General features: G+C 40.2%; 105 protein-coding genes (1 of these 105 only partly in view). 40 read left to right on the top strand and 65 right to left on the bottom strand.

Features of this window, described 5'->3' with window-relative positions:
- Window positions 1-38 precede the first annotated feature (38 nt).
- Together MTF68_RS06770 and MTF68_RS06765 are read right to left on the bottom strand one after the other, a co-directional pair.
- Window positions 39-1,028, bottom strand: coding sequence for an LLM class flavin-dependent oxidoreductase (locus tag MTF68_RS06770; RefSeq protein WP_248462055.1), 990 nt, complete (start codon window positions 1,026-1,028; stop codon window positions 39-41).
- A 140-nt stretch (window positions 1,029-1,168) separates the two neighbouring features.
- Window positions 1,169-1,912 (bottom strand): siderophore-interacting protein, encoded by a 744-nt coding sequence (locus MTF68_RS06765; RefSeq protein WP_248462054.1) that lies wholly within the window; start codon window positions 1,910-1,912, stop codon window positions 1,169-1,171.
- A 123-nt stretch (window positions 1,913-2,035) separates the two neighbouring features.
- Between MTF68_RS06765 and MTF68_RS06760 the strand changes: the two genes are divergently transcribed.
- The 3 genes from MTF68_RS06760 (at window position 2,036) to MTF68_RS06750 (ending at window position 4,197) form a co-directional block, all read left to right on the top strand.
- On the top strand, window positions 2,036-2,455 hold the full coding sequence (locus MTF68_RS06760) for a MarR family winged helix-turn-helix transcriptional regulator (RefSeq protein WP_004586326.1): 420 nt from the start codon (window positions 2,036-2,038) through the stop codon (window positions 2,453-2,455).
- An 81-nt stretch (window positions 2,456-2,536) separates the two neighbouring features.
- A complete protein-coding gene (locus MTF68_RS06755) occupies window positions 2,537-2,950 on the top strand; it encodes a S24 family peptidase (RefSeq protein WP_004586327.1) in 414 nt (137 codons plus the stop codon).
- Window positions 2,938-4,197: a Y-family DNA polymerase gene (locus MTF68_RS06750; RefSeq protein ID WP_248462053.1), complete on the top strand. Its 1,260-nt coding sequence runs from the start codon at window positions 2,938-2,940 to the stop codon at window positions 4,195-4,197. The genes MTF68_RS06755 and MTF68_RS06750 overlap by 13 nt, the downstream gene beginning before the upstream one ends.
- A gap of 1 nt (window position 4,198) precedes the next feature.
- Here MTF68_RS06750 and MTF68_RS06745 read toward each other — a convergent pair whose 3' ends face one another.
- From MTF68_RS06745 to MTF68_RS06725, 5 genes are all read right to left on the bottom strand, one after another.
- Window positions 4,199-4,654, bottom strand: coding sequence for a hypothetical protein (locus MTF68_RS06745; protein ID WP_096043005.1), 456 nt, complete (start codon window positions 4,652-4,654; stop codon window positions 4,199-4,201).
- A gap of 181 nt (window positions 4,655-4,835) precedes the next feature.
- The gene (locus MTF68_RS06740; protein WP_004586331.1) at window positions 4,836-5,351 is read right to left on the bottom strand and encodes a DUF4240 domain-containing protein; all 516 of its coding nucleotides are present in this window, start codon (window positions 5,349-5,351) and stop codon (window positions 4,836-4,838) included.
- Window positions 5,351-5,542 (bottom strand): YwbE family protein, encoded by a 192-nt coding sequence (locus MTF68_RS06735; protein ID WP_004586332.1) that lies wholly within the window; start codon window positions 5,540-5,542, stop codon window positions 5,351-5,353. The genes MTF68_RS06740 and MTF68_RS06735 overlap by 1 nt, the downstream gene beginning before the upstream one ends.
- A 59-nt stretch (window positions 5,543-5,601) precedes the next feature.
- Window positions 5,602-5,883, bottom strand: a complete 282-nt coding sequence (locus MTF68_RS06730; protein ID WP_248462052.1) for a hypothetical protein — start codon at window positions 5,881-5,883, stop codon at window positions 5,602-5,604.
- Window positions 5,884-5,886: 3 nt separating this feature from the next.
- Complete coding sequence (locus MTF68_RS06725; RefSeq protein ID WP_248462051.1) at window positions 5,887-6,099, bottom strand: hypothetical protein; 213 nt, start codon at window positions 6,097-6,099, stop codon at window positions 5,887-5,889.
- An 89-nt stretch (window positions 6,100-6,188) separates the two neighbouring features.
- Here MTF68_RS06725 and MTF68_RS06720 point away from each other — a divergent pair, with 89 nt between their 5' ends.
- Window positions 6,189-7,016, top strand: coding sequence for an ion transporter (locus MTF68_RS06720; protein ID WP_004586335.1), 828 nt, complete (start codon window positions 6,189-6,191; stop codon window positions 7,014-7,016).
- A 66-nt stretch (window positions 7,017-7,082) separates the two neighbouring features.
- Here the strand turns inward: MTF68_RS06720 and MTF68_RS06715 are convergent, their stop codons facing one another.
- Window positions 7,083-8,198, bottom strand: a complete 1,116-nt coding sequence (locus MTF68_RS06715) for a DUF748 domain-containing protein (protein WP_248462050.1) — start codon at window positions 8,196-8,198, stop codon at window positions 7,083-7,085.
- A gap of 275 nt (window positions 8,199-8,473) precedes the next feature.
- Between MTF68_RS06715 and MTF68_RS06710 the strand changes: the two genes are divergently transcribed.
- On the top strand, window positions 8,474-9,634 hold the full coding sequence (locus tag MTF68_RS06710) for a GGDEF domain-containing protein (protein WP_248462049.1): 1,161 nt from the start codon (window positions 8,474-8,476) through the stop codon (window positions 9,632-9,634).
- Between the two features lie 427 nt (window positions 9,635-10,061).
- Here MTF68_RS06710 and asd read toward each other — a convergent pair whose 3' ends face one another.
- From asd to MTF68_RS06625, 17 genes are all read right to left on the bottom strand, one after another.
- On the bottom strand, window positions 10,062-11,201 hold the full coding sequence (gene asd, locus MTF68_RS06705; RefSeq protein ID WP_039972138.1) for an aspartate-semialdehyde dehydrogenase: 1,140 nt from the start codon (window positions 11,199-11,201) through the stop codon (window positions 10,062-10,064).
- Window positions 11,202-11,568: 367 nt separating this feature from the next.
- Window positions 11,569-14,286 (bottom strand): TonB-dependent receptor plug domain-containing protein, encoded by a 2,718-nt coding sequence (locus MTF68_RS06700; RefSeq protein ID WP_004586338.1) that lies wholly within the window; start codon window positions 14,284-14,286, stop codon window positions 11,569-11,571.
- A 95-nt stretch (window positions 14,287-14,381) separates the two neighbouring features.
- Window positions 14,382-15,983: a hypothetical protein gene (locus tag MTF68_RS06695; RefSeq protein ID WP_004586339.1), complete on the bottom strand. Its 1,602-nt coding sequence runs from the start codon at window positions 15,981-15,983 to the stop codon at window positions 14,382-14,384.
- Between the two features lie 300 nt (window positions 15,984-16,283).
- On the bottom strand, window positions 16,284-17,612 hold the full coding sequence (locus tag MTF68_RS06690; protein ID WP_248462048.1) for a CDC27 family protein: 1,329 nt from the start codon (window positions 17,610-17,612) through the stop codon (window positions 16,284-16,286).
- Window positions 17,613-17,645: 33 nt separating this feature from the next.
- A complete protein-coding gene (locus MTF68_RS06685) occupies window positions 17,646-18,251 on the bottom strand; it encodes an energy transducer TonB (protein ID WP_029772986.1) in 606 nt (201 codons plus the stop codon).
- Window positions 18,252-18,263: 12 nt separating this feature from the next.
- Window positions 18,264-18,677, bottom strand: a complete 414-nt coding sequence (locus tag MTF68_RS06680) for a biopolymer transporter ExbD (protein ID WP_004586342.1) — start codon at window positions 18,675-18,677, stop codon at window positions 18,264-18,266.
- Window positions 18,678-18,728: 51 nt separating this feature from the next.
- A complete protein-coding gene (locus tag MTF68_RS06675; RefSeq protein ID WP_029772985.1) occupies window positions 18,729-19,256 on the bottom strand; it encodes a MotA/TolQ/ExbB proton channel family protein in 528 nt (175 codons plus the stop codon).
- Between the two features lie 3 nt (window positions 19,257-19,259).
- Window positions 19,260-20,627 carry a MotA/TolQ/ExbB proton channel family protein gene (locus MTF68_RS06670; protein WP_064387264.1) on the bottom strand — a complete coding sequence of 456 codons (1,368 nt, stop codon included), beginning with the start codon at window positions 20,625-20,627 and terminating at the stop codon, window positions 19,260-19,262.
- 10 nt (window positions 20,628-20,637) lie between these two features.
- Window positions 20,638-21,390 (bottom strand): DUF3450 domain-containing protein, encoded by a 753-nt coding sequence (locus MTF68_RS06665; RefSeq protein ID WP_004586345.1) that lies wholly within the window; start codon window positions 21,388-21,390, stop codon window positions 20,638-20,640.
- 232 nt (window positions 21,391-21,622) lie between these two features.
- Complete coding sequence (locus tag MTF68_RS06660; RefSeq protein ID WP_024031704.1) at window positions 21,623-22,237, bottom strand: DsbA family protein; 615 nt, start codon at window positions 22,235-22,237, stop codon at window positions 21,623-21,625.
- Window positions 22,234-23,331 (bottom strand): GGDEF domain-containing protein, encoded by a 1,098-nt coding sequence (locus MTF68_RS06655; RefSeq protein WP_248462047.1) that lies wholly within the window; start codon window positions 23,329-23,331, stop codon window positions 22,234-22,236. Before MTF68_RS06655 ends, MTF68_RS06660 begins: the two co-directional genes overlap by 4 nt.
- A 3-nt stretch (window positions 23,332-23,334) precedes the next feature.
- Complete coding sequence (locus MTF68_RS06650; RefSeq protein WP_248462046.1) at window positions 23,335-25,224, bottom strand: methyl-accepting chemotaxis protein; 1,890 nt, start codon at window positions 25,222-25,224, stop codon at window positions 23,335-23,337.
- Between the two features lie 245 nt (window positions 25,225-25,469).
- Window positions 25,470-26,723, bottom strand: coding sequence for a sugar MFS transporter (locus MTF68_RS06645; protein WP_248450179.1), 1,254 nt, complete (start codon window positions 26,721-26,723; stop codon window positions 25,470-25,472).
- An 84-nt stretch (window positions 26,724-26,807) separates the two neighbouring features.
- The gene (locus MTF68_RS06640) at window positions 26,808-27,695 is read right to left on the bottom strand and encodes a transporter substrate-binding domain-containing protein (protein WP_031289408.1); all 888 of its coding nucleotides are present in this window, start codon (window positions 27,693-27,695) and stop codon (window positions 26,808-26,810) included.
- A 90-nt stretch (window positions 27,696-27,785) separates the two neighbouring features.
- Window positions 27,786-28,298 (bottom strand): RNA methyltransferase, encoded by a 513-nt coding sequence (locus tag MTF68_RS06635; RefSeq protein WP_004586351.1) that lies wholly within the window; start codon window positions 28,296-28,298, stop codon window positions 27,786-27,788.
- A complete protein-coding gene (locus MTF68_RS06630; RefSeq protein WP_024031710.1) occupies window positions 28,298-28,810 on the bottom strand; it encodes a YcgN family cysteine cluster protein in 513 nt (170 codons plus the stop codon). Before MTF68_RS06630 ends, MTF68_RS06635 begins: the two co-directional genes overlap by 1 nt.
- Before the next feature lie 95 nt (window positions 28,811-28,905).
- A complete protein-coding gene (locus MTF68_RS06625) occupies window positions 28,906-30,747 on the bottom strand; it encodes a DUF885 domain-containing protein (RefSeq protein ID WP_248450180.1) in 1,842 nt (613 codons plus the stop codon).
- Window positions 30,748-30,899: 152 nt separating this feature from the next.
- Between MTF68_RS06625 and MTF68_RS06620 the strand changes: the two genes are divergently transcribed.
- From MTF68_RS06620 to MTF68_RS06610, 3 genes are all read left to right on the top strand, one after another.
- Entirely contained in the window at window positions 30,900-32,171 is a 1,272-nt protein-coding gene (locus tag MTF68_RS06620) for an amidohydrolase family protein (protein WP_248450182.1), read from the top strand.
- Between the two features lie 209 nt (window positions 32,172-32,380).
- The gene (locus tag MTF68_RS06615) at window positions 32,381-34,798 is read left to right on the top strand and encodes a TonB-dependent receptor (RefSeq protein WP_248450183.1); all 2,418 of its coding nucleotides are present in this window, start codon (window positions 32,381-32,383) and stop codon (window positions 34,796-34,798) included.
- 154 nt (window positions 34,799-34,952) lie between these two features.
- On the top strand, window positions 34,953-35,504 hold the full coding sequence (locus MTF68_RS06610) for a MarR family transcriptional regulator (RefSeq protein ID WP_004586357.1): 552 nt from the start codon (window positions 34,953-34,955) through the stop codon (window positions 35,502-35,504).
- Window positions 35,505-35,558: 54 nt separating this feature from the next.
- Here MTF68_RS06610 and MTF68_RS06605 read toward each other — a convergent pair whose 3' ends face one another.
- Both MTF68_RS06605 and MTF68_RS06600 read right to left on the bottom strand, forming a co-directional pair.
- Window positions 35,559-36,575 (bottom strand): lytic murein transglycosylase, encoded by a 1,017-nt coding sequence (locus tag MTF68_RS06605; protein WP_004586358.1) that lies wholly within the window; start codon window positions 36,573-36,575, stop codon window positions 35,559-35,561.
- Window positions 36,568-36,855 carry a YcgL domain-containing protein gene (locus tag MTF68_RS06600; RefSeq protein WP_004586359.1) on the bottom strand — a complete coding sequence of 96 codons (288 nt, stop codon included), beginning with the start codon at window positions 36,853-36,855 and terminating at the stop codon, window positions 36,568-36,570. The genes MTF68_RS06605 and MTF68_RS06600 overlap by 8 nt, the downstream gene beginning before the upstream one ends.
- A gap of 155 nt (window positions 36,856-37,010) precedes the next feature.
- Between MTF68_RS06600 and minC the strand changes: the two genes are divergently transcribed.
- From minC to minE, 3 genes are read left to right on the top strand one after another with little or no spacing between them, the layout of a single operon-like run.
- Window positions 37,011-37,718 carry a septum site-determining protein MinC gene (gene minC, locus MTF68_RS06595; protein WP_004586360.1) on the top strand — a complete coding sequence of 236 codons (708 nt, stop codon included), beginning with the start codon at window positions 37,011-37,013 and terminating at the stop codon, window positions 37,716-37,718.
- Window positions 37,719-37,723: 5 nt separating this feature from the next.
- On the top strand, window positions 37,724-38,533 hold the full coding sequence (gene minD, locus MTF68_RS06590; RefSeq protein ID WP_024031716.1) for a septum site-determining protein MinD: 810 nt from the start codon (window positions 37,724-37,726) through the stop codon (window positions 38,531-38,533).
- 1 nt (window position 38,534) lies between these two features.
- Window positions 38,535-38,798, top strand: a complete 264-nt coding sequence (gene minE, locus MTF68_RS06585) for a cell division topological specificity factor MinE (RefSeq protein WP_004586362.1) — start codon at window positions 38,535-38,537, stop codon at window positions 38,796-38,798.
- Between the two features lie 85 nt (window positions 38,799-38,883).
- On the opposite strand, the gene MTF68_RS06580 is transcribed toward minE, so the two are convergent.
- The gene (locus MTF68_RS06580; RefSeq protein ID WP_248462045.1) at window positions 38,884-39,606 is read right to left on the bottom strand and encodes an outer membrane beta-barrel protein; all 723 of its coding nucleotides are present in this window, start codon (window positions 39,604-39,606) and stop codon (window positions 38,884-38,886) included.
- Between the two features lie 134 nt (window positions 39,607-39,740).
- Here MTF68_RS06580 and MTF68_RS06575 point away from each other — a divergent pair, with 134 nt between their 5' ends.
- Complete coding sequence (locus MTF68_RS06575) at window positions 39,741-40,637, top strand: LysR family transcriptional regulator (RefSeq protein ID WP_248462044.1); 897 nt, start codon at window positions 39,741-39,743, stop codon at window positions 40,635-40,637.
- A 70-nt stretch (window positions 40,638-40,707) separates the two neighbouring features.
- Window positions 40,708-42,393 (top strand): pseudouridine synthase, encoded by a 1,686-nt coding sequence (locus MTF68_RS06570; protein ID WP_248462043.1) that lies wholly within the window; start codon window positions 40,708-40,710, stop codon window positions 42,391-42,393.
- Between the two features lie 190 nt (window positions 42,394-42,583).
- On the opposite strand, the gene rnd is transcribed toward MTF68_RS06570, so the two are convergent.
- The 3 genes from rnd to MTF68_RS06555 form a co-directional block, all read right to left on the bottom strand.
- Complete coding sequence (gene rnd, locus MTF68_RS06565; RefSeq protein ID WP_054981948.1) at window positions 42,584-43,714, bottom strand: ribonuclease D; 1,131 nt, start codon at window positions 43,712-43,714, stop codon at window positions 42,584-42,586.
- Window positions 43,715-43,765: 51 nt separating this feature from the next.
- On the bottom strand, window positions 43,766-45,418 hold the full coding sequence (fadD, locus tag MTF68_RS06560; protein WP_024031721.1) for a long-chain-fatty-acid--CoA ligase FadD: 1,653 nt from the start codon (window positions 45,416-45,418) through the stop codon (window positions 43,766-43,768).
- A 115-nt stretch (window positions 45,419-45,533) separates the two neighbouring features.
- Window positions 45,534-46,385 (bottom strand): alpha/beta fold hydrolase, encoded by an 852-nt coding sequence (locus MTF68_RS06555; RefSeq protein WP_054981947.1) that lies wholly within the window; start codon window positions 46,383-46,385, stop codon window positions 45,534-45,536.
- Between the two features lie 580 nt (window positions 46,386-46,965).
- Here MTF68_RS06555 and MTF68_RS06550 point away from each other — a divergent pair.
- On the top strand, window positions 46,966-48,255 hold the full coding sequence (locus tag MTF68_RS06550; RefSeq protein WP_054981946.1) for an alkaline phosphatase: 1,290 nt from the start codon (window positions 46,966-46,968) through the stop codon (window positions 48,253-48,255).
- 64 nt (window positions 48,256-48,319) lie between these two features.
- Here MTF68_RS06550 and MTF68_RS06545 read toward each other — a convergent pair whose 3' ends face one another.
- The 5 genes from MTF68_RS06545 to MTF68_RS06525 form a co-directional block, all read right to left on the bottom strand.
- Complete coding sequence (locus MTF68_RS06545; protein WP_054981945.1) at window positions 48,320-48,649, bottom strand: hypothetical protein; 330 nt, start codon at window positions 48,647-48,649, stop codon at window positions 48,320-48,322.
- 68 nt (window positions 48,650-48,717) lie between these two features.
- Window positions 48,718-49,422, bottom strand: coding sequence for a tRNA (adenosine(37)-N6)-threonylcarbamoyltransferase complex dimerization subunit type 1 TsaB (gene tsaB, locus MTF68_RS06540; RefSeq protein ID WP_248462042.1), 705 nt, complete (start codon window positions 49,420-49,422; stop codon window positions 48,718-48,720).
- 9 nt (window positions 49,423-49,431) lie between these two features.
- Window positions 49,432-51,348, bottom strand: a complete 1,917-nt coding sequence (locus MTF68_RS06535; protein ID WP_248462041.1) for an ATP-dependent DNA helicase — start codon at window positions 51,346-51,348, stop codon at window positions 49,432-49,434.
- 98 nt (window positions 51,349-51,446) lie between these two features.
- The gene (locus MTF68_RS06530; RefSeq protein ID WP_248462129.1) at window positions 51,447-53,255 is read right to left on the bottom strand and encodes a M20/M25/M40 family metallo-hydrolase; all 1,809 of its coding nucleotides are present in this window, start codon (window positions 53,253-53,255) and stop codon (window positions 51,447-51,449) included.
- 118 nt (window positions 53,256-53,373) lie between these two features.
- On the bottom strand, window positions 53,374-55,554 hold the full coding sequence (locus MTF68_RS06525; protein WP_248462040.1) for a pre-peptidase C-terminal domain-containing protein: 2,181 nt from the start codon (window positions 55,552-55,554) through the stop codon (window positions 53,374-53,376).
- A gap of 503 nt (window positions 55,555-56,057) precedes the next feature.
- Between MTF68_RS06525 and MTF68_RS06520 the strand changes: the two genes are divergently transcribed.
- Both MTF68_RS06520 and MTF68_RS06515 read left to right on the top strand, forming a co-directional pair.
- On the top strand, window positions 56,058-57,341 hold the full coding sequence (locus tag MTF68_RS06520) for a sodium:proton antiporter (RefSeq protein WP_248462039.1): 1,284 nt from the start codon (window positions 56,058-56,060) through the stop codon (window positions 57,339-57,341).
- 133 nt (window positions 57,342-57,474) lie between these two features.
- The gene (locus MTF68_RS06515) at window positions 57,475-59,412 is read left to right on the top strand and encodes a cytochrome c/FTR1 family iron permease (protein ID WP_248462038.1); all 1,938 of its coding nucleotides are present in this window, start codon (window positions 57,475-57,477) and stop codon (window positions 59,410-59,412) included.
- 58 nt (window positions 59,413-59,470) lie between these two features.
- On the opposite strand, the gene MTF68_RS06510 is transcribed toward MTF68_RS06515, so the two are convergent.
- Window positions 59,471-59,719, bottom strand: coding sequence for a hypothetical protein (locus MTF68_RS06510; protein ID WP_024031729.1), 249 nt, complete (start codon window positions 59,717-59,719; stop codon window positions 59,471-59,473).
- Window positions 59,720-60,154: 435 nt separating this feature from the next.
- On the opposite strand from MTF68_RS06510, the gene hisG reads away from it, so the two are divergent.
- The 11 genes from hisG (at window position 60,155) to MTF68_RS06455 (ending at window position 68,913) form a co-directional block, all read left to right on the top strand.
- Window positions 60,155-61,054, top strand: a complete 900-nt coding sequence (gene hisG, locus MTF68_RS06505) for an ATP phosphoribosyltransferase (RefSeq protein ID WP_004586378.1) — start codon at window positions 60,155-60,157, stop codon at window positions 61,052-61,054.
- Window positions 61,055-61,059: 5 nt separating this feature from the next.
- Window positions 61,060-62,361, top strand: a complete 1,302-nt coding sequence (gene hisD, locus MTF68_RS06500) for a histidinol dehydrogenase (RefSeq protein WP_248462037.1) — start codon at window positions 61,060-61,062, stop codon at window positions 62,359-62,361.
- Window positions 62,351-63,460 (top strand): histidinol-phosphate transaminase, encoded by a 1,110-nt coding sequence (hisC, locus tag MTF68_RS06495; RefSeq protein WP_248462036.1) that lies wholly within the window; start codon window positions 62,351-62,353, stop codon window positions 63,458-63,460. Before hisD ends, hisC begins: the two co-directional genes overlap by 11 nt.
- Window positions 63,457-64,518, top strand: a complete 1,062-nt coding sequence (hisB, locus tag MTF68_RS06490) for a bifunctional histidinol-phosphatase/imidazoleglycerol-phosphate dehydratase HisB (protein WP_248462035.1) — start codon at window positions 63,457-63,459, stop codon at window positions 64,516-64,518. The genes hisC and hisB overlap by 4 nt, the downstream gene beginning before the upstream one ends.
- Window positions 64,515-65,105: an imidazole glycerol phosphate synthase subunit HisH gene (hisH, locus tag MTF68_RS06485; protein ID WP_004586382.1), complete on the top strand. Its 591-nt coding sequence runs from the start codon at window positions 64,515-64,517 to the stop codon at window positions 65,103-65,105. Before hisB ends, hisH begins: the two co-directional genes overlap by 4 nt.
- 33 nt (window positions 65,106-65,138) lie before the next feature.
- Window positions 65,139-65,873, top strand: coding sequence for a 1-(5-phosphoribosyl)-5-[(5-phosphoribosylamino)methylideneamino] imidazole-4-carboxamide isomerase (locus MTF68_RS06480; protein ID WP_248462034.1), 735 nt, complete (start codon window positions 65,139-65,141; stop codon window positions 65,871-65,873).
- Window positions 65,855-66,634, top strand: a complete 780-nt coding sequence (gene hisF, locus MTF68_RS06475) for an imidazole glycerol phosphate synthase subunit HisF (protein ID WP_006793443.1) — start codon at window positions 65,855-65,857, stop codon at window positions 66,632-66,634. Before MTF68_RS06480 ends, hisF begins: the two co-directional genes overlap by 19 nt.
- On the top strand, window positions 66,625-67,239 hold the full coding sequence (gene hisIE / locus MTF68_RS06470) for a bifunctional phosphoribosyl-AMP cyclohydrolase/phosphoribosyl-ATP diphosphatase HisIE (RefSeq protein WP_248462033.1): 615 nt from the start codon (window positions 66,625-66,627) through the stop codon (window positions 67,237-67,239). The genes hisF and hisIE overlap by 10 nt, the downstream gene beginning before the upstream one ends.
- Window positions 67,240-67,362: 123 nt before the next feature.
- Window positions 67,363-67,857 carry a hypothetical protein gene (locus tag MTF68_RS06465; protein WP_248462032.1) on the top strand — a complete coding sequence of 165 codons (495 nt, stop codon included), beginning with the start codon at window positions 67,363-67,365 and terminating at the stop codon, window positions 67,855-67,857.
- Entirely contained in the window at window positions 67,858-68,043 is a 186-nt protein-coding gene (locus tag MTF68_RS06460; RefSeq protein WP_024031736.1) for a DUF1289 domain-containing protein, read from the top strand.
- 63 nt (window positions 68,044-68,106) lie between these two features.
- The gene (locus MTF68_RS06455) at window positions 68,107-68,913 is read left to right on the top strand and encodes a glycosyltransferase family 25 protein (protein WP_248462031.1); all 807 of its coding nucleotides are present in this window, start codon (window positions 68,107-68,109) and stop codon (window positions 68,911-68,913) included.
- A gap of 8 nt (window positions 68,914-68,921) precedes the next feature.
- On the opposite strand, the gene MTF68_RS06450 is transcribed toward MTF68_RS06455, so the two are convergent.
- The 3 genes from MTF68_RS06450 to MTF68_RS06440 all read right to left on the bottom strand — a co-directional run bounded on the left by MTF68_RS06450 (window position 68,922) and on the right by MTF68_RS06440 (window position 74,513).
- Window positions 68,922-70,193 carry an aminotransferase class I/II-fold pyridoxal phosphate-dependent enzyme gene (locus MTF68_RS06450; protein WP_024031738.1) on the bottom strand — a complete coding sequence of 424 codons (1,272 nt, stop codon included), beginning with the start codon at window positions 70,191-70,193 and terminating at the stop codon, window positions 68,922-68,924.
- A gap of 314 nt (window positions 70,194-70,507) precedes the next feature.
- On the bottom strand, window positions 70,508-72,580 hold the full coding sequence (locus tag MTF68_RS06445; RefSeq protein WP_248462030.1) for a bifunctional diguanylate cyclase/phosphodiesterase: 2,073 nt from the start codon (window positions 72,578-72,580) through the stop codon (window positions 70,508-70,510).
- A 142-nt stretch (window positions 72,581-72,722) separates the two neighbouring features.
- Window positions 72,723-74,513 carry a M61 family peptidase gene (locus MTF68_RS06440; RefSeq protein WP_248462029.1) on the bottom strand — a complete coding sequence of 597 codons (1,791 nt, stop codon included), beginning with the start codon at window positions 74,511-74,513 and terminating at the stop codon, window positions 72,723-72,725.
- A gap of 203 nt (window positions 74,514-74,716) precedes the next feature.
- Between MTF68_RS06440 and MTF68_RS06435 the strand changes: the two genes are divergently transcribed.
- The 6 genes from MTF68_RS06435 (at window position 74,717) to MTF68_RS06410 (ending at window position 81,807) form a co-directional block, all read left to right on the top strand.
- On the top strand, window positions 74,717-76,252 hold the full coding sequence (locus MTF68_RS06435; RefSeq protein ID WP_248462028.1) for a GGDEF domain-containing protein: 1,536 nt from the start codon (window positions 74,717-74,719) through the stop codon (window positions 76,250-76,252).
- Between the two features lie 79 nt (window positions 76,253-76,331).
- Window positions 76,332-77,675 (top strand): nucleotide 5'-monophosphate nucleosidase PpnN, encoded by a 1,344-nt coding sequence (gene ppnN / locus MTF68_RS06430; RefSeq protein ID WP_004586396.1) that lies wholly within the window; start codon window positions 76,332-76,334, stop codon window positions 77,673-77,675.
- A 10-nt stretch (window positions 77,676-77,685) separates the two neighbouring features.
- Window positions 77,686-78,459, top strand: a complete 774-nt coding sequence (xni, locus tag MTF68_RS06425) for a flap endonuclease Xni (RefSeq protein WP_138577205.1) — start codon at window positions 77,686-77,688, stop codon at window positions 78,457-78,459.
- Between the two features lie 69 nt (window positions 78,460-78,528).
- On the top strand, window positions 78,529-78,915 hold the full coding sequence (locus MTF68_RS06420) for a DUF3192 domain-containing protein (protein ID WP_004586398.1): 387 nt from the start codon (window positions 78,529-78,531) through the stop codon (window positions 78,913-78,915).
- A 6-nt stretch (window positions 78,916-78,921) separates the two neighbouring features.
- Complete coding sequence (locus tag MTF68_RS06415) at window positions 78,922-80,610, top strand: hypothetical protein (protein WP_248462027.1); 1,689 nt, start codon at window positions 78,922-78,924, stop codon at window positions 80,608-80,610.
- Between the two features lie 189 nt (window positions 80,611-80,799).
- Window positions 80,800-81,807: an isocitrate dehydrogenase gene (locus tag MTF68_RS06410; protein ID WP_248462026.1), complete on the top strand. Its 1,008-nt coding sequence runs from the start codon at window positions 80,800-80,802 to the stop codon at window positions 81,805-81,807.
- A 204-nt stretch (window positions 81,808-82,011) separates the two neighbouring features.
- Here the strand turns inward: MTF68_RS06410 and MTF68_RS06405 are convergent, their stop codons facing one another.
- Window positions 82,012-85,011, bottom strand: coding sequence for an immune inhibitor A domain-containing protein (locus MTF68_RS06405; RefSeq protein ID WP_248462025.1), 3,000 nt, complete (start codon window positions 85,009-85,011; stop codon window positions 82,012-82,014).
- 444 nt (window positions 85,012-85,455) lie between these two features.
- Between MTF68_RS06405 and MTF68_RS06400 the strand changes: the two genes are divergently transcribed.
- A complete protein-coding gene (locus MTF68_RS06400; protein ID WP_004586402.1) occupies window positions 85,456-87,180 on the top strand; it encodes an acetolactate synthase 3 large subunit in 1,725 nt (574 codons plus the stop codon).
- On the top strand, window positions 87,180-87,677 hold the full coding sequence (gene ilvN, locus MTF68_RS06395; RefSeq protein WP_004586403.1) for an acetolactate synthase small subunit: 498 nt from the start codon (window positions 87,180-87,182) through the stop codon (window positions 87,675-87,677). Before MTF68_RS06400 ends, ilvN begins: the two co-directional genes overlap by 1 nt.
- 209 nt (window positions 87,678-87,886) lie before the next feature.
- Here ilvN and MTF68_RS06390 read toward each other — a convergent pair whose 3' ends face one another.
- The 16 genes from MTF68_RS06390 to MTF68_RS06315 form a co-directional block, all read right to left on the bottom strand.
- Window positions 87,887-88,162, bottom strand: a complete 276-nt coding sequence (locus MTF68_RS06390) for an HU family DNA-binding protein (RefSeq protein ID WP_004586404.1) — start codon at window positions 88,160-88,162, stop codon at window positions 87,887-87,889.
- A 206-nt stretch (window positions 88,163-88,368) separates the two neighbouring features.
- Window positions 88,369-88,908: a DUF3833 domain-containing protein gene (locus MTF68_RS06385; protein ID WP_248462024.1), complete on the bottom strand. Its 540-nt coding sequence runs from the start codon at window positions 88,906-88,908 to the stop codon at window positions 88,369-88,371.
- A 1-nt stretch (window position 88,909) separates the two neighbouring features.
- Window positions 88,910-89,383 carry a chalcone isomerase family protein gene (locus MTF68_RS06380; RefSeq protein WP_248462128.1) on the bottom strand — a complete coding sequence of 158 codons (474 nt, stop codon included), beginning with the start codon at window positions 89,381-89,383 and terminating at the stop codon, window positions 88,910-88,912.
- A 50-nt stretch (window positions 89,384-89,433) separates the two neighbouring features.
- Window positions 89,434-89,946 (bottom strand): DUF2878 domain-containing protein, encoded by a 513-nt coding sequence (locus MTF68_RS06375; RefSeq protein ID WP_248462023.1) that lies wholly within the window; start codon window positions 89,944-89,946, stop codon window positions 89,434-89,436.
- Window positions 89,921-91,183, bottom strand: coding sequence for a cyclopropane-fatty-acyl-phospholipid synthase family protein (locus MTF68_RS06370; RefSeq protein WP_248462022.1), 1,263 nt, complete (start codon window positions 91,181-91,183; stop codon window positions 89,921-89,923). The genes MTF68_RS06375 and MTF68_RS06370 overlap by 26 nt, the downstream gene beginning before the upstream one ends.
- 53 nt (window positions 91,184-91,236) lie before the next feature.
- The gene (locus MTF68_RS06365; RefSeq protein ID WP_248462021.1) at window positions 91,237-91,974 is read right to left on the bottom strand and encodes a DUF1365 domain-containing protein; all 738 of its coding nucleotides are present in this window, start codon (window positions 91,972-91,974) and stop codon (window positions 91,237-91,239) included.
- Complete coding sequence (locus tag MTF68_RS06360; RefSeq protein ID WP_248462020.1) at window positions 91,967-93,223, bottom strand: FAD-dependent oxidoreductase; 1,257 nt, start codon at window positions 93,221-93,223, stop codon at window positions 91,967-91,969. The genes MTF68_RS06365 and MTF68_RS06360 overlap by 8 nt, the downstream gene beginning before the upstream one ends.
- Window positions 93,220-93,930 (bottom strand): SDR family NAD(P)-dependent oxidoreductase, encoded by a 711-nt coding sequence (locus MTF68_RS06355; protein WP_004586411.1) that lies wholly within the window; start codon window positions 93,928-93,930, stop codon window positions 93,220-93,222. Before MTF68_RS06355 ends, MTF68_RS06360 begins: the two co-directional genes overlap by 4 nt.
- Before the next feature lie 2 nt (window positions 93,931-93,932).
- Complete coding sequence (locus MTF68_RS06350) at window positions 93,933-94,361, bottom strand: nuclear transport factor 2 family protein (protein WP_024031753.1); 429 nt, start codon at window positions 94,359-94,361, stop codon at window positions 93,933-93,935.
- Between the two features lies 1 nt (window position 94,362).
- On the bottom strand, window positions 94,363-95,754 hold the full coding sequence (gene phrB, locus MTF68_RS06345; protein WP_248462019.1) for a deoxyribodipyrimidine photo-lyase: 1,392 nt from the start codon (window positions 95,752-95,754) through the stop codon (window positions 94,363-94,365).
- The gene (locus MTF68_RS06340) at window positions 95,754-96,707 is read right to left on the bottom strand and encodes a DUF523 and DUF1722 domain-containing protein (RefSeq protein ID WP_055254114.1); all 954 of its coding nucleotides are present in this window, start codon (window positions 96,705-96,707) and stop codon (window positions 95,754-95,756) included. The genes phrB and MTF68_RS06340 overlap by 1 nt, the downstream gene beginning before the upstream one ends.
- Before the next feature lie 8 nt (window positions 96,708-96,715).
- A complete protein-coding gene (locus MTF68_RS06335) occupies window positions 96,716-97,396 on the bottom strand; it encodes a ChrR family anti-sigma-E factor (RefSeq protein ID WP_096042970.1) in 681 nt (226 codons plus the stop codon).
- Window positions 97,389-98,012, bottom strand: coding sequence for a sigma-70 family RNA polymerase sigma factor (locus tag MTF68_RS06330; protein WP_004586416.1), 624 nt, complete (start codon window positions 98,010-98,012; stop codon window positions 97,389-97,391). The genes MTF68_RS06335 and MTF68_RS06330 overlap by 8 nt, the downstream gene beginning before the upstream one ends.
- A 69-nt stretch (window positions 98,013-98,081) precedes the next feature.
- Window positions 98,082-98,663 (bottom strand): LON peptidase substrate-binding domain-containing protein, encoded by a 582-nt coding sequence (locus MTF68_RS06325; protein ID WP_004586417.1) that lies wholly within the window; start codon window positions 98,661-98,663, stop codon window positions 98,082-98,084.
- A 223-nt stretch (window positions 98,664-98,886) separates the two neighbouring features.
- A complete protein-coding gene (locus MTF68_RS06320) occupies window positions 98,887-99,165 on the bottom strand; it encodes a hypothetical protein (protein WP_096042969.1) in 279 nt (92 codons plus the stop codon).
- A 225-nt stretch (window positions 99,166-99,390) separates the two neighbouring features.
- Window positions 99,391-99,750 (bottom strand): hypothetical protein, encoded by a 360-nt coding sequence (locus MTF68_RS06315; protein WP_096042968.1) that lies wholly within the window; start codon window positions 99,748-99,750, stop codon window positions 99,391-99,393.
- A 167-nt stretch (window positions 99,751-99,917) separates the two neighbouring features.
- Between MTF68_RS06315 and MTF68_RS06310 the strand changes: the two genes are divergently transcribed.
- Together MTF68_RS06310 and MTF68_RS06305 are read left to right on the top strand one after the other, a co-directional pair.
- Window positions 99,918-100,547, top strand: coding sequence for a hemolysin III family protein (locus MTF68_RS06310; RefSeq protein ID WP_248462018.1), 630 nt, complete (start codon window positions 99,918-99,920; stop codon window positions 100,545-100,547).
- 608 nt (window positions 100,548-101,155) lie between these two features.
- A complete protein-coding gene (locus MTF68_RS06305) occupies window positions 101,156-102,055 on the top strand; it encodes an SDR family oxidoreductase (protein WP_248462017.1) in 900 nt (299 codons plus the stop codon).
- A gap of 229 nt (window positions 102,056-102,284) precedes the next feature.
- Here the strand turns inward: MTF68_RS06305 and MTF68_RS06300 are convergent, their stop codons facing one another.
- The 3 genes from MTF68_RS06300 to MTF68_RS06290 all read right to left on the bottom strand — a co-directional run bounded on the left by MTF68_RS06300 (window position 102,285) and on the right by MTF68_RS06290 (window position 104,582).
- On the bottom strand, window positions 102,285-102,836 hold the full coding sequence (locus MTF68_RS06300) for a diguanylate cyclase (protein WP_248462016.1): 552 nt from the start codon (window positions 102,834-102,836) through the stop codon (window positions 102,285-102,287).
- Between the two features lie 548 nt (window positions 102,837-103,384).
- Window positions 103,385-103,696, bottom strand: a complete 312-nt coding sequence (locus MTF68_RS06295; protein WP_248462015.1) for an MGMT family protein — start codon at window positions 103,694-103,696, stop codon at window positions 103,385-103,387.
- Window positions 103,686-104,582, bottom strand: coding sequence for a LysR family transcriptional regulator (locus MTF68_RS06290; protein ID WP_248443538.1), 897 nt, complete (start codon window positions 104,580-104,582; stop codon window positions 103,686-103,688). The genes MTF68_RS06295 and MTF68_RS06290 overlap by 11 nt, the downstream gene beginning before the upstream one ends.
- 123 nt (window positions 104,583-104,705) lie before the next feature.
- On the opposite strand from MTF68_RS06290, the gene MTF68_RS06285 reads away from it, so the two are divergent.
- From MTF68_RS06285 to MTF68_RS06275, 3 genes are all read left to right on the top strand, one after another.
- The gene (locus tag MTF68_RS06285; RefSeq protein WP_024031767.1) at window positions 104,706-105,788 is read left to right on the top strand and encodes an efflux RND transporter periplasmic adaptor subunit; all 1,083 of its coding nucleotides are present in this window, start codon (window positions 104,706-104,708) and stop codon (window positions 105,786-105,788) included.
- Window positions 105,789-105,790: 2 nt separating this feature from the next.
- Complete coding sequence (locus MTF68_RS06280; protein WP_248462014.1) at window positions 105,791-108,871, top strand: efflux RND transporter permease subunit; 3,081 nt, start codon at window positions 105,791-105,793, stop codon at window positions 108,869-108,871.
- Window positions 108,872-109,204: 333 nt separating this feature from the next.
- Window positions 109,205-109,789, top strand: a complete 585-nt coding sequence (locus MTF68_RS06275; RefSeq protein WP_138577239.1) for a hypothetical protein — start codon at window positions 109,205-109,207, stop codon at window positions 109,787-109,789.
- A 9-nt stretch (window positions 109,790-109,798) separates the two neighbouring features.
- Here MTF68_RS06275 and rluF read toward each other — a convergent pair whose 3' ends face one another.
- The 5 genes from rluF to glgC all read right to left on the bottom strand — a co-directional run.
- Window positions 109,799-110,785: a 23S rRNA pseudouridine(2604) synthase RluF gene (gene rluF / locus MTF68_RS06270; protein ID WP_029774482.1), complete on the bottom strand. Its 987-nt coding sequence runs from the start codon at window positions 110,783-110,785 to the stop codon at window positions 109,799-109,801.
- A gap of 76 nt (window positions 110,786-110,861) precedes the next feature.
- Window positions 110,862-111,941, bottom strand: coding sequence for a DUF418 domain-containing protein (locus MTF68_RS06265; RefSeq protein WP_248462127.1), 1,080 nt, complete (start codon window positions 111,939-111,941; stop codon window positions 110,862-110,864).
- A gap of 34 nt (window positions 111,942-111,975) precedes the next feature.
- Window positions 111,976-113,190, bottom strand: coding sequence for an HDOD domain-containing protein (locus MTF68_RS06260; protein WP_029774480.1), 1,215 nt, complete (start codon window positions 113,188-113,190; stop codon window positions 111,976-111,978).
- Between the two features lie 91 nt (window positions 113,191-113,281).
- Window positions 113,282-114,817 carry a glycogen/starch synthase gene (locus MTF68_RS06255; RefSeq protein WP_248462013.1) on the bottom strand — a complete coding sequence of 512 codons (1,536 nt, stop codon included), beginning with the start codon at window positions 114,815-114,817 and terminating at the stop codon, window positions 113,282-113,284.
- Window positions 114,818-114,858: 41 nt separating this feature from the next.
- Window positions 114,859-115,343 carry the 3' end of a glucose-1-phosphate adenylyltransferase gene (gene glgC / locus MTF68_RS06250; protein WP_248462012.1) on the bottom strand. Its footprint extends 817 nt past the window's final position, so the window shows 485 of its 1,302 coding nt (coding positions 818-1,302); the start codon falls outside the window, past its right edge; it ends in the stop codon at window positions 114,859-114,861.

The following is a 115,343-nucleotide window of genomic DNA, read 5'->3' as shown; positions in this document are numbered from 1 at the left end:
GTGTGTACGCTTGCTTAACTAAACACTTCCTTTTTTAATTAATGCTTTATTTCCATTAAAATTTCTAGAGCTCGGTGGCGTTTTTCGCTGTCGTAAACATCGTTGGTAAATATAAACTCATCCACTTCTAGCTCTTTCGCTATCATTTGTAATTTATGTTTTATACTCACATGCCCGCCAACAACGCTTAAGCTTAAAAAGTTTTCTACGTGGGCGCGCTCTTGCTCACTCCATAAACCTTCCATACTCTCTACCGGTGGCTTTAGCCACAGCTCTTTGCCGCGTATTAATTCAAGCACCCGTTGCTTTGAGGTGGTAGAAAGGTACTGCGCTTCTTCATCGGTTTCTGCTGCTACCAGCGGTAAGGCAAGCATTACATAGGGTTTATCGAGTACATTTGAGGCTTTAAATTCTCGCTTATATAGTGCGATGGCATCGTGTACAAAACGTGGTGCAAAGTGCCCTGCAAATACGTATGGAAGCCCTTTTTGCGCGGCCAATTGGGCGCTAAACAAACTTGAGCCTAATAACCAAAGCGGTACGTTTGTGTCCTCCCCCGGAATAGCACGTATAGGATGTGTGCCATTGTATGGGCCTAATAATGTTTGTAGCTCTGTTACCTCCCCCGGGAAGTTTTCTGCGCGGCTCATATCATTATTTAGTGCACGGCTAGTTACTGGATCACTACCTGGAGCGCGGCCAAGGCCTAAATCTATTCGTCCAGGGTATAAATTCTCTAACGTACCAAATTGCTCAGCCACAACTAAGGGCGAATGATTCGGCAGCATTATTCCGCCAGAGCCAACCCGTATACGCTGAGTTTTACCTGCAATGTGACCTACTAATATTGAGGTGGCAGCACAAATTATACCAGGCATATTGTGATGCTCGGCTAGCCAAAAGCGATTAAACCCTAATTGGTCGGCACGCTGGGCGTATTTAGTGGTTTTATTGAGCGTATGAGAAACGCTGTCCCCTTTGATCATGGGGGCAAGCTCTAATAACGAAAAGGGAATGGAAGATAACAAAATAGCAGCTCCTTAAAATGCATGCTAACAATGGGCTTCATCATCAGCATAAAACACTTAAATGGGTCTGCTATTTATTCAATTCAAGTTAGGTAACGGATAAAAGCAAAATAGCGTTAGGCTGTTTTGCTCTAAGGTATTTATGCAAGCTCAGGGCTTTGCTGGCGCTCTTTTTTATAACCCTCTGAGTCTACGCCTTTTTTCCAATAACCAGAGGAAACTATATTACTGCGCGGTATATTACAATCCTGGGTAAGTAAGGTTTTTGCTTTACGTACTAACCCCGCCTCTAATGCCATAAATACAATAGGTGGCTCGTTTGTGTGTGGCAAATTGTTAAGCGCGCTGAGCATATCGGTATCTGGGGTATCTGTAATTAACCAATTAACATCGCGCTGCGTGTTTAAATCAATAATGTCTTGCTCAGTAGGGGCATGCACAAACGCGTCAATTTTTGCGCTGGCGGGTAACTGCTGCATGTACCCTTTTATTGCATTAACTGAGGTTAAATCGCCTAGTAATACATAATGCGGATGCTGGTAATTATCAAGCTTTTTAGGGCCTGGGCCCGCTATGCCAACCTCGTCACCTACTTTTGCAGTTATAGCCCATTGCGTAGCCGGACCTTGGTGCATGTTTATTACAAAGTCGAGCGTTAACGCGCCCGTTGCATCATCAACATCTCTTATTGTGTAAGAGCGCATGCACGCGGTTTTTAAATTAAAATCAACTTCACCATTTTGGGGAATAAGCACTTTTACATAGCTGCCAATATGCGCTTGCGTTAAATCCGAAAACTCACTTGAGCCTACAACAATACGCTGTAAATGCGGTGTTATTTGTTCAGTACTTAGTACCGTAGCTTTGCGAACTTGTTTACCCATTTAAAATCACCTCGTTTAACAAAATAGTTAACTGCTTTTTAAAGCAAGCATTGCACAACGCCCCATTGGTTGATAAAATCAACTATAACAAACTAATTGATATTGTCAACCATTAGAGAGCTTATGAACACGCTTTTATCAAATACCCTATTTGAGCTGATGCAAAATTACCGCGTAACAATACGTGAGGCTATTAACGCAGGCGACCTGGGTATTAATGCTATGCACGTGCGTTGTATACACATTATTGCCAGTACATCTAACTGTACCGCTAACGACATTGTGACTAAAACACAGCGCGACAAAGCCCAAATTGCCCGCTTAATTAAAGATCTTATTGCGTTAAACCTTATTAATAAGCAAGCAAGTGAGCACGACAAACGCTGCTTTATTTTGTCGCTCACCGAGCAAGGCAACACACTTTTTGATAAGTTATTAGCCTCTGAGCAGCAAATAAATGATCAAATGTGTAAAAACTTAAACCCGCAGCAAATCAAAGACTTTTTAGATACCGCGCAACAAATGATCAAAAACATGGCGTGATCTGTCTTTCATTTCTTGGCATAACTTACACAAAACGCATATACTGTACACTTATACAGTATATGCGTTTTAGGTTGTGTTATGTTTGTTATTCCCGTTTATATAGAAGCCGGTGTGTGTGGGTTTGAATCGCCCGCGGCGCAATACGCCGAGCTCGGTGTTTCTCTTGATGAGCTATTAATAAAGCACCCCGACGCCACCTTTATTGGTATTGCCTCGGGTAATTCCATGCAAGAGGTGGGGATTTTTGAGGGCGACTTACTGCTTGTAGACCGTGCTGAGCAAGCCGATAACGGCGATGTTATTGTTGCTAACTTAAATGGCTTATTTGTGTGTAAGCTATTAGATAAAACCAATGCACGGTTACTCTCTGCATCGCCTTTACATAAGCCGGTACAACTAACCTCAGCTGATGAGTTTCAGTTAGAGGGAGTGGTTACACTATCAATTAGAATGCACCGCCCAAGCCCTGAGCTATTAAAATGTACGCCTTAGTCGATGCCGTTGCATTTTATGCCAGTGCCGAAAAAGTGTTCGACCCCGCTATACGCTCTAAACCTGTGGTGGTTTTAACTAATAACGATGGCTGCGTATGTGCAGTATGCCCGATAGCTCGGCGCTTAAACATTCCTAAATTTGGCCCTTATTTTAAAGTTAAGCACCTGCTTGAGCAACACAAGGTGGTTGTACGTTCGAGTAACTATGAGTTGTACGCCGATTTAAGCGCCAAAATGATGAACGTAATTGGCCGCTTTTGCGACACACAATACATATACAGTATTGATGAGTCGTTTTTGCACTTTAATGGCTACACCCCCCTTATACAAAACTGGCACGAGTACGGGCATACAATAAGGCGCACCGTTTGGCGCGAAACTAAACTCCCTGTGGGTGTTGGTTTTGGCCCAACCCCTACTTTGGCAAAAGCCGCTAACCATGCAGCTAAAAAGCTAAGCGGGTTTGATGGGGTGGCCGTTATAAATAACGAGCAAAGCCGCCAAGCAATTTTACAAAGAATGAGCTGCGCCGATGTATGGGGTATAGGTAAGCGCCTAGCTAAAAAGCTTAATATAATGAACATACATACAGCGTGGGATCTGGCACAACAAAACCCTAAAACCATGCGCCGCGCGTTTAGTGTGGTGGTAGAGCGTACCGTAAGTGAGCTAAATGGTATTGCGTGCTTAACATGGGACGATGTACGCCAAGATAAGCGAGAAATATATTCTACTCGCAGCTTTGGTGAGCGGATCAGTGAGCCTACTGCACTTAAAACCGCCCTTATTAACCACGTAACCACGGTTGCCAGTAAACTACGAGGGCAGCGCTCATTAGCAAAACAGCTTTATATATTTGCCGCCACTGGCAAACACGAAGACCGCTATTGTAAAAAGTCGTTTATATATAAATTTGCCACCCCCACTAACGATACCTGCGTAATGGCCAATGCAGTTTCAGAAGTATTTACTCATATTTACCAGCCAGGTGTACGGTTTTATAAATGTGGTGTAGGCGCTTTAGAGCTTACCTCGGTGCAGTATCAGCAAACTGATTTATTTAGCCAAAGTGCCGATAACCCTAAATTAATGCAGTGTCTTGATACAATAAACAACCGCTACGGAAAAGGCATACTCACCCTAGCCAGCAGCAAACTAAATCAAGGCTGGCATATGAACAGAGATTACTTATCGCCCCAATACACAACGCGCTGGCACGATATACCGCAAATTCATTGCAAGTAAGTTAATCAACTTGCCTTGCAAATGTGCACTCTACTGCAGGGGTATTCTGCGTATATTTGAGCGTTGTAACACTGGTAAACTTAATGCTTTGTCTGATGGTTTTTTCATTATTGGGGTCAATACAGCGGCTCATTTTTAAGCTGTTATCAACACCATCACTTTTGTATTTATACGAGCTAGTTACAAAACAAAAATTTGGCTTTTTAGTTGTACGGGTGCCGTTGTGTAAACTTTCAAACGCAATATGCTCGCCTAATTTAAAACCCGCGTCTGGGTAAACTGGGTTAATTAAACTCAACTGACTATCCACACACAGTGGGGAGTTAGCAGTTACCACCTGGTAATCACCAAGCATTGTTTTTAATAACGGTATAAAACGGCTTTTATTACTCGGCGCAGCCAATGCAGATGCACTAATAAAGGTTGTCGAAATTAAAAAACAAAGTAAGGTTTTCATTAAGTGGGCGTATCCTCGTAATAAGTAACGTGCGGCGCTAACTTTTATAACTATAACAGAGATTTAATCTAAAAAAAGGACGCAGCACTTAGCTTTATGTAATGCAGTGTTGTAGTTATGTTTTACGAGTAATAAAACAAAGTAGTTTATTTACTAAATAAATAAACCACTAAGAGTGACTTTACTGCCAGTATTTTGCAAATAATTGCGGATAGCTTTGTTTTAAAAACTTGGGTTTGTCTTTAAAGCGTTTACCTGCCGGTTGCTCGCCTGAGGGTACAAAAGGTAATTCGTCGTCGTTGCGCTCTTCAAATAATAAACCGGCTATTAAGTCGTATTCATCAATATAAGGGTAAGGTTGCTCATTTAAATAATACACAGGGGAGCACTGTGCAAGTGAGTCGGCATTGCTTAATGCGTTATTAAATACCGTCTCCCCGCGGGAGATGAGCCAGCACCTAAATTCGCTAAAACCGTATTCGTCGTTACAGCCAGCCATAACAAATGCGGCACCAAATAAATCCCAGGTAAAACATTTACGCATGTGAATACCAAAAAATTTATCAAAAGCAATGAGCTGCTCGTCGGTTAACTCGCTCAATTTAGCTTTTAAGTTGTCGCTTACGCTTTGTGGGTCGAGCCCTAACTCAGGCGTGGTCACTAAATCCCAAAATTCCTGCTCTGTTAATGCTGTCATTATAAAATCTCTTTTACTCGGCCGACTTGACCATCTTCTAGGCGAACTTTAATACCATGCGGGTGATTAGGTGATTTAGTTAATAAACGCTCAACTACACCTTGAGTCAATGTGCCGCTGCGTTGATCTTCTTTTAATACAATATTTACGGTTGTACCTGGTGTGATTTGCGAGCGCGATGGAACAGCCATGCTTTACATCCTAAAAATAATTTTGGTAATTATAACGTCCATAGCTAGGCAAACCAATGTTAATCAACTAAAAACGCTATTTGCTTAGCCGCTACCGGTAAGCTTATTTTGCTAAGCTCAGCGTGAATAATATCGACTAGCTGAGAAAAATGCGCTTCGGTGTCGTTATAGGCTATATCATCTTCAAAATAGCAGCTTATTTTTAGTGACTTTGCTTCATTTTTTAAATCAATGGTGTGTGTTAAATAAGCAAAACCATCATGAGTCGCTTTTATTTGCTCACAGGCGTGGGTGAGGGCTTGGCGTATTTGTTTATCGCGCAATTTTTGTGTTTTAGTCATAAATTATTGTGTTTGTTCACTTTGCTGTTTTTTATACTCTTCAAAATTTTTATCTTGATTTTCAAGGCACTCGTAATATTCTTTATCGGCTTTATAATTACATTCATCTAAACGTGCTGATTGAACTTCGTGAAAGCGAGCGTCGGAGCTGCACCCTGCAAGTACCGAAAATCCCACAAACAGCAATGCGCTTTTAGTTATTTGACTGATTAACATTAGAATTCCTTACACTTTCGTTATCGAAAGCAACAATATTATTGTATATTAGCGTCATAAAAACCTGACTTTGCATAGGACCCATAATTATGATGTCGCAGTTACAAAAGCTGTTTCAGCGTATAGACAAAAGCAAGATATTTCAATCATTTGTTATAGCTGTCATTGTTGTTTCTGCCCTCACCGTAGGTGCTCATACATATTCTCTTCACCCCACCGTAGAATTTATTCTAAATTGGATGGATGTAGGGATCACAGCTTTCTTTTTAATCGAGCTCATTATTCGCTTTATTGCAAGTAAAGGAATAAAAGACTTCTTTTCAAAGGGCTGGAATATATTCGATACCATTATTGTACTTGGCAGCTTATACCCAGCTGCAGGCTCAACCATGTTACTTGCCCGTTTGCTGCGTATATTTAGGGTACTGCGTTTAGTATCTATGATCCCTGAGCTGCGTTTGCTTGTAAATTCGTTACTTAAAGCCATTCCGCAAATGGGCTATATAGCACTGCTTATGTTTGTTATTTTTTATATTTACGCAGCCATGGGCAGTATGATGTTTGCCGATATTAATCCGGTGCTTTGGCAAGATGTATCCATTTCAATGTTAACGCTATTTAGGATAGCCACCTTTGAAGATTGGACCGACATTATGTACGAAACCATGGCGGTGTACGAGCTGAGCTGGATTTACTACCTCACGTTTATCTTTTTAACCGCGTTTGTGTTTTTAAACATGATGGTAGGTGCCATTTTAGAAGTAATGAGCGAGGAGCACCGAAATGCCCGTGAGCTAAAAGCGGATAATAACTCACTTCCTGCAACGCAAGGACAAGTGGTTGAACTACAAGCGCAAATAGCTGAGCTAAAAACGTTATTAAGTAAAACCTCAGATATTACCAACTCCAATAAATAGCTGATCTATTTTACTTGCTAAAACTTAAAAAGCCCTTTGTATTGAGTTAATACAAAGGGCTTTTAGTTACTCACCTTGTTGTTCTTGCGTGCTTTCAAACGAAATAACATTATCAACCTTCATTTTAAATGCTTCAAAAAACGCATTTTTTAATACCGAAACCACGGCTTCAAAAGTAGATACATCAGCGTTATCTAATTGCCCATCTATGGGCACCCGAGCAGCCACCAGCTTTGACTCATCGTTTTCTAATAGCGAGCTGAGTAAATCAATACTGCCTTCAAAAATAGCGGTAAATAGACCGTCATCATCTTTTTCTATATCTTCGCGCCACGAAAAAACACTTAAATCGTGCACACCCGCTTTTACATATCCATTTAAGTTATTATTGTTAGCGGCCAATTCCATTGCGCCATCTATTCCGCCGGCTTCAATGTCAAATGGGGTATACACTTTAAAAACAGTTTCGAGATTTTTAACAGAAAAACGCTGCACTTCAACATTAAAATCAAAATTAGCTTCATCACTAAAGGGGTCCAATTTACCATTTAAAGACAGCTTAGCTTCGCCCATTAGCTGCCCTTCTATTTTTAAACTTGTGACTAAGGTTTTAGAGAGGTTTTGTGCATTGGTAATATTGTTAATGTTAGCGTTTATATTTGATACGTAAGTAGGCTGCTCTCCTTCGCTGGTGGCGTTAACTAAGGTTACTTTACCATTGTCTATACGTAGCGTATCAATTGAAAAAGGCACGAGATCATTAGCAAGGCCTACCCACGTGGTTTCATCTTTCACCTGTTGATTTTGTTCAGCGGTAGTTGGGTCTTTATCGTAAATAACAATTTCTGGGCGGGTAAAAGCCATGTTGGTGACAAAATTACCGTTTAATAAAGCAGACCACGCAAGCGAAAAATCAAGTGTATCAATAGACAGTAACGGCTTAGGCACCTGCGTGGCATCTACCGCGTAAATTTCTACCTCATCAACAGCGTAAGCGCCTCGGTATAAGTACAAATCAACATCACCCACATGCCCTGTTATGCCTTGGGTTTGTTCAAGCTGCTGATTTACATAATATTGAACCGCATAAGGGGCTAAAGCTCTGAGTAAAATTAACCCCAAGGCTATAACCACTAAAGCATAAAACCATTTTTTGCGTGTATTTTTAAAAGTAGAAGCCATTATCTATCCTTATGTGAAGGCTTAGCATCTCGGCATAAGTAAAAAATACCTGCATAAGTGAATTAAGTACCCACAAAGCAGCGAAAACCGAGCGAATAAAGGTGTAATAGATCAGTACGAGCAAAAGCTATACCAAAAAATGCAATTCATAGGGGTTGTGGGTACACACAATACATAAATATTTACAAATAGAATTTTTAAATACATAGCTTTACTCGAATTCCCAAGCAACCTCAACTACAGTAAAAAGTAACTAACACAAGAACATATAACCTATGAGCCCAGTCTTTTTTATTTTAATTACTCTTTTACTAACCAGTATTGTTTGGTCAGTTATATTTTTAATGGCGTGGTATACGTTAGGGAAAAAATCATATTCGTTATTTTGGGCCTGCGCATTTATGTGCTCTGCGTGTCAATGGGGTACAATATTATTGCGGCCCTACTTCGACTCAGAGACCCTCTATTGGTTACTGGGTGTTAGCTTTTCTATGGGGTCTGTCATTTTAGGAACATGGGGACACAGTATACGTGCCCGATGCCCTATCAAAATCGATTATTTGTTAGCATTAGCCGTGATTACGTTAGCTGCAGTTTATTATTATAAAGCCGTGAACGTTCATGTTGGTTTGTTTATGTCTTTATATATTTATTACGATATTTTACTGCTGCTAATAAACGCCGTCATTATAATAAAACATAAACCTAAGTCGCTACCCGCTGAAATTGGGGCTGCCATTACTTACACTTTGTGCGGCGTATGTTTATTTATTGCGGCCACCATCGCACTAATGCAAGGCAGCCAGGTTAACCAAGCTTACTTAGATTTATATACACTCATTAATTTTATAACAGTCCCAACTGCACATGTTGGTATGGCTGTATTTATTATTTTTATAATGGCCTCAGATTTAGCGCAAGAAATGCAAAAACTCGCCATGACCGACGTACTCACACAATGTATAAACAGACGTGGTTTTTACGACGTTGGCCAGAAAAAGCTTGAAAATAAATTAAGCTGCGAACAACACGTATCACTTATATATTGGGATATAGACTCGTTTAAAAATATAAATGATGAATACGGCCATGCAGGTGGAGATGAAGTACTAATCCAAGCAACAAAACGGGTAAGAGCGTGTTTAAATAAAGAAGATATATTTGCCCGTATAGGCGGAGAAGAATTTGTAATACTGATAGCCAGAGATTCAGAGCTAAAAGCAAAGCAATTTGCTGATACTCTACGTACTACTCTTGCAAGTAAGCCCATTGAATACAAACAACAATTTATAAATGTTACAGCAAGCTTTGGCGTTATAGGCATTAAATGTGCAACTATTCAAATAGACAAAGCGATAGATTTAGCAGATAAAGCGTTATACATAGCAAAACACGAAGGAAAAAATAAAGTAGCGTATGCAATGCCGCTTAACTAACACTAGGGCGTGTTGATCTTTGATGGTTGAATTTACAGCAGTGTTTTTGGTTTTTAGGCAAGGCAGAGCCTATGAAGTGTGGTTATTTCACATAAATAGGCGATAACGCAGCATAAATGCCAAACATGCGCTGCCCTTCGGGTTCTGCCTAGGGGCGATAAACTCTTTGTTGCCTACATGGATGTAGGTAAGGGGCGTGAGCAGGACGCGGAAGCTTTGCTCGGTTTTTACTTATTCTTACAGGGATGTAAGTCATTAGAATAACGCAGGAGCAGTTATCGAGCCCACTAGGTTACAAACCTCGCGCCGCGATTTAATCGCCCCTAGATTGAACAAATTTCAATCCGCTAAGGTCAACACGCCCTAACTAAAAAAGGGGTTAGCAATATGCTAACCCCTTTTAAATACATACTTTTAAATGCAGAAATTATTCACCGTCTACAATGATGCGAAGCATACGACGAAGCGGCTCTGCAGCGCCCCATAACAGCTGATCGCCCACGGTAAATGCGCTAATGTATTTAGGGCCCATGGCCAATTTACGAATACGACCAACAGGAATACTTAACGTACCTGTTACTTTAACTGGGGTTAAGTCAGTTGCACTAATTTCGCGCTCATTAGGGATAACTTTAACCCACTCGTTATGCGAAGCTAAAATTTCTTCAATTTTTTCTACGCTAATGTCTTCACGTAATTTAATGGTCATCGCTTGGCTATGACAACGCATTGCACCAATACGTACACATAAACCATCAATTGGCACAGGCTGTTTAGAAGAGCCTAAAATTTTGTTCGCTTCAACCTGAGCTTTCCACTCTTCTTTAGACTGGCCACTTGGCATTGGTACGTCAATCCAAGGAATTAAGCTACCGGCTAGCGGCACGCCAAATTGATCTTGTGGTAAATCGCTTGAAGCCATTTTTTCGCTCACTATTTTATCAATTTCTAAAATAGCTGAACTTGGATTATCTAGTTGCTCGGCAACACTTGAATGAATAGCGCCCATTTGTGCAATAAGCTCTTTCATATTACGAGCGCCGGCACCAGAGGCCGCTTGGTAAGTCATTGGGCTTACCCACTCAATTAGGTCTTGCTCAAACAAACCACCTAAAGCAAGTAGCATTAACGATACGGTACAGTTACCGCCTACAAAAGTTTTTACGCCTTGCTCTAAACCTTGTTCAATGACATCTTTATTTACAGGGTCAAGTACAATAATGCTGTCATCAACCATACGAAGTGCAGAAGCTGCATCAATCCAGTAACCATCCCAACCCGACTCGCGTAATTTAGGGTAAACCGCTTTGGTATAATCACCACCTTGACAGGTAACAATAATATCCATTTTAGCAAGTTCATTTACATCACTTGCATCTAATAACGGTTTTGCGTCGCCAGCAATATCAGGGCCGAGTTGCCCAGCTTGTGAGGTGGTGAAAAAGGTGGTGTCGATATGTGCAAAATCACTTTGCTGCTGCATACGTTCTAATAACACAGAGCCAACCATGCCACGCCAACCGACTAATCCTACTTTTTTCATTGTTTTTTCCACTGTTTGATTCATAAAAGATGCCTTAATACATTAAAAATTAAAATTCATTGCGTGAGAATTAATTTTTATTAAAACCAATCATATTAAGTTATTAATCATTTATAGCGGCAAATTAATAGCGAGATAACAAGCCATAAATTTTTATATGTAGCTGTTCTGCATCAAAAATTTATAACGCCGTTCGCGCTTTATTTAGCACACTAGAATGACTAGATATTTAAGTCGATTAGTATAAAGCTAACCTAACACCCCAAGCGCCCTAAAACTAGTGAATAAAGCGAAACTTAAATATTTTTCATAGTCATAAAAAAGCCCTGTATTAAATACAGGGCTAATCGGTAGTTAGGTTTTATTATATCCCCCTTCCTTGGGAAGAAAATTAAAACTCGTAGCTGTAACTTAAATCAAACGTTACACCTTGCTCTTTTGAGCGCACTATAATGTCTGATTGTGTTACCTCTTGATCTTCATCGAGTAAGTTTTTAACTTTAAACTTAATCTTAGAATTAAAATCAGGGTAATAAGTATAAACTAAATCAAGTGAGTGAAATGGCTGCTCATACGCGTCATCTCTATTAGCAACACCCGCTGCTAAAATTCGCTCACCAAATACGTTATAAACTAATGAACTGCTGTGCATGCCATCTAACGAATCGTAGTTTAATTGTAAATTAACTACATATTCAGAGTGGCCTGTCATACGTTTTTTAGGATTAGTTAATGTACCCGCAAGTGCTGGGTCAATAGACGCTTCAGAATCACTTAATGTGATATTACCGCTAGTAAATAGGCCTTCACTTACAAATGTTAAGTCTTGTAGCCATTCAGCTTCAATACCATAAACTTCTGCTGTTTCACCATTTATAAACGATGCTGAGTAATCTTCATCACCAATGTTTAAAACTGTTTCAATTGGCGCTGTAATATCTTTATAAAACGCCGCTACGCTAAATGAATTACCGGCTTGTCCGTAATATTCATAACGTAAGTCGTAGTTTTTAATTGGGCTACTTTTTATACCTGTACGACCAAACGTTCTAATGTCGGTCAAAGGGTCGTAATACGTAACAGGCACTACTTCACGAAAATCAGGGCGTACCACTGTTTCACCATAACCTAAGCGCACTTGGTAATCATCGCCACCTACATAGGTAACAGACAGTGCCGGGTACCAATCATCGGTAATAACAGAGCCTGCTTGAATTTTATCTGGATCGTAAAAGGTATTTAAATCGTCTTCATCAAAAATAAGGCTCGATGTACCGATAGAAGATTGTTTAAATTCCTCATAACGAATACCACCGCTTATTCTTATCCATTGATCATAAAACACATCGAAAGACGCATAACCTGCATCCACCTTTTGCGCAGCAATGTAATCATCGGCATCAGGGGCTGTTGGCTCATTAAAGTCAACTAACACAGCGTTATTATCAATAAAGTCGTCAGTTAAAAAACCACTATTATTAAGCGCATCAGTGCTACCGTCGTTTATTGAAATACCTGAGCCGCCACTGTTGTTTATAGCAAAGCTTGAGGTATTAAATATTCGAGCTCTGTCAGAAAAATCGTAACCCACTTTAAACTCAACTTCCATAGACTCAAAGCTAAGCGGCAGCGTTAAGTTACCACCGTACGATTTAACACGTTCTTCCATATTGGTGTATGACATAATTACACGGTTATCATCCCCTGTAATAGTTGAGCCGGCATAGCTGCCATCACTATTATAGGTGTCACGAAACTCAAAGTCGGCACTGGTAGGTATATCAGTCGTTGCTTTAGCTTCGGTGTACTGCCAATCGGCACCAATACCAAAATAATCTAAAAAGGTATGTTGGCCCATAACTTGAGTAATGTTTAATTGGCGTTCTTCGTAATTAAACTCATGATTACGGTTTGCAATCCCATCACCCGCAATACTAAACGTAGAACTCCCCGCAGGGCTTTGCGAAATAGCAATTTCAGACTCATCTTCATTATCAATAATGTAAAGCTGTTGAGCAGAAATACTGTGCGTACCTAAACGGTATGACAAGCTCAATGAACCGTTATAACTTTCGGTTTCAGTGGTCACTTGCGAATTTTTGACTGTGTTGTAACACGAGTTACTCACATCTTCACTGGTCGCTAACGACGTCGTACAATCAACATTGCCTTCTTCGTTTTCTAAATCTTGGGTGATAACTGAACTAAAACGTTCTTCAAAATCCCATTCGTTTTTGTAAGCACCTGCCAGTAAAAACCCAACCTTGCCGCCAAAATAGCTCTCTTCAAAACTATCACCATAATGGGCTTTAATATTATAACGCGGGTCTAACGACTCTTCTTTTAACTCATAATCGCGAGGAAGCGACTTTAAAAGTGCGTTATTAACAGCGGTTGCTTGTTCTGCACGCGTTAAATCGCCATCTTCAAAGCCTTCACTACTAACAATATTGCCAATACTAAAATCACCACGGTATGTTGAAATAGCCTGTGATAACTCACTTGGAATGCCATTTTCGTTACGATTGTAGGTAAAGCCATCACTTGATGCCGTATCGTAACCTGCACCCACTTCAATGCCTGCTGTAAATTCACTCGGTGCGGTTTTAGTTCTAATATCTATATTACCGCCACCAAACGCTGCTGGCATGTCTGGAGAGTAAGCTTTTTGAACAGCCATACTTTCAATAATGCTTGCAGGGAAAATATCCAGCGGAATAACGTTACGGGTTAAATCTGGGCTTGGGATGTAAGCGCCATTTAAACGCGCACTAGAGTAACGCTCACCAAGGCCCCTAACGTAAATAAACTTACCATCAACAAGCGTTAAGCCTGTTACTCGACGAAGCGCAGATGCTGCGTCGCTGTCGCCCGTGCGTGATAATTGTTCAGAGCCTAAAATATCGGCAACAAAGGCTTGGTTTTTACGTTCTTCTACAACTGCCGCAGCGCTCCCTTGTAAACGCGTACCTACAGCAACAACTTCTTCTATTTCTTGTTCGTTTGTTAACTGTTCATCGGCTTGTGCAGCAATTAAGCTAGTCGAATGAGCGACTAAACCTAAACCAATTGCCCAAGTAATTTGATTGAGTCTATGCTTTTTAGACATGAGATAATCCTAATCAGGTTATACAAAAGAGGCGCCTGACGCTTAAATAACAAGCCACAAGGCGCCTTTAATCAGAGGTTATAATGGTGTGCTATTTAGTCAGCATTTGCTGCTGTAACAGCCGCTTCAACCCATTTATACCAGCTAGAGTCTGTATCCTGATCCGATACCGCACCAATGTAGTTTACGCTTTCAAAAAATGAATCGCTTGTGCTTAAGTCTGTTGCAGTAACCGTTACTTCTGCAGCTGCTGTGTTCGTTGCAAAACCGTTATCTGCAAGTACTGCAACATCATCAGTTAAGATTTGGTTAGCACCATCATTTTCAAACCACGCTGTTTTTGTTTGACCTTCTAATGGGCCGCTTGCAAACGTATCTGTATCAGTAAAGTTTGCAGAACACGCCATTACAGAGCTTGTGAATGAGATTTTATCTGCTTGTGCTTCACCGTCGCCTGAGAACTCAATACATTGCGTGTTAGTTGCGTTTTGCTTAACGATAACAGTGTTGTAAATGCTTGAATTAAATTGGTCATCAAACTTGTAAGCTTGTGAAGGGTCGTCATCACGTACCGAGTTACCATCGGTAGTTACAACCGTTACATTGGCAACCGTTGGGTTAGATGGAGACACTTGCTCGGTAGAAGAACCTTTAACACCATCAGACTCAAAGCCATTGTTACCCATGTTAACAACAGTGCCGTCATTTAGTGTCACAGTACCGTGTTGAATAAATAAGTACTGAGCTTTACCTTGCCAACCTGCGTCAAAGTCAAACGAATCATCTTGTGTATCTGTTACCGCTACGTGTTTAAGCGTTGTAGCACCACCAAAAATTTCAATACCGTCATCAAAACCTTGGTGAATGTGTAGGTAATCAAACTCAGAACCAGAGCCAACTGCATTTAGTGTTAGTGAATTCAAATCATCGCCTTCACCACCAACGCGAGGGCCTGAACCTGCGTACCAAATTTTAGCCCATTTAATATTACCGCTAGAGTCTGCATTATCGTTACCACCAAAGTAGCTTGTTATACCTTCAGAGGCTACGTTACACGTACCACCGTCACGCTCTGCATCAGTACATTGGTCAGTAATGCCGTTACCATTAATAATGATACCGCCCCAATCTGCGTAGCGTGCGCCTTCGCCTGCTGTATCAAAACGGTCAAACGCGTTTGCAGAAGTAAATACAACCGGCTTTTCTTCAGTACCTACCGCTTGAATTTTTGCACCACGTGCAATACGTACAATTGCTTCACCTGAGCCAAATGCTAAAACGGCACCTGGTTCAACGGTCATTGTTGGACCATTTGCTGGTACTTCAAAGCCATCTACAGTGCTGCCATCTTCGCCAATTTGTAATGCATCTTCAAAAACGTGAACACCGCCATCAGGTAGCTCAGCGAAAGTAATGTTACTTGTGATAGAAATTGTTTTGCTTGCAAACGAGTCGTTGTATAAACAATCAATGCCACTTACTACGCCTGTTACCGTACCTGCATCTGATTCGTAGCTTGCACAAACAGCTTCTTCTTCAGTTGTTGAACCAGTTGTATTGTTTGAATTATTAACACTGTTATCTGTTGACGAGCTGTTATCGTTTACAGTAGGTGTAATTTCGATATCGCCGCCACAGCCAGCTAGTGTCATTGCAGTTGCTACTAGGCTGACCTTAAATAAATCAGATAATTTCATTGTTCACTCCGTTAAAGTATTTAATTATTTTGTTAGTGCATTAAGTAAAAACTTAAGTCACTTTAAGGCACGATACTCATGCATTAAGGTGACCTGAGTTATCGGATGCAAATAAGATACTGTAGAGATATGACAAACCAGTTACAGTTTAGTAACCATAAGATGACAATAGTAATTAATTTAAATTCAACAACTTAAATTTTTTAGCAACGAAAAAAACCGCCCTAAGGCGGTTTTGGTGTTGCGATTATGAAATAGGTAAACGCTTTATTATTTGTAAAATAGCGTTAGGGTATAAAGTTAAAGTAACGCAGCTTTAAGTGTTTGCGCATGCACTTTTTCACGCTTAACATATTTAATCCACTGCTTTGCTAAACGTTGTGATTTATCATGCTTTTGGGCTTGTTCAAACGCTAAAATAGACGCATCAAAATTTTGCATATTGTACTGTGCCATACCTAGCGCAACGTAAGCGTTTGATTCAAAATCAAGGCCGCCTTTATCAAGCGCCTTACGCGCAGCATCAGCCGCTTCTTCGTATTGCTCAGTGTTAACAAACACTTCTGCTAGGCGTTGATCGTAATTACCATGCTCTGATAGGTCAGCCGCTTTTGCAAAGTAGCTAATCGATTTTTCATCTTCTTTAGCTTGAATCATGGCCTCTGCAATAAAGGCATAGTTTTTCGCTGATTTTTCTACAATGCCTTTTTCTATCGCATCACTCATTGTTTTAGCTGCTTTGTATGCCAGGCCGTTATAAAGGTAAGTTTGCGATAATTGTCTTAAATCAGACTTGGTTTTTAAAAAGCCTTGTTGATACGCCGCTTCGATTACTGCTAGTTGCTCTTTTTCTTTGCCGGTTTCTCCGTACATACCAGCTAGCTGAACCCAATACTCTGGTTTATTGTAAAGTTTAACCATGCGCTCAAGCACTGCAACTACTTTATCTGTTTGATTAAGTGAGTAATACATAGCGCGCTGTAGTACCAGCCAGTTTTCTTTAGGGGTTTTACCTTCGCTGTCGCTAAGAGCAATAACTTGATTAATGTACTCAAGCCCCTTTGGGTATTCTTTTAACTGGTAGTAAGTTTGCGCTCTAAGTAAGTAATACCCTTCTGTAATAGGTTTGGTATTTATTTCATCCCACTTATCTAAAAACGCGATAACTTTTTTATACTCGCCGTTGGCCATTGCAAGCTGCGCTAGGCTAAACGTGGTACTTAAACGTAATGATTCAGGAATAGCCTCCTCGGCTACCACTTTTTCAAACGAGGCAATGGCTTTTGGTAAATCATTTTCGTTGTAATAAATAAAGCCATAAAAGTTATGCATCATCGCAATTTCATACGAGTTCATACTTGAAGCTCGCTCTTGAATGCTATCAAGTGCTTCAAGGCCGCCTTTTACATCGCCATCATCAGCGAGCTTTTGCGCACGAGCAAGCTGGCTATAAACCTTTTCGCGCAGTGCGGGTACACGCTTTGTTTTTTGCTCTTGCTCTGCATGGGCAGTTGCTACGTTTAGCCCCGGCACAAGGCTTAGCGTACTTGGCACAACAATACTTGCACTGATCGCGGCAGTGCAAAATAATGCCAGTTTTAAATTTTTAGCTGTAGGTAGTAATTTCATAATCGCCTCGCTATTTCATCCAATTAAGATAAGTTAACCATTAATTTGGAAAGATATTTTGTTTTGAACACCCGCCACTTCAACGGCTTCACCATTTACTACGCGCGGTTTATATTTAAATTTAAGTGCGGCATCCATCGCTGCTCTATCAAACAGTGACTCAGGAACCGCTTTTACTACTTGCGGGTCACGTACAGTACCTTGCTTAGTTACTGTAAATTCAACAATTACATAGCCTTCAATACCACGCGACAAAGCACGACGTGGATACACTGGAGCTACTTTTACAATGGGTAGGTATTCACCATCACTTGTTTCAAGCGCTAAGCCACCCGCTAGGTCAACGTCGCTGCCTACATCCGCACCAAAATCAAAATTATTGCTGGCCGCGTTTGCATCATTATTTTGCATTTGCGGCGACTCCATAGGAGGTGGTGGCTCTTTTGGTGTAGGTGGCTTTTGCGGTTTACGCTCTTTCTTTTGTACCGTTTCTTCTTTTTTCAAACGTACAAAGTCTAAAACGTTTCCTTTTACTGGCTCCGACATGGCACCTTCACCACCGGTGATCAGTGCCTGCATGCCTAAAAACAGCATAAAGGTCACTACACCCGCTACTATTAATGCTACTAAATATCGCAACATGGCTAACCCTTAAGACGCATCTTGTGCAGCAATCGAAACATCAAACGCACCTGCAGCACGCGACGCATCCATTACTTTGATTAACATATCAGTGGTGGCTTTTTTATCAGCTTGAATAACCACGCTCCCTTGTGGGTTTTCTGCTTTTAAGCGTTCGATATTGGCTTGCACTGCACGTACATCGATTTGACGTTTATTAATCCAAATTTCGCCTGTATCAGAAATAGCCACTAAAATATTAGCGCGTTCTTTTTTAACCGCTGTTGCGGCTTCTGGGCGGTTTACATCAATACCGGCTTCTTTAACAAACGAGGCAGTAACGATGAAGAAAATAAGCATGATAAATACAACGTCTAACATTGGGGTCATGTTAATTTCTTCAGCTTCGTCTTCTTGTAATAGGTTTCCTAACGGGGCTCTCATTTTTATTCTCCTAGGATGAGCGACTCTATAAGCCGCTTATCAAAATGTTACTTAATGGTCTAAAACCATGCTGTCTTCAAGTAGTTCAACTTCGCGCTTGGCTCTGCGCTGTAAAAACGTAGAGGCAAATACACCCGAAAGTGCGCCAACCATACCTGCCATGGTTGGAATAGTTGCTTTAGAAACACCTGATGCCATAGAGCGCGCACTACCCGTACCGGTAATTGCCATTACATCAAATACTTCAATCATTCCCGTTACTGTGCCTAACAGGCCAAGTAGCGGACACAATGCAACCATTACATTTATCAGTGCTAAGTTAGTGTCTAAACGCATTGAAGCACGTGAAATCATCGCCTGGCGTATTTGCTCAGCATTCCAGCTATTGCGCTCTGCACGGTTTTTCCACTGCGCTTTTACGTTTTGCTTGTAACTACGAAAACCTTTGAAAAAATAAATAAATCGCTCGAGTATCAATAACCACATCGCGAAGATTAACACCCCGATGACCAAGAGGACTTGGCCACCAGTGTCGAGAAAATCACGGATAGCATTGATTGAGTCAATCAATAGCACCATGGTTTATGCTCCCTTCTCGCTTCGCTGTGCGATAATACCTGCGCTTTGCTCTTGAATAGTAAGCAAAATGTTTTTAGCGCGTGTATTAAGTAGGGTGTATAAAAATACCGTAGGAATTGCCACAACTAAGCCTAGCACCGTTGTTACCAATGCTTGCGAAATACCACCAGCCATTAGTTTAGGGTCACCTGTACCAAATAATGTGATTGCTTGGAAGGTGTTGATCATACCGGTTACAGTACCTAGTAAACCTAGCAGCGGCGCCACTACCGAGATGATTTTAATAAGCGTTAAATTACGCGTTACTTTTGGCATTTCACGTAAAATAGCTTCGCTTAATTTAAGCTCTAATGTGTCGTGGGCAACATCAGGGAACTGATCTTTAACTTTCATCACGCGGCCAAGAGGGTTGTCATCGCGTGCTACATCATCTTTAAGTTGACGACGAATTTTACCGCCCATAATCAGTAATGAGAAAAAACGTTCAAGTGAGATAAGTAAAGCAATAACACCTACACCTAAAATAACGTAACCGACTGTGCCACCTTGGTGTACACGCTCTTCGGTATCTGGTGCTTGCACTAATAAACCTAAAATTGAGCCACCCGTTGGGTCAAGTGCAAACTGCACAACACCATTTTTTGCATTTTGTAATTCCTCAGCAGTTGCAGTAAAACGTGCTACAGGCTGGCGATTTAACTCGCTTAAGGTATTTGTTACTGGGTTAAATTCTAGGTATTTACCGTTAGAGATTAAGTTAAAAGCACCTACACGTACCACTTCTTGCTGTGCTTTTTCACCACCTTGTACAATTACATCGGTAGTAAAGCGGCTTACTTTACCTTGCTCTGTCATTTCGCGTTGTAGCTCAAACCATACTTTTTCAATATCTTCGATAGAGGCAAGCTTTGAAGTAGAGCCCATTTTTTGTGCTAGCTCATCCATAAATGTGCTACGACCCGCAATTTCAGCTGATACCACAGAGGTAGCGAACTTATTGCTAGAATCACCTGCAACTTGCTGAAGCACACCAAATAGCTCTTTTAAAGAACCCATTCGTTTAGATAGTGTATCTGTTAAGTTAGCAAGTTTAATTTCGTTTTCTTCAAACTGTGTTTCTAAGCGCTCAGACTCAGCAAGCATTTGATTACGTTTTGCTTGTGTGTTGTTAAGCATTTGCACTTGTTCGTTTTGGCGCGCCATAAATTCTTGTTCGCGTTGCTTGTTTTGCGCGCTTTGAGCCGATTTGCCTTCTTCAAGTGTTTTTAATAGTGAGTCTAAGTCCATAGGCTCAGCTGCCACACTTGCGCCTGCAAAGCTTAGGCTTGCAGCAAAAAGGGCCATTTTTGTCATTTGAGTAAACAGTTTCATCTTCAACCTCTTATTCTGCTGCGTGTACTGGCAGAGTTAACATATCTGGGGCAAGTTGCTTACGTGCGATACGTAAACCTTTGTTGATTTGGCTAATTGTTGAGTCTGGTAAAGTAACAAACGACTTTGTTTCTTCATCCCAGCTACCAGCTTGCTTACCATCACGTGTTAAATAAATAAGCTCTAAGCGGCCAATGCGTAAAAAGTCTACTTCACGCTCTTTACCGTCTACCGTTAACAGTGAGGTGTAGGCTTCAATAGTGCGTCCGTAATCAACTTCTACTTGGTATGCTTCTAATACGCGGCGGAATTTTTCGCTTGAGTTAATATCTGCACGGTCCATCATGGCGTTTAAAGAGCTAATACGCTTAGTGCGCTCTTCTTGCAAAAATGGCACATCAAGTGCTACAAATTGCTCAAGCCCTTCAATCATGCGCAACATTAGTGGTGTGATCTGACGCTCAATAATAGAGACCTGATCCATTGAAAGGTTAAGTGACTCCATTTCTTCAATTTGGTTATTTAACTGTTTAGTTAATTGCGCGTTATAAACAGTTAAACCATCAATTTCTTTATTAAGGGTTTTAAACTGTTGAAGACGTCCTTGCATTGAATCAGCAATCTTGTCTATTTTTGTTTGTGATTGCGCAGCTGATTTATTTATTTCACTGCTTTTATCGATAACCTTTTCTAAATCATTGGCATGTACTGCAGCACTTGCTGCTACAATACCAGCTAAGATCAATGGTTTAACGCCTTTCATCGCATACACCTTTACTCGTTAATTAGCGGATTTGCTAGTTTGTTGTTTTAGCCTAAACTGACTTGTTTTAGGCTAAAGATTTTCAATGAGTGAAATTGTATAGATGAATAATGACAGGCATGTTGCGCAAAAAAGTCTATTTTGTTACAGCTGTAACATTTGCGTCTTATATCGGAGTGTTTATATGCAAAGCGTGTATTAAAGCAGCAAATACACGCATTTTGGCTAGTTGTTAAGCTAATAAAGCGCTAATTGTGTTTAGTGTTTGCTGGTGATCGGTGTAATTTATTTTAATTGCAATGGCTTTATTATCAGTTATTAATACTAACGAAGGAAAGCCTTGTATTGGCAAGCTTGCACTAAATGCTAACTCCTCATGTAATTTTTGATTCAAAGCCTCAGAGCAAAGTTCCTCGGTAAACTGTTGTTTATCTATGCCTATTTTTTCAGCTAAGGTAATTAGAGTACTTTCATCAGATGGGTTTTGAGCATGTAAATAATAAGCATGTTGAATTGCCTCTATCATTTGTGGCTCTTTATTATGCGCTCTGGCAATAATCGCCGCTCTGCAGGCTGGGTAAGTAGAGCGCCTTGGCTGACAAACCTGCCAAAAATCAAAATTAAACTGTGTGCCCAACATCGCACTAATTTTATGCCACGTGCTTTGGAGCATGGCGCGCATATTTTCTGGCATGGGCTCTTGGCTATCTGGAGCAAGCCCCCCTACTTTGTATTCTATAGTCAGCTGCGAAGCTAATGCGGCTTTTAGTTTTAACCACGTCGGTTTATATCCCCAGCACCAACTGCACATAGGGTCGTGTACATATATAAGTTTAGTTTGAGTCATAGTGTTCCTGTGTGATTTGATACAACTTTGTTACGCCCTTGCTCTTTAGCTAGGTACAGGTATTCGTCTGCTTGTTTAAGTGCACGGCTGTAATGATCAACATTATCAACCTGAGCCACACCAATACTACAGGTAATAAATACCCGTTTATTATCGCTGGTTAAAATAGCTTGTTTTGCGACACATTGTCTAAAATCATCGGCTAATTTTGTAGCCACTGGGGCTGTTTCTTTAGGTAAAATCACCACAAACTCTTCGCCTCCATAACGGGCTTTAACTGCGGAGTTTGGAAATTGTGAATCAAGTAATTTGGTAAATTCTATCAACACTGTATCGCCAAAATCATGACCATAGGTATCGTTTAGTCGTTTAAAATAATCTAAATCAAGTAATAAAATAGAAAACGGCAGGTAGTTTTCGGGCGTTTTAGCAGCTAATTTTAAAAAGTGAGCGGTGATGAAACGCCTGTTCGCGCCACCCGTTAACTGATCTGTATAGGCATCTTGCGTTTGCGCAAGGGTTATATCAGCAATTGCCAGGTGACTTTTATGCCTGAAATACTCACCTATAAACGAAAAAATAAACACCAGTGTAAAAGAGGCTAAAAACCGAGACTTTTCAATACCGCCATAGTTAACTTGGCCAAAATCAGGCCCGTATAAAATAACACTGCAACACAGTAATAAGCCTAAGCCAAGCCTGCAGCCATGCTTTACACCTAAAGAGGCAAAACACACTACAGGGTAAAACATTAGCCAATAAAGCGCGGTATTTTCTTTTCCGCCTGTATACGTAAGGGCCACACACATAATAAACACTATACACATACTTATAAGTGCAACCATTTCCAGTTTGGCTGTTTTTATAAAATAAAAAGTACCGCTAATAAGGGTAATATTAACCGCGATTAACGACGCGGTAAGAATAGGCGAATACACCGTGTAGTTAAACACCACCAACATAGAGATAACAATAATAGCAATGGCTATCATGGTGAATAGTGAAAATGCTTGGCGCTGTTTATCCGAGCTATACACCTTATCTATGTTAATAAGGCTTAACCAACTTTGTCCTGTAACCGATTTTTTTGGCATATTTTAAACTCTAAACTTTTGAACCATTTGCTCTAAATCACTAAATTGTTGTTTAAGTTTAGTACATTCATTGAGGGTGTTTTTTAAATTTTCTTGGCTTTGTACCGATAACTCACTCATGCTTGTAATGTCTGCGTCGAGCACTTTAACAAGGTCGTTTTGCTCAACAGTGGCATTGGCAACACTATGATTAGCACTGCTAATTTGTTTTATTGACTCTATTATTTGGCCCATTAACACGCTCACACCTTCAGCGTGCTCTACGCTTTTTTCACTGTCTTGAATGCTTGTTTTCATCAGTTCTACCGCTTGGTTTGAGCCTCTTTGTAATTGCCCTACGGTATCTTCAATCTCTTGCGTTGATTGCTGAGTACGATGAGCTAACTGGCGTACCTCATCAGCCACAACAGCAAAACCGCGCCCAGCTTCGCCTGCTCTTGCAGCTTCAATTGCCGCATTTAATGCAAGTAAGTTGGTTTGCTCGCTCACACCTTTAATCACCTCAAGCACTTGCCCAATACTAATTGTATGCGCGTTAAGGCTATTAATAGTATGTTGCGCTTGTTCCATATTGGCTGATAACTGATGGATACTATTAACGCTGTGCAATAAGGTTTGCTGGTTTTGTGTTGAATGCTCATCTGCATTTTTAGCAATTACAGAAGCGTCACTGGCGTTATTAGCAATAGCCATAGCCGATTGCGAAAAATTATTAACCGCCATGGCCACACTATCAGTACGTTTTGTTTGGTCATGGTGCATGGCTAGTGAAGAATCTGTTTGCGACACCACGCTGGCTATTACGCTATCGAGTTGTTTAGTCGTTAATTTAACGTGTTCAATAGAGTGCTGAATTTTTTCAATAAAAATGTTAAACGAGTGACTAATTTGGCCAAACTCATCATTGTTTTCAACCTTTAAACGTTTGGTTAAATCGCCTTCGCCTTTTGCAATATCTTCTAGTGCATCATTTAGGCGCGCCATAGGTTGCATTAAGTAACGCAGTAAAAATTGCATAAACACAATAATGGCCACAATTCCCACTAACATATAAATAAGCGCGTTAACACCAAAGCGAGACACCTCTGCATAGGCTTGGTTTTTATTAATAACGACACCTAAATACCAGTCAACATTGTCTATGCCACGTATTTTAGTAAACGATATCAACTGCGGCTCACCCGCTATATCATATTGTGTAAATTCACTATTAAGCGCAGTAGATTGGCCAAATAATTCGGCGGTGTTTTTTAAATTAAGTTCGCTATTAGGATGGCTCAGCACTTGGCCATTTTTATCTACTAAAAAAGCATACCCTAACCCTAAAAAATCAATATCGTTAATTATTTCAGTCACTGTGTGCATGTCTATATCTGCACCCGCTACGCCACTAAAGTGGCCATTGCTTTGAATGGGCACAACGGCAGATATAGTCAGCTCGTTGGTGGTTACATCAATATACGGGGTGGTAAATGCGGTATAGCTTTTATTTTCAACTAACTTATACCAAGGGCGCGAGGTGGCATCAAAATCAGAGGGCAATACAATGCTTTGATCGTTAAGTATAAATAAACCACTTGGTTTACCTATATACGTATTTTTAAAGCCACCAGCGTATTTAGCAGTATTAAGCTGGGCAAGGGTTAACTGTTTTGGATCACTATTTTTGTGAGTTTGCGCAATCGATTTTACTATGGTGAGTTTAGCGTTAAGCCAGCTTGCAATGTTTTGTGAGGTAGATTCTGAATTTTGCTTAAGGACTAAATCGAGCTGCTGTTGCGTTTGGTTTCGCATGGCGATGTAATTATTTATAGCAAATAAACCCAGTACAATAACCAGTACCATAGATGCTGCAATAGTCACTTTTGAGGTGAATTTAAGTGAGTTAAGCATGACTGCCCTTTTTTATTTTTTGTTATTAATTATATTTTTAGCAAAAATTTAAAGGTATGTCGTCGTTAATGAGGTAGATAAGCAGTTTATGTACTTAAAATAAGAATAAAGAACCAGCTCTACTCACTATATAGTTGTAACAACTCTATTTTTTTTAAAACAAACTAGCGCTTGGAACGTTCCTATAAAATGGTAATAAAAAAGCGACTGAATACGTATTCAGTCGCTCTTTCATCTGGGAGTATTTACCACTTTTTAGCTAAACGAACCACGTTTAAGCCATACCAAGCAATAAATACATAACACACTAGCGGAACAAAAAAGCTTTGCTGAATATTAACAACATCAGCAATGTAACCTTGTAATAAAGGCACCAAGGCACCCCCTACTATTGCCAAACACAACCAACCAGAGCCTTTACTGGTTAATGAGCCTAAGCGCTCTATCGCTACAGAAAATATAGTCGGGAACATAATTGAGTTAAATAAACCAATGGCCAGTACCGCGTACAGGGCTACATTGCCTTGCGTAAATATAGTCACAAGTAATAAGGCAATTACCATGCAGGCATTAAATGCCAATGCTTTAGATGGCGCTATTTTTTGTAGTGCAGCAGAGCCAATAAAGCGGCCAACCATTGCTCCGCCCCAATAGTAGCTGATCAGTGCAGCAGCAGCGTGCTCTTCAAGCCCAGCTATATGTGCTTCGCCAAAAAAGTTAACTAAAAAACTACCAATAGCCACTTCACCACCGACATAACAAAATATAGCAAATACGCCCATTGTTAAATGAGGTGCCTGTGTTAGTGAGCGAGTTTCAGTAACCGGGTTATTTTCTTCTTTATGGCCTTCTATTTCAGGAAGTTTAATAAAGGCAAATACGATAGCAATAATAAGTAAGGCCGCTGCTAACATTAAATAAGGTACTTTTACAGACTCAGCAGTAGCAGCACTTGCTGCTAATGTACCTGCGGTACCAAAAAACAGGATACCTCCAACATACGGGCCTACGGTTGTCCCTAAGGCATTAAGTGCTTGCGCTAAATTTAGCCTAGATGAGGCGGTTTTTTCTGGCCCTAAAGCAGCTACATACGGGTTCGCAGAAACCTGCAAAACAGTTACACCAGCAGCCAGTACAAATAAAGCACCTAAAAACAACCAGTATTCATGCACCACCACCGCAGGGTAGAACAACATACAGCCAATTGAGGCAACCACTAGGCCGGTTAGTATGCCTTTTTTATAACCTAATTGTTTAACCAAAATTCCAGCTGGAATAGAGACAATAAAATAGGCGCCAAAAAAGCAAAACTGTACGAGCATTGCTTCAAAGTAAGTTAGGTCAAAAACGCCTTTCAGACGAGGGATTAGTACGTCGTTTAAAACGGTAATAAAACCCCATAAAAAAAACAGTGTGGTCATTGCAGTCAGCGGTAACAGGTAATTTTTATTTTGTTGCTCTTTGACCGCAAATGATTGATTGGTATTTATTTCACTCACGTCATTTTCACTCCATTAACAAGTTGAAAATGATTTTACACGTTTGCGACACATTATAAGTACAAAATAATTGGAACGTTACAATTAATCACATTCATTTAATAAGGACTGTTTCATCCTTTGGGTTTCGCCGCTATTTTTAAATTTGTATAAAGCAGTATTAATATCTTCTAATACAGTGAGCCAGTGTGGTGTTTTTTTACTTATCGCAAAATATAAAGGGTTATATTGAATTGCCTTGCTTTCTGGTTCAATAGCACTAAGTAGGGTCTGTTTTTCGCTATCGGGTAAAGCTGCATATTTTACCGAGTAAAGTAACACAGCGGGGTCGCCTATAATTAAATCTACACGCTTTGCCGCAAGTAACTTTACCAGCTGTAAATCATCAACGGCATTAATGATGATAAATTCGTTGTTATCCATCATGGCATCAAACTCAGGGGTATTTTGATACCCTCTTACAACACCAATACGCGAGCCTTTAAGCGACTTTAAATTGCCATTAAACCTGTCGGGCTCGCCTTTGCGTTTTAAAAAACCTATGTTACCGCCTTCAAACGAATTAGAAAGCCCTAAAAGCTTACGGCGTGTTTTACCTTCTATGTAATCAGATGGCGCGGTGTCTTCAATATAATACTCTGGCATTAACACATCGGCTTTACCTAGCTCTACAGAACGAACAGCTCTCGCCCAAGGAACAAACTCTATATAAGCACTATAACCAGCGCTATGTAGAATCGCCGTACTAAATTGATATACCCAGCCTTTGTTACACAGCTTATTACCTATGTACGGCGGCCAGTCTAATGTAACCACATGAATTGTTTGATTGCTGTTTGGCGTGCTAAATAGGTAACCCGATTTATAGCGCTCACCTATTACAGTGTGACGAGTATCATCTTGCATGTAGGTCACAGGAACCTCAGCAAAACAATAAGATGAAAAGAGTATGAGGATTAAAAATAAACGCATAATTAAATTTCATTTACAATATGTTCCTAAAGTGTAGAACTTAGTACATAAAGTAAAAGAAATTTTAATTAAAATTACAGCAGTGGGTGCTTAAGCTTTTACCCACTTCATTTTATTATTGGTATCGCGAGAATTAATAATAGTTGAGTCGCTGCTCTCTACCCCACCAAGTTTGGCTAAACGGTCGTAAAGTACCACATTGCAGGTGGCCGCAAGGTTCATACAACCAATTGTAGGTACGTAAACCACTTCATCGCACCATTTTAAAACCTCTTTTGGTACTGAGCCGTCTTCTGGCCCAAATACATAAAATGCGTTTTCAGGGTGTTTAAAATCAGGTAACGCCGTGGCGCCTTCAATCAGCTCAATAACCACAACCTTTGCGCCTTCAGGTTTTACACTGAGTAGGTTATCAGTGCCGGTAAGTGCAATACGCTCAACAACATTTTTAGTGTCGGTATGAAACTTTTTAGCATTTAAGTAGCGACTACCGGTAAAAAATACTTGTTTAGCGTCATAGCAACCCGCAGCACGTAAAACGCCGCCAACATTTGTCGGGCTTTTAGGATTAATTAAACCTATTACAGCCTTAAGCTCGCTCATTAGTCGCAATCCTTTGTTGGCCACTCAGCAATGTATAAATCAAAGTCATCGAGCTTTACGTCACAGTCTTTTACGGTTTTATCTTTAACAGAAATACCAAGCGCATGCATTTGGGTTTTGTCACCCTGATTTAATAGCGGATGCCAAGAGGCTAAACCTCGCCCCTCGTGAAGACGGCGATAACTACAGCTTTGCGGCATAAAAAAGATATCTTTAAGGTTGGCTTTGGTCAGTTTAACGCAAGAAGGGACAAGCGTTTGGCGGTTTTCGTATTCGCTACAACCACAGGTATTGTTATCAAGGTATTGGCAAACAATGTTGGTGAAAATAAGCTCTTCGCCTTCACGTAGTTGGTCGGTGGCGGTAAATTCGTCTTCATCTTCACTGTCAATAAAGGTATTTAAACAGCATTTTCCGCAACCATCACAAATCGCTTCCCATTCGTTTTGGTTCATATCGGCTAAGCTTTTTTTAAGCCAAAACTGTGTATTTGCTAACTCTTGATCAAACATAATTTACTCGCGCCCCTAAAGAGCGCGCATTCTAACGTATTGCTACAGCGTGCGCAAAGCCCGTGCCTTTATTTGTACGGGCTTTGTGCGTTTTGCTATTTACTGGCAGCAACCCAACGTTTAATTTTTTCCTCTAAAATAGGCATCGGCAAGGCGCCATCAATCAATATTTGCGTATGAAACGCTTTAATATCAAACTTATCACCTAACTCTTTTTTAGAGTAGTCACGTAATTGTTGAATTTTAAATTGCCCCAATTTGTACGACAGTGCTTGGCCAGGCCATGCAATATAACGCTCAACTTCTGCTATCACATCGCTTTTAGCCATTGACGAATTTGCCAGCATGTAATCGATACCTTGCTGTCGAGTCCAGCCTTTTGCATGAAAGCCTGTATCAAGCACTAAGCGCATTGCTCTAAGTTGCTCATCGGCCAAACGCCCGTACCACATATAAGGGTCGGTAAATAAGCCCAGCTCTTTTCCTAGGCTTTCTGCGTACAACGCCCAGCCCTCGGCAAATACCGTGTAGCCGCCAAATTTTCTAAAATCTGGAAGGCCATCTATTTCTTGCTGTAAAGCAATTTGAAAGTGATGGCCTGGCGCGGCTTCGTGTATAGAGAGTGTTTCTAATAAAAATTTTGGCTGCGCTTTAAGGTTATAAGTATTGATGTAAAAAATACCTGGTCGAGAGCCATCAGGTGCCGGCGCTGCATAAGATGCACCCGCTGCAGATTGAGCTCGATAAGGTTCAACCCCTTTTACAACATAAGGGGCTTTAGGCGCAACATCGAACAGTAAAGGGACGCGCGCATCTATTTTTTGTTTTATATCTTCATACGCTGCAATTAATGCCTCTGGCGTATCGTAATAAAATTGGTCCGAATCACGTAAGTGCTGAAAAAATTCATCTAAGGTGCCGTTAAAACCTACCTCGTGTTTTACTTTTTTCATCTGACTTAAAATACGCGAAACTTCACTTAAACCAATCTCATGTATTTCATCTGCAGAAAGGCTCAACGTGGTATTTTTTTTAATTTGATATTCATACCAAGCTTTACCATTAGGCAAGTCGCTATAGCCTACCGTTTCTCGGCTTTGAGGAATGTATTGATTGGCTAAAAAGTCGCTCATACTTATATATGCAGGCACTAATTGCTGCATAATAAGTGCTTTATATTGCGCCGTTATTTGCTGCTTTTGCTGTGCAGTAAATGAGGCTGGTAAGTTTTTAATTGGCCCCCAAAATAACGAATCCTCTGCATTTTTAACCACATGCGCAGCAAATTGTGGCTGAAGCTTTTTAGCTAATGGTTTTGGTAAGGTAATGCCCGCTTTAATCCCTTTCGCCATCGCGCGCTCTACACTGCTGAGCCACGTAATAAAGCCTTCGCTTCGTTTTATAAAATTATTGTAATCTTCTACGGTATTAAATGGCTGCGCACTTTGTCCCGAGCCAAAACCTGCAAAGGTATTATGCGCTCCCGCCATTTGGTTAATAGGCAGCATATAGCTTGGAAATTGCATTCCCTCTAAATTAAGTGCCAGGTCTCTTTGTAATATTTCATAGCTGAGTAACGCTTGCCCTGTTAACTGCGCCTTATCAATAAGTGTTAAACGTTGTTGATACTTTTTGTAAAACGCGGCTTTTTTTGCCCTATTCTTTTGGGTAATAGCGGGGGTAAACTTATCATTAAATTCACTGCGACCACTATAAGTTGCATTAATAGGTTTAAAGCTGAGTAACTCGTTGTAGTACTGTGCTACAAGTACATCTAATTGCTGCTCATAAGAGAGCTCTGAAACAATAGCTGCAGGTGCGTTTGACGTGTTTAGCTGTGCACTATTGCCAGTGTTATTACTGGTTTGTGTGTTCATACAGCCACTTAAAGCAAACATAACGCCACTGGCAACTAAGGCTAATTTAATTGATTTCATGGTAATCCTTTTTAGTATCGTCAGCCGATTATGCGCACTTAACCTGCGTTAATAAAGAAATTACGATAAGTGGCGATTAACCTATTATATTTACACTTTTATATTAGGTTGTTACATTTCAATTAATTAAACCGCCACCAGAAGAAAAAACAATGAAAAAAAAGCTACTCAGCGCCTCCGTTGCACTTATGTGTTTAGGAAGCTTTAACGCGCAAGCCCTTACTTATATATCTGCTAAAGCCATGGTAGATGTTCAAACAGGCGAGGTTATTCAATCGCCGCTGATCACCATTGATAATGGGGTGATCACTGATGTTACACAAAACAAAAAGCCGAGCATCAGCAAAAACGATCAGCATATTGATTTACCCGAGCTCACTTTAATGCCGGGCCTTATGGATATGCATGTACATTTGACCAGCGATCCTACGGTATCTCGAAGTGAGCGTTTAAGTCAGTCGGTACCGCGCATGGCCATTAAAGCCGCGCACTTTTCTAAAAAAACATTGCTTGCTGGTTTCACTACCCTCAGAAATGTAGGGGCCGAGGGCTATAGCGTGATTGCAGTGCGTGATGGTATTAACGCCGGAGATATTGTAGGCCCGCGTATTTGGGCAGCTGGCCCTTCGCTTGGGATCACAGGCGGACATTGCGATAATAACCGTTTACCACCAGAGCTAAAATACACTTCAACAGGGGTAGCCGATGGCCCATGGGCTGCACGAGTAAAAGTACGAGAAAACATAAAGTATGGCGCTAATGCCATTAAGTTTTGCGCCACGGGGGGCGTTTTTTCTAAAGGTACAAAAGTGGGTGTACAGCAGTATTCATTTGAAGAAATGAAAGCCATTGTAGATGAAGCCCACATGCGTGATTTACCTGTAGCCGCTCACGCACATGGCACAAGTGGTATTAAAACAGCTATAAAAGCCGGCGTAGATAGTATTGAACATGCCAGCTTTTTAGATGATGAAGCCATCGCACTTGCTAAAAAACATGGCACGTGGTTATCAATGGACATTTATAATACAGAATACACACTGAGTTTTGGTGAGCAAAATGGGGTAGATGAAGAAAACCTCAATAAAGAACGTCAAGTGTCTAAAAAGCAACGCGACAGCTTTAACCGCGCAGTAAAAGCCGGTGTAAATATGGTATTTGGTACCGATGCTGCTATTTACCCTCATGGCGATAACGCCAAACAATTTAGCCGTATGGTTAAATTTGGCATGAGCGAACTACAAGCAATACAGGCTGCCACCATTAACAGTGCAAAGCTATTAAAAATGGATAATAAACTGGGTCAGCTAAAATCAGGGTTTGCAGCCGACATTATTGCCGTAAAAGGTAATCCACTTAAAAATATCTCTGTGCTTGAGCGCATTCCTTTTGTTATGAAAGCAGGCGTTGTTTATAAAAAATAGTCACTAATTAATGTATTATTTTACAAAAGCATGAAAGCTTACACTTTCATGCTTTTTATTTACCGCATTAATTTAACCTTAAATTTACTTTTTAGAACAATAACTCACCTACTACGCAATTAATTTCACTTTTTTAGAATTTTTTATTCACTTAACGAATAATAACTATTACTATTCGCACACTTTATGGAATGCGAATAATTATCAATATGAAAAAGTTCAAATACTCTCTTGTTACACTTGCGTGTTTAAACGCATCATTAGTGGTTGCTGCAACAACGGCTGAAAAAGACATTGAGCGCATCAGCGTTTACGAAAAGCAAAACCAAGTTGTAATGAGCTCAGGCCTTGCAACTAAATCAGACATGTCGTTAATGGAAACACCGGCACCGGTTGTTATTATTGACCGTGAACTTATAGAGTCACAAGGTGTAGACAGCCTACAAGAGCTTGTACGTAATGTAAGTGGTTTAACTCAAGCCGGTAATAACTACGGTATAGGCGACAATTTAGTCATTCGTGGTCTTGATGCTAATTACACTTACGATGGTATGTATGGCGGTGCAGGCTTAGGTAATACCTTTAACCCAACTCGTTCACTCACTAATGTTGAGTCGGTTGAAGTACTTAAAGGCCCTGCTACCGGTTTATATGGTATAGGCAGTGCTGGTGGTGTTATTAATCTGATTGAAAAAAAGCCTGAGTTTGAAGAAAAACATAAAATATCTGCCGAACTTGGCCAATGGGATAGTTATTCACTTGCCTTTGATAGCACCAATGCGATTACCGATGACCTAGCGTATCGCGTAATGGCTAAAACGGCCTCAAGCGATGGCTTTCGTGATTTAAAAGAAGACCGCGACGAAATTTATACCTCGCTTAAATACATACTAAGCGACAAGCAAGATATCATGCTCTCTGCTGCCTATATTAAAGACTCAATTGCAGTAGATTCTATTGGCCACCCTATTCGAATTTATAATGCAGAAACCGCCAATGGTTTAACTGCAGGTGAAGTAACTGGCGCAGATTTAGTAAATGACCCATCTGGTAATGGTGTTCAATTAACTGCGGCTCAACAAACACAATTGGCAGATTCGCTTTCATCAACCGATGGCCTTACCCCGTACGATTTTGGTACTAACGGTATTATCTCTCCTATGGCGGATGATAATGAAGGTGAAGAGCTTCGCTTTAAGCTAACCCATAATTACTTTATTACAGATGATTTATTTTTAAATCAGCAGTTACAGTACCGTAACTACACATCAAGCTTTGCTCGTCAAACTGGTGCGTTTAATTATGTGTATTCAACACGCGATGGCATTATAAATAACGACCCGCGTGCCCCGTTAGTTGAAGACGGTGTGCTTTACCCATTTGCAGCGCGACGCCAAGAATACCGCCAAGTAGAAGCTGATGAAAAGTCATGGCAGTATTTCTTAGATTTACGCTATGACTTTATGTTAGGCGACGTAGATAACGAATTACTGGTTAATGCAAACTACGAAGACAGAGACATTCGCTTTAAACAGTATTCTATTTACGATGCAGACAAAGTTATTTACGACAGCGAAGGAAATGTACTTTACCAAGGCACGCTGCCATATATTTATGATATGCGCTCGCCAAATTGGCCAACAGGCAGTTTTGATGACTACGACCCGCTAAAAACCAGTGACTACAACAAAAAAGTACAAGCGTGGGGCTTAGGTATTCAACACGTAGGGTATATTACTGAGCAGCTTACAACTCGAGTTGGTGTTGCTTATAATCGCATTAAGCAAACATATGAGCACTATGGTGTAGATGAGCGTTATAGCTCAAGCCGCGCTGAGCCAACGCCTGAAGCAAACACATCAGACAGTGGCTTAACTTATAACTTAGGCGCAACGTATCAGCCTACTGAAAACTTTTCCGTGTTTATTAACCACGCGAAAGGCCGTACTGCCTACAGTGTATTAGGCTCAGTAGCAGGTACAGAGGCCGACCGTGAAGACTCTGAGTCTATCAGTAACGATTTAGGCTTTAGATTTAAAGCATTTGATGATCAGCTTTTAGCATCACTGGTGGTATTTGAAAGCGCGCGTACAAACCTTGAATACACAAACCCACTGTATGAAGCCGGTGTGTCTGGGCCTGATGTAGTAGAGAGCTACTACGATGGTGAAGAGCAAACCAAAGGCGTTGAACTCGATTTAAATGCGCACTTAAACGAGCAATGGAAAGTAAATGTAAACGGCGTATACCAAGATGCCCGCGATAAATCTAACCCAAATAGCAGCAGTTACGATACACGCCAAAAAGGCGTACCGTATGTAACGGCAAGTACGTGGGTTACCTACTATGCCGATATGTTTAACCTACCTGAAGCTGTTAACATCAGTGGCGGTGTTACTTTTGTAGATAACAGAAGCACAAACTCTAGCTCGTTTAGTATTCCTGATGGCTATGTACCAAGCTACACGGTGTACGACGCAGCAGTTTCGTACACCACTGATAAATGGCACATGCAGCTTAATTTAAACAATTTGTTTAATAAAAGGTACTACTCTAAAGCCATGTTTTTAGGTGGTATGCCAGGCGAAGAGCGCAACGCTAAGCTCAGCTTTAGCTACACACTTTAACCCTGCCTAAGCAATTAATTTACTCCTACAAAAAGTAGGAGTAAATTAAACCTAATCTTGATTTAATACTCTACAAAAGATACCAGGCTAAACGTTGCTATAATTTATAAGCGTGCTAGCATTACTTTCTGAATTTACTGAAACTTAAAAAGCTATGAGTCTATCTGAAAAAAACTTAGCCTTTGTTATGCACTGTGGTGAAATGGGCAGCCGTTGGGGTTTCAATCGTACGATTGGCCAAATGTGCGGTTTGCTGATCATCACCAAAGAGCCCATGACCGCAAATGAGATTGCCGATGCGCTAAGTATCTCGCGTGGCAATGTAAGCATGGGAATTAAAGAGCTCCAGTCATGGCAATTAATTAAAGTGCATCATATCCCTGGTGATCGTAAAGAATATTACGCCCCAGCGGGTGAAATTTGGGATATGGCTAATCGCGTATTTGAAGAACGTAAAAAGCGTGAAATAGACCCTACCCTAAGTTTGCTGCGTGATAACCTTTTAGACGAAGCAAACAACGAAGAAGAGCGCTATGCACAAAAGCAAATGGGCGAAATCCACAACCTACTCGAAACGGTTACTAAGTGGTCTTCAGAGTTACAACGCTTAAGCCCAGAGCAGCTTAACAAGCTAATGAAGCTTGGTTCAGGAATTGGCAAGGTTATCGATTTAAAAGATAAAATATTTAAAAAAGAACATGATTAAACAAATAAAAAAAGCCGCTTAGCGGCTTTTTTTTATCACACAACAGCGTATAAATTATATTTTTGGATAACCAATTCTATCTGATAGATAGCCCACGCTGGTGGCAAAGTAATATGAGCGGTTCCAGTGCATAAACACTTTGTAGTTATCATACGCTAAGTACATACGCCCATTAATGTCATCGGGCATTACCAGTGCAGCGCGTACATCAACATTAGGTAAGTCAGACCCGTCAGCTTTGCGTACACCCAGTGCTTGCCAGTCTGCAAGCGAGCGCTCTGAGTCGTTCCAATATTCTAACCATTGCTTACGTGTTTTAGTGCCACGTTTTAGCACGTATTTACTGTCAAAATTTTCAGGTAATTTTACCTGGCGACCCCAAGTTAGTGAGTCATTCCAACCTTCTTGTTTTAAATAATTGGCAATCGATGCAAATGCATCCTCTTTTGTGGTCCAAATATCTTTACGGCCGTCGTTATTGTAATCAACAGCGTAGGCGTTAAAAGAGGTAGGCATAAACTGAGTTTGCCCCATTGCTCCAGCCCAAGAGCCTTTAAATTTATCAAGCGTAATATGGCCTGACTTTAAAATATCTAATGCTGCCCAAAGCTGGCGCTTATAAAGTGCTTCACGACGACCATCAAAGGCAAGCGTCACTAGCGATGAAATAACATTATGGCCACCTTGTATTGTGCCAAAGTTACTTTCAAGGCCCCATAATGCCACTATAAAGCGTGCTTGTACGCCAAACTCTTTTGCAACTTGTTCAAGTACATCTTTATTTTCTGCGTAGAGTTTACGTGCACGATCAATTTTCCATTGCGGTACACGTTTTGGTAAGTAGGTTTCGAGGGTTTCTTTAACCTCTGGCTGGTTTTTATCAGCCGATACAACTTTTTCTTTGTATGAGGCAGTCGCAAATGCATCATCTATTAACTTGCTATCGTACCCTTTAGCAATGGCCTCTTGTTTTAAGTCACTTAAATAAGTTTGAAATTCGGCCTGCGTTTTAGCAACTACAGAGCCACTTAAACACACTGAGCATAAAATTACGGCTAACTTTTTAATCACTATCAACTCCGTTTTCTTTTCGTAATTGGCTAAGTAAATTTTCTTCCGGCGGTGGAATTTGCAAATAGTAACCCTTGTCTGGGTCAGCTAACGCTGCTTTTACTGTTTCAAGGTCGGCACCGCCTAAATGATCACGCTTTGCTAAATTGATAATCATTACATAAATAGGTTGACCAAACATAGCCAGTAAAGGTTCAGGCACTTTACTAAAATCATCTCTTTTTTCAACAAATAAGAAGGTATCCGCTTTTTTCTTACTTTTATATACCGCAGTGAGCATAATGGCCCTATTTAATCTTGCTTAACATTGCCGCACACTATAACATGAGAGTAATAATAAGTTAGAAAAATTAGATTAGAAATTTCATTAAAGGCCTTATTCAGCCTACGTTTATCTAAAATTAATTTCTAATCAGACAAATCAATTGAGCGTGTATGTCGGAACAAATTTTTGAGCTAAAAGGGAACCTTTTCACGTTGTCAGTATTGCATCTTTATAGCACTGATATCGCCCTTCTAGCAGAACAGTTGTATGTAAAAATAGCCCAAGCTCCTCGTTTTTTTGAAGGAGCGCCTATTGTTGTTAATTTAGAAGAAATTAAAAACAGCTCACTTGATTTTGTACATTTAAAATCTCTCATTGAGCGTATGAGCTTTAATGCTGTAGGTGTTTGTAATGGCTCAGATGAGCAACACACGCAAGCTAAAGCCGCTGGCCTGTCTGTACTAAATTACTCGCAAGATGCTAAAAGTGCACCCGTTAAACAAGAGGCGCCAAATACCTCTATTGTTGAAAAAAACGTGTACCTACCTGCGCAAGTAATTAATGGCACGGTACGCTCAGGGCAGCAAGTTTATGCAAAAGACAGAGACTTAATTGTACTTGGTGCAGTTAGCCACGGTGCAGAAGTAATAGCCGATGGTAATGTGCATATTTATGGCACCTTACGCGGGCGCGCTATTGCAGGTGCAAAAGGGATTAAAGACGCCTGCATTTATTGCCAAAAGCTCGAAGCCGAATTGGTTTCAATTGATGGCAATTACTGGATCAGCGACTCATTACAAGGTGAGCACTGGGGCAATGCAGTACAAATACAACAAAAAAACGAATCATTAGAAATTTCAGCTTTGGTTAAAGGATAAATCTCATGGCAAAAGTAATTGTCGTTACCTCTGGTAAAGGCGGTGTTGGTAAAACAACATCAAGTGCTGCAATAGGCACCGGTTTAGCTTTAAAAGGCTATAAAACAGTTATTATCGATTTTGATATTGGCTTACGTAATCTAGATTTAATTATGGGGTGTGAGCGCCGCGTAGTATACGATTTTGTAAACGTAATAAACGGCGAAGCCAACCTAAATCAAGCGCTTATTAAAGATAAACGCGTTGAAAAATTATTTTTACTACCCGCATCACAAACACGTGATAAAGACGCCCTTACCCGTGAAGGCGTAGAGCGCGTTTTAAACGAACTAAAAGAAGACTTTGACTACATTGTGTGTGATTCACCTGCAGGTATTGAAGCCGGCGCAATGATGGCGATGTACTTTGCTGATGAAGCAATTGTAACAACAAACCCTGAAGTATCTTCGGTTCGAGATTCAGACAGAATTTTAGGTATTTTACACAGCAAATCGAAACGTGCTGAAGAAGGCCTAGAAAATATTAAAGAACACTTATTATTAACACGCTACAACCCTGAGCGAGTTGAAAAAGGTGAAATGTTATCGGTAGAAGATGTTAAAGATATTCTGTCGATTCCTTTACTTGGTGTTATTCCTGAGTCGCAAGCGGTATTAAGTGCGTCTAATTCAGGACAGCCAGTAATACTTGATGGTGATTCAGATGCAGGGCAAGCATACGCTGATGCAATCAATCGCTTACTCGGTGAAACAGTCGATTTTCGCTTCTTAGATGTTGAGAAAAAAGGCTTATTTAAACGGATTTTTGGAGGTTAATGTGTCTTTACTTGACTACTTCCGCTCAGAAAAGAAAAATAGCGCGTCATTAGCAAAAGAGCGATTGCAGATCATTGTCGCGCACGAGCGTTCGCAACGCGGAACACCGGATTACTTACCACAATTAAAACAAGATATTTTAGATGTGATCCGTAAGTACGTAAATGTAAACACTGATGCAGTGCAGGTACAGTTTGATCAAAACGAAGATGATTTAGCGGTACTTGAGCTCAACGTGACATTACCTGACGAAGAAAAAAAGTAGCACAACTAAAAGCGGCATTTTAAATGCCGCTTTTTGCTTTGCACACTCACTACACGTATGTGGTGCATTGTGTTGTGTTTTAAATTTAAAAGTTTACACGTAAACCAAGTAAAAACTCATGGCTTGCTGCATTGTCAATTTTAAAGCCATCGGTAAATGCATCTTGCCCCGTTTGCACATCACCAAATTCAATGTATTGATACTCTGTGTATAACGACATAGTTTTAGTTATTTGATAGTTAACCCCTGCGCCAATATTCCATGTAAATTCGGTTGAATCGCCATCAGCATACGCATCGTAATAGCCATCAACATTTCCATCGAATGCGTCAAAAGCGCTAATGCCTGCACCACCTAATTTTGCAGAATAGCTGTTATCGGCAACCCCTAACCCTGCTTTAATATAAGGCGTAAACGCGGTGCTGTTATCAAAATCGTAAAAGCCTTCAATTGTATAAGTGGTGGTTTTTAAATCCCCCTTTAATACATACTGCTCACCTTCGCGTGCACCCACACCTACTTTTGTATCGCTATAGTCAGTATCATGATAGCTAATACGCGCCTCTACTCTAAACTGAGGATTGAACTGATAACCTAAACCAATACTGCCTACACTGCCCTCACCGGCATCAAATTCAGATGGAAAATCGGCATCTACGGCAATATTGTTACCAATGGCTTGAGAGTCATTTGCTTGCGAACTATAGCCTACATGTGCAGTTCCATAAAACCCCTCTGCACTAGCTAAAGTAGGCGCGGTACACGCTAAAGCAATTGCGGCAACTATAGTTTTTTGTAATGTGTTCATTGTCATTCCTGATTTTTTTAACAACCAAATTATTGGGCTGTAAGGCTAATGTTGAATTCGCGGTTAATATAACTTTTAGATACACAAGCGAATAGATACAATAACGGCACAATACAATTCCGACTTTCAGAACAATGATTAACTATTTACGACACATGGCTATTTTTGCCAAAGTGGTTGCCGGCGGTTCATTTCGTATTGCAGCTAAGGAGCTTGGCATAGCACCTTCACGTGTTAGCCATAGTGTTTCTGACTTAGAACAGTTTTTAGGCGTCACTTTATTACATAGAACAACCCGTAAATTGTCGCTTACCCCTGAAGGTGAAAAATTTTACGCCCACGTAGAAAACATAACAAAACACGCAGAGGCAGGTTTGAACGAAATTAACTCTGTGGGTGATGAACCTATAGGATCTTTAAAAATATCGCTTCCCGCCTTTTTAGCAAGCTCCGAAATTTCAGCCGCGATAGCAGAATTTGTGCAAACCTACCCAAAAGTGAACTTGTCTCTTAATTACACAGACCAAGTAATAAATATAATGGATGAAGGACTCGATTTAAGTATTCGAGTTGGCTGGCTAGAAGACAGCTCACTCATGGCGCGTAAAATTGGAGAGAGTAGACGCTTTTTAGTTGCCTCAAGTAAGTACGCGAGTAAGCATCAACCCCCTACGCACCCAAACGATTTAAAACAGTGGGATTGGGTTCATTTTAGTATGCGCGGCAGCACTGTAGATTTTACATCCCCAAATGGCGAAGTGGTGTGTATTTGTGAAAAGTCGCGCGTAAATGTAAATAGTGCGCTTGCAATAAGTCACTTTGTATCTGAAGACTTGGGTCTTGGCATATTGCCCGAAAACCTAGTAAAAAAACAATTAGCACGAGAAGAGTTCATTCACATTTTACCTAACTGGCAACTCAAGCCGCTTGGATACTATGCGGTATGGCCAAATAATGCACGCAGAGAAAACCTAACACTATTATTAGTGCGCTTTTTAGCTAAGCGCGGTTTAATAACCGCAGAGGATTAAGCAAGTACCCCTTAAGTGAATATGTTATTATGGGCCCATTACTTTGCTTTATGCCTGCTATTACTTTGCTATGTTAAATCACGCTTCTTGTTTTACTTTATTTGATTGCTCTGTAGATTCTATAGCGCTTCCAGATAAATTTACGTTTCCTTTTTACTACCAACCTCATCCATTATCTGTTTTAGCCGCAACACAATTGCAGCAGCAACTTGAAACGCATTTACCGTATAACGAAAATGACAGCAGCAATACAGCAACGAATGATGGCAAAATGTTTGGTGTACTAGTTGTACAAAACCAGCAACAACAACTTGGCTTTTTAGCGGCGTATTCAGGCCAGCTCGAAAATTTAAATACCGATATAAAATGCGTGCCTAATGTATCTACAATGGCACTGGAAGATGTGAGTTATTTAAAAGAAAGTAAAATAATTAACGACATAAATGCGCAAATACATGCCCTAGAGAATGCAAGTACATTGAATAAATTAACAGCGTCATTAAATGCCGATAAAGCCGCGTTTGATCAGCAGTTACACGCTCAACAAAGCGTAATGCAAGCCAATAGAAAAATACGTAAAAAGGCGCGCAGTGCACTTGCAATTGAGCAAAGCCAAGCAATAACGCCTGAGCAACAAGCAAGCTTGAATGAACTGGCCAAACAAAGCATAGAAGATAAAAAACACTATCAAAGCATAAAAGATCACTGGCATGATAAAATAACTCAGCAACAGCAGGCGCTTAATGCCCTACACGACGAAATAAAACAGTTAAAAAAACGCCGTAAAGTTTTATCTAAAAACCTACAAAAGCAAGTGTTTGCACAGTACCAGTTTTTAAATGCAGAGCATGAAGTTAAAGATCTCAATGCCATATTTGCAGCATTGCCAGAGCATACTCCGCCATCAGGTGCGGGAGATTGCGCTGCGCCCAAGCTATTACAATACGCTTATCTTAATAATTTAAAGCCAGTGGCTATGGCTGAGTTTTGGTGGGGGCCCGCACCTAAATCGGCAATACGCCAACATAAAAACTATTACCCTTCTTGCTACAGTAAGTGCCAACCTATTTTATCGCACATGTTAAAAGGCCTCAGCATAGAAGATAACCCGCTACTCGTTAACCCTGCTGAAGGTAAAACGCTGCCGATTGTCTATCAAGACGATGATATTGTTATTGTAAACAAGCCCAGCGAGTTTTTATCTGTACCAGGTGTCAATATTGAAGATTCTGTGTATTTACGTATTCAAACGCAATTTCCACACGCTACAGGCCCGTTAATTGTGCACAGACTAGATATGTCTACATCAGGTTTATTAGTGGTTGCGCTCAATAAACGAGCCCACAAAGCATTACAAAAGCAATTTATTGCCCGCACTATCGATAAACGTTACATTGCGCTGGTTGATGGTATTGTGCCTAAGGACAGTGGCAAGATAGAGCTGCCATTGCGACTTGATTTTGACGATAAGCCACGCCAGCTTGTTTGTTATAAAAACGGCAAACTCGCACTTACTACATGGCAGGTACTTGAACGTAAAAACAATATTACACGCCTACAGCTCTACCCTAAAACGGGCCGCACTCACCAATTAAGGGTACACTGTGCTCATCACTTAGGGCTTAATATGCCTATTATTGGTGACACACATTACGGTAAAAAAGCCAACAGGTTACACTTACATGCCGAATATTTGGCGCTAGATCACCCCATTACCCATAAGCGTTTAACGTTCTGCGTAGCGCCCGATTTTTAATACCAATTCGCATAATTAAGTGATCTATTTTGAGGATTAAAAAACGTGTTGATAGCAAGGCAAAAAAATCGCTATTTATTTGTTATAAATGAGAATTTTTTAACGCAGATAGCGACACGTTTAGCCCCTAAAAATGATTAAATATTATTGCGAATTGGTATAACATAGCCTGTTAGCTTAAAAAGTGGGTTTAATTATCCCACTCTTTAAGTGCGTCTTTAACAAAACTGTAGCGCCAAGAATTAAGTAAATCAGGTTTAATATGATTTACCTTTTGCTCATCGGTGAGTTTCCAATTCCAGCTAATAAGCTGATTAATTTGCTTTTTAGAGGCTATTACATCCTCTGGTATACCCTGCTCTTTTGCCACTTTAGTGATTTTTTGTTTAATATCTTTAGCTACTTTTTTATAAGCCGGAAAATCAATTAAACGTTTAAGCACAGGCGGATGCTCATCAACCGGGAGTGCTTTGGCCTTTTCAATACACTTTAGTATTTCGACTCCAGAGCGGTTTACTTCCATCGACTCAACACCCGGAATTTGTCTCAGCGTATTTAAGCTCGAGGGCCCACGTTTAGCAATTTCCGTCATGTTGTGCTCTTTAAGCACAAAGTTAAGCGCTAAATTTTTACGAATAGCTTTATTACGACGCCATACAGCTAATTCTTTTAATACCGCGAGCTCGTGCGGTTTTAGTTGCCATGCGTTTTTTATATCTTTGTAAAGCAGCTCATCTGGAGTTTGAAAGGCGCGTTTATTTGCAATTAACTCGCTCTCATTTATGACAATATCAAATAACTCAGCTTTATTTATACGCTCAATTATTAGTTCAAAACAAGGCAGTAAATGAAACGTATCAGCGGCTGCATAATCGAGCTGCTTTTTAGTTAATGGGCGCTGTAGCCAATTAGTTCGCGATTCACTTTTGTCTATTTCTATGCCTAATAGCTCTTTTACCATTAGCGCAAAGCCCATACAGTTGCCTTCGCCTAAAAGCTGAAGAGCAAATTGTGTATCAAACAATGGAGCGGGTACAAAGCCTGCATATTTTTGAAATACTTCAATATCTTCTGAAGGTGAATGCAACACTTTCAGTACTGATGGATCTTGTAATATTTGCCAAAATTCAAATAACGAGAGTTCGGCCAGTGGATCTATAAGGGCAAGATGCTCGCCATCATATACTTGAATAAGTGCAACTTCAGGGTACAAAGTACGGCGGCGCATAAACTCTGTGTCTATGGCTAAAATAGGCTTGTTTTTTATTTGCTCAACAAAGGTATTGAGTTGATTTTGTGTTTCGATCAATTGGTATTGCACTTAATCTCCTACAATAAAAAAGCCGGCTAATGCCGGCTTTTTTATAGTTTACTAATCTTTTAGGGCTCTTCTGAGAATTTTACCTACATTTGTTTTAGGTAACTCATCCTTAAACTCAACGAGTTTAGGCACCTTATAATTAGTTAAATTATCACGACAGTGATTTATTATATCTTTTTCAGTTAAAGAAGGGTCTTTTTTAACAACAAAAACTTTAACTTGTTCGCCACTTACATCGTGCGGTATACCAATAGCCGCGACTTCTAGTACGCCGTCGTGCATGGCAACCACTTCTTCTATCTCATTTGGGAACACATTAAAGCCCGATACAATGATCATGTCTTTTTTGCGGTCAACAATATAGAAGAAACCTTCATCGTCGTATGTGGCAATATCGCCAGTAGCAAACCAGCCATCTTGCAAACATTCTGCAGTTGCATCTGGGCGGTTATAGTAACCTAGCATAACTTGTGGGCCTTTAACCCATAGCTCACCGGGTTCACCTTTTGCCGCTTCTTCTCCGTTTTCAAGCATTAGCTTAATTTCGGTATTAGGAGCAGGTAAACCAATAGAGCCATTATAAGCTTCTAAATCGTACGGGCTTACAGTTACAAGCGGTGCACACTCAGTTAAACCGTAACCTTCCATTAATTTAGAATTAGTCACTTTTTGCCATTTTTCAGCTACAGGACGTTGTACCGCCATACCGCCACCTAATGACATTTTTAAATGACTAAAATCAAGCTCTGCAAACCCTGGTGTATTAAGTAGCCCGTTAAACAGGGTATTTACACCGGTAATAGCAGTAAATTTATGCTGATTAAGCTCTTTAACAAATGCTGGCATATCACGTGGGTTTGTAATTAATACATTCAAACCACCGTATTTCATAAACGTTAAGCAGTTAGCCGTTAACGCAAATATATGGTAAAGCGGTAATGCAGTAACAACAACTTCAGTACCACGGTCTAATACTTTATCTAAACAGCCCGATACTTGCTCAAGGTTACCAACCATGTTGCCATGACTTAACATCGCCCCTTTAGATACGCCGGTTGTACCACCTGTGTATTGTAAAAAGGCCAGATCAGATAAGCTCATTTCAGGGCGCGTATACTTTGCAGGGTCACCTGCTAACACATCTGAAAACTTAATTGTATTTGGTAGGTTGTAGCTAGGTACCATTTTTTTTATGTATTTAACCACAAAATTAACGATATGCTTTTTAATACCACCCACCATGTCGCCCACTTGGGTAACAACAATGTGTTTTACATCCGTTTTTGCAAGTGCTTTTTCAAGCGTGTCTGCAAAGTTAGCCAATATAAAAATAGCTGACGCGTCAGAGTCTTTTAATTGATGCTCAAGCTCTCGTACTGTGTAAAGTGGGTTTACGTTAACCACCACACACCCTGCACGTAAAATACCTAAAATAGCGATAGGCGTTTGTAATAAGTTAGGCATCATTACGGCGACTTTGTCGCCTTTTTTCAAACCTAAATCATTTTGAATATACGAGGCAACACGTTGTGTCGCTGTATCTATTTCATCATACGATAATGTTTTACCCATATTCGTAAATGCAGGTAAATCTTTGTAATCGGTAAAACTTTTTTCGAACACTTCGAGTAACGAGTTGTAATGCTCAGGATCGATTGTTTCAGGCATACCTTCTGGGTAGCGCTTAAGCCAGATTTTTTCCACTCTTAGCCCCTGTTTATAATTATATTTTTATTAACCTTAATCTAAGTAAGGCACTTTAACAATTGAGCAAATACTCTAATGCAGGAATAATCCCACATTTGGCGCTAATTTACAATTAACATGCACCATTTTGCAGCATAAAGGCTTGAATATGCTCAAAACATAACCCACTGCTTTGCATATGGCAATGATGCCCGCCATCTACATTAATTACCTTCAAGTTGTTGTAATAGCTAATATACTTGGCCAAATTTTGTTTTACAAACGAATAACCTTGGTTACCTAAAATTAATTGGCTTGGTGCAATTAATTGTTTTATTGCACCAATACATTGCGCTTCATCAAACCTAAAACCTGAGTGATTTTTAAGCTTAGGGTCTGTTGTTAACTCATACCCTAGTTCACTTTGCTTAATATTACGACTCATCAATAAGGTGATCAGTTCGTTATTTAAATCTGTTGTATTTGCACGCGCTTCGATAATCGCTGATTGCGATTTATAAACGCGCTTTTTTTTATTGTAGGCGCGCTCTCTGTTCAGTATCGCCCCTTTTAATTGCTCACATACTTCATCACTGGGGGTTGTAACACAGCCAATCCCTTCAATAAAGGTAACTGAATACACATACTCACTAAAACAACTAGCAAATAAACCAGCCACCATTGCGCCCATTGAATGGCCGACTAAATGTACCTTTTTTGCCCCTAAGCTCTTTATAAGTTGGTACACATCGTCAATATAATCAACAAAATAATAATGAGCGTCCTGTGCACGCCAATCAGATAGCCCATGCCCAGCAAAGTCAACACAATACCAAGTATGCTGCGGATTAACTTTATCTAGCATAGGTGTAAAACTATTACTGTTATCTAGCCACCCATGCAAGGCTATAACCAGCTCATCGCCAGTGCCTTTTTGTAAGCCACGCAATGTTATATTTCTTGTTTTTATTTCAAATGGCTGCAACAGACACCTCTTTTTAACGTGCGACATTATTTATAACATACTAGTTGTCAGACCTCTAATACCAAAAGTTTTTATATTTTTTATATTTATAAAGACCACTTTATTTGTAAGGTTAACTTTTGAATTTTAATTATGTATTTAATTTCAACAACTTAAAATATTTTAAGTTTCATTAATTCAATAAATAATTACAAACAGAGCTTAAATACTCTTCAGGTAGGTAATGTATACCACTATATTCATTACACTATAATTAACATAAGCTAAAAAAATGGCTGTATTGTTTTAGTGACAATTAGCCAAACCTGTTTATATACTTTGCTTTTTATTCTTACTTCATTTCATTATTATACGAGGGCGTATTGAACTTTGTGGATTGAAACTTGTTCAATCTACGGGCGGTTAAATCCTGGTACGAGGTTTGTAACCTTGTGGGCTGGGTAAAAACCTAGCAAAAAATTTAATCGCCTTAGAAAGAATTTCTGGGCAGCGCATGTTTGGTATTTATGCTGCAAATTCAACACGGCGTAACCATATACAATTGTGGTGCTATTTAAACAGCACATTCATAGGGATAAAAATGAAGAACCAACTTAGCTTATTAGCGCTTTTATGTGCATCTACCAGTGTTTATGCAAGCGATGCACCTAAAAATGTAATTTATATGATTGGTGACGGGATGGGTCCTGCCTATACAACCGCTTATCGTTATTTTAAAGATGATCCAACCACCAAGCAGATTGAAACAACCGTATTTGATACTATTTTAACAGGCATGGCGCGTACTTACCCTGACGATCACACTTATGTTACCGACAGTGCTGCAGGTGCAACCGCACTGAGTAGCGGCCACAAAAGTTATAATGGTGCTATTGCAGTCGATACAGACAAAAAGCCCGTTAAAACCATGCTAGAAATAGCAAAAGAACGCGGTATGACAACGGCATTAGTAGCTACCTCGCAAATTAACCATGCCACCCCAGCTAGTTTTGCTACACATAACGAATCACGTCGAAATTACGATGCCATTGCTAATGAATACATAGATAACAAAATTGCCGGTAAACTCCCTGTTGATTTAATGCTAGGGGGCGGTACGCAGTATTTTATTAGAGAAGACCGTAACCTCGTTGATGAATTTAAAGCAGCTGGTTATCAATATAGCGATGATATAAAAAACCTTGGTCAGATCACACAAGTACCGGCACTTGGCTTATACGCCCCAATGGGCCTGCCGTTTGCACTTGATGCTAATTCAAACCACTTAACGCAACTAACAGCTAAAGCATTTGATTTACTCGACGGCCAAAATAAAGACGGCTTTTTTGTCATGATTGAAGGCAGCCAAATTGATTGGTGTGGACATGCTAACGATGTAGCCTGTGCCATGGCCGAAATGGATGACTTTGCACAGTCGATTGAAAAAGCAAAAGCCTATATTGATAAAAACCCTGATACTTTATTAGTGGTTACTGCAGATCATTCAACTGGTGGGTTAACCCTCGGTGCGCACGGACAATATAAGTGGGATACAGAAGTTATTAAAGGCGTTAAAGCAACAGCCGTTGAGCTGACAAAGCAATTACTCGCTGCTGATGACCTAGAGCCTATTTGGCGCGCCAACACAGGTATTGAATATACACCGGCTAATAAAGTAAAACTTGAACAAGCGAAAAAAATGGGCGAAACAGCGCTTAATTTAGCCATTAAAAGTATTATTAGTGACGCCAGCTTTACTGGTTGGACAACAGGCGGACACACCGCTGTAGATGTACAAGTATTTGCCTACGGTAAAGGCAGTGAACACTTTAACGGTGCTCAAAATAATACAGATATTGCCGATAAACTAATTGGCTTTATTAAACAGTAGCCATAAGCTTACGCAAAAAGCCCGAACCTGTGTTCAGGCTTTTTATTTTTTACTGTTACTGGAGCTAAGCGTATATATCGACGCCTATTAAATCTTGTACTTCGGCGCGACGCTCTAAATTTGCAAATTCTGTATATGTTGAAATTGCTTTACTCACCGTTGGGCTTGGTTGGTCATAAATAGTTTGGCTGTACTTTGCGTTACTAGTGTTTTGACTAAAGTATTGATTAGCAAGCTCTACACCCGCTTTACTAGTTTTTACATAATCTGTGTTTGTTTTTTGACTGGCGCTATCATCCGCTAAACCTTGTGGTTTAGAGGGTATAATTTTTGTAGAGGTAACCTTTGCAGGAATATCCCCCGTAAAAAAACCAGCACCAATTGGCAAAGTCATAGATAACTTCCAACAACAAACATATTAAAAATTATGATTTAAAAACACCCAATTTGCAACTCTTGTGCTTATTCGCGACCCGGTAGTTTTTTCCATGTTACTGTATCGCGCACATATTTAGGTTGCGCATCGCTTGCTTTAACAACCTCGCCCTTTAAAAAGGCCGTATCTACATGGCTAAGCATATAGCGAGCATCTGGCAAAGTAATGGCTGTATTTATGGTTATATTGCTAACGTTTTTAAGTGCATCAGGGTAACTTTTAAATCCCGTGCCAACGGCAATCGCGTGTAACTCTTCACTGCTTATGTGCTCTTCGCTTAATAAATCAGGTTTTATAACACACTCTTCATTTACTAACTCCATGCGTGCGTTATTTACTCGGTATTGGGCAAAATAAATTTCTCCCATGCGCGCATCTATAGCTGAATACACTACTGGTGCCTGCGTTTGTTCGTACGCTTGCTGGGCCATAATTGCCAAGGTTGATACGCCCACTAATGGTAAATTGGCTGAATAAGCTAACCCTTGTGCAATAGCAACACTAATGCGTACACCGGTAAAGCTACCTGGCCCTTGGCCAAAGCCAATAACGTCTAAGTCTTTTAATTTACACTGTGCTTTATTAAGAAGCTCATCAACTAAAGGGAGTATTTTTTGACTATGTTGCTGTGGGCATTCTTCAAAATGATGAAATGTTTGGCCCTCAAAGTGTAAAACTATAGATAACGCTTCGGTTGAGGCGTCTAGGGCAAGAATATTACTTTTAATCATTTTAGTACTCTAGTTAATGTGTTTTAAAAATGTGTTTGCATCTTCTAAGCTTCGCGTGCGGCGCATCGGCGGTAAGCTTTTTAAAAATACTTGGCCATATTGGCGCGTTACTAATCGGTTGTCGCAAATAACCAGCACGCCTTTATCTTTGTTATCTCGTATTAAACGCCCCACGCCCTGCTTGAGCGCAATAACAGCTTGCGGTAACTGTATATGAGCAAACGGGTCTTTGCCTTGCATTTGACAATCTTGCATTTTGGCTTGCAGTAATGGGTCATCCGGTGCTGCAAAAGGTAACTTGTCGATAATAACACAGCTTAGCGTGCTACCACGTACATCAACCCCTTCCCAGAACGAGGCAGTACCTAACAATACCGCATTACCATGGCGCGTAAATTTTTCCAGTATTATACGCTTAGACATTTGCCCTTGCATATAAACTGGGTAGTCCATTTGTGTGGTTAACCCCTCAGCCACCAAATGCATCATTCGGTAACTTGTAAACAGCACAAAGCAACGCCCTTTAGCCGATTTAATCAGCTCTAGGGTTAATTTTATAATTGCATGAGGCATGTTCTCTGCGTGCGATTCAGGCAAATATCGTGGTAAGCATAAAAGCGCCTGATTAGGATAATCAAAGGGGCTATCAACCATCATACTTTGCGCAGGAGTAATACCTAAGCTTGCATTAAAGTGATCGAGCTTATTATCAACCGATAACGTGGCTGAGGTAAATACAAACCCTGCGCCGGTGTCTTTCATCATTTGAGCAAATTTAGCAGAGACATTAAGGGGCGTAATATTAACCGTTAAATAGCGCCGCGTGGTTTCGTACCAATAGCTAAAGCCCGTTTGTGCGGTATCAAAAACACGCTCTAACTGACCTTTAAACGCTAAAGTGCGCTCAAACGGATGCTCTATTTTATCACTTCGCTCTAGGCACAGTTTTAATACCTGATAAACAAAGTCTAAATCGCTAATTACCCGATGCAGCGCTGCGCAAATTAATTTATCGCTGAGCTTTTCGCGCCAATCACCTCGGCTTCCATCTACACCAAACTGTAAACGTAAATCAGCCACACTGGTTTCTAGCTTATTAAGGCTTTTTCCAAGTTGCAGCATATCGGGAATTTCTGCACGGTAAATAGCGCGTAAATCGTTAATTAAATCCACCAGCTTTTTAGTGCTAATACTTTCACCAAAGTAGTCACTGGCAATTTCGCTAAGCTGGTGTGCTTCGTCAAAAATATAAGCGTCGGCGGTGGGCATAAGTTCGGCAAAACCGGAGTCTTTTACTGCCATATCAGCAAAAAATAAATGATGGTTTATAACCACTACATCCGCTTCGGCTGCATTTAAACGCGCTTTGCGTATATAACATGATTGAAAGTCTGGACACTCTTTGCCTAAACAATTATCGGCTGTCGAATTAACATAGGCCAGTACCTTGGCATCTTCTTCAATACCAATACAGTCAGCTAAATCACCCGAGTGTGTTTCACTGGCAAATTTTGCAACCATAGCAAGTTGATGCATTACATCAGGATCGTCTGTTGGTACATGGGCTACATGTTGGCTTAGCCTATAAGTGCACAGATAATTAGCGCGCCCTTTTAACAATGCGGTTTTTTTAGATGCATTAAGTGCTTTTACTAGCTGAGGTAAATCGCGGTGGTATAACTGCTCTTGCAAGGCCTTAGAGCCTGTTGAGATAATTGTTTTACCCTTAGATTTAAGGGCAGGCGCTAAATAGGCAAACGTTTTGCCTGTACCAGTGCCGGCTTCAACCACTAACTGCGTGCTATTTTTTAATGCATCGTTAACGGCAACGGCCATATCAATTTGAGGTTGGCGTGGCGTGTATCCATCTAAAGATAACGCTAACGGCCCGGTTGCACTAAACAGCTGTTTGATAATACCAGTCACTTTACAAAAAATAATAGCGAGATTTTACGTAAGCCTGGCTATAAGGGCAAGCCAATTGAAATTAGAATTTTGTAAAGGGGCTCACACCCCTTTACACGTTATTGTGCATTTATTGATAACGTGACATTGCTGGCATTGCTATACCCTTTTAAATCGATATACCAATTACCTGTTTGTGGCGCAGAAAACGAACAGGTTTCGCTATTGCCATTTTTATATGGCCTGCACAAGTACTGAGAATCACTAGAAGGAGTGCCAAAGTTTACATATAAATCAGCATCGCCACTGCCACCAGACATTGTTATATCTAATGATGCGTACTGCGTATTTAAACTTTGGCTAAAGCGTTGCCAGCTCCCAGCAGAAACACTAATGTTTGTTATGCTCCGATTGATAGGCTCAATACTCCCCCCTTCATTGTAACTTCCGGTTAGGGATACATTTTCTATCGCATTCCATGCGTGTACCATCACATAGTAAACTCCTTCACTAGAGGGATTAATATCGCAACGTTCATTACTACTTGAGGTAGTGCTTTTACAATCATAATCGTTCAGTGTAGGTGCTTGGTTGTAGCGTACGTATAAGTCTGCATCGCCTGTGCCCCCAGTCGTAATAAAATTTAAATTGCTCGCACTTTGTGGCACAGCTAATGTGTAAATAAACTGCTCTTTTGCAACCCCTGTGATCCCACTAAGTGTTTGCCCATTGGTTAATTGGTTATTAGTAGGGGGCGCGGTATCGCCGGCATTTTTAGCCATTTCGGCAACATAACTTACTGCCAACTTGGCGAATTTACTGGCATGTTGAGCATCAAACTGGTTATCGTTTTGGGTGTGAATAAGCGGGTTTATATCGCCCATTTTTGATTCAAAAGGCATAGAGGCTGCAAACCCTTGCTGATACCATGACGCATGATCAGAACAACCATAACCACACTGATCAAATCCATAATTTAATTGCGGTAAGTAGGTATCTAAAAGCGCTGCTAAAAACTGATTTTGTGCATTGTTAGTGTAATCAGTCATCATAACTATATCTTCAAGGCTGCCATTATTGCCTGTCATATCAAACTGCACCATGCCCACTACATTTTTACCCTGCGATTGGTAGCTGCTTGCAATATCACTTGAACCTTTAAGGCCAACTTCTTCCGCTGCAAACGCCATAATTTGAATCGTACGCTGTGGTTTGTAATTAGTTTGTACAATCGCGCGCAGCGCCTCTGATAGCACAGCAATGCCTGAGGCGTTATCATCAGCACCAGGTGAGCGTCCATTGCTTGGGTTTGACTGATTTATCGAATCAAGGTGGCCACCAATAATAACAATTTCATCTGCTTTTTCATTGCCTTCAATTGTCACTATAACCGACGATTGCGCCCAATTATGCGGGTAAGTTGCAATGCTAATATCACTGCGACTTTGCGCTATTTGTTGCCAATATGTGTTTAACCAATTTGCAGCATCTATCCCTGTTTGTGAGGTGTAATAACGATTATTAAAACTGGTTAAAGAGTTAACAGTGCTATCGAGGTTAACGGTGCTAATTGATGACATTAAATTTTGTACTGTTTGTTCGTTATCAATAGAATAACTAAATGCTAATGTATTTTGTATAGTATGCGCCGCGGCTAATTGTGTTGCGTAACTGCTCGCCTCTTGCCATGAATCATGTGCCACAAACCCACCGCACCGATTATAATTGTGGTGCATAAATTCGCTTAGATTATTTACCTGATCAGCAGGTATATTCACCAAGTCTATATTTTCAAGCGCACTTGTTGAGCGCTGTGCAAAGGGCAATCTTTGCACTAATCCATGCTGGGTATACTCATAATGTGCCGCTGCAGTTGAATCTATGCTTACCCACACTTTGTTTGTTTCACTTTGAGCTACAACGCCCATTGTAGTAAATAAGCACAGTGCACTTAGTAGTTTAAAAGGTTTCATTGGTATTCCTTATAATTGGCAATACTGGTATCCATAAAATTAAAAAAAGGGGCACTAGGCCCCGTATCAATGTTTAATTAGCAGACACACTCAGTGTTACTCCGCTTGCATTACTGTACCCTCTTAAATCTAGGTACCATGTACCTGATTGTGGGTTATCAAACGAACACGTTTCACTGTTGCCATTTTTATAAGGTCTACACAAATAAGTTGACGTACTCGACGCTGAACCATAATTTACATAAAGATCGGCATCGCCACTTCCACCAGAAATAGTAACGGTTAAATTACTATAGCCCGCTCCTAAGTCTTGAGTAAATCGAGCCCAGCTATTAGTTGAAACACTAATATTAGACTCGGTTCTGTTAATCGGTGTGACGCCTCCTGTTGAATTGTTAAAACTCCCAGTAAGCGATACATCAGCTATAGCATTCCATGCTTCTACCATTACATAGTAGGTGCCTGCTTGAACGTTCGAAATACTGCAGTTTTCAGTGCTTGAAGAGGTGGTACTTTTACAGTCATACGTATTCAGTGTGGGTTTACTTCCAAACATTACATATAAATCTGCATCGCCCGAGCCACCAGCGGTATTAAACTCAAGATCTGTTGCCCCCGCTGGTACATCGAGTGTAAAAAACATCTGCGCTTTTGCAGAGCCGCTGATCCCCGTACGTGCCACTTTATTTGTTAACGCTTCATCCGTAGGCACAGGCGTGCTCGAGCAATCGCTCCCTGCACTTAGGTTTGAAGTAACTCCCACTGCCGCCAATGCAGCTTGTACATCGCTTGGGTTGTAATTTAAGTCACACGCAGCGTCCATAACGCCGTTACCAGCTAAATCCCAATTTGTACTCGCACTCCAATAAAGCTGATTTGCACGTGCCATGACTACAAATGCTTTTTTAGTATCCCAGCCGGATGTAGTAGCAAGGTTATAAAATGCTTTGTTAAATACACCCGAGCTATAGTGCACATCCATGCCAGAGGTATAACTACCTTGATTATCTATAGAGCGTCCATCCTGTGATGGATTATTCATATAGCGAAGCGCGCCATTGCCTTTAAAAATATCTTGTCCAACTAACCAATCGTTAGTGCCTTTCATGTAATACTCAGCCGCTTCACCAGCCATATCTGAAAAAGCTTCATTTAAGCCACCAGACTTACCGCTGTAAATTAAGCCAGAATTCTGTTCGGTAAAGCCATGGCTTACCTCATGCGCCGATACATCAAGGCTTACGAGTGGGTAAAAAGTGCTTTGCCCGTCGCCAAAGGTCATTGCACTGCCATCCCAAAATGCATTTTCATAATTACTTGAATAATGTACGCGCATTTTTAACTGAAAACTTAGCGGTGGCGATCCCACCCAGTCGTTATACATATTAAAAATAACGTTACCAAAATAATGAGCATCGTTAAGCGGCGAATAAGCCCCATTTATCTCTTTTACTGTATTCTCAGGGCAAGTAAATGAATGGGCAGCAGAGCCACTTGTGCCGCCATTGAGATTTATAGTTCTTACATTGGCATTATCCATAACACAGGTGTTACCAGATTGAGACACATCTAGGTTGCTAAAGTCAGTACCGTAAATGTATTTACCTGTTTTGAGATTCCCCCCTGGTCCCGTAGCATCAGCATGTTGTAAGTTATCGTAGCTGAGCAAAACCTCACCGGTATTAGCATCGATTATTTGATAAGGGCGTGATGGCGATTTGCCGTAGGTTACATACGATACTTCATACACCAAATGCGCCTTACTTTGTTGATCAACCCAAATCGCTAACCTTGATTTCTCATTGTGTTTTTTTAAACCTTTAGTTTTTGCAGCTATGCCTACATTTTGGCTTTGAAGCATGGCTTGTTTTACAGATAATTTAGCGCTTACATCGTTTATATCGCCTTCAATATCGTACACCGCAGCCCCATGGGCTTTTTTAAGCATGCCATTTTTAAATGAAAGGCTTAAAGTGTCACCAATTACTGGTAAACCTTGATATGTTTGCTGATATCGGCGAGTTACTTCACCGTTATTACTTATAAACTCTTTTAATACAACTAACTCGTTCCTTACACTTAACCCAATCAAGTCTTTAGGGCTAGTAGATAAAATGGATGCAGAATTTGATTGCATCATGTTATTTAAAGCCGTTTGTTGATTTAGGTATTTCTTGTTCGCAGCTACTGCATCTGTTGCTTGAACCAAGGTTAAAGCAGCAAAAGTTGCTAATGTGATTTTTGATAAATTCACGTTTACGCTCCGTCAAAATATTTAGTTTGTAGTGGATTTGTATTAACCGGAACTACTTGTACCCGATTAAGGATCAAGCTTATGTTACAAATTTGAGTTATGAAAATTAAACATTTAATTTACAAGTAAAGTATTAGGAAACGTAAGAACAACAGAAATTACAGTAGGTTAAAAAACACACAAAATCAGTAAAACCTTAAACAGATACAAATTGTATACATATATTTACACTAAATTACACTATTACACCCGCAAAATAGCCGCGTTTACTTTATTCAATTAACGGCATTAATTAGCCATTACGTTGCCTAGGCAACTTTGTATTAATCTCTTCATTACAAGCAATAACACCAGTAAATTTGCATTAACCATATGTCTCCTAAAGACATAAAAAAAGTGCTAAAAGCCCCATAAATACTGTGACACAGCCTAGTCACAGGAGTAATATACGGCTCGTTTAATTCGCTCTTTTTTGTTCTCTAAAATAAATTTAAGGTTAGCCAATGAATGCTTGGTATCTCATTTGTTTTCTCTCTGCTATCGCAATTTTTATTGCTTATGCAAACCAGTATGTTCTTAAAATGCAAACAACGATTGCTATAACAACGGGCTCGGTTGTTATATCGTTGTTATTAATTATTTCAGTTAAGTTATTAGGCGATACAACTGCATTAGAAATGACGCAAGTTGTAGCCAGTATTAATTTTAATGAATTGCTTTTAAAAGGCATGCTTGGATTTTTGTTATTTGCAGGTGCTTTAGAAATTAACCTGTTGGCACTGCGTAAACAACGATGGGAAATAACCGCTTTAGTTTTGTTCTCTACCGTAGTCTCTACTTTTTTAATTGGCTATTTAAGTTTTTATATTTTTGCCGCTCTTGGCTGGCCCGTCCCTTTTATTTATTGTTTACTTTTTGGCGCCTTAATAAGCCCAACCGATCCAATTGCTGTACTGGCAATTATTAAACAATTACGCGCCCCTGAAGGTATTTCGGTACAGGTAGAAGGCGAGTCTTTATTTAACGATGGTATTGGTTTGGTAATTTTTACTACGCTGTTTTCTGTTGCATTTTTTGGCACCGATGCCAACCCAGCCGACATTGCAGAGCTGTTTTTTGTTGATGCCATAGGCGGGATCGTGTTTGGTTTAGCAATGGCCCTTGTGGGTCACTTTTTAATTATTAACTGTAAAGATGTAAATATACGCCTATTAATAACCTTAACCATTCCAACTGCGGGTTTTGCCGCTGCCAATGTATGGGAAATATCTGGTGCGCTTGCCATGGTAACCAGTGGTATTATTTTAGGTAATATTACTCGCGCAAAAGCAACCGAGCGCACAGGGCCTGAAAACACGCGCTATATTAAAGACTTTTGGCACGCCACCGACAGCTTTTTAAACGCTTTGTTGTTTTTGATTATTGGTATGCTGATTGTCACTATGCCAGTAACAATGGGTGAAATTGGCTTAGGCCTTGTTATGATCCCTGCTATTTTATTAGCACGTTTTATTAGTGTTGGTGCGCCATTTGTAATATTTAAGCGCTTTAAAAACTACGACAAACACAGCGTTAAAATTTTAACTTGGGGTGGTTTACGTGGCGGTTTAGCATTAGCTATGGCTGCAGCTATTCCTCGTGATCAAGTATTTGTATCAGGCAGCGATCTGCATGATTTAATCGTTATTGTGACCTATGTTGTGGTTATATTTTCTATTATTGTGCAAGGTTTAACTATCTCGCCTCTCATTCAAAGTAGTATTAAATCTGCCGAGCAAAATCACTAAGTTTTCTTTATTAAACCCGCAGTCTATTCACTGCGGGTTAGTTATTTATGGGGGATTATTTTTAGCACGGTTTTATTTATTTTAAGCGTAATAAAAATAGTTTTAATTTTAAATGTTTTTTATAGGGCTAATTATGTCCAGTAAGTATACCAGTGTTTTTTCGTTATTTTATGGCATTACACGTCGCCACGTTTTTCTCTTTCCTTTGTTCTTACTCACTTTTTTATGTTTTTCTGCTTTTGCCTCAACGCCTGCTGAGCAAGCTAAAATTAAACAAATATCACAACTTGCAGAGTACGTAGGGGTTGATTACGTTGGCGCGGTGCAAAAAGGCGAGGTACTTAGTAAAGACGAATTTCAAGAAATGTCTGAGTTTGCAAATTTAATAAGCACGCTAGCCACACAGTTAAGCAGTGCTAATAATCAATACAGTCATATAAAAATACAAGCTGGCGCCTTACATAACGCCATTATAAATAAACAAAGCGTACAAAGTGTTCGTGCTGCCAGCTCAAAGCTTAGGGAGTCTTTGCTTGAATTTATGCCGCAGCTTTCTTTGCCTTCATCTTTATTACCCCTAAAACAAACAAAGGCACTTTTTTCAGAAAACTGCTCTATGTGCCATGGCATAAATGGACAAGGTGATGGACCACTTGCTAAAGGTTTAACACCACAGCCCACCAACTTTATGGATAAAGAGCGAGCCACAAATCGCACAATTATGGGATTATATGAAGCTGTATCCAATGGCATAGACGATACGCCAATGGTTGCTTTTAGCCAATTTAATGAGCAACAACGTTGGTCACTCGCCTTTTATGTAGGCAGTTTAGCTTTTCAAGATATAACTAAGCCGCAACACAATAACCAGACAATCAGCACTTCAGACATCATTAATCTTAACCCTGCGCAGCTTTCACAAAATCAATCCCCTGCCCAAGTTCAATTTATTAAGTGGCTACGCGGTAATCCAGAACACTTATTTAAAAACAAAGCTCAGCCACTTAGCGTTGCACGCTCGCAACTTATTGCAGCGCAAAATGCACATGCTAATGGTGAATATGCAAAAGCCAGCGAACTGGCTATCAGTGCCTATTTAGATGGTTTTGAGCTGATAGAAAATAACTTAAATGCATACGATGAAAGCTTGCGTAAAAACATTGAAGTACAATTGATGAACTTACGTAACACATTCAAAAATGAAAAAAACACCGAGCTTGTCGGTGCGCAAGTTAATGCTGTACTTGCACAATTAACAAAAGCAAACAACCTACTTAATGACACCACACTCAGCGATGGCGCCTTGCTATCAGCCAGTTTAGTTATTTTGCTGCGCGAAGGCCTAGAGGCACTATTAGTTGTTATTGCGCTAATGACGGTGCTTATAAAAACCAAACGCCAGGATGCGCTTAAATACGTTCATATTGGCTGGGTAATGGCCCTTATAGCAGGTGGCTTAACATGGGCAGTAGCGCAAACATTAATACAAATAAGTGGTGCCAGCCGCGAAGTAATGGAAGGGATAGGCGCCCTATTTGCAGCTATTATTTTGCTATATGTTGGGGTATGGATGCACAGTAAAACCAGTGCACAGCAGTGGCAGGCATATATTCAGCAAAATATTAATACGCGATTAGAGTCTGGCACACTATGGGGGCTCGCGGGTCTCTCGTTTATAGCGGTATATCGTGAAGTGTTCGAGACGGTATTATTTTATCAGTCGTTATTAACGCAAAGCTCGCAAGCACAGTATTCATCGGTGGCTATTGGGTTTGCATTGGGTGTGGTTTTATTAGCGCTTATTGCATGGGTGTTAGTTAAATATTCGATTAAGTTACCTATTGCTAAGTTTTTTGCGTATACAACTTATTTATTATTTGCACTAGCCTTTGTATTAATGGGTAAAGCTGTCATTGCATTACAAGAGGCTGATTTAGTCGCGATTAGTGTAATGCCGATAAACTTTGATATTGCACTACTGGGTTTAAAATCTACGTGGCAAGGCTTTATAGCGCAACTTACCGTAGCTGTTATATTTAGCTTTTACATTATTAAAGCTAAAAAACGCTAGCAAACACATCCTTAATAGTAAAAAGTTGTGCGTGGCTTTTTACTATTAAGGGTTTAGATCATGCCCATGTATCTAAATGTTTATTCCCTTGATCATCTACAGTAATTGCTTTTTCATTAGCTGCACTTGCACTTTTTTTGCCCTGCGCCTGCGCTAATCTTTTTTTGTTGAGTGTCTGCTTTTTTTCATTTTCAAGCTTAATTTTTTGCGCTTGTGGCATATTTTGCACACCTGCAATATGAAATGTACTTTTAGGCTCAAGCTCTAACCGCGAAATTTTCCCTAAAAAAGGGATCATTATATCCATAGCCCCCTCCTTAACTTGTTTATTAAAAATTAGATAAATTGACCAATAAAGCCCAATTTGCCTACAATTTAAACATTAAAACAACTAAAAATACTGTTTAGCTCTCAATATTATCGGCAGTTATAAGATATGCTTTAATTTGGTAAAAAAAAACTTGCCTAAGCTAGGCGGTTTATGTTTTTATAAATGCGAAATTTATTGAAACAGATTAAAGCTTAACGCTCACTAAATAGCGGTAAGTAAAATAGGATACAAAAATGCGCTTAAACCTGACAACAGTACATCATCACCACCATTCACCGGAATAACCTGTCAGGTCTTTCGCTGAGAGGTTATTCCTAAAAGGAACCTCTGGCGATTCAAAACACATTGATTCATTTTCGCCCTGAGGTTCCCCTCGGGGTTTTTAGTTTTTAAATTAAAGGAAAATGAATAATGAGTAACACAAATCGTCTACGTATCGCCATCCAAAAAGGCGGTCGTCTGTCTAAAGATTGTCAAGATTTACTAAAGCAGCTAGGTGTTAAATTAAACCTACGTGAGCAACGCTTAATTGCACACTCAACCAATATGCCAATTGACGTGCTTCGTGTGCGCGATGACGATATTCCGGGCTTAGTAATGGACGGTGTTTGTGATTTAGGTATTGTTGGCGAAAACGTACTAGTAGAAGTACAAGCCGAACGTGAACGCCAAGGTGTACCAAGCGAAGTTAGCAAACTAGCAAAACTAGACTTTGGTTACTGCCGCCTTGCACTTGCATGGCCACAAGAGCTTGGCCCACGTGATAAAAGCTGGTTTGAAGGCAAGCGTATTGCAACAACCTACCCAGAAATTTTAACGCAGTGGTTAAAGCGCGAAGGCATTAATGCAAGTACTGTAATGCTTACAGGTTCAGTAGAAGTAGCCCCACGTGCCGGCCTTTCAGATGCAATTTGTGATTTAGTTTCTACCGGTGCAACGCTTGAAGCGAACGGCTTGATTCAAGGTGATACAATTTTAGAATCAAACGCGTGTTTAATTCAAAATAAAGACCTGCAAGATGAAGACAAACTAGCGCTAATCAATAAGCTTATGCCGCGCCTTCGTGGTGTTAAACAAGCTAAAGAAAGCAAATACATTATGCTACACGCGCCAAAAACTAAACTTGATGAAATTTGCGAAATTTTACCAGGCTCTGGCCAACCTACTCTACTTGCACTTGCTGGTAACGAAGAGTACGTAGCGCTTCACATGGTAAGCAGCGAAACATTATTTTGGGAAACAATGGAGCAGCTTAAAGCCCTAGGCGCTAACTCTATTTTAGTAATGCCAATTGAAAAAATGATGGAGTAAGTACCATGCTTCGTTGGAATGAGGAATCTTCACAAGTACAAGCAGCGGCGCTAATGCGCCCTGCGGTTTCTGCCAGCGCCAAGATTGAAGCTATATGCCAAACAATTATGAGCGATGTGAAAGAGCAAGGTGATAAAGCCTTACTTGATATGGCTAAAAAGTTTGATAATAGAGCTACCCCTCGTTTACGTGTACCGCTTGATGAAATAAACGCATCAGAGCAAGCACTAAGCGCAGAGCTTAAATACGCAATTGACACCGCTTATGCAAACGTTAAACGTTTTCACGAAGCGCAATTGCCTAAAGATATTAAGTTATCACCCCAACCTGGCGTTGAATGTGAACTGAAATATCAGGCCATCGAAGCTGTGGGTATTTATGTACCTGGTGGCAGTGCTCCACTGCCATCATCGGTTATTATGCAAGGTGTACTTGCACAATTAAGTGGTGCTAAAACCGTCGTACTTGCCACCCCTGTGCAAGGTGATGAAAGCATTAACCCTGCGATATTATATGCAGCTAAGTTATGTGGCATTACAACTTTAATTGAAAGTGGTGGCGCAGGTGCTATAGCCGCAATGGCCTACGGAACTGAATCAGTGCCTAAAGTGAACAAAATTTTTGGCCCAGGTAATAGCTTTGTAACGATGGCCAAACAGCTTGTTGCGCAAACGATCCCTGGAATGGCAATCGATATGCCAGCAGGCCCCTCTGAAGTACTAGTTATTGCAGATGAGCGTGCAAACCCAGAATTTATAGCGGCAGATTTACTCTCGCAAGCTGAGCACGGCGCAGACTCGCAAGTTATTTTATTGTGTAACAGCGAAAGCATCATTGAGCAAACGCAGCAGGCACTTACACGCCAGCTTGCTAAATTAAGCCGCAAAGATACAGCCGAGCAAGCTCTGGCTAATTCATCACTTATTTTAGTCGACTCTGTTGAGCAAGCATTTGACGTATCAGCGCAATATGGCCCTGAGCACTTAATTTTGCAATTAGCAGATTCAACACCTTACTTAGATAAAGTAAGAAATGCAGGCTCGGTATTTGTTGGCGACTACACGCCAGAATCAGCGGGCGATTACGCATCGGGTACTAACCACGTGTTACCTACCTACGGTTACAGTGCAACCTATTCAAGCTTAAACTTGCTTGATTTTTTCCGCACTTACACAGTACAAACTATAAGTAAAAGTGGCCTAACACAGCTGTCAAAAGCTATTTTGCCACTAGCAGATGCAGAAGGCCTTGATGCACACGCAAATGCGGTTTCAATTCGTTTAGAGGCAATTAAAAATGAGCAATGAGAGCGCACAAGCGACAAGCTTATTACCACAAAATATTGCAGCTCTTGCTGCCTATAGCTCTGCTAAAAGTGAAAAGCTAACAGGGTCAACGTGGTTAAATGCCAATGAAAGCCCGTACGCTAAAAATATTGAGCTGAGTATTGAAGATTTAAATCGCTACCCAGATCCACAGCCGCAATTGGTTATTGACCGCTATGCTGCGTATGCAGAGCTTGAAAGCGAAAGCGTATTAATGACGCGCGGCGCCGATGAAGGCATTGAGCTTTTAGTACGTACCTACTGCGAACCTGCAAAAGACAGCATTGCGTTATTTTTGCCAACCTACGGTATGTACAAAGTAACCGCTGATACGCACAACGTTGCAATCAATGGCTTAACCCAAGCGTTATTACTTGATGGCAGTGTTGATGAAATAGTTGAGGCAGTGGACAGCTCAAAATTGGTGTTTATTTGTAATCCAAATAACCCAACCGGTAGCATAACCCCCCTTGAAAAAGTAAAAGCACTGGCAATAGCCCTTGCCGGTAAAGCCTTAGTTATTGTTGATGAAGCCTACATTGAGTTTTGCCCTGAGCAAAGTGCTACAGCGCTGATTAACGAATATAGTAATGTAGTGGTACTGCGCACTTTGTCTAAAGCGTTTGCGCTTGCAGGGTTAAGAACCGGTTTTACACTTGCACAAGACAGCGTACTTGCCCCTATTCGTAAAGTGATTGCGCCGTATCCGGTATCGGGTGTGGTAGCAAGTATTGCTGCGCAAGCAATTGCGCCTGATGCAATTACATCAATGCGCCGCCAAGTGACTATTTTAAATAGTTTAAAAGCTAAGCTTGTACAGTGGTTAAACGCATCCCCAGCTGCATTAAAAATTCTCACTGGTGAAGGTAACTTTGTTACCTTAAAATTAGCCGACAAAAACTACTTTAAAGTAGCACTTGAACAAGGTTTAGTGATGCGCGCGTTTACCCTATACGGTGAAGACGATTGGTTACGTATCTCCATTGGTAATGAGCAAGAACTTGAGCAAGTAAAAATTTGGTTAGATGGCCTTGATAAGCCAGCAACCTCACCTCTTTTATCAGGACAAGAAGTATCATGAGTAACCCCTATTTATTTATTGACCGTGACGGCACCATAATTGAAGAGCCAATCACCGACAAACAGGTAGACAGCCTAGAAAAATTAGCGTTTTTACCTGGTGTTATCCCGGCTTTATTACAATTACAAGCCGCAGGGTACCGCTTAGTAATGGTATCTAACCAAGATGGCTTAGGCACAGACAGCTTCCCGACTGCTGACTTTGATATAGCTCAAGATAAAATGATGGACATACTGCAAAGCCAAGGCATTAGCTTTGACGAGGTATTGATTTGTCCACACTTTGACGAGCAAAACTGTGATTGCCGTAAACCTAAAACAGGTTTATTAACTGAACTTATGCGCTCTGGCAAAGTTGATTTAGCTCGCTCATACGTGATTGGCGATCGTCAAACCGATATTGGCCTTGCTCAAAACTTGTGTTGTGAAGGCATTTTGTATGATGGCAGCTGGCCTGCCATTGTTACAAAGCTTACAACTGCCAACCGTGAAGGCCGTGTTACGCGTAACACCAAAGAAACCCAAATTGATGTAGCCATAAACCTAGATCAAACTAAAAACGGTAGCATTGAAACAGGCCTTGGCTTTTTTGATCATATGCTTGATCAAATTCGCACCCACGCCAACATTGGTCTAAATATTAAAGCGAAAGGCGATTTACACATAGACGAGCACCACCTTGTTGAAGACATAGGTATTGCCCTAGGTGTTGCGCTTAGACAAGCGCTGGGTACTAAATCGCAAATAGCGCGCTATGGTTTTGCGCTGCCAATGGATGAGTGTAAAGCTGAAGCACAAATTGATTTATCGGGCCGCGCTTCATTTGTATTAAACGCTAACTTTAGCCGCGAAAAAGCCGGCGATTTAGACGTACAAATGGTTGAGCACTTTTTCAAAAGCTTAAGCGATAATGCCGCTATTAGCCTTATTTTATCGGTGAGCGACGGTAACTGTCATCACCAAGTAGAAGGCTTATTTAAAGCGTTTTCACGTGCCCTTCGTATGGCAGTAGCACAAGACACGACCCAACAAACAGCCAGCTCTAAGGGATGTTTATGATTGCCATAATTAATACCGGGTGTGCCAATATAAATTCAGTTCGTTTTGCCTTTGAACGCTTAGGTCAAACGCCAACAGTCATTACCTCACCAGAGCAATTAGCTGGTTTTGAGCGTGCAATATTACCAGGCGTTGGCCATGCATCAGTTGCCATGAAACGCCTTGTAGATAACGGCTGGCAACAAGCTATAAACGAATACCAGCGCCCACTTATGGGAATTTGCTTAGGTATGCAGTTACTGTGCGAAAGCACCGAAGAAGGTAACGTACAATGCTTAGGTAAAATACCAGGGCAAGTAAAAGCCCTTGATGTTGGCAACTTAACATCGCCGCATATGGGTTGGAATAACTTAAGCGTAAATAAAGAGCATGCACTTACCAAAGGCTTGACACAAGACGAGCAAGTGTACTTTGTACATAGCTTTGCGCACACCGTAAACGATGCAACACTTGTAAGCGGCGAATACGGCCAAACCTTTTCAGCCATTGTTGCAAAAGACAACTACGCTGGCATGCAATTTCACCCAGAGCGCAGTGCAAAAGTAGGCACACGTTTATTACAAAATTTTGTTGATTGGCAGTTATAAACGGCCCATTAACCAACAATAAAGAGATTATTTGTGATTATTCCAGCATTAGACGTATTACAAAATCAAATTGTTCGTTTATACCAAGGTAAGTACGACACCGCTCAGTTTTACCCTTTTGAGCTTGGCGCACGTTTAAAAGAATACGCCGACAGCGGCGCAGGTAAATTACACCTTGTAGATTTAGAAGGCGCACGCGATCCAAGTAAAAAACAGTGGCAACATATTCAAGCTGCAACTAAAGCGCTTAGCGTACCGTATCAAGTGGGCGGCGGTATTCGCTCAGAGCAAGATGTAAGCGATTGGCTAAAAGCCGGTGCTAACCAAGTTGTTATTGGTTCTATGGCGGTAGAAAAACGCGAGCAAGTAAAAGCCTGGATTGAACAATTTGGCGCCGAGCACTTTGTTATTGCCCTTGATGTAAATAAAACAGCCACTGGCTGGGCACCTGCTACGCACGGTTGGTTAAGTGAATCTGAGTTTGGTTTACTTGAGCTTGTAGATTTTTATGTAAGCTTAGGCGTTATTGACTTTTTATGTACGGACATCAGTAAAGATGGCACCATGACTGGCCCATCGTTTGAGCTTTACGAAGATTTAACTCGCCATAACAGCAGCATTAAAGTACAAGCTTCGGGTGGCGTGAGTTCTCTTGATGACATTAAAAAGCTTAAAGAGCTTGGTGTAGGTGGTGTTATTTTAGGTAAGTCACTACTTGATGGCGCATTTAGTGTTGAGGAGGCGTTGGCATGTTATCAAAACGCATAATCCCGTGTTTAGATGTAAAAGACGGCCAAGTAGTAAAAGGCGTTAAATTTAAAGGCCACGAAATAGTGGGCGATATTTTAACAATGGCAAAAGCCTACAGCGATGCCGGCGCCGATGAACTGGTTTTTTATGAAATCAGCGCAAGCGTTGAAAAACGCCTACTTGATGTAAATTGGGTAGAGAGCATTGCCCGCCACATCGATATTCCATTTTGTGTGGCTGGCGGTATTAAATCGGTAGCCGATGCAGCACGTGTACTAGAGCGTGGCGCTGACAAAATAAGTATTAACAGCCCTGCTATTGCCCGCCCTGAGCTTATAAAAGAGCTACACGATGAATTTGGTAAGCAATGTGTAGTTGTAGGTATTGATAGCTTTTACGATGAAGTGACCGGCGAGTATTTAGTGTATCAATTAACCGGCGATCCTAATGCATCAAGCCGTACACGTTACAAAACCGAAGAATGGGTTAAACGCGTACAAGACTTAGGCGCAGGCGAAATTGTTTTAAACTGTATGAACCAAGATGGCGTACGTAACGGTTACGACAATGAGCAGCTAAGTAAAATGCGCGCATTATGTAATATTCCTTTAATCGCATCAGGCGGTGCAGGCAGTATGCAAGATTTTGTTGATGTATTTAAACAAAGCGAAGTCGATGGCGCATTAGCAGCAAGCGTTTTTCACAAAAATGTGATTAACATTGGCGAATTAAAACAATTTTTAACTGATAACCAAGTGGCAGCAAGACTATGCAAGTAACACAACAAAACCAAACTCAAGTAGATTTTGCTAAAAGCGAAATGATCCCTGCGATTGTTCAAGATGCTCGCTCTGGTGTTATTTTAATGCAAGGCTTCATGAATAGAGAAGCACTAAAGGTAACGCTTGAAAGTAACAAAGTAACCTTTTACTCGCGTTCAAAGTCACGTTTATGGACCAAAGGTGAGTCATCAGAAAACTACTTAAACGTAGTATCAGTGCATACCGATTGTGACTACGACTCAATTTTAGTACTGGCTAACCCAGAAGGCCCAACATGTCACTTAGGTACACAAAGCTGCTTTGGTGATGATGCAAAACCTAGCCTAAGCTTTTTAGCGCAATTAGAAGATGTGATTGTTGAGCGTAAAAACGACGACCCAGCAAAAAGCTACACCGCTTCATTATTTGCTAAAGACTTAAGCCGTAGCTGTCAAAAAGTGGGCGAAGAAGGCGTAGAAGTAGCGCTTGCTGCAATGAAACACGATAACGATGAGCTTACTAATGAATCGGCTGATTTAATTTACCACCTTACTGTATTACTCCAACGCCAAGGCTTAGCCCTTGAAGACGTTGTAAAATGCTTGCAAGGTCGCCATAAATAATACAGCTGCTTTATTTTAGCGCATTTACAGGCCCATATTTTATGGGCCTTTTTACGTTATGGTATTTATTTTTTTACATAGGTTGCGTATGGTGCAGCTTATCTAATTCTTTTAGCGTTGCTTATGAATAAATCAATTATCACAGCCTTATCCTTATTGTTATTAACAGGTTGTGTAAGCCAAAAAGCCCCTGCGCCTAAAATAGTAAAAACGCAAAACACATGTAGCCCACTAAACACATTACTTAATGCGCACGCTAATGGCTTTAATGTAGTAAAAGCAAATAAAGTGGGGAATGATTTTATAAACCAGTGGCACGCTAATACCCATTTTATAGGCACTACCTGCACTATTACTCAACATAATAAGCAGTTTAGTTATCAATGCACGAGTGAAAACAAACAAGCCCATGCCACAAATCTACATATACAAACAGTGGATAAAATACGTCAATGTGTAGCGTCACAAGGCTGGTACGAAAATACGAAAGAGTCAGCAACTTCAATCAGTAGTAACTTTGTTTTGGATGAAGTTCATCCAGTTATCACCTTATTTACCTCTCAAAGCAGAACGCGCTATATTACCCGTTTTGAAATTGCTCCACCGCTAGGAAATTAAATGCAAAAACCCACACACTCAAACACTAAGTTAAAAACAGACTGTTTAGGCATATGTGAGCGCCGCAGCGGTTATTGCACTGGCTGCGGGCGAACTAATGAAGAAATATTTGATTGGATCATCCTCAGCCAAGAAGAAAAAAACGCCATTTTAGCGCAGCCGCGAGCTGACTTAAAAAAGCCATAAATTTGCCACTTGCGTGTAACAGCCCCCCTTTAGTATTGCTAAAAACGGTAGGGGGTGAACATCATGGCAGCATTATTTGTAATAAACTTAGCGCGCTCCGCGCAGCGACTCGCAAATACTCAAACGCAACTGGCACGTGTTAACTTGTCATTTGAACGGATTGATGCCGTAGATGGCGCACAATTGAGTACACAACAAAAGCTCCTACATTACAGCCCGCAATTAAATAAACAGCAGTATCACTATCCGCTAAGCAATGGCCAAATTGGCTGCTATTTAAGCCACCGTAAAGCATGGCAAAAAATAGTTGATGAAAAACTAGATTACGCGATTGTGCTCGAGGATGACTTTTATATTGATGAGAGCATTCATAATGCGATAAAAAATATTGAGCAGCTACAGCAGCCCTGGCAGCTTATCAAACTCGCCGCTTATGAAAACCGCACTCGCCCTATTGCCTATCAGCAAAACCTAAATAACCACCAGCAATTAGTCATACATATAAAGCTAATGACCGGCTGTTGTGCTACGGCAATAAGCTATGAAGGGGCTAAGCAATTACTTAAAGCCACAGCCCAATTTGGCCGCCCTGTAGATTGCGACTTACAGCATATTTGGGAAACCCACGTAAATGGTTTTTCGCTTATGCCATACCCTGTTTCGCAAAATACAGACATACAGAGCGATATTGCAAGCTGCGCTACTAAAACCAAGGTTAAAAAAGCTTTTTTTAAACGTAAGTTTCAACAATTACACAGCGGCGTTTTAAATAAACTTTATACAAATGCATTTATAAAACAAACCAAGCAAATTAAACCTAATAAAAAAGGCGCTACAAAAGCACCTTCTTTACTCACGCAAGGTTCTTAATTTTATAACTATGCTTTATCGAGCGCTTGGCTTACATCGGCAATAATATCGGCAATGTTTTCAATACCGACTGACAGGCGAATTAAATCACGGCTCACACCTGCGTTTGCAAGCTCTTCATCATTTAATTGGCGGTGCGTGGTTGACGCTGGGTGACAAGCCAGCGATTTAGCATCGCCAATATTAACTAAACGCAAGATCATATTAAGCGCATCAATAAAGCGCGTGCCTGCTTCAAGGCCGCCCGCGATACCAAAGCTTAAAATGCCTGAGGCTTTACCACTGGTGATTTTTTGGCTCATTGCATTATATGGGCTTGATGTTAAACCAGCGTAGTTAACCCAAAGTACTTTAGGGTGATTTTCTAAGTATTCAGCCAGTTGCTGCGCGTTTTCGCAGTGACGATCCATTCGTAAACCTAAGGTTTCTAGGCCAATTAAAATGTCAGATGCGTTTTTGGGCGCAAGTGCTGCACCGGTATTTCTAAGTGGCACTACTCTACAACGACCAATAAAGGCTGCTTCTGCAAAGGCATCGGTATAGACCACATTGTGATAAGACGGATCGGGCTCATTCATCATTGCAAAGCGTGTGGCATTGGCTTTCCAATCAAATTTACCTGAATCAACAATCATACCGCCAATAGCTGTACCGTGTCCGTTTATATACTTTGTCAGTGAATGAACCACTATATCGGCACCTAGCTCAAATGGGCGGCATAAATACGGGGTAGCCACAGTATTATCAACAATAAGTGGCACCCCTTTACTATGAGCAATATTAGCTAAACGCTCAATATCGACAATATTACCTGCCGGGTTACCAATGGACTCACAAAATACTGCGCGGGTATTATCATCAATCGCGTCTTCAAAGGCGCTAAAATCATCAGCCTTAATCATGCGTGCTTCAATACCTTGGCGCGGTAACGTATGAGCAAATAAGTTATATGTACCGCCATATACTTGGCTGGTGCTCACAATATTAGTGCCTACTTCACACAAGCATTGAATAGCATAGGTAATAGCTGCCATGCCCGAGGCTACCGCTAGCGCGCCAATGCCCCCTTCCATTGCAGCAATACGCTGTTCAAGTACGGCATTGGTTGGGTTCATTATGCGGGTATAAATATTGCCTGGTACTTTTAAGTCGAATAAATCAGCGCCATGCTGCGTATTATCAAACGTGTAAGATGAGGTATTATAAATAGGCACTGCTGCTGATTTAGTGGTTTCTTCAGACTCGTAACCATGGTGCAGTGCTAATGACTCTAGTTTCATAATTATTTCCTTCAATATTGTGATGATTAAACCTAGCATCATTAGCTTATAAAATGCACATGAATTAAATTAATGAATTATGAGTGTCAGGGGTATTAAAGTTTGCGGGATGAGTTTTACTCAATCTAGTGGGTGTTGTATTTCACTGCGTAGGTTTTGTTTTATCTAAATACCAAAGCAGTAGCAGTAAAGCCTATCATATTAATGCGTAGCGTTATTTGGCTAAAGGGTTTAAATACTAAATGCGTTGGGCGGCTCAATTTACGCTATTTAAAGCTCAATGGGTTTTAGGTTAACACTTATAATAAATGTACTTATAACGCTTTAAAATCAAGTAACTGTAGCGCAGGCAGCGGTTTACTAAAATAGTAACCTTGAATCAAATCGCAATTTAGCTCGGCTAGTAGTTTTTGTTGTGCTGATGTTTCTACGCCCTCAGCTACCACACTTAAGCCTAAGCTATGCGACATTGCAATTGTGGCTTTAACTAAGCTGTAGTCTTCTTGGTTTTCGGTAATACCACAAATAAAGCTGCGATCTATTTTTAATACCTCAAACGGATATTGCCTTAAATAGCTAAGCGATGAGTAGCCTGTGCCAAAGTCATCCATAGATAGTTTAATACCGAGCTTATTAAGTGCATGCAACGATTCTGTAATATTGGTTTGTACGCTCATTAACACGCCTTCGGTTATTTCAAGCTCGACATTTTTAGCACTTACTCCGGTTTTTTCTAACGTGCTTGCTATAAAACTTAGCAGCTCTGAATCTCTAAATTGGCTTGGAGATAAATTAATTGCCATGCTGTAGTTTTGTTGAGAGCTTGCCTGCCACTGCGTTAAAAATGCTAATGCCTGCTCAATAACAAACTTTCCAATAGGAATAATTAAACCTGTTTGCTCTGCTAACGGAATAAACTCATCGGGCATAACCTTACCAAGCACACTATTGTTCCAGCGTAATAGCGCCTCAGCCCCAATTATTTTAAGTGTTTTAGCATCGCATTTAGGTTGGAAATACAATTCAAATTCGTTTTTCTCAAGAGCAACATGCATCTGCGCTTCTATTGCTAACCGCCTTTTTATGGCGGTATTCATTTCGCTGGTAAAGCAGGCGTAGGTGTTTCTGCCAAGCGCTTTTGCTTGGTACATTGCGGTGTCTGCATGGCGTAATAAATCAGAGGCTGTTACCCCATTATCAGGGTACAAAGCCACGCCAATACTTAACGTTAATAACAATTCGCGGCCATCTATTTCAAAGGGGGTTCTAAAGCTTTTAAGTAAGCGTGTAACAATCGCATCTAGCTGTTTTTTACTGTGTAGCTCTGGTTGTAAAATAATGAATTCATCGCCCCCCAACCTGCCTACGGTCGCGTTTTCATTAACTATTTGACTCAATTTATTAGCGGCGCTGATAAGTAATGAATCGCCAATTTCATGCCCGAGTGTGTCGTTTACTTTTTTAAAGTCATCTAAGTCGATAAAAATAACAGCGGCTAAAATGTTTTTTTCGCTCGCAGTGTTAATCAGCTGAGTAAGTCGTTTTAAAGAATTAAAACGATTAGGGAGTAGCGTTAAGCTATCGTAATAGGCTTGTTTACGTATAAGTTTGTTTGACTCATGCTGCTCTGTTATGTCGCGAATTATCACCATTACTTGGTCTGAATGATGTAAATAACTCACTCGCGCTTCGAAATACAACACGCCTTTGGGTACTAAAAGTTCGTATTCAAAGCATACATTACCTTTGTGAATTAACAGCTCTTGAATATTGTCTTTAAACATTTTGGCTACAGTATAGGGCAATACGCTAAACATCGATTTATTTAAAAATTGCTCAGGCTGTAAATGTAAGTTGCTCAAATCATTTGCATGGTAATCAACTATGGTGCCATCCGGTTTGAGTAAAAAGTACAAATCAGGAATGGCTTCAAATACTTTTTCGAGCATCTGCTGTTTATCCATAGCTTGCGCTTGTGCTTGTTTTACATCGCTCAAGTCTATGTCTATGCAGTACATCTGTTTTACCCCATGCTGATTTGTAAACATAACATGGCTTGAAAACACAGTAACATTGCTGCCATTTTGATGCTGTAATGTAAGCTCAGCCGCGGGTATTTCGATATCGTTTATGAGCCACTCACGATGAGCATCTATAACCGCATCTTGCATTGGGGGCGGAATAATTAAATCTTCTAGTTTTTTTCCGGTTGCGTACTCTTTTGTATAGCCATAAAGCAGCTCACTGCCTTTATTCCAATAAATAACGCGGCGCTGCTCATCGTATCCTTGCACAGAAATACTGTGTATCGCATCAAATAACTGATGCAGCGGATCGTTAAGCACAAATTGATGTGAGAGGATTTGAGTGGTTTTTAATGACTTCATTTATACGCAACCTAGAGTCGTTATTAACACAATAATAGGACGTACTCTTAAAATTAGCACTTTTAGGTTGGTTTTTAAGTGATATACCTTTGCATAAGATATAAAAAAGGAGCCAAAGCTCCTTTAATAAAACGCTATTATGTTAATCAGCTTGCACATTAATTGGGTGCTCTACCCCCATCCATGCTTTAAATAAGGCCCGTTGAGATAAAGTTGCATTTTTATCAGCAACCACCTTTTTAGGTTTATCATAATCTTGCGATAAAACGAGGGTTGTCGATTGGAGCGCATCGCGACGAATAAAATCGATAGTGACTTTTTCTCCCGCTTTAAATACTTCTAAGCTCGATTTTAAATCTTTTCCAACATGCTGCTTGTTAACCGCCACAATTTTATCGTCTGTTGTGAGGCCCGCCTGCCATGCTGCTCCGCCTCTGCGAACGTGGGTGAGCGTTAATAACTCACCGCTATTTTTTGCAGTTGCATCAATGCTTGCTAATGGCTTAGCGCTCTCAGGGCGAGTAAGCTCTAAGCCAACTTTACCTAATAAAGCATCAAAATCTATATTAGCTGGGGTGCTCACGTTATCGTGCCACCACGTTGTGTAGTCTTCACCTGTTAGGTCTTTTAATATTGCCAGTACATCTTGCTCAGTAAACCCTTGTGGTAACGTGTGCTTGTTGTATAAAGCATTGTGTACTTGGCGGTAATTAACTTTTGCCTGGGTTGTTTCTAATAAATGTATATCTAACAACATAGAAAGCAATGAGCCCTCTAAATATATATTGGTGCTGTAATTACGCGCGTGGTCGCCGCCTTGGCTTATCCATTTATCAAAGCTTGTTTCGCTGGCACTTTGTACTTCTCGACCTGGTGTTTGTAAGTGGCGATTAATCGTTTTACTCATCACTTTAAAAAACTCATCGGTGGTTTCTATGCCTGATCGCACTAATAGATGATCTTCAAAGTAGCTAGTAGAACCTTCCGAAATCCATAATAAATTTGAGTAGTTCATGTTGGTGTAATCATAAGGCGCCAGCCCTTTAGGGCGGTAAGCTTTTACATTCCAGGTATGAATAAATTCATGCGCGGCGGTACTTATAAAGCCTAAGTAGTCTTCGCGGCTACCAAAACGATTCCGTGGGCGCTGTATAATGGTTGAGTTTAAATGCTCAGTAGCCCCGCCAGCACCCGATGTGGCATGCACCATAAATACATAACGCTCATACGGGTAGCTATCCCAAATAACATTACCTGTGGTCACTAATTTTTTTAAATCAGTAAGCATTAGTTGCTCATCGTAGTTGCCTTCGCCCCATATAACTAACTCGTATTGGCGGCCATCTACTTCAAATTTATGAAGTTTGTTAATTCCTGTTTCTATTGGTGAGTCTACCAGTACATCGTAATCTGCTGCTTTAAAACTGTGTTTATTACTCGCATTTTCCATGCCTGATACAGAGCGCCACGCTTTAGGCACCTTTAAATCTACGGTAACTGGTTCTTGGCGAAACGATTCACTAAACATAAAAAAGCCAGATGCATCAATAAACGCATGGCTATCGTCTATGTGGCGTGCACGTTTACCTAACTCGTTTGCATATACTTGGTAATCAATATTCACGTGTGTTGGCTCAGCTAAATGCACTCGCCATGTGCTGTGATTAATTTTTTCCCATTTTAATGCATTGCCATTGTCGTCTGTGGCCGCAAAGTAACGTACCCCATTGGCTAAATTTAATATTTCGTAGCGACCAGTACGCCATGCAGGCAATTTAACATCGATATGCGATTGCGCCGACTTTGGAAACTCTACACTTACATTACCTAAATGATGTTGTGGCTGTGTAATACTTAAAGAATAATTTACATCGGCTAACGCAGGGGCTGCACAACAGGCCGCTAACATTGACAGGACAAAACGCTTTTTCATAATGACTCAAGGTTACTTATTATTTGAAATAAGCCTAACAAGGCATAAATTAAAAGTGAATTAAAAACGACAAACAACCTAATAGCTCAGTTTACATGCAGGGTCTAAGTAAAAATGCTAAGTTTTTAATTAGATAACTACACTTAATATGATTTTGTTGTAAACTGAAGGTAATGTAATTAATACGATGGCGGTATGCTTAGGTGTCTGAAAACTCTAACGCTGTAGATAAAAAGTTAAAGCAAGCAATTGAAGCAAGGGTAGCCATTGAAAATGCGCGTAAGCTCCAAGTTGATACTTTATCAAATCTAACTGCAAAACTGTCTTTAAGCTGTAAAGGGCTTGATATTGAGCTTGATAATAAACTCGCCAAATTTAGAAGTTCGCTAAATAAAGGTGTCGGGTTTGAAATATTATCCCCTTTAATAGATGACATTTTATTATTACTCCAAAACCAAGAGGCGTTACAAACAGCCCATCAGCGAGAGCTGTTTTCGAGCGTACAAACAGCCGGTAAGCTTTTACAAAAAACCAAAGGCTTACCAGATGATACCCGCCGCACCTTAAGACATTTACTCGACCACGAAATTAATAATGTACAGTCTACGCACGACTACATCCCGATATTAAATCAGCTTATTAACTTTTATCACCATGCTTTGCATAGCAAGCTTTCAATCACGGATGAAACAAGTACCAATGCTTCTCCTCGTATGGCTAAAAAGCTGTTAGAGCTTGCAAATGAGCTGGTATTAGAGGATGAATCGACTGAACAAATTAAACAAATAAAAAATACAATTACCGAAAACGATAATTTAGAAGCCCTGTTGCAAGCTGCTTTAAATATAATAAGCATCGTGGTCAAAAATATCAGTAAAGAGCGCCAATCGGCACAAAGCTTTTTAGTCTCGCTTAACCAAACATTAGAAGAGTTGCACTCATCAATTGTATCTACCAGCCAGCACTCTAAGTCAATGGGGGAAGAGTTCGATACACTAAATAAACGTATTGAAGGAAAAATAAAGCATTTAAACGAGCAAACCCAATCTGCTACGTCTATTTCCTCTTTAAAAGAATTAGTTGATAACGAGCTAAAATCTCTCAGCCAAGACTTTATTGCTAAAGAGCAGCTAGAAAGAAAAGACCGCGAAACGCTGATTGCCAGCTTTGATGAAATTAACGAGCGAATCGGCAGCTTAGAAGGCAAACTAACCAAATATAAAAAACGCCTAAACGAGCAACGCTTTAAAAGTTTACTCGACAGCCTTACAAAACTTCCTAACAGAGCGGCTTTTGATGAACGTTACAATCACGAGCTTCACTTATTTAATGTCCAAGCCTCGGATGTTACCCTAGTGGTTATTGATGTGGATCACTTTAAGTCAATTAATGATAGATTTGGTCATACTGCAGGCGATATAACCTTACAAGTTATTGCAAAGGCGCTGCAAAAATCAGTAAGGCAGTCTGATTTTATAGCCCGCTACGGCGGAGAAGAGTTTGTTTTATTAATGCCTGGGCTTTCGTTGTTGAACGCAGCGCAGCCGCTTGAAAAACTTAGAAAAGTGATTAAAAATATTCCTTTTAAATTTAGAGAAAAAGAAATAGAAATCACCATTTCGTTAGGCGCTACACAATTTAAAAAAGGCGATACACCGCTCAAAGCATTCGACAGAGCAGATGACGCCCTTTATGAAGCAAAGAAAACGGGTCGGGATCGCCTTTGTATGAGTAAATAATGTCATAATTCTCAATTAGTTTGAGTGCTAAAGTAGATGACATGCAGTTTTTACATTTTAAGCAGCAAGGAGAATGCCGATGTTAATACAGTTAAACCCGACTGGGGTTTTAGATTTACTGTCACAATTGGAAGTTGATTTATTAGAGCAATCTTCAGCCAGTGAACGTTATCGACTTTTTAGAAACTGTGCCTTAGCCGTCCTTAACGTAGGCAGCCACACAGACGCAAGTAATGAAATTTACGACAAATACCAAGACTTTGATATTCGTTTAGTCAGTCGCGAGCGCGGCATTAAAATTGAGTTAGAAAACCCTCCCGAAACCGCCTTTGTTGATGGCGAAATAATTACCGGTATTCACGAGCATATTTTTTCGGTGATCCGCGATATTTTATTTATTTGCCAAAAGTACGAAAAAGATCTTAAAGAACAAAAAGCCATTACCCACATGGTATTTGATATGCTTAGAAACGCCGGCGCGCTGCGCGTTAACAGTGAACCAAATATGATTGTGTGTTGGGGTGGACATTCAATTAACGAAATAGAATATAAATACACAAAACAAGTAGGTTACGAGCTTGGCTTACGTGGTTTAAATATATGTACTGGCTGCGGCCCAGGGGCAATGAAAGGCCCGATGAAAGGTGCCACTATTGGCCATGCTAAACAACGTATTAGCGAAAACCGTTATCTTGGTTTGACCGAACCTAGTATAATTGCCGCAGAGCCACCAAACCCTATTGTAAATGAGCTGGTGATTTTACCCGACATTGAAAAGCGCCTTGAAGCATTTATTAGAACGGCGCATGCAATTATTATATTCCCAGGTGGTGCAGGTACTGCAGAAGAATTACTTTATTTATTAGGTATTTTGCTGCATCCAGATAACGAAAAACAGTGTTTGCCTGTTATTTTAACCGGCCCTAAAGAAAGCGAAGCATACTTTAGCGAGTTATGTAAGTTTGTAGAGCTAACATTAGGCAAAGAAGCCCTTGATAAGTTTGAAGTAATCATTGATGATCCAGCGCTAGTAGGGCAAAAATTAAAATCAGCTATGGCAAATGTACGTAATTACCGTAAAAGCCAAGGCGATGCCTACTACTTTAACTGGACACTTAAAATCGATAACGATTTTCAGCAACCTTTTGCACCTACGCACGAAAACATGGCAAGTTTAGATTTGCACCTAGAACAGCCCAAGCAGCAATTAGCGGCTAATCTACGTAGAGCGTTTTCGGGGATTGTTGCTGGCAATGTTAAAGATGAAGGCCTACGCGCTATAAAAGCACATGGACCTTATGTGTTAAGTGGTGAGCCTGATTTGATGAAAGATATGGATAAACTATTACAAGCATTTGTAGACCAAGGTCGTATGAAGTTACCCGGTAGTAAGTATATCCCTTGTTATGAAATAAAAGCATGAGTTTGACTATTTGAAACCCCATTTACTTTTAATTGATGCGCTTAATTTAATTAGGCGCATTTACGCAGTTGACGCTAACCAAACACACCATAGTGAAGAGCAGATGCTAAAGGCCAGTTGCGCGCGCGTAGCACATGCTTGCAAAAAGCTTTTACAGTCAACAAATGCCACTCACGCTATAGCTGTTTTTGATGGCGACAAAAGCTGGCGCTACCACTTTTATAAGCAATATAAACATTCTAGGGCCCCCATGCCCGACACGCTTAAAAATGCGCTGCACAACTTTAAAGAAGCTATAGAGCAAACGGGCATCGTTGTATTTGAACCGCTCAACGATGAAGCCGACGATATCATAGCCACCTTAGCCGACAAAGCTGCAAAAAATAAGATAAACAGTACCATTGTTTCTACCGATAAGGGTTTTTTACCTTTTTTGAACGACTATATTTGTGTGTACGATTATTTTAAAAAGACCTACCTAGATTGCGACAGCATTGAGCAGCGTTTTGGTATTGAGCAAAGTAAACTTATTGATTTTTGGGCCTTAGCGGGTGATAAAACTAACGATGTACCCGGCGTTAAAGGCATAGGGACTAAATCGGCTCAGCTTATTGTAAATACCTACGAAAGCATAGATAGCGCCATAGAAGATGATGCCCTATCAAGCAGTATTCAAAAAAAGCTAGTTGAGCAAAAAGACATGTATGTTATTTCTAAACAATTAGTCACTTTGCGAACAGATATACAGCTAGGTTTTAGTTTAAAGCAGTTAAGGTTGCATTAGTCGCATGTTGATAGCACTGTTTAAGCGTACAACATATACTCACTTTATTGTTGCGAGTGTGAGTTAAAAATGATTAAAAAGTTTATAAGATACTTAATATTAGGGTTAGGCTTGTATGCACTCATTGCGACTTTAGTGATCACCTTTTATAAAGATGACCCGCAAGCAATGATTTGGCAAGACCGTGAGGCCTTTAACGAGCGCTACATAAGAAAGCTGTCAATTGATGAGGCGGTTACCTTAAACAGTGTACTCGATTATTTAGGAAGCCCCGATTTAACCTATGCCAAACGTAATAAAGACCAAGTATGGCAGATTGTTTTTTACCGTACTCAGCACCAAACTTCAGATGGCATAACCACGATGGATGAATGCACCGGCTTATTATTTAAAAATGGTGAGTTATTTTTATGGGGCCCCAGCGCCTATACAACTTATCAGGAAAAGATCAGGTGATGGCCAATGGATGAGCCTATTTCAAAACAGTTAGTGCGGTTACTACACAACACACATCAAATACTAACAATTTATAGTGACAAAACGCAGTGGCAACATCTTTATCCGCTTGTTGTACAAACAGCCCAGCATTATCGCGTTTTGTATCAGCAACACCCGCACGCTTTACAAGCGCGTTTAAGCTTGTACACCAGCCACTACGACTTTGCTACAAACCTCGTTATTAACCAATGTGTTATTAGCACAGCACTGTGCGCTAGCCAGCAATTTGATGACGAACTAACCGAGCTTTATATTGGTGTTGCATTGGTAGAGCATTGCTGCGTTGTAGCGCAGCATAATAAAATTGCGCAGCAGCAAATGCTTACACTCAGCGATAAAAAAATATGGCGTTTTCGCCATCAGCTAGCAGCAAAAGTGTTGCTCAGTGCACAGCACCCTACTCAAAATAGCGTGCGTATGTTGGCTAAACTAAATAAGTATAAGCAAGCGTTACTAAGTACTAGCGACATAATGCTATATGACAATGCCATAACCTTGTGTGCATTAAGTAATATTATCGCGATGAACATCACCTATACATCGAAAAAGAACCCATTAAATTTTTACAAAGCTTTGGGTGAATTGTATGTCAAAACAGCTAACCCATTTGCGCAAAGGTTAATTAAGGATTTAATAGCGCATATAGGCCCACACCTGCCAGGCAGTAAAATTGTTTACAGCGACCAAGCAATGGTTTATCTAGCAAGTGATGAGACTAATAAGCATATACTTATTAATGCCAATAATGAGAAAAAACTGGCGTGGTACAAGGTTAAAACCTCACTTAAAGTTCAACCAATGCAATGGCTATGTACTGATAAACGGGTATTATTTTTAGCCTGGAACAATGAGCACCTGGTACGTAAAGCCCCGCCGCAAATAAGTTCAAAGGCCGAATTAATAGCGTTAGTGAGTCATATAAAAGTAGCGCATGAATATAGCTTTAAAGGCTTAGATAAATTACTTGCCCCTTTTAGTGAAATAACACAGAAGCTTTGCCAAGCCGTCAGGCCCTATAACAATCAGCACCAAGCCGCCAAAGACTTACGCCATAGCTTGTCGATGGTCGGCTACGATAATGCACCGGCGATTATTCAGCGGGTTATATTTGAGCAATTAGTGGATACATCACATCATCCGCACAAACACATCGTACTGAATAAACTTAATAGCTTTATTAGTATTTTAGCTTTAATGGTAAGTAATAACCCAAAACAGCAATTTGAACATATAGCCTTGCCCATCTATGGTTACGTGCATTATTTATTAACCCATTGCAGTGCACAGCTCTGTGCAAAAGTAACCATAAGTAGCGTGCCTAACCAAACTTATAGTGCCCCATTAGCAGCCTTTTTTGGGGTGGAAGCGATTAATAATGAACATTTAAATACAGAATTAACACAACTACTGAGTGATAATCCATGGACCCAGCCCCTACTCGATGCTGAACAACAACCTAAAAAAGAGCTAAACGAGCAGCACAAATTATGGATTAGTTTAAAGGTCGTGGCGCAAACTATTTTTAAACCCGCTCTGCCTTTAACGCCTTGGCAAAAACAAACTTTAAATGCGCAGCTAAAAGCACAAGGCTTTAAATCTGAGGATGATTTTTTTGCGCAACTGCAAGGCTTATCGCTATATAACAGCATTTAAGTCACTTATGCTGACTATAAACACAGGTTATACCCTGTATTTATAGTATAAACTGGCAAAATGGGCGATAAGTTGGTATAAATGCGCCCTCAAAATATATCCACATACGTCACATAAATGACCTAACAAGCAGTTACTATTATTAGTAATAATTTATGTGCATTTTTTATTCTTTTAAAGGAAAAGTCAATGGCCAAACAAACCATCACAGTGATCAAAGGCGACGGCATCGGTCCGAGCATTATCGACTCAGCACTTGAAATATTAAAAGCCGCAGGTTGCGATTTTGATTATGAATTTGTTGATGCAGGCCTTGCTGCACTAGAAAAAACTGGCGAGCTACTTCCTCAAGAAACAATTGATACAATCGCTAAAAACAAAATCACTCTTAAAGGTCCTTTAACGACGCCGGTAGGTGAAGGTTTTACGTCTATTAACGTAACATTACGTAAGCAGTTTGGTTTATACGCAAACGTACGCCCTGTTAAATCTTTTGTTGGTACTAAAGCACGTTACGATGATATCGATATCATTACTATTCGTGAAAATACCCAAGGTATGTACTCAGGTTTAGGCCAAGTAGTAAGCGAAGACGGTAATGAAGCAGAAGCTAAATCTGTAATTACTCGCGAAGGCGCTGAGAAAATCATCACTTTTGCCTACGAGTTAGCAGTACGTGAAGGCCGTAAAAAAGTAACCGCAGTACACAAAGCAAATATCTTAAAATCTACCTCTGGCTTATTTTTAAAAGTTGCACGTGAAGTTGCTGAGCGTTACCCGCAAATTGAATCAACTGAAATGATTGTTGACGCAACATGTATGAAGCTAGTAATGACACCAGAAGAGTTTGACGTTGTAGTAACAACTAACTTATTTGGCGACATTTTATCTGATCTTTGTGCAGGCTTAGTTGGCGGTTTAGGTATGGCACCAGGTGCAAACATTGGTGAAGATGCTGCTATTTTTGAAGCCGTTCACGGTAGTGCACCAGATATTGCTGGCAAAAACCTAGCAAACCCTACTTCAGTAATTTTAGCGTCTATCCAAATGCTTGAGCACTTAGATATGGGCGACACGGCTGAGCGTATTCGCAGCGCAGTAGCTGAAGTAATTAAATCAGGCGATCGCACAACACGTGACTTAGGCGGCAGCCACGGTACAACTGATTTCACTCAATCAGTAATCGACCGTTTATAATTTAACAAGGTTAATCTTGTTTTAAGCCTAAAAAGCCAGCATATTGCTGGCTTTTTTGTATTTTAACCTTTGCTGATAACATCACTTGGCATAACTACGCTATTTATTTTAAATAGAATTTTTAATGCAGCGAGCAGCACCTTTTATACCACTGGTGTTAAGTTATTAGACATTTAAGTCAAATGGTTTTACTTCACAAAATCATTAAACTTTATTGCTGGTACGCCGATAAAACCCACTTATCACTAATAGCGCAATTAAATAACCTATTGCCCCACCACTTGATGACGATTCACTTTGCGCTTCTTGTACCGAGACTGTTAGCTCACTACTTATAACTTCATTGGTTTGACTGTCTGTGAGTACAAGCTTTACTGTATAACTACCTGCACCTTGGTAATTATGACTTGGGTTTTGCGTTGTACCTAGTGGGCTGCTATCGCCATAATCCCAGCTATACGTATAATTACCAGAACCACCTAATGGTGAGCTATTAAATTGTACCGTTAAGTTATTTGCCGTATGGCGTGTACTTAATTGCAGCGGTGCGTCAACACTCAAAGCATGCTGTTGGCTAACACTTATCCCTTGCGTATCAGTTACTATTAACGCGAGGGTGTAATCTCCAGAGTAGCTAAATTGGTAATCTAGGTTTTCAGTTTGCGATACGGGTTCACCATCTATAAGCCAACTCATGTTGTAAGGTGCTTCACCGCCAGTTACGATTGCTTGAGCAGATAAAGTCGCACCGTTTAACTGATACGTTAAATTTTCAATTTCTAGCGGCTTTGTGATGGTAATTTGTTTAGTTTGTGTTTGCGTAGTCGTCTCACCCGTTGCCGAAAAGTTAACGCTGTAGGTGCCGTAATCGGCATAGGTATGTGTAGGACGTAGCTCAGTACTCGATTGCCCATCACCAAAATCCCATAAAAATGTATCTGTGGGGGTTAACTTTAAACCGGCTACATTAAAGCTAACGGTTGCCTCGTTTACTGTTGTGGTTATTTGTTGTAGCGCATCATAGCTAAGCAAAAGCTCTGCTGTTTCACTTTCAGGGTGTTGGTTGACTATTTCAAAGTTAAACCCTTGGGGAGTAAGCACCACACCTGATTCAGCCTGCTGCGTAAAGCTGTAATCAAAATGATCATTAAACTCACTAATGGCAGCTAAGTCTTGATCGCCTAAACCTGCACTTTGCTGATATAAACTAAATGCAGCATCGCGTACTTGTATAGGTGTATCTGCAAGTGCGGTGCTACTTGTACCGCGATAAATTGGCTTTTGATCCGCATCAACCACTAAATTAAAACCACCCCCTGGGTGATCAGTTGTGTTGTTGTTATCAAATGCACTATTGCTATACCACAATAAAACTCCCGGTGAATATTGCTCTGCTTGTAAGCCGGCATCCACACCTCTGTGCGCACGTAGCTGTAAATAGTAGTGGGCTGGTTTAGCATAAATATAACTACTCACGCGGCTAAAACCATTTAACGCTAAGGTAGTACTTGGCTGCTCTGCGTTATTTTGCCAAATCACAGTATTGTTATGTGTTATTTTTAAATCATCGGCTACAAAACCATAATACTGTGTGTTTGTATCGGTAATATACTCAATACTTAATGTAATGGTTTGTCCTGCATATTGTGTTAAATCAAACTCATGCATTAAAAAACCATTAGGTTGCTGCGCATCTGCATGTAAAAACGAATCACCACTTATATACGGGCCTATATCGCCATAATAAGGATTTGTCTCGATTGTATAATTACCAGCTAAAGGAGTTTGATTTACCTTTACTTGTACAAGGTCATAATCGCGCTCAATACTGTAGTAAGCTAAAAAGCTAAGTGTCAGTGGTGTAGCCGCCTCAGGTAAGGTCACGGTTTGTGAGAGCGTGTGTGTTAGGTTGTTACCTGTACCAGAGTAAAATTGAAAATCACCCTCAACCGGGGTTTTAAATTTTTCTAGCTGCTGCGCAAGTGTCACTTTAATTTGGCTTTGCTGCTGAGAAAGTGAGCTAGTATAAACTAGCGACTGCTGAGGCTGGCTGTTCACTTCCTCCATGGTTAAATTAAGCTGGTTCACCCAATTGCCTTGGTATCTGTTTTGTAAATACTCAAGCGCCTGTGCACTAAACATAACGGGCTGTGAACCCCTAGGCCCACCAGCCCAGCTACCAGTAGACATTATTGACCAAGACGATACAGGCTCACCCACGGTATTTGACTGTAAGTCGTACTCATCTGCTAAACCTAAGTCGTGACCAAATTCATGCGCAACGACACCTATGCTGGCATCTATTGGATTTATCGTATAACCCGATAACTTAACGCTACTACCGGCAATACTGACAGGTTCACTGTTTTCATCAAATACGTAGTAGCGGTGAGACCAAATTGCATCAACGCCTAAATAGCCTCCACCGGATTCTTCACCAATACTGGAATGAAAAACCATAACATGGTCGATAATGCCGTTTGGCTCGTTGATAATGCCATCGCCGTCAATATCATCTAAATCTGTTAAATCATATTGCGTTAAATCAATATCAAATTGTGCAGTGGCTTTTTCGACTGCTTCCTTTATCAGTGCGGGGGCATTTATATCGCGTGTGTTACCTACGCGCTCACCATAGGTTTTAGCATTACTATCTGCCCTAACCCACCCATATACTTGCCCGCTAAAAGTTAAGCTAGCACCTGATGCGTCGTAATAATAATCGTATACGCTGCTAAGTGTTTCATTATTAGGGCCAATAAACCCACCCTCATTAAAAAGCAATTGTTGGTAATGCTCCTTTGTATAATTTTCGTAATACATGTCGGTATCATCATCAACTAGTTGATTGTCATCGTGCTTTAAATCAGGAAAATCAATTAAAATAGCCAGTACTTTGACCTCATTTAGCGCGTTGCTAGGGCTAGCCGTACTTGCATATTGCAGCTGCTTATAGGCTTGCTTAGCGCTTAAGCGGGCTTTCATGGTAGAAACAGGTTTTAACTGCGAAGGGTTAAGCCGTTCAGCATTCGCTAAGTAGCTTTCAACCGTTGGCTTGTTAGTGGTTTGTTGGGTATCAGCGCGTTTATTTAACCAATACTCTATTCTTTGTTTGTTAATAATACCTGGGTCATGCGCACTGGTATTTGCTGCGTTAAGATTTAGGCTGCAAAGAAATAAGCCAAGCCATATTATTTTTTTCACTGTATCTTCCCCAGATAAATTATTGCTCTATCATACCTAATATATGCATTAAGCACAGCGCTCAAATCACCTATTTACCCATTATGGTTACTCGGTAAAATTAGCATAATTTCTTCATATTTTTTATATAACTACAAATAGCGTGCAACTTTTTAGTATGAAAACAAATTAATTTGAAATTTTAATCCAAAACAGCCCTTTCAAGGTTGACATAAGCACGTAAAACCCTTAAAAATAACCCCATATAGAATTTTTAATCTAAAGCAGCATTTTGCTTTTTATAAAGTGACAATTATGAAAAAACAACTTCACCTTTTAATCGTACTCGTAGTGGTCTTAGTGATAAGCCCAGCGGGGATGTATTAAAAAGTGAAATTGCTTTTTAAAAACCCTCGCACTACGCGGGGGTTTTTTTATGCATAAACAGCGCACAGAGGAATGAGGATGAGCAAACAAGAATATAATGGTTCTGAACTAGTTGTTCAGGCATTAAAAGAGTTGAAGGTTAAGTATATATTTGGCTACCCAGGTGGTTCGGTTTTAGATTTATACGATGCACTTTTTCAACAAGAAGACATTGAACATATTTTAGTGCGTCACGAACAAGCCGCAACCCATATGGCTGACGGTTATGCCCGTGCTACTGGCGAAGTTGGTGTTGTACTTGCTACCTCAGGCCCTGGCGCAACTAACTGTATTACAGGTATTGCCACCGCTTATATGGATTCAATTCCGATGGTGGTATTATCGGGGCAAGTACCTACTAGCTTGATTGGTGACGATGCATTCCAAGAAACTGACATTGTTGGCTGTTCTCGCCCGGTTGTAAAACACAGTTTTAACTGCAGAAGCGCTGAAGAAATTCCGGCTATTTTGGCAAAAGCGTTTTACATTGCAAGTACTGGCCGCCCAGGACCCGTTGTTGTTGAGCTACCTAAAGATATGCTTAACCCTGCTATTAAGTTTGAGTACAACTTCCCTAAAACAACAGAGCTTAGAACCTACAGCCCGAATACAAAGGGCCACTCTAAACAAATTCGCAAAGCGGTTACCGCAATTTTAGAAGCTAAAAAACTGGTTATATACTCAGGCGGCGGTATTATTTTATCTAACACCTCTGAGCAATTAACCCGCTTAGTTGAATCGCTAAATGCACCTATCACTAATACATTAATGGGCTTAGGCGGTATTTCGGGTATTCACCCAAATTACGTGGGTATGCTGGGTATGCACGGTACGCTTGAAGCCAATAAAGCCATGGCAAATGCCGATGTAATTTTAGCACTGGGAGCACGTTTTGATGATCGTGTAACCAATAATGTTAAAAAGTTTTGCCCTAATGCAACCATCGTTCACGTTGATGTAGACCCGACCTCTATTTCTAAAACGATTAAAGCACATATTCCGGTTGTGGGCTGTTTAGCCACTGTGATGGAGCAACTGCAAACCGGCATAGATAAAAGTAGTATTCAAATTGATCGCAGTGCACAAGAAGATTGGTGGCGACAAATTATTAGCTGGCGCGAGCAAAAGTGCTTAAGCTACAACACCGATGGCGATAAAATAAAGCCTCAAGCTGTTATAGAAGCAGTGTATAAAGCCACTAATGGTGACGCATATGTAAGCTCTGATGTGGGACAGCACCAAATGTTTGCAGCGCAATATTATCCATTTAAAAACCCTCGCCAATGGATCAATTCAGGGGGCTTAGGCACCATGGGCTTTGGCTTACCAGCAGCTATGGGTGTTAAGCTTGCCTTTCCTGATAAAGAATCAGTGTGTGTAACCGGCGATGGCTCAATCCAAATGAATATTCAAGAGCTATCAACATGCTTACAGTACAACTTGGCTGTAAAAGTGGTTTCGCTAAATAACCGCTCATTAGGCATGGTACGCCAATGGCAAGATATGATTTACGGCGGTCGCCATTCATCTTCATATATGGATTCATTACCTGATTTTGTAAAACTTGTTGAAAGCTATGGCCATGTAGGCATAAAGGTAGATACTTTAGATGAGCTACAACCTGCTATAGATAAAGCCATGAGCATTAACGACCGTTTAGTATTTTTAGATATTAACGTTGATGAAAAAGAACATGTATACCCAATGCAAATTAAACTAGGTGGCATTGATGAGATGTGGTTACGTAAAGGAGTAAAAGCATAATGCGTCGTATATTATCTATTTTATTAGAAAACGAACCGGGAGCCTTATCTCGCATTGTTGGGCTTTTTTCACAGCGCGCCTACAACATAGATAGCTTAACAGTGGGCACTACTGATGATGAGTCACTGTCACGTATCACCATTACCACTATGGGTGATGATAGAATCGTTGAGCAAATTACCAAACAAGTTAATAAATTAGTTGATGTACTTAAAATTATTGATTTGACCGAAATGAGTCACATCGAACGTGAATTATTACTTGTTAAAGTATTTGCCCAAGACGAAACCACACGTGCAGCGGTTACACGCGTTGTAGATGTGTTCCAAGGTGCTATTTTAGATATGGGACGCCAAAGCTACAGCTTACAACTGGTAAGCAGCACAGACAAAATAGAATCGTTTTTAGACACCCTACGCCATGAAACCGACATTATTGAAGTGGTGCGCTCTGGTGCTGTAGGGATCGGCCGTGGTGATAAAGCATTAAAAGCGTAATTAATTAAAGCTTAAACGTTAAGCGTTTTATATTAAATCCCTGCTAAGCAATTAGCAGGGATTTTTTATGCTAAGCCTTGCCTTACAACGCCCTGCATTAATACCTAATTAGGCATGTGAGAATAAGCTTAGGTAAGCTCACTACTTTAATGCAGGCAAAAAAAAAAGAGCTAAATAGCTCTTTTTTAAAAAATTCTGTAAAGCGCCAATTAAGGGTTTACTTGGTCTTTAAGACCTTTACCTGCTTTAAAGCTTGGGATAGTTGCCGCTGCGATTTGGATCTCAGCACCCGTTTGTGGGTTACGGCCAGTACGTGCTGCACGTTCTTTAACTGAGAAAGTACCAAAACCTACTAATGCAACTGAATTACCTTCTTTTAAAGAAGAAGTTACAGCGCCAGTAAACGCGTCAAGTGCACGTGTAGCAGCAGCTTTAGAGATTTCTGCATCAGTAGCGATTTTTTCAACTAATTGAGCTTTATTCATTGTTAGATTCCTATTCGTTATTATTTTGCCTTCGCAAAACCTATCTTTATGCATTTTTAAGGAGTTAGCAACAGCAAATTGCATTTTTTGCTTAAATACTTCGAAAATGCGTAAAATTTTAATAATTCTCGGTAAAATACAGCGTGTTGGGTTAACTAAAACTTAATTTAAGTACACAAAAGGCACACTTTAAATAACACACTGCTCTATATTTTTTCGATAACTAAGGTCACTTCCCCAACCTCGACACCAAACTTAACAATAGACGTTCGGTTTATCAAGCGCGATTGTGTAACCAGGTACATCCAATCATCAAAATTTACCTCAAGCGTACTGCCGTCATAGGGTAAGGCCACATTGTAGTTCCAATGAAACACACTGCCTGCGCTTTTACCGGTTGCAATGCCAAACACATCATCAGCACGTCCCACTAAGCTATTATCGTCATTAAGGGTGACATACCAAATACGCTTTTGTGTTTCACCATCGTCATACACAAAGTCTTCCTCTATAACGCCCTCGTTCCCTTCCCAGCGCGCATTCATAGAGACAACAAGTTTACGTGTGAGTTCGCCTTTATAATCTTGCACAACGCCGTATGCTTTCAAATCGCCACTAAAAAACGCTTTAAAATCAAATTCTGGGTTGCTGCTATTGTAGTGCTCTACTTTTGGCGCGGAGCAGCTCACTAAAAATAATGCGGCCATTAAAATACATAGCTGTTTAAATTTATTTATATTGCGCATGTTAAATCCCTAATAATTGTTTTCTAAGTGCTGGCTCTGAGGTGTTTGGGCTTAGCCAAATAGCTAAAAACTGATTGGCAAATTGCGAGTCACTAATTTCACCTAACTTTTTATCATTATGATAAAAAGTAGCCTGACCGCTTGGTGATGTTTGTAAACTTAACGACTCGCCTTTTTTAATGTCTGGCCAAAGAGTGAGCAATTTATCAGCATACTTAGCAGATAAGTCACTTTTACCTAAATGCTGCCATTGCTCTTTAGTGGCTTTAACAATGTCTTTTGCTGCAAAGTCTCGCAAATAGGTGAGCGTAAATTTAACGGGGTGCGCCCCCTGTTTGTAACTCCCTGAGCGGGTATATAACGTTGCATCGTAAACATCCCAAAATAAATATTCCATGCGCGCCTCGCCCACTTTTTTAAAGTCAGTTTGCTCTTCGCTAAAGCTCAATGGGGTAAAAAAAGTAGCCATAATCATTGCGGCCGTTATTGCACATATTTTTGCGGTGAAATTCATACAAGCTCCTGTTATTGCTTGCTAAAATTTATAATCGCTTTAATTTTTTGGTTAATAATAAGAATTAATGTAAAGGCAGCAGCCCAAAGTGCGCCGTACAGAAGCCAAAACATCCACACAGGTGAATAAATACTAAGCACGCCAAATTGAGCGCCTGAATAATAACTAATTGGCGCAAAGGCTAAGCACACTAAATAGGCTTGCCAAAGTTTTAGAGTAGTAATAAACGCCATTGATGTGTTTAAGCAAAGCAATAATGCTGCCCATAGCAAGGCTAACCAAAGCGGAAAAGGGGATACTTTAAATTCCAAAAGGTTTAGCTGCACAGCAAGGTATTCACATAACAGCGCAATTGGTAAAGCTTTTACTAAAAGCAACGCGTCGAGCTTATGCTGCTTTGATAAAACAAACATAAGCACAACAATACCAGAGGTGTATAAAACAGATTGAGCTTCTAAAAACAGTGATAAAAACCACACTGTTTGAAAAAGCACAAAATTAATAATTAAGGGCAATTTCGTCATTTTGACTAGTAAAACGTGGTTTACGCGCCGTTAAATGAACGGTACTGGTTGCTCGCGTTCTAAAAGCGCCTTCGCAATAAGCAAAGTAAAATAACCATAATCTGTAAAAACGCTCATCAAACTTGTCACTGTCTAGGGTGTGCCAGTTATCAATAAAGCGTGTACGCCAATCGGCTAGTGTTCTAGCATAATGCGCGCCTATGTCGCTTACAGTATGAATAACCATATCGGTATTGTTCTTAATTTGCTCGCTCATCTCATTAATTGAAGGCAAACAACCACCGGGGAAAATATACTGCTGAATAAAGTCAGAGTTTTTTAAATAATGTTGATAACGTTGATCGCCAATAGTGATCGCTTGGATAAGCATTGCACCGTCTTCTTTAAGCAAGCTATTACATTGCTTAAAAAAGCTTGGTAGGTATTCATGCCCTACTGCTTCTATCATCTCTATTGATACAAGCTTGTCGTATTGCCCTTCTAATAAACGATAATCAAGCTTGAGCAAAGTTATATTATTTTCAAGTCCTAACTGTTTAACCTTGTTTTCAACATAGGCATATTGCTCATCAGAAATCGTTGTTGTGGTCACATGGCAGTTGTAATGTGTGGCCGCGTAAATAGCAAACGCCCCCCAGCCTGTGCCAATTTCAATAACTGAATCGCCTTCGTTTATCTCTACCTGCTCACAAATTTGTTTCAGCTTGTTTTGTTGAGCATCCTCAAGAGAGGCGTCTTTTGATGGATAAACAGCGCAGGAGTAGAGCATTTCCTCGCTTAAAAATGACTCGTATAAATCGTTACCTAAATCGTAATGTGCAACGATATTCTTTTTCGACCCAGATTCTGAGTTGCTGTTTTTGAGATGGTTAAAACGGTGGGCTAAGCCACTAAAAAACGAGAATTTTTTTTCAAAAGCATCTAGTTGTTTTTGGTTAATGGCAAAAATTTCGATAAGTTTGGTCAAGTTATCACACGACCATTGCCCAAGAACGTAAGACTCACCTGCACCCACACTGCCAGATAGCGCAAATGCTTTATACATGGCAGTGTCGTTAACGGTAATCGTGGTTTTTAAGTCTGAATGTTGTTGACCAAATACTGTTGAGCGACTGTTCTCAACTAACACTATTTGGCCTGTTTCAATACTTGCAAAGGCTTTGGTGACTAGCTTTTTATATAAGTTTGTAAACCAACCAGTTTGCTCTTGGCAGTTTATACTCGAGACTTTTTCCATCTTAAACCCTTTATAATTGTATCGCTACCCGCAACTAAGCTTGTTTAACTATACTAAGGTTTTCCTGAATGACCTAAAAAAGGAACCCTTTTAATAAACAACTTAAGTGCTTGCACATAAATACCTTTGAAAATAGACAAAGTCATCGCAGGAAATTTTTTTAATAATTTATTAACTTCTTGCTTCGTTAACTGACTTCGCTTTAATCGTAAAGACGCGTCGAATAACAACTCATCCCCACGTTTATTTTCTATATGAATTAATGTGTTATCGGCTGTATGTTGTACTTGCCAATGGTAGTCCATATCTAAATTCATAAAGGGTGATACGGAGAAAGCCTTCTTAAAGTTCACTTTTTTTTGTAAGGGCACCAAATAATAATGGCGCTCATTCCACGGCGTATTGCTTACCTCAGCCACCATATATTTAAAGTTATCGGTGCTATTACCGTAAAAGTAAAAATTTACAGGGCTGAAATAAATGCCCATACACCTAAGTTGGCCAAGCATATAAATATGCGAAAACGTCTCTTTAACGCCTAGTTTTTCTATTTGGCACTGTGCACGTTCAATAATACTTAATGGCTCTGAGTTTGGCAGTGTGTTTAAATAATCGGCTTGATTAAAACACAGTGCTTTAAACCCAAAAGTACCTAACATAGGGTGAATGTTATTAAGCAATAAAGGATTTTTTAAATCTACCCACATCATATAAAGCGGGTATTTAAACTGATGGTTTTTTACCGCAAAGCGCCTGTGCCTTACATCGCCTAAGTATACAGCGCTATTCAAATTCAACACCTAATTGCTTAGCCACATCTACCCCACTGCGAACACCATCTTCATGAAAACCGTTATACCAATAAGCACCACAAAAATAGCTATTATTTTGGCCATCAACAGTGTGCTTGAGTTTTTGTGCGGCTATGGATGCTTCGTTAAAAACAGGGTGATGATAAGTAAACTCACGTAATATATTTGCTTTGTTAATCCCTTCTAAGTGATTAAGGGTTACACAAAATTGTGTATCTGAGTCAATACCTTGCAGTATATTCATTTGGTATGTAACAACCGCTGCTTTGTCGGTGTTTTCGTTTAGTAAGTAATTCCAGCTAGCCCAGGCGGCTTTTCTATCTGGCAGTAAACTGGTATCTGTATGCAGTACTACCGAGTTTTCGGTATAAGGAATTGCACCTAATACAGCGTGTTCTTGCTCAGTAGCATCACCAAGTAATGCAAGAGCTTGATCTGAGTGACACGCAAATACCACTTTATCAAATTCAGCTTGTTCGCCATTTTCAAGGGTAATAATTACTTTATTATCTACACGTGTAACCGTCTCAATGTCGGTATTTAGTTTTATCCGCTCTGCAAAACCTTTAATAAGCGGCTTAATGTATTGCTTAGACCCACCAGGGATTACATACCACTGCGGCCTGTTTGTAACATCAAGTAAGCCATGGTTGTAAAAAAAGTTTACAAAAAACTCAACCCCTACATTTTGCATCTCTTTGATGCTGGTTGACCAAATTGCCGCCCCCATAGGTAAAATGTAATGGTATTTAAAAAAGTCATTAAAGCCGTGCGTATCTAATAACTGACCCAGCGTTTGATCTTTAGGGTAGTTTTGCTCGCTGTGCATTGCTTTACATAATTTATTAAACTTAACTATATCGCTTAACAAGCGCCAAAACTTAGGCCTAAATATATTTCTTTTTTGAGCAAATAAGCTGGCAAAGGTGTGTCCGTTGTACTCAAAACCACTTGCTTGATTATGAACACTAAAGCTCATTTGTGTTTCTTGTCTGTCTACACCAATGCGCGCGAGTAGTTTTTTAAAGTACGGGTAAGTGCGGTCATTAAATACTATAAAGCCCGTGTCTATTGCGCGTTTAACCCCAGCATCAGATATCTCTACTGTCGCGGTATGACCACCAATGTAATCGTTTTTTTCAAATACGGTAATATCGTAATGCTTATGCAGTAAATGAGCACAGGTTAAACCCGATACGCCAGAACCTATTATTGCTATTTTTTTCAACGGGCTAATCCTTTTGCTAAACGTAACCAAAGTGGTAACGGTAAAATACGTAATGCTTTTAAAATAAGCGTAAACCGATAAGGAAAATGAACTTCTTTACGGCGTTTATTGATCCCCTTAATCATATAATCGGCGGCCTCTGTTGCAGTGACGGCCATAGGCATTGGGAAATCGTTTTTATCAGTAAGGGGGGTTTTAACAAAACCAGGGTGCACCAACGTAACATCAACATCGTTTAAGTCGATTGCTAAGCTTTTCGCTAAATAGCTTACTCCGGCTTTAGATGCGCCATAAGCCTCAGAGCGTGGCAGAGGTAAATACGTAACGCTTGAGCTAACAAGTACAAGTTGTCCGCCCGCACTAATTTTTGGTAATAGTGCCTCTAGGCAGTAGCCCATGGCCAGCAGGTTTACTGAAATAACTCGCTCAAACAAAGCGCTGTCAAAGTTACGGGCATCATCTACATACTCACAGTTACCAGCGTTAAGAATAACCTTATCAAAAGCACTAAACCCCAGGGTTGCTTGCTTTATGTCTTTGAGGTCTGTGGCATCAAACTGACACGCTTTAATATTGGTGTGTTTTTCAAGCTCAGCTAACTTTTCAAGGTTTCTGCCGCAAGCGATTACCGTGTTGCCTTGCTGAGCGTACTTTATTGCAAGCTGCTCGCCAATACCTGAGGTTGCACCTGTAATTAAAATATTCATCGCTACCCTGCTCGTTTATCTATGTAATTTATAACGCCACCTAAAATAGGAATATGCTTGTATAGCATCTCACCGACATTAAAATAGTCGCGGTGGTTAATAATTTTACCTTCTTTAAAAACCAGCTTACTGTGCCCTTCTACCGATATAGTTTTGCCAGAAGCCAGTTTTGGGTGGGCGTAATGCATAGTCCAATACAAAAATGCTTTGTCATCACGCTCGTAGGTGTCGCTAATATCAAACTGACAATGCTTAACATTACTATATAGATTAGAAAAATATCGGGTAAGCTCGCTTAGCCCGTGTATTTCGTGCATTGGGTCTTTAAATTTAATTTGCTCGCTGTAAATATCATTAAGCAAATGCAGGTTTGATTTATCGAGTTGTTGATATATTTCTACAAATTTTGCTACCGGTAATGCTGTTTCCATATCACCCCTTAAATGCAGCTATTGCACGCTCGCGAGCTGCTTTATGATCTACGATTGCCGGCCAGTAACATTGCTTATCAGCCCCTATTGACGCTAAATATGCATGAGGAAAATGAATATGTTTATCTGGCACTTTTTCAAGCTCCGGTAAATATTTACGTATAAATTTACCATTAGGATCAAAGCGCTCACTTTGAGTGATAGGATTAAATACGCGAAAATAAGGCTGCGCGTCACAGCCAGTGCTTGCAGCCCACTGCCAACCACCATTATTAGAGGCTAAATCGCCATCAATAAGGTGCTGCATGAAAAACTGCTCGCCTTCACGCCAATCAATTAATAAATGTTTGGTCAAAAAGCTGGCAACTACCATTCTTAAACGGTTATGCATCCAGCCGGTTTGAACTAACTGTCTCATCGCTGCATCAACGAGTGGGTAACCTGTTTTTCCCTCGCACCAGGCTTTAAACTCAGCCTCGTTTTTACGCCATTTAACGCTATTGTACTTTTCGTTAAAGTTATCACCACGAGAGAGCTTAGGAAATTGCGCAATTAAATGACGATAAAATTCGCGCCAAATAAGCTCGTTTACCCAAGTAAAAGTTTTACTTTTAGATGTTGTTAAAATATCTGGGTAGCGGTTTTGAATATTAACCAGTAACTGCTTAGGGCTTATAATACCCAGAGCTAAATAAGGGCTTAAACCCGATGTGCCTTTAATGCTGGGTATATCACGCTGTTCGTCGTAGCTACTTAATTTGTCGCAAATAAAATTATCAACAATGGTTGCTAAGCTTTCATCATCAACTGGCCATTTTTCTGAGCTGCCATCACTTTTAATTGCCTGTGCGTTGTTATTTATCGGCTGTTTTTTTAAAGGCCACGGTAATAAGCTAAAGTGAGTATCTTGGTGTTGTTTAAGCCACTGTTTTTTAAATGGCGTAAACACTTTGTACATTTCGTTACTTTGGTTTTTAACACTGCCTACAGGCGCTATTACATCTCCCTCATAGAGGGTAAACGTAATATTTTTATCATCACACTTTGCAAGTATTTGCGCATCACGATTTACTTCATTTAACTCATACTCTTTATTAGCAATTACATGTTCTACTTGATGTTTATCACAAAATGATAAAAGCGCACTTTCACAATCGTCAAAGTAAGGGGCGTCAAAAATATGCAGCTCTATTGCGTACTGTGCTAGCTGCTCGCGTATATAATTGAGGCGTCTTTTTAGTAAATCTATTTGAATGGGAGCGGCGTTGTGTTGTTGCCATTGCTTTTCGCAGATAAAAAAAATGGCCTGTTTAGCGCCATTATTTAGCGCTTCAATAAGCGCTTCGTTAGAAAAAAGGCGCAAATCGCGCCTAAACCAAAAAAGTGTATTCATTATATGCCGTAACGTAATTTTAGTTCATTAGGGTAAGGATTAAAAAACACCTGCTTTTCTAGGTATTCATTAGGGTGTACTTTCAGATGGTGTTTTAACAAAGTAAGCGGTACGTACAAAGGCACTAAACCTTGACGGTATTCGTCGATGGCATCGCGTAGCTCTTGCTTTTCAACCTTAGATAAGTCTTTTTTAAAGTAGCCCTGCAAGTGCATTAACGTGTTGCAGTTATTCCTGCGTGATGCAGGCTTTTTAAGGCCGTTCATTAACCCAAGAATGTACTCATCTGCTAAAGCGTTAATATCATCACCATTATAAGTACCAAGTAAATTACCTAAGTCGCGGTAAGCTTGATAATTATGAGCCATTAATAAGTACTTATATTGCGAATGAAACTGGGTAAGCTTATGCACTGTGAGCGGCTCAGAAGCTAATAACTGCCACTGTTTGTACGCGTACACGCGCATTACAAAGTTTTCGCGTAAATGCATGTCGTTTAAGCGGCCGTTTTCTTCACATGGCAGTAATGGATTGTGCTTCATTATTTGCTCAGCAAAAAAACCAACGCCTTCAGAGGTATTGCCGGTACCCGCCTCGTTATAAATTTTAATTCTTTCCATACCGCAGCTTGGGCTTTTCGCACAAAAAACAAAACCACTTAGGTTTTTAGCTTGCTCTGTGGCTACTTTTTTACCGTATTCAGTTAGCTTAGGCCCAACATCGCCAGTGCCATCTGGGCGACAAACTTTTATTGTATCGCCTACGCGTACTTGGCGTATGGTTGGCCTAGGAATAGGTAACCCTACGGCTACCTCTGGGCAAAAACGCGTGTACTCTACATGTTTTCCAAGTTCGTCCATACAAAAATTAGACTTTTTATGGCCTGTATCAAAACGTACTTTTTCGCCTGCTAAGCAGGCGCTAATACCTATTTTTATTGTGTCTGTTTGCATAAATTCTCTTAATAAATCAAGTTACCTATAGGATTAAGTAACTTACTGAGCCCTTTATTAAAATGTAGCGCACTACTGACGACTGTAAAGCATAAACAGCCATCTTTTGTAAGTGGGGTGTGCTGATGAGAGCCATCTTGCCAAATAAAGTCTCCTGGCACGTAACTGCCCTCTTCATCACTAAATTCACCATCAAGTAGCAATGTTACTTCAAAACCAGTATGAGTATGCTCGGGGATTTCGCCACCTGCGCCAATATGTAAAAGGCTTGAGCGCAATGGGCCATCATCAATAGCAACGCGAGAGCGAGCAAGCTTACCCACTTGCGTAAAACGCCCATGCGAAATGCGTGTTAAGGCGCGTGGTAATTCGTAGTTATGCTCATTAACTTGTACGGTTACCGGCTCAACTTCGTAAACTTCATCAATGCTAGCATCGGCGGTTATCAAATCTAGCAGGTCAGCGTCAAAATCTGGTACTTGTAAATCGTTACTTAAATTTAATGTATCAGGGGCGTGTGGCGGCTCGCTAAATACATCCTTTGCATTAGCAGCTTCAAGTTTTGCCACTTTTGCTTGGCAAACTGGGCACATATCAACGTGTATAGATACCGCAACGCTTAACGATGCAGGTAACTGCGCTGAACAATATTGTGCTAGTAAAGATTCACTAGGGTGATGTTTAATCATGCTGATCTCCCATTTCATTACGTAATTTTTGCAAGGCTAAACGCAATCGTGATTTTACCGTGCCTACAGGAATATTTAATTGTTGAGCAAGTTGCTCTTGCGACATATCTTGGAAATAAACGCCTCGGACTACCTCTCGTTGAGCGGTTGGTAGTTTGTCTAGGTAACGTTTAATTTGTTGATCTTCCAAGTGGTCGCTAAATTCAAGTGTTGTATCTTGAGATTCGTTAATAAGTGGCCAAATATCTTCGCTTATATTTTCTTCTTTATTACTTTTCATTTTACGAAGCATATCAAATGAGGCATTACGCATTACGGTATATACCCAGGTCGTCGCAGCCCCTTTATCGCTGTGATACAAATGCGCTTTACGCCACACTGAGGTTAATGTTTCTTGTACAAGCTCCATTGCTTGTGCCTCAGAGCCAAATTGCTTAATTCCAAAGCGTTTGATTTTTGGCGAAAAGTATTCAAATAAGTAAGCAAACGCTCTTTTGTCTCGCGAAGTAGCTACATCAAGCAGAGCTTGCATAAGCTCTGCACTTGGCGTTTCTGGCATGGCAGTATATTTACCTGTATTAGGTTCACAACGTGGTGAGGGTTGTTGACTTACCATAATAATTTATCCCGTGTATGCTTTTGTACATATCTATACGCCAAGCAATTAAACGCAGATCACATTATTTTAGGCAAATTCATTGTTAATCACAGTATGGAGGAAGTTTAGTAAGTTAGCAAAGTTACTTTCGAACGCAAGTTGCTGTTTTTTATCGATAGATATAGGTAATAGTTCAAGCCAGCGCGCAGCTACCCAAGCTAAATTATCAAACTTGGTTTGCCTATATAAACTAGAAAGCTCTTTATTGTTTAAAAATATGTCCTGCAAAGAATCAGACAAGCGTTGATTATCAGCCGAAATTTCACTATGGGAGTCATTGTACCAATACGGCGTATTGCAATCGCTTAATAAGCCATGGCGTAATTCACTTTCATCTTGGTAAACGTCATTTATTTGCACGCTTTTAGCAGCGTACACATCAATGAGTAGCATATTGCTAGGGTCTTGATCAAAGTCGATAATATCGACCAAACAGCCCTGAGCGCTAATATTAAATGGCGTGTCGTGCTGGTAGGTGCACAGTACAAAACCGACATTATTTTGTAGTGCGGTTTTTACCATGTTTAAATACCTAGGCTCAAATATACGCAAACGCGTATAGCCTTCTGGTAACACAAATATTGGTAATGGGAAAATCGCACGTTTCATAAAGTCTACTTCTTTAAATTACACTGCCTTTATTTACGTGCGCTTTTACTAAGTCGATCAGCTTACTCAAATCGAATTATTTACCTATAAATTAAAAGTTGATCCAACTTCCCATACTTTTTATTACTTGTACCATATAGTAAACACTAATCATGCTTACAACAGGCGCCAACATAAGTGCAAATAATCCTAATTCGTTACTCATCGTCTTATCCTTTTACACTTATTTAGCTTTAACTTGCGTAGTTTCCGGCATTGAAGACTGCGTGGTAACGTCAGCTTGTTCTTGCGCTTGATTTACAAATTGCTCAAGTACTGCCTGGGCATCAAAACTAAGGCTCTGCGAAATTGATTGTTCAAGCTCTGCCGTTGCTTGATTAATATAGCTTGTTACGTTTTGCGTTATAATATCAGTTACATCTAGGTCCACTTCACTAGCATGTACTTGCGAAGAACCTAATACTAATAAACTTGCCATAGCGATTTTAATTGAATGTTTCATAATGGTATTCCTTGTTGTGTATATTGTTTAGACGGAATAACATAATCAAGGGTTGTGCCAACAGAAAAATAAAAATTAAACCATTGATATTTAAAGACTATATCAAAATCCATATTGCAACGCAGTATTCAGGCTTGGTTAATTTAACTAACCTTTTTAATTTTTTGACTAACTATTAGTAAATATTTTTAGTTCACTATTTGCAGTTTAAAACAACGACTACCATTACTTTTTATTTTGCGTATCGGGTTTAACTTTTTTACCTAACCGATAAGCATCAACCATACTTAGTAACCAAATGACCACCATTAAAGGAAGATATTTATATTCCCCAAGCTGAGCACATTCACCTGATGGATTACGGGCGGCTTGTAAAATGCCTGAAGCCGTCATCGGAATTTTACCTGCTAAAATTTCATTTGCGCTACATTGCGCTATAGCCAAAATATCACCTAATGTCATAAACAAAAGTAGCGTGAATACACTTGCAAAAATACAGCCTATTAAACGCTTTTTAAGCGAAAAATGCCCTGCCCCAGGATACACAATGGCAGTAAGTAAAACGGCTTTGAGCTCTTTTTTCATGATAAACGTGCCTTAATTAATTGAGACTATACGACCACACTATACCCGATTAATTCCCTTTAAAATCAATAAAAGTACGGTGACTAATTTACAGTAACAATGCTGACATTGAAACATTGAGCGTACACCTGTACACTCAAGTTTAATTAATAAGTGGTAGGACTAGTATGACTATAGATGCACCCTATTCTCGCAAAGAAGAAAAACTCAATGTATTAAGCCATGCACTGGGAATATTTTTTGCTGTGTTTGTAATGTGGGATTTATTTAAACAAGCCACCAGCGTAAAAGCTTATATTAGCACCGCTGTATATGGGGCTAGTTTATTTGTATTGTTTTTATCATCCACACTTTATCACGCCAGTGTACAGCCAAAATTACGCGTTTTTTATAAAAAGTGCGATCACTGCGCTATTTACGTATTAATAGCAGGTACGTACACCCCATTTTTGTTGCTATCTCTTAATGGATGGTGGTCTTGGGGGACACTGAGCTTTATTTGGGCAGTCGCGCTTGGTGGCGTTGCTTATAAAGTGCTGGTTAAAAATGGTAATAAAAAAGTCTCCCTGGCTACCTACTTACTTATGGGCTGGTTTGCCCTTGCGATTGTATACCCACTTTATTTAAATATTGATGTAAAAGCACTGTACTGGTTACTGGCCGGTGGCATTTTTTATAGCTTAGGTACATTATTTTATAGCGCTAAAAGCACTCAATTTAGCCACGCAATTTGGCACCTCTTTGTAATAGCTGGGTGTGTGTGCCACTACATTTCAATTACTAATTACGTGTATTAATACATGTAATTAGTAATTTACTGCCACGCACATAGACCTCAATAATTTGGCTACCCTTTTATATAAAAGCGCGATAAAAGCGCGTTGTAGCTTAAGCGATATCACCTAAGCCTTAATTAAAAACGCTGTTATTTACGGCTTTGACTATCAGCCTATCACTGTCCTTACTCGCCTAATTAACTAGCTCGATAAACAGCGTGTAACATTTTCGGTACTCTTATCCATTTTTTACCCATTTTATTCACTTACTCTTTTCTTAGTTTAAAAATAAATGCATTAAAATAAGTGACATATCTTCATATTTTAAATGTAACGCTATGGCATATCTATTGCTCCTTCAATATAAATGGTCAGTAAAACCTTGGCCAAGCAAATACGTTAAAGGAGATACAAAGTGGGCGCATTACAAGCTGACTCTACAATTGAGGCAAGTGCTACATTAGTAAGTTGCTACTTATACTCAATATTTTACAACCACACTCACTTTTACGTCTATTCCCGCCAAGCAAAGAGGTAGGTAACTCGCATTGCTGCGTTATATGCCATTAAGCTCTTTGTGATACATGCAGTTAATCCAACTTAAACTTTACGTTAAAGGAGACGTTGATATGCAAACTAACCAATTTACGATGCAAGACCCTAGAAGCCAATATCAAATGGGACGAACCGAAAAAGACAGTGATCAACCAGACCCAGGCCTAGATGAAATTTTAAAACCTAAAGCAGATCACGGCGAAGATACCTATGTAGGTAGCGACAGATTAAAGGGTCGCAAGGCGTTGATCACCGGGGGAGACTCGGGCATTGGCAGAGCGGTTGCCATTGCATTTGCCAGAGAAGGTGCCGATGTGGTTATTAATTACTTAGCCAGCGAAGAAGCCGATGCGAAAGAAACACTCGATATATTAAAAGCTAGCGGTAGCAAAGCTTGGGGAATTGCAGGCGATATCTCTGATGAGAGTTTTTGTAACGACCTTGTGGCTCAAAGCGTTGAAAACTTAGGCTCAATCGACATATTAGTGAATAATGCGGGTAAACAACAGTTTGTTGCCGAGTTAGACGATTTATCTACCGAGCAATTTTGCCAAACATATGCAACAAATGTATTTGCTATGTTTTGGATAACAAAAGCGGCGGTAAAACATATGCCACCGGGCGCTAGTATTATTAATACAACCTCTATCCAATGTTATCAACCCTCTGCTGGGCTTCTTGATTACGCATCGACTAAGGGCGCAATTACAAGCTTTACTAAAAGTTTAGCAAAAATGGTGATTGATAAAGGCATTAGGGTTAATGGGGTTGCTCCAGGGCCAATTTGGACCCCGCTTCAACAAAGTGGCGGCCAACCGGCTAAAAAATTGCCTGAATTTGGTGATAACGTACCATTAGGCAGACCAGGTCAGCCTGCTGAACTAGCACCCACCTATGTATACTTAGCGTCGCAAGAGTCAAGTTACATTACCGCGGAAATAATGGGCGTGACAGGTGGGCAGCATCTACCTTAATCATACTGACTCACTCATATTAGTTAATCTTAGCTTATTAATTTTATAAAATAATAGCGGCGTATTTACGCCGCTATTTTTACCTAGCCTTTTTCAATTATACCTAAATAAGCCCCACTAAGTATTAGTGAGGCTCTGGTTAACAATACCTTAGAGACACACTAAAATCTGTGCTTACACAGCAGTATTTATACGCGCATAAATTAACGGCTTAAATAACTCAAGCCGATTAAGTGTTATCTTTTTTAGCACGTATACCGCGAATGAACTCTTCTAAATAAGGCGTAAATTCTAGCGCAAGTGCTATAAATAGTACCGTTGCCAAGTAAGTTATTGGTAAAGGAGAGCCTTTTAATTGAAGCGTAAAGTCAGGAGGAAAGCCGCCTGGAGTAAATAAAGCGGTAAATTGCTCCCAATGGCGCGCAATAATTAATACCAAAGCTAACAGGGGTATCATTTCTAAAAAACTGTGTATATGTTGCTCTATAGGCCCTACCCTTCGCTTACTTACTGCATAAGTTACATCCCACATTGCTGTAAGCTCATGCAGAAAAAACAACACAATACAAAGGGCAATAATCAAACTATTAACTTCAAAAATTAAAACGAGGATTAACGGAATGCCCACTTCGGCAAACATTAATAAATGAATAAATGACTCTTTAGCACCGCTGGTTGTAGAAATATTACTACGTCGATGACAAAACCAATCAGCAATACCAGCAGCAAGCCAAACAGGGATCACAAAGTACATTAAAATCAATAAAGTTGGGTCAGTCATAGTTTGTTAGTCCTTAATATTTGGTTTTAATAACCCTCATGCTTAAAACTAAACATTTACACTTCATCACCTTGATCATTCATCACTAGCGATGTGAAAAACCGTATTTTTCAAATAATTTATCAGTCACTTTTAAAATGGCTTGAGGATTACTTACGTTTTACCTTAATGTAAATGAGATACCATTTTTAAACGCGCCCTTGAGCCAACATTTGGTATGCTCAATATCTATTTACAACTAATAAGTAGTTCAAGTGTTATGCCAAATCTCGACGCTTAATTGATTTAATGCCGTTTTAGCTATAGGTAGGTGTGGAGGTGTTTTTTACTTTGCCGTATATATTTTTATTGTGTAAAAAATAGAAAATATATCGCTTTTCATTGTAAGTTTTTCATTCACAAAGCTAGGTAAGGGGGTTTTGTTAAAGGTAAAACTACAAGCTGAATAACCCTATTTTTTGTAGATTTACGATAGCTAAAAACAAAAAAGTAAGCCGCACACTTGTAATAAAGCAGCCTTTAAAAGCTCTTTTACGATAATACGTTCACTACTGCCATCTACACTCACGCATATTTACTTTGTCGTTTTTAAAGCTAACCCCTTCTAATAATAGCTTTTGGCGCTGCTCTTGATATTTATCACTGCCTGCAGGGAATGATATTTTACCTTGGCTGTTTACTACTCTGTGCCACGGTATAACAGAATCATCTGGCATTTGCTTTAATAAGCGCCCTACCAAGCGTGAATTTTGCGGATAACCGGCAAGCGTTGCTACTTGCCCGTAACTTGCTACAAAACCTACAGGTATATTTGCAATAATGGTGTAAATGAGGGTTTCTTTATCAATATTATCGGTCATTAACGTACGCCTCACTGAGTACTTTAAATTGCTCCCAAATAGAGCGCGCAACAGGGCCATGGTGTATTGCATCACGCCTAAATGCACGTACTTCTATACCAAACTCATCTTCTCTGTCGTTTATCTGTATTTGCTGCAACAGCCCAGCTTCTATTTCAGGGGCGCAATAGTCTATGTTCATCATTGCCCAGCCGGCACCAGCAAGCAAAAACGACTTTAAATTGGTTACATCGTCAATCTTCATTAAGGCAGAGCCTTTTGAGTAAGAAAGCTTGTCGCTGTCTATGCTTAAGTCACTTTCAAACATGGCCAAACACGGGTAATTTTGTAGCTCGTTAAAGGTCATGTACTTAGGAAACGCATTAGTAGATGCAATAATTCCAATGTTTAATTTACCAATTGGTAGGCTTTCTAAGTGCCCTGTTGCATGAAATAAGTCAAACCAGGGGCCTATGCCTAACTCCACTTGCCCACTATTTACTTGCTCTAAAGAGACAAAGCGTTTGCCACTGGTTAAATTAAACTCTGTACGCTTAAATAGTCTAAAAGTATTACTTATGATCTCGTTATAATTGTCTTTTTGACAAATTTGCTCGTAGCAAATTCGATATTGTGGCTCGTTACCCAGTGCAAGCTCTTTAGCAAGCTGCGCTAGCTCATCATTTGCATGCAATAATTGTTGTGCTTCGCGATGAAAAACACGCCCTTTTTCAGTTAACTGTAATCGGTACTTACTTCTATCGAGTAGTTCAAAGCCAATTTTTGCCTCTAAGTTTTTAATTGCTAAGGTAAGCGCAGGCTGAGTTTTATGTAATTTAAGCGCCGCGCCACTTAAACTTGCACTTTGTACAATGGCATCTAAAATTTGTAATTGATTCAGCTTCATACTGCGCTCAACATGATCATAAATAAAACTTATTATGTTTCTAAAATTTAATGAATTTTATTTTATATGGTTGCGGCGTATCCTGCACTTAATTATTTTGCCCATCATTGCCACGGAGAAGACATGAAACTCTTTCGTCTATGTATACTTACTACGACTTTACTTACCTTAATGGCCTGTTCAGAGCCAGAAAAGCAAGTAAAAGAAGAGCCCATTAGGCCTGTAAAGTTATTCAATATAGGACATGATTCGCAAACAAATGTGCGCAGTTTTCCTGCTGAAGTGGTTGCTAACCAAGGCTCGTACTTAGCATTTAGAGTCAATGGTGAACTGGTAGAGTTTCCGGTATTAGCAGGTGAAGAAGTTGAAAAAGGACAACTTTTAGCAAAGCTTGACCCAGAAGACTTTCAATTACAATACGATGATAGAAAAGCCCGTTATGAGCTTGCTAAATCACAACTTAGCCGCATTGAACAATTACTTGAAAAAAGAATCGCGAGTCAATCAGAGTACGATGAAGCATTAGCCAATATGCAAGTGGCAGAGTCTGCCTTTAAAATTGCCGAAACCAACCTAGAATACAGCGAGCTGCGCGCCCCATTTGCAGGGACTGTAGCCAAAGTATTTGTTAAAAACTTTGAAAACATTCAAGCCAAGCAAAACATTTTACGCCTAGAAACCCGCGATTTAATGGATGTAGAAATCCAAGTTCCTGAAAAAATAATAGCGCGCATTAAAAAAGGCAGCGACTACCACCCTACCGTTGTGTTTGACGGTTATGATAATAAAGAGTACACCCTTGATTTAAAAGAGTGGGATACGCAGGCCGATCCTACTACGCTCACCTACAAAGTTGTTTTTTCGCTGCCAGTACCTAAAGACTTTAACCTACTTGCAGGGATGACGGGCCGTGTATTTATCGATTTATCAAAAGTAACCAGCTCGCAAGTGGCTTACACTATTTTACCGGTAGAGTCGGTTTTTTCTGAAGCTAAAGAAAGCGTGTCAGATAACGCCTATGTGTGGATATATAACCCAGAAACCGGTGTTGTTAATAAACAAGCCGTTAAAGTGGGCCAAGTACACCGCGACGGCATTGAAGTGTTAAGCGGTATTAAAGAAGGCCAAATTGTCGTCTCCGCTGGCGTACACTCATTAGATGAAGGCATGAAAGTACGTCCATGGAATAAAGAGCGAGGCTTATAATTATGAGCTTTGCGCAACTCTCCATAGAGAAAAAAGTAATTAGCTGGATGTTTGCACTACTGCTGTTAATTGGCGGGAGTGTGTCGTACTTTGATTTAGGCCAACTAGAAGACCCAGAGTTTACGCTTAAAACCGCCATGGTTATAACTATGTATCCGGGTGCATCGCCACAACAAGTAGAGGAAGAAGTCACCTTTCCTATCGAAAATGCGATTCAGCAACTCCCCTACGTAGATTATGTGACCTCTATTTCATCAAATGGTAAGTCGCAAATATCGGTAGAAATGAAAAGTACCTACCGAAAAGAGCAGCTGCGCCAAATTTGGGATGAAATGCGCCGTAAAATTAACGATTTAGCGCCTTCACTCCCGAGTGGCGTTTACCCAAGCACCATTTTAGATGACTTTGGTGATGTATACGGCGTTATGTATGCGGTTACCGGCGATGGCTACTCTTATGATGAACTTAAAGATTACACCGATTACTTAAAGCGTGAACTCGTACTCGTTAAAGGTGTGAGTAAAGTGACCATTGCTGGTGAGCAACAGCCTCAAGTAATGGTTGAAGTGTCTACCCGTAAATTAGCACAACTGGGTATTGCCCCAAGCCATATTTTTGGTTTACTGCAATCGCAAAATACAGTCTCTAACGCAGGTAAAATTAGAGTGGGTGATGAGTCTATACGCTTTCACCCAACCGGCGAATTTAAAGATGTTAAAGAGCTCGAAACCCTACTTATATCTAAACCCGGTGCTAGCGAGCTTATTTACTTAGGTGATGTAGCCAAAGTATTTAGAGAATACGCAGAAGTACCCAGCAATGTTATTCGCTACAACTCAGAACAAGCGCTTTTAATTGGCGTCTCATTTATGAACAGCGTGAACGTAGTAGATGTAGGTAAACGTATTGACGAGCACTTAGCAGAGCTTGAATACCAGCGCCCACATGGCATACATGTAGAATCGGTGTATAACCAACCTAAAGAAGTAGAAAAATCTGTAGATGGCTTTATTGTCAGCCTAGTAGAGGCGATTGCCATTGTAATCGTGGTACTTCTTATATTTATGGGGTTAAAAAGTGGTATTTTAATTGGCGGTATTTTATTACTCACCGTTTTAGGCACCTTTATATTTATGAAGTTGTTCGCCATAGACCTGCAACGTATTTCTCTGGGTGCGCTTATTATTGCCCTTGGTATGCTGGTAGATAACGCCATAGTAGTAACCGAAGGCATATTAATAAATTTAAAGCGTGGCCAAACTAAGTTAAAAGCTGCGGTTAATATTGTAGAACAAACTAAATGGCCGCTACTAGGCGCTACAGTTATTGGTATTACAGCGTTTGCCCCTATTGGCTTAAGCTCTGATGCGACCGGTGAATTTGCGGGTAGCTTATTTTGGGTATTGTTTATATCGCTTTTACTAAGCTGGATCACCGCCATTACGCTTACGCCATTTTTTGCAAATTTAATGTTTAAACAAGATGAATTTAAAAAAGCTAAAAATGCTGAGGGCGAAGAGGAAAATGACGACCCATACCAAGGCTTTATTTTTACCGGCTATAAAGCACTTTTAGATGTGTCTATGCATTATCGTAAAACCACGCTTGTGCTTATGGTCGTGCTTCTTTGCTCGGCTGTGGTTGGTTTTGGTGCGGTTAAACAATCGTTTTTCCCAGCCTCTAACACCCCTATGTTTTATGTAGATTACTGGCAGCAACAAGGCTCCGACATAAGAGCAACGCTAGAGGGAATCAAAAAGCTTGAAAACTACCTTCAAAAAGAAGAGCTAGTTGAAGAAATAACCAGTACTACAGGCCAAGGTGCTCCACGCTTTATGCTTACTTATGCACCGCAAAAGTCGTACTCGTCATACGGGCAGCTCATTATTAGAGTAAAAAACCGCGAGGCGGTGGCTGTAGTAATGCAAAAAGTGCGTGAATACTCGCAAAATACACCGCTTTCAGCTGAGCTTAAAATTAAGCCTATGGAAATTGGCCCCTCAACCGATGCTAAAATTGAAGCACGCTTTACAGGCCCCGATCCGGTAATGCTTAGACGATTAGCCGCCCAGGCTGAAGAAGTTATCGCACAGGACGACGGCGCTTATAATATTCGTGATGATTGGCGCGCACGCACTAAAATGATTCGTCCACAATTTAACGAACAAAAAGCGCGCCGTTTAGGTATTAGTAAGTCAGACCTTGATGATGTACTGCTTACTAGCCTTTCTGGCAAGCAAGTGGGTGTATATCGTGATGGTACGCAACTTTTGCCAATTATTGCTCGCTCACCGGCAAATGAGCGCCTAAATGTAGAAAGCGTTCACGATTTACAAATATACAGCCCTGTATTGGGTGTATTTGTGCCAGTAACGCAAGTGGTTGACGAATTTGTGGTTGAATGGGAAGACAGCCTAATTATGCGCCGCGACCGAAAGCGCACAATAACGGTAATGGCCGATCACAACGTATTAGGCGATGAAACTGCCGCTAAGTTATTTGCACGCGTGCGCGGACCCGTAGAGGCAATAGAGCTACCGCGTGGCTATAAATTAGAATGGGGCGGCGAGTATGAGTCGTCATCGGATGCACAAGCCGCTATATTTGGTTCATTACCGCTGGGTTATTTAGCGATGTTTGCGGTAACCGTACTGCTGTTCAATTCACTTAAACAGCCTTTAGTTATTTGGGCTACAGTGCCACTTGCCATTATTGGTGTGAGTGCGGGCATGTTAATAATGAATGCGCCATTTAGCTTTATGGCACTACTTGGATTACTAAGTTTAAGCGGGATGCTGATTAAAAACGGCATAGTGTTGGTCGATCAAATAAATCTTGAGCTTCGCGATGGTAAATCGCCTTATCAAGCTGTGTTTGAATCTGGCGTTAGCCGTGTACGCCCTGTAGCCATGGCGGCTATTACCACCATTTTAGGTATGATCCCGCTGTTGTTTGACGTGTTCTTCCAGTCAATGGCGGTAACTATTATGTTTGGTTTAGGTTTTGCAACCATACTTACGCTTATCGTAGTACCTGTGCTTTATACTGTTGTATTTAGAATAGACTACGAGCCTAGAAAGTAATTTAAAAGCCTTACAGCACGTTTAAAACGCAGCTTACCTCACAGTAGCTGCGTTTTTTATTATTTAAACCGAGGTTAAAGATGGACATAATAAACTAGGTTGTATTTGTATTCTCTTTGGCTATTTTAGCTTTATAACCGACGAAAATGGCAATGTAGATTTAAACAACTACCGTTTCACGGGCGGTATTGCACTGGTAATAACAGGCATGTTTGACGGTACTTACGATTTAATTAAACGGCTACGCTCTAAAAACAGCGTATCTGCATTAGCCATTTATTTAGGGCTTTTTTTACTTTATATTGGCGTTGTGTTTTATAAATAACCCCTCAAATGACAGCAAAACAACTTTTTAGAATAATAATTACCGCTAGTTTACTATTCCCACCCCTATTTTTTATTGCTTGGGATGAAAATCTCGATCCCCCCTTTATTGCCAATACCGCTTATGATTTTTTAACACATAAGCTGCTTCCTGTTTTGTCAGTAATAATTAGTATTGCAGGGGGGATGTACGGATACAAAAAGTACAACGCATGCATAACATTTAAATCAAATTTTAAAGACTACTTAGAGGATGATGGGAAGCTTAGGGGCTGGCTGGGTATTTTGTTTATACCGGTTTTAGTTTATTTATGGCTGTGGGCTAGTTTTTGTATTTCAGTAAAGTTATGGACGTATTATTATAGCGACAATAGCTGGCAGCAAGATTACCAGCTACTGGCTGTAGAGGCGTGTCCGAGTGATTACGAATACAGCTGCGCAAAACTGGTTGTGCTTGATTTACAAACTTACAGAAAGCGCTCTTTTAGGTGGTATTTAGATAAACCAGCATTAAAGCGGCTAAAAAATGAAAAAATAAACATCGTGGGCGTTAAAAGCCCACTCGGTAACGTTGTACATCAAATACAATGGTAAGTGCGCACGCTATTTTTTTAAACTTAATGTGCCAGATGAACGCGCTTTACCGTTTGCTGGCTTTTTGTTGTTTGCGCTTTTGCTATCGCCTTGCGTATTTTTACTAGCTCCGCCTTTACCTACATAGGTGGTGGAGCGCTTTTGAAAGGGCGTGTTACTTCTTTGAGTGCGAGTGCCCCGCTCATTATTAAAGGCACGTGGGTTTTCACCCTGAAAATCACGCTTTTTAGGCTCGCCTTTGTTATTGGCATTTTGCTTATTGGTATCAACCGAATGCTCTTGCGTTTTACCCGAATCAGCAATGGAGTCATTAATTTGCGCCATTTCTACGTCGGTTAAATGTCGCCACTGGCCTACTTTTAAGCCCTTTAACGTTACATTCATAATGCGGGTACGTTTAAGGGTCACAACTTCATAGCCTAGGTATTCACACATACGACGAATTTGGCGGTTTAACCCCTGCGTAAGCACTATTTTGAATTCTTGCGGAGCTGTTTGTGTCACTTTACATTTTTTTGTAACGGTATCTAAAATAGGAATACCGTTGGCCATTTTGCTCACAAATTGGCGATTGAGTGGTTTATCAACTGTCACCACGTATTCTTTTTCGTGGTTATTACCCGCTCGCAAAATTTTATTAACGATATCGCCTTCGTTAGTTAAAAAAATCAATCCTTCTGAAGGTCTATCTAAACGGCCGATAGGAAATATACGGGTGGGATAATTAACGGCTTTGACAATATTACTTTGAATTTTACTCTCGGTGGTACAGGTAATACCCACTGGCTTATTATACGCAATGTACACGCGTTTTGGTTTTTCGCGCAGCGGTTTTCCATCTACTAAAACAGTATCGGTATCAGCCACTTTTACGCCCATTTCAGGCGTATTACCATTAACTGTTACACGACCTTGCTCAATATATTTATCGGCTTCACGGCGTGAACAAAAACCTGTTTCACTAATAAATTTATTTAAACGTTTTAATTCGGTCATGGCACTTAATGGTCCTAATTTTAAAGGCGACTAGTGTAAACCACACGCCATTATTTTTCGCCCCTAATTTAAACCTTTACGCATTAATTTTTGCAATTTTTGCTTGAGTTAACTTGCGCCAAACATATTCCAGTGGCCCTTGCTCATAATAGCGACAATATAAGGCTGTAAACAATAGCTGCACGCTAACCAGGCCAGTCGCAACTATCCAATAGTCTATTCGGTTAAAACTTAATACCCACTGCGGATACAACACTTTATAAAGCAACAGCTGCATAAGTGTTTGGCATATATATAAGGTAAAAGCTAAGCGCCCAGCTTGCTGAATAAGCTGGCCCACATGAGCACGGTTATTACAAAATTTAACGATGAGATGAATATAAAATACAGCCATGAACAATGCGGCAAAGGTATTTATAAACTCTTGTATGGCGAACCCTGCTCCCCCTGTAAACTTTGACGCATAAAGCCTCATGCCTGAAAAAATAAAGGCGCCAGCTATACAAACAATAAGATGCGGATTGGTTAAACCTTTACTAAAAACCTCATTTTTATATAAATATATGCCAATCAGCATTAGCCCTACGCACAGCCACATGATCATGATAGGAACAGCTACCAGCATTAATATATTCATACCTAGGTTACTCAAAAAGTAATCGCTGTAATGCGGGCTATATAAATCGATATACTGTGCTGAATCACGATAAACGACCTCATCAGGCGCACTAAAAAGCACCAACCCCGTGGCTACACAACCAATTAAAAGAAACTCCCCTGCCCTTTTTACAAGCAGTTGGTTATTACTTTGTAAATATTTTAGGGCAAACCAGCCAGATACACCGTACAAAAATAAAATGTCGCCAGCCCAAAGTAAAAAACCATGTACCAAACCAAAAATGATAAGCCAATGCAATCGCGCTTTTAAAGGCGCTGTTGATTTAACTTTTTGCCATTGAATATAAAGTCCTGCACCAAACAGTAAGCTAAACAGCGTTCTAAATCGGCCATCAACAAAAAAAGTACTCACAGCATGGATAAGGGTGTCGCTAAAAGGCGGGGTAGATAAAGGAATATAGCTATAATCCATTAAGCCAAACGCATAGCCATTCATATACACTAAGCAAAGCACGGCAATGCCGCGAATAAAGTCCATATTATAATTTCGCATAATGAGCGGTTACTGTCCTTTAACTATTATTTTTATAATTATCTGCCCAATCTACGGCTTGATTATATAACCCTGGCAGCACATCACTTTTAACATTAAGTAATATAACGGCTTTTTCTAATGTCCACCAGCTACCTGTTTCGTACGCTTGTACTACATTTAAAATATAATATAGGGTGTTTTTTTCGTTTAATAATGCCGCTTTAATATCATCAGGAAAAGGTAACTTTTCGACTAATAAACTCATAGGTTGATCGAGTATGGCATCTAGTAACGAAAACAAGCCGGTTAAAAACGCCTCACCCGCCAACGATTTAGACACCTGCTTTGCTATTAGCTCACAAAAGCGTGCTCTAACTACACACACTTGCATTAATTCTGCTGGCTTTTTTCCCGCGGTGTGCGCGGTAACAATAAGACTTACAAACTTTTTTAAACGCTCATGCCCTAAATACACTAACGCCTGTTTAATAGATGATATTTTACTCTGAATAGGAAAAACACCGCTGTTAATTAGCCGCATAAGCTTATAAGCCAACGCCGCATCGGCTTCAAATAACGCACTAATTTGCTTTATATCTGGGCTTGGTTTCATTACTTGCGCGTAAATAGCCACAACTAACGCATAGTTATAATCAATGTCTTGCTGTTCGTGCATTGTGGGCTTGGCAAAAAAGTAGCCTTGAAAGTAATCAAACCCCATTTTATGTGCTTGGTGATAATCGGCTTGGGTTTCTATTTTTTCTGCTAATATTTTTATTTTTTTATGCTGTTTTAGTTTTTCTACAATCTCGGCAATATCTGATAAAGGCGTTTGCGCAATATCAAACTTTACTAGCTTAATAAACTTTAAAAATCGCTCCCATTGCTCGTTATAAACAAAGTCATCTAATGCGAGTTTATAGTTTTTATGAAAAAGCTCTCTGCAAAGCTGATAGTTATCGTCGGTGGGTTCAATGGTTTCTAGCAGCTCAATGACCACATCTTTGCAGGGTAAAAAGTCACATAAATTGTGCTTTAAAGAGTCAGGGCCTATATTTATCAGTGCAGTTTTACCGGAGGTGATGTGGCGTGTGCCTAAATTAAGCTGGTTTTCCATTATTAGGCGAGCAGTTGCTTGACCTTCTTCTATATCGGGAAAAAAGTTTTCAGCACTATTACGAAATAAAAGCTCGTAAGCAACTACATTTTGCTTACGATTGAATATTGCTTGCCTTGCAACAAATACAGACACATTACCTACTTCTTATTTATATACTCAAACTAAGTAATTAATAGCGTAAATAGGTATAAATGTCACTTCTACTGCGTTTAATTTTAATGATTTAGCAATACATGCTTGAAATATAATCAGCAGCGACCGTTTCCCACGAAAAACGTGCTCCTTTAGCATTAGCTGTAATGTTACTCCATTGCTTAGGATTTTGCTGTTTTAGCGTAAGGGTTTCAGTCAAGCATGTCATTAACCCATCAACTTGTTCATTCAACGAGCCGCCAGAAAATGCAAAGCCATTGTTGTTGTGGCTTACGGTGTCTTTTAAACCGCCAACACTGTGTACTAAACAAGGTTGCCCTGCGCGCATAGCAAGCATTTGACTAATTCCGCATGGCTCAAACGAGCTTGGCATTAAAAATAAATCCCCTAGCTCATATAGGCTATCGCCAATACCTTGCCCATAACCTTTTAAAAACAATAAGTTTGCATTGCGTGCCATGGCCTTGGTGAAAATGCTTTCAAGGGCTTTGTCACCAGAGCCTAAAATAATAAGACGACCATTAAAACGGTTAATTATTTCACACACGTTATCAAGCGCTAATGCATTACCGTATTGTTGGCAAAGTAATAACACCTTTTGCTCGGTCAGCCTGCCAACACTTGTTACGAGGGGCCCATCTATTGGCGTGTTTTTAAACTGCAGCATGCGCTGATGCGCCACATAGTAGCTCGTTTCAAGCTGCTCATGTTTTGCCATCCAGTTAAATAAAGTATGTTCAATACGCTCATACAAGAGCGATAAAGTAACCTGCTCAGGGTTTTGCTCAGGGTATTCACAGCCATTTAATATTCCCACCACCTTGCCTTGAGCCGATTGATTTTGTAAATCAAGCTCTAAGCCTTCTCCACCAAAAAAACCTTGCTGATAATTACTCGGCTTTAGTACCTCGGTACTGTAAGTAGGTGAGACTAAATGAACTTTATCTGCCAAATTTATAGCACTGCGCATAGGATTAAAACAGTGTGGGTAACGAGGATCGCACAAATGTTGCCCGTTATAACCTAACGAAGGAAACCAAGCCTCTAAACTCGAGTCGTCGTGCTTAAAAGGCCTGATCCCTTGCAGTGCTAAATTATGAACTGTATAGGCAATATGTAAATTAGCGAGGGTATCGTAGCGTTTATCAAATTTTAATAATACGGCGACACACGCGCTATGCCAATCATGTAGATGCAGTGCTTGAGGGCGCATTATTAAACCCTGTAGCAACGCTTCACATAGAGCGGCACTAAATAATGCATATTTTGTTGCATCAGTGGCAAAAGGTCGCCCGGGTTCGTCATTGCAATACACCGAACCCGATTGGCTAAACAGTGGGTGCGAAATAACAAATTGATTAATGTGTGTGTTGTCATCACTTATTTTAAATAAAGATAATACCTGTGGCTGCGCTCTAAATATAACAGTGACATCACCTATATATTCACGTTGCAGTTGCTCAAACCCATAATCAGGAATAACAACATCTACGCTCACGCCTTGTGCTGCTAGTGCTTTTGGGGCATCTCTGACTACATCTGCTACCCCGCCCACTTTAGCGTTTGGTAAAGCATCGTTTTCTGCGGCAACCATTAATACATGCATTTATTTACTACTTCCTTAACCTTTGTTATTCGCATCCGATTTTAAGCGAACTTTTTATTTTCGTGTGCTTGACGTTCAAGCTTTTTAGCAAGTTCCGTGAGCATATCACGGGTGACTAATACGATGCCTTTTTTAGATACCCTAAAGCCATTTTCTTCATCGGCTTTTCTATCGTAGCCAATTTCAAGCCCTGCGGGTATTTCACAGCTTCGATCAATTATGGCTCGCTTAATTTTACAATGACGATTAATGAGAGCCCCGGGTAAAATTACTGATTGCTCTATTTCGCAAAATGAACGCACGTGCACGTTTGAAAACAGCAGTGATTTTCTAACTACTGAGCCCGATACAATACACCCTCCTGATACCGTTGAGTCTACCGCCATACCGCGTCTATCTTCATCATCAAAAATAAACTTAGCCGGTGGCAACTGCTCTTGGTAAGTCCAAATAGGCCAGGTTGGATCGTATAAATCTAGCTGTGGCTCGGGCATTACCAATTCCATATTGGCTTCCCAAAACGAGT

It is taken from the genome of Pseudoalteromonas sp. 2CM37A, from assembly GCF_023161885.1.
GTDB classification, from domain to species: domain Bacteria; phylum Pseudomonadota; class Gammaproteobacteria; order Enterobacterales; family Alteromonadaceae; genus Pseudoalteromonas; species Pseudoalteromonas atlantica.
The sequence above is the reverse complement of the archived record's forward strand: the minus strand, read 5'-3'. Positions and strand labels throughout refer to the sequence as shown.

Bases quoted from the DNA above. Each gene is read 5' to 3' on its own strand.
- MTF68_RS06765 (WP_248462054.1), bottom strand. From the start codon at position 1,912: ATGGGTAAACAAGTTCGCAAAGCTACGGTACTAAGTACTGAACAAATA.
- MTF68_RS06760 (WP_004586326.1), top strand. From the start codon at position 2,036: ATGAACACGCTTTTATCAAATACCCTATTTGAGCTGATGCAAAATTAC.
- MTF68_RS06755 (WP_004586327.1), top strand. From the start codon at position 2,537: ATGTTTGTTATTCCCGTTTATATAGAAGCCGGTGTGTGTGGGTTTGAA.
- MTF68_RS06750 (WP_248462053.1), top strand. From the start codon at position 2,938: ATGTACGCCTTAGTCGATGCCGTTGCATTTTATGCCAGTGCCGAAAAA.
- MTF68_RS06745 (WP_096043005.1), bottom strand. From the start codon at position 4,654: ATGAAAACCTTACTTTGTTTTTTAATTTCGACAACCTTTATTAGTGCA.
- MTF68_RS06740 (WP_004586331.1), bottom strand. From the start codon at position 5,351: ATGACAGCATTAACAGAGCAGGAATTTTGGGATTTAGTGACCACGCCT.
- MTF68_RS06735 (WP_004586332.1), bottom strand. From the start codon at position 5,542: ATGGCTGTTCCATCGCGCTCGCAAATCACACCAGGTACAACCGTAAAT.
- MTF68_RS06730 (WP_248462052.1), bottom strand. From the start codon at position 5,883: ATGACTAAAACACAAAAATTGCGCGATAAACAAATACGCCAAGCCCTC.
- MTF68_RS06725 (WP_248462051.1), bottom strand. From the start codon at position 6,099: ATGTTAATCAGTCAAATAACTAAAAGCGCATTGCTGTTTGTGGGATTT.
- MTF68_RS06720 (WP_004586335.1), top strand. From the start codon at position 6,189: ATGATGTCGCAGTTACAAAAGCTGTTTCAGCGTATAGACAAAAGCAAG.
- MTF68_RS06715 (WP_248462050.1), bottom strand. From the start codon at position 8,198: ATGGCTTCTACTTTTAAAAATACACGCAAAAAATGGTTTTATGCTTTA.
- MTF68_RS06710 (WP_248462049.1), top strand. From the start codon at position 8,474: ATGAGCCCAGTCTTTTTTATTTTAATTACTCTTTTACTAACCAGTATT.
- asd (WP_039972138.1), bottom strand. From the start codon at position 11,201: ATGAATCAAACAGTGGAAAAAACAATGAAAAAAGTAGGATTAGTCGGT.
- MTF68_RS06700 (WP_004586338.1), bottom strand. From the start codon at position 14,286: ATGTCTAAAAAGCATAGACTCAATCAAATTACTTGGGCAATTGGTTTA.
- MTF68_RS06695 (WP_004586339.1), bottom strand. From the start codon at position 15,983: ATGAAATTATCTGATTTATTTAAGGTCAGCCTAGTAGCAACTGCAATG.
- MTF68_RS06690 (WP_248462048.1), bottom strand. From the start codon at position 17,612: ATGAAATTACTACCTACAGCTAAAAATTTAAAACTGGCATTATTTTGC.
- MTF68_RS06680 (WP_004586342.1), bottom strand. From the start codon at position 18,677: ATGAGAGCCCCGTTAGGAAACCTATTACAAGAAGACGAAGCTGAAGAA.
- MTF68_RS06675 (WP_029772985.1), bottom strand. From the start codon at position 19,256: ATGGTGCTATTGATTGACTCAATCAATGCTATCCGTGATTTTCTCGAC.
- MTF68_RS06670 (WP_064387264.1), bottom strand. From the start codon at position 20,627: ATGAAACTGTTTACTCAAATGACAAAAATGGCCCTTTTTGCTGCAAGC.
- MTF68_RS06665 (WP_004586345.1), bottom strand. From the start codon at position 21,390: ATGAAAGGCGTTAAACCATTGATCTTAGCTGGTATTGTAGCAGCAAGT.
- MTF68_RS06660 (WP_024031704.1), bottom strand. From the start codon at position 22,237: ATGACTCAAACTAAACTTATATATGTACACGACCCTATGTGCAGTTGG.
- MTF68_RS06655 (WP_248462047.1), bottom strand. From the start codon at position 23,331: ATGCCAAAAAAATCGGTTACAGGACAAAGTTGGTTAAGCCTTATTAAC.
- MTF68_RS06650 (WP_248462046.1), bottom strand. From the start codon at position 25,224: ATGCTTAACTCACTTAAATTCACCTCAAAAGTGACTATTGCAGCATCT.
- MTF68_RS06640 (WP_031289408.1), bottom strand. From the start codon at position 27,695: ATGCGTTTATTTTTAATCCTCATACTCTTTTCATCTTATTGTTTTGCT.
- MTF68_RS06635 (WP_004586351.1), bottom strand. From the start codon at position 28,298: ATGAGCGAGCTTAAGGCTGTAATAGGTTTAATTAATCCTAAAAGCCCG.
- MTF68_RS06630 (WP_024031710.1), bottom strand. From the start codon at position 28,810: ATGTTTGATCAAGAGTTAGCAAATACACAGTTTTGGCTTAAAAAAAGC.
- MTF68_RS06625 (WP_248450180.1), bottom strand. From the start codon at position 30,747: ATGAAATCAATTAAATTAGCCTTAGTTGCCAGTGGCGTTATGTTTGCT.
- MTF68_RS06620 (WP_248450182.1), top strand. From the start codon at position 30,900: ATGAAAAAAAAGCTACTCAGCGCCTCCGTTGCACTTATGTGTTTAGGA.
- MTF68_RS06615 (WP_248450183.1), top strand. From the start codon at position 32,381: ATGAAAAAGTTCAAATACTCTCTTGTTACACTTGCGTGTTTAAACGCA.
- MTF68_RS06610 (WP_004586357.1), top strand. From the start codon at position 34,953: ATGAGTCTATCTGAAAAAAACTTAGCCTTTGTTATGCACTGTGGTGAA.
- MTF68_RS06600 (WP_004586359.1), bottom strand. From the start codon at position 36,855: ATGCTCACTGCGGTATATAAAAGTAAGAAAAAAGCGGATACCTTCTTA.
- minC (WP_004586360.1), top strand. From the start codon at position 37,011: ATGTCGGAACAAATTTTTGAGCTAAAAGGGAACCTTTTCACGTTGTCA.
- minD (WP_024031716.1), top strand. From the start codon at position 37,724: ATGGCAAAAGTAATTGTCGTTACCTCTGGTAAAGGCGGTGTTGGTAAA.
- MTF68_RS06580 (WP_248462045.1), bottom strand. From the start codon at position 39,606: ATGAACACATTACAAAAAACTATAGTTGCCGCAATTGCTTTAGCGTGT.
- MTF68_RS06575 (WP_248462044.1), top strand. From the start codon at position 39,741: ATGATTAACTATTTACGACACATGGCTATTTTTGCCAAAGTGGTTGCC.
- MTF68_RS06570 (WP_248462043.1), top strand. From the start codon at position 40,708: ATGTTAAATCACGCTTCTTGTTTTACTTTATTTGATTGCTCTGTAGAT.
- MTF68_RS06550 (WP_054981946.1), top strand. From the start codon at position 46,966: ATGAAGAACCAACTTAGCTTATTAGCGCTTTTATGTGCATCTACCAGT.
- MTF68_RS06545 (WP_054981945.1), bottom strand. From the start codon at position 48,649: ATGACTTTGCCAATTGGTGCTGGTTTTTTTACGGGGGATATTCCTGCA.
- tsaB (WP_248462042.1), bottom strand. From the start codon at position 49,422: ATGATTAAAAGTAATATTCTTGCCCTAGACGCCTCAACCGAAGCGTTA.
- MTF68_RS06530 (WP_248462129.1), bottom strand. From the start codon at position 53,255: ATGGGCGTTGTAGCTCAAAGTGAAACAAACAAAGTGTGGGTAAGCATA.
- MTF68_RS06520 (WP_248462039.1), top strand. From the start codon at position 56,058: ATGAATGCTTGGTATCTCATTTGTTTTCTCTCTGCTATCGCAATTTTT.
- MTF68_RS06515 (WP_248462038.1), top strand. From the start codon at position 57,475: ATGTCCAGTAAGTATACCAGTGTTTTTTCGTTATTTTATGGCATTACA.
- MTF68_RS06510 (WP_024031729.1), bottom strand. From the start codon at position 59,719: ATGGATATAATGATCCCTTTTTTAGGGAAAATTTCGCGGTTAGAGCTT.
- hisG (WP_004586378.1), top strand. From the start codon at position 60,155: ATGAGTAACACAAATCGTCTACGTATCGCCATCCAAAAAGGCGGTCGT.
- hisD (WP_248462037.1), top strand. From the start codon at position 61,060: ATGCTTCGTTGGAATGAGGAATCTTCACAAGTACAAGCAGCGGCGCTA.
- hisC (WP_248462036.1), top strand. From the start codon at position 62,351: ATGAGCAATGAGAGCGCACAAGCGACAAGCTTATTACCACAAAATATT.
- hisB (WP_248462035.1), top strand. From the start codon at position 63,457: ATGAGTAACCCCTATTTATTTATTGACCGTGACGGCACCATAATTGAA.
- hisH (WP_004586382.1), top strand. From the start codon at position 64,515: ATGATTGCCATAATTAATACCGGGTGTGCCAATATAAATTCAGTTCGT.
- hisF (WP_006793443.1), top strand. From the start codon at position 65,855: ATGTTATCAAAACGCATAATCCCGTGTTTAGATGTAAAAGACGGCCAA.
- hisIE (WP_248462033.1), top strand. From the start codon at position 66,625: ATGCAAGTAACACAACAAAACCAAACTCAAGTAGATTTTGCTAAAAGC.
- MTF68_RS06465 (WP_248462032.1), top strand. From the start codon at position 67,363: ATGAATAAATCAATTATCACAGCCTTATCCTTATTGTTATTAACAGGT.
- MTF68_RS06460 (WP_024031736.1), top strand. From the start codon at position 67,858: ATGCAAAAACCCACACACTCAAACACTAAGTTAAAAACAGACTGTTTA.
- MTF68_RS06455 (WP_248462031.1), top strand. From the start codon at position 68,107: ATGGCAGCATTATTTGTAATAAACTTAGCGCGCTCCGCGCAGCGACTC.
- MTF68_RS06450 (WP_024031738.1), bottom strand. From the start codon at position 70,193: ATGAAACTAGAGTCATTAGCACTGCACCATGGTTACGAGTCTGAAGAA.
- MTF68_RS06445 (WP_248462030.1), bottom strand. From the start codon at position 72,580: ATGAAGTCATTAAAAACCACTCAAATCCTCTCACATCAATTTGTGCTT.
- MTF68_RS06440 (WP_248462029.1), bottom strand. From the start codon at position 74,513: ATGAAAAAGCGTTTTGTCCTGTCAATGTTAGCGGCCTGTTGTGCAGCC.
- ppnN (WP_004586396.1), top strand. From the start codon at position 76,332: ATGTTAATACAGTTAAACCCGACTGGGGTTTTAGATTTACTGTCACAA.
- MTF68_RS06420 (WP_004586398.1), top strand. From the start codon at position 78,529: ATGATTAAAAAGTTTATAAGATACTTAATATTAGGGTTAGGCTTGTAT.
- MTF68_RS06415 (WP_248462027.1), top strand. From the start codon at position 78,922: ATGGATGAGCCTATTTCAAAACAGTTAGTGCGGTTACTACACAACACA.
- MTF68_RS06410 (WP_248462026.1), top strand. From the start codon at position 80,800: ATGGCCAAACAAACCATCACAGTGATCAAAGGCGACGGCATCGGTCCG.
- MTF68_RS06400 (WP_004586402.1), top strand. From the start codon at position 85,456: ATGAGCAAACAAGAATATAATGGTTCTGAACTAGTTGTTCAGGCATTA.
- ilvN (WP_004586403.1), top strand. From the start codon at position 87,180: ATGCGTCGTATATTATCTATTTTATTAGAAAACGAACCGGGAGCCTTA.
- MTF68_RS06390 (WP_004586404.1), bottom strand. From the start codon at position 88,162: ATGAATAAAGCTCAATTAGTTGAAAAAATCGCTACTGATGCAGAAATC.
- MTF68_RS06385 (WP_248462024.1), bottom strand. From the start codon at position 88,908: ATGCGCAATATAAATAAATTTAAACAGCTATGTATTTTAATGGCCGCA.
- MTF68_RS06380 (WP_248462128.1), bottom strand. From the start codon at position 89,383: ATGATTATGGCTACTTTTTTTACCCCATTGAGCTTTAGCGAAGAGCAA.
- MTF68_RS06375 (WP_248462023.1), bottom strand. From the start codon at position 89,946: ATGACGAAATTGCCCTTAATTATTAATTTTGTGCTTTTTCAAACAGTG.
- MTF68_RS06370 (WP_248462022.1), bottom strand. From the start codon at position 91,183: ATGGAAAAAGTCTCGAGTATAAACTGCCAAGAGCAAACTGGTTGGTTT.
- MTF68_RS06355 (WP_004586411.1), bottom strand. From the start codon at position 93,930: ATGAATATTTTAATTACAGGTGCAACCTCAGGTATTGGCGAGCAGCTT.
- MTF68_RS06350 (WP_024031753.1), bottom strand. From the start codon at position 94,361: ATGGAAACAGCATTACCGGTAGCAAAATTTGTAGAAATATATCAACAA.
- phrB (WP_248462019.1), bottom strand. From the start codon at position 95,754: ATGAATACACTTTTTTGGTTTAGGCGCGATTTGCGCCTTTTTTCTAAC.
- MTF68_RS06340 (WP_055254114.1), bottom strand. From the start codon at position 96,707: ATGCAAACAGACACAATAAAAATAGGTATTAGCGCCTGCTTAGCAGGC.
- MTF68_RS06335 (WP_096042970.1), bottom strand. From the start codon at position 97,396: ATGATTAAACATCACCCTAGTGAATCTTTACTAGCACAATATTGTTCA.
- MTF68_RS06330 (WP_004586416.1), bottom strand. From the start codon at position 98,012: ATGGTAAGTCAACAACCCTCACCACGTTGTGAACCTAATACAGGTAAA.
- MTF68_RS06325 (WP_004586417.1), bottom strand. From the start codon at position 98,663: ATGAAACGTGCGATTTTCCCATTACCAATATTTGTGTTACCAGAAGGC.
- MTF68_RS06320 (WP_096042969.1), bottom strand. From the start codon at position 99,165: ATGAAACATTCAATTAAAATCGCTATGGCAAGTTTATTAGTATTAGGT.
- MTF68_RS06315 (WP_096042968.1), bottom strand. From the start codon at position 99,750: ATGAAAAAAGAGCTCAAAGCCGTTTTACTTACTGCCATTGTGTATCCT.
- MTF68_RS06310 (WP_248462018.1), top strand. From the start codon at position 99,918: ATGACTATAGATGCACCCTATTCTCGCAAAGAAGAAAAACTCAATGTA.
- MTF68_RS06305 (WP_248462017.1), top strand. From the start codon at position 101,156: ATGCAAACTAACCAATTTACGATGCAAGACCCTAGAAGCCAATATCAA.
- MTF68_RS06300 (WP_248462016.1), bottom strand. From the start codon at position 102,836: ATGACTGACCCAACTTTATTGATTTTAATGTACTTTGTGATCCCTGTT.
- MTF68_RS06295 (WP_248462015.1), bottom strand. From the start codon at position 103,696: ATGACCGATAATATTGATAAAGAAACCCTCATTTACACCATTATTGCA.
- MTF68_RS06290 (WP_248443538.1), bottom strand. From the start codon at position 104,582: ATGAAGCTGAATCAATTACAAATTTTAGATGCCATTGTACAAAGTGCA.
- MTF68_RS06285 (WP_024031767.1), top strand. From the start codon at position 104,706: ATGAAACTCTTTCGTCTATGTATACTTACTACGACTTTACTTACCTTA.
- MTF68_RS06280 (WP_248462014.1), top strand. From the start codon at position 105,791: ATGAGCTTTGCGCAACTCTCCATAGAGAAAAAAGTAATTAGCTGGATG.
- MTF68_RS06275 (WP_138577239.1), top strand. From the start codon at position 109,205: ATGACAGCAAAACAACTTTTTAGAATAATAATTACCGCTAGTTTACTA.
- rluF (WP_029774482.1), bottom strand. From the start codon at position 110,785: ATGACCGAATTAAAACGTTTAAATAAATTTATTAGTGAAACAGGTTTT.
- MTF68_RS06265 (WP_248462127.1), bottom strand. From the start codon at position 111,941: ATGGACTTTATTCGCGGCATTGCCGTGCTTTGCTTAGTGTATATGAAT.
- MTF68_RS06255 (WP_248462013.1), bottom strand. From the start codon at position 114,817: ATGCATGTATTAATGGTTGCCGCAGAAAACGATGCTTTACCAAACGCT.